This window comes from Rhodoferax sp. P1_F3 (assembly GCF_056405715.1).
This window is the reverse complement of sequence record NZ_JBFUBO010000015.1, coordinates 1-89,114: the sequence shown is the minus strand read 5'-3', so window position 1 is coordinate 89,114 and position 89,114 is coordinate 1. Positions and strand designations below refer to the sequence as shown.

Sequence of the window (89,114 nt, the reverse complement as noted above, 5' to 3'; positions counted from 1 at the left end):
TGGTATGTGGTCAGCGAGACCACTTGGTCCGTGGTCAGCGCCGTGACCGTGCCGGTGGCCAGGCCAGCCAGTTGCTTGGTGCTCAGCGCCTGGATGTCGGTGGTCTCAATCGCCGCAATCTGGCCCGTGGAGAGCGCCGCCATCGTGGCCGTCGTCAGGTTGGAGACCTGGTAGGTCGACAGTGCCACCACCGCGTCGGTGGACAGTGCCTTGACTTGTGCTGTGGTCAGCGCCGCCAGTCCCGCTGTGTTCACCACGCCAATCTGGTCGGTGGTCAGTGCCGCTACGGCACTGGTCAGCAGGGCTTGCACCGGAGAGGGCCGCCACCGTGCTGGTCGCAATCGTGCCCATCTGGCCCGTCGTCAGCGCTCGGATGTCGGTCGTCTCGATCGCAGCAACCTGGTCTGTGCTCAGCGCCTTCAGCGTCGCCGTCGACAGGTTCGCGACCTGGTACGTCGTCAGCGCTTCGATATCAGCCGTTTCAATAGCAAGAATCTGTGCCGAGGACAGCGCAGCCAAAGCGGCGGTACTAAGTGCCCCAGCTTGGGCCGTTGACAACGCAATGATTTCATCCGACGTCAACGCAAGGGCCTGAGACGTTTTCAGCGACGACACCGCCGCCGTGGACAGTGCCTGAAACTGGTCGGTCGACAAAACCACCAGATTCGCAGTTGTGATTGCGCCAAATTGCGCAGTCGTCAGCGCACCAAAATCATCGGTAGACAGCCCGGTAATCTGCTTCGTAGTCAACGCGGCAATTTGCGCGGTGGTACTACCCAGAATGAAATTTGATGCTGCCATTTTTAACCTCTATTCCTTTTTATTCACACCGGCTGAAGGATGCGAATGAAATGCCGACTTTATGAAACAGGCAATGCGCACCCCATTTATGGAGTTCGCCCGTTCCCTCATAACGACACTTTTTTACAAAACTTAAACAAATTATTTCAACCGACACAAACAAACAGAATAGTTGCCTCTAAAAGTAGCACCTTATCGCACAAACGGCAGACCCAAGCAAAGGATTTGAGCCCAAAAACCCTGCATTCTTTTTAAAATACAAGTGATTTTACTTATCATTACCAGTTTGTTTGCGAGCACTCACATCCATCCAGATATCGGCTCTGCGCTGTGCTTCCCCAATTTGCATGAGCCCCAGCTGCGCCTCCGACCGCGAATAGTTTGCTATCGCTCCAGAATCGCCAGCCTTTGACGCCAAGATCAACCACTTATGCGCCTCGATTGGGTCCAACGCCACGCCGTCCCCTGTTGCATACATAAGCCCCAGCCTAGCTTGGGCGGGAGCAAGACCCTGCTCAGCGGCTAAGACGATCCAGCGAAAAGCTTCTCCCAAGTCGGCAGACACCCCCTGCCCCTTGATATAGGCCACACCCAAGTTGTACTGAGCTTCCGCGTCACCCCACTGCGCAGCCTTGCGCAGCCAGACCGCCGCTTGCTCAAAATCCCGAGTTCGGGTGAATAACACGCCCAAGGTCGCCTGGGCGGGCACAAAACCAGCGGCAGCAGATTTGTTGCACCACACAAATGCCGCGGGGAGATCGCGCTTGATGCCCCCGCGCCCACTGGCAAAGATGGATCCGATGTTCCACTGTGCTTTGGCATCACCTTGCTCCGCCGCCTTCTGAAGCCATTCCAATGCTTGGGAAAAATCAGATGCGACGCCGACCCCAGCTAAGTAGCATGCCCCCAACGCACTTTGGGCTTCGGCATGCCCTTGCTCAGCTGAAAGCTTGTACCAACTAACTGCAACAGAAAGGTCCTTAAAAACACCAACCCCAGTGGCGTACTGCTGTGCCACCACATACTGCGCTTGCGCATCACCGAGCTCGGCAGCCTTTCGGTAGCCAATTGTCGCCAACTCCTGTGTGCGGTTGCGGAAAATATCTGCCAGTGCCCGCCAAGCCCGGTGGTCCCTCTGCTCACCCGCTTTGAGACACCAAGCCATGCCGCGAAACAAATCATTGCCGGCATTGTCAGCCCCTAGCAGCCGTTGACCTAAAGCCACTTGGGCGTCAACCGCACCCCGCTCCGCAGCCTTTAAAAGCCAATTACCGGCCCCAGGTGCCTGCCTGACCTCCAGCAACTTGGCCAATGCAAGTTGCGCACGGACATCGTCCCCATGGGCGGATCGCAAATACCAATATTCCGCCTGGATCAGATCTTCAGGCACCGCCATCCCAAGCTCGAACATCAACCCTAGGTGGTACCAAACATTCGCATCACCGTGCTCCGCGGCATTCACCCATTCGTCAACCCCTATTTGTCGGCGCTCCGCCGCAGCCCTCCGACGGCGACTCTGACCAGATATCCGACCGACACCCTCGCTATCCAACAGCTCCATTGCCACCTGGGCGGGCGCATAACGTTGCGATGCCGCTCTGCGGTACCAGAAAAAGGCGGCGTCCAAATCTGGCGATACGCCTTGTCCGGCAGCGTACATTTCCGCCAAAGCGTGTTGTGCTGCTGCCAGCCCCTGTTCGGCAGCAGCTTTGCACCAATGAAATGCCTGAAGCACATCCGGATCAACACCGTCACCTTTGGCAAAAGCTTGTGCAACGGCCAGTTGGGCTTCTGGCGTACCCAGCTCCGCAGCCTTCATGAAACAGGCAAAAGCAGCCTCAGGATGGGTCGCGCCATGCAGCTTTCCCAAGCGAAAGTAGGCCTTGGGATGCTCCTGTGCCGCCGCACGCAAGAACCATACAAACGCTTGGTGTTCGTTTTTTTCAATCGCTACGCCACTGGCATAGCGTGTGGCCAATAGATATTGCGCGGGTACATGCCCCCGTTCGGCAGAAAGGCGAATCCAGTGAATCGCCTGCTTGAAATCCTGCGCAACGCCAATGCCATTGGCATACATCAGCCCGACTTCATACTGTGCATCAGGCAAGCCCAAACGTGCCGACTTCAGTGTTCTCAAAAAAATGGCTTTATCGCGACCCGATATCACAGGCACCTCCCCAACAATGGTCCACCACCCAACTGCGGCGGCTACATTTTTTCAGCACGTTGCTCTCCCCCTCCCATGGCCTTGTAGAGTTGCACCTCGGCCTCCAGCTGCGCCCTTCGCAAGGTGATCACGGCCTGTTGCGCGACCAACAGATCCTGTTGCCCCTCGATCACTTCGCGGTAAGCCACCAAGCCGCCGTCATAGCGCCCCTGGACAATCTGCAGCCGCCTCTCCTGCGCGGCCTTGTTCGCCATCGCTGCGCGCATCTGCTTGGCCAAAGATTCGCGGGCCGACAACTGGTCCGCCACCTCGCGGAAAGCCTGCTGAATCGTTTTTTCGTATTCGGCCACCGCAATTTCCTGACGCGCCTGCGCTACCGCCACACCGCCCTGAACGCGCCCGCCATCCCACAGCGCAGGTAGTGATACCAACGGCGACAACGTCGATGAGTTGGATGTAAACAGACTTGCAAAGCCGCCCCCGACAGCGCCAAAACCTGCCGTAATGGCAATTTTTGGGAAAAATGCGGCACGCGCCACGCCTATATTGGCGTGTGCAGCTCTCAGTCGCTGTTCGCTGGCCATGACATCAGGCCGAAACAGCAACACCTCGCTAGGAATCCCGGGATGCAACACAGAATCAAATCCTGGCTCTTCGATGGACTTTCCTTCCGGTTGCATCACGCCAGTTTTACCGACCAAGAAATCCAAGCGATTGCCCGCCACCACGCGCTGGTGCCTCAGCGCCGCCAGACTGCTACGACCAGACTCCAACGCCACGGTCGCCAGCAAATACTCATTGTCGTTGGCTGCCCCCAGATCACGCCCCTTCCCCACCAACTCAGCGGCATATTCACGTAGATCGACGGTAGCGCGCAGCAAGGAAATGAGTTCATCCAACTGCAAAATCTCGTAGTAGGCGTTGGCGACATCAGCAATTAAGGTCAGTTGAACAGCACGCCGAGCATCTTCAGTAGCCAGAAAGCTGAATCGGGCAACGTCCGTCATCCCAGTGATTCGGCCCCAGAAATCAAGTTCATACGACACACTGAGCAGTGGCGCGCTATAGCCTGTCGTGATGGCAGTGCCTGCTGGCGGCCCCAGGCTGACCGTCGGCACACGATCGGCCCGAACTACACCATACTGCGCGCGCGCCTCCTGCACTCGCCCGACCGCCATCCGCAGATCACGGTTGTTTTCCAAAGCCGCGTCCAACAAGGCACGCAAACGCAGATCTGTGAAAAAGGCACGCCAGTGCGTGACAGCCGAATTGATCCCGGAGACTTGGCCGGGCTGCTCCCATTTGGCAGGTACAGGCGCGACAGGGCGTTGCAACTCCGTCTGCGAGCAGGCGGAACACAAAAAAGCAACCACAGTAAGGAGGGAGACTCTGTACATAACAAGCCGAAATACGCTCGTGCAGGCTACGCATACTACGTGGCTTCCCGCGCCGACAAGACTGCAAATACCCCCCTTTCACCCCCCGTTTTGGGTGGATGATTCCAGTACATACTTGCTGTAATACCCCTCCATCCCATCGATTCGTCTGAGGCACTGTGGCATCTTTTGAAGAAAACTTCGTAGACATCGTCATGCGCGCATGGAATGGTCAGCTGGAATTTGCCCAACTGATTGACTGTGCAGCCCAAATGGACGCCAAGAAACTGAGCCCTTTGTCTGTGGTTCTCTACCAAACTTGGCTCGCTAGAACACCCTCACCCTATGCCTACGCCGCGTACTTCAATCTTGGCGTTACCCTGTCCAACTTGGACGACTTTCCCAATGCCGAGGCAGCCTACCGGAAATCGATGGAGTTGCACCCAACATTTGCCCAACCGCGGCTGAACCTCGGTTCTTTGTTCGAACGCATGGGGCAAATCGACAAAGCCCTGTCGGAATGGCGCTGGGTAGCCGAAAACATCAGCGCCGAGGCCCCGGAAACAAGACCCTTGATCGTCATGGCCTGCAACCACCAAGGCCGGGTTCTGGAAACGCGAAAACAATTGCAGGACGCACTAGAGTGGCTGACCAAAAGCCTGATCCTGGACCCCAACCAAGAGGATGCCCTGCATCACTGGATTCATTTGCGCCAAAAGCAATGCATATGGCCGGTTTACCCTGCGTTCCCCGGCATCAGTCTGGATGCCATGCATAAAGCGACCTCGGCGCTGGCCATGCTCAGCGTCTCCGACGAACCTGTCAGGCAACTGGAGGCTGCACGCCGATTCGTCGAAAAGAAGGTCATCTCCAACGTCCCAACACTTGCCAACCCCAAAGGGTACGGGCACACGAAGCTGCGCATTGCCTACGTCTCCTCTGACTTTTCGCTACACCCGGTTTCCATGCTGACAGCAGAACTCTTTGAACTGCACGACCGTACACAATTTGAGGTATACGGCTACTGCTGGAGCCCCGAAGACGGTTCCGGGCTACGCCAAAGGGTGATTCAGGCCATGGATCAATTCCACCGTATCGACAAGATGACGGACGAAGATGCAGCCAAGCTCATTCGATTGCACGAGATTGACGTCCTTGTTGACCTGCAAGGCCAAACCGCCGGTGCGCGCGCCAACCTTTTGGCGTACCGCCCCGCGCCTGTGCAAATCACCTACCTGGGGTTGCCCGCGACCACCGGTTTACCGTCCATTGACTACGTCATTGCAGACAAGTTTCTGATACCGGAAGCATCGGCATCGCTGTACTCCGAAAAACCTCTCTACATGCCTGACGTCTACCAAGTGAGCGACCGCAAGCGTCCCGTGGGTCCGACGCCTACGCGAGCCGCTTGCGGGTTGCCATCGGATGCCTTTGTGTTTTGCTCCCTGAATAACAATTACAAGTACACCCCAGAGGTGTTTTTCGTATGGATGAGCATCTTGCGCCGGACCCCGGGCAGCGTGCTGTGGTTGCTGTCTGACAACCCGTGGGCGGAAGCAAATCTACGAAGGGAAGCACAGGCACGCGACATTGATCCAGATCGGCTGTACTTTGCGGGTCGGGTGTTGCCAGCTGACTACTTGGCATGCTATGCCGTTGCGGACCTTTTTCTAGACACGTTTCCATTCAATGCAGGCACTACCGCCAACGACGCACTCTGGATGGAACTGCCACTACTGACCTATACCGGACAGTCCTTTGCCTCGCGCATGGCTGGCGCTCTTTTGACAGCCGCAAAACTGCCGGAGTTGATCACCTACAACCTGCAGGACTATGAAGAAAAGGCCGTAACACTGGCAAATCAACCGCTAGAGCTTGCCCGCATACGCAAGCACTTGGCGCAAGAAAAAATCAACGGGGTATTGTTTGACACTCCCAGGTTTGTGCGAAACCTGGAGCAACGCTTGCAGAAGCTGGTTGCTACGCTTTAGATGCTCAACGGGGCTTAGTGCAGCAAGGTGCTTTGACTGTTGAATCGGGCGTCACAGTGCGCCAACCAAGGCTCGGTCAGATCACGGACTTTTGCATCGTTGCCCAAAATACGCAGCATGATGCGTGACTTCTCCGCTCTCTCCTGTGCATCCAACTCAAGACGACGCGCCTGGCTGCGCAGTTGCTCTATCAGCACAGCGCACACCCCCTCGTGGTGTACAACGGTATCCCAGTCCTGAGAGCGTGCGGCATCCAGCATTTGACAGCTACTGGCTTCTATGGCCCGGTAACACTCGATCAATGTCTTTGGCATAGCGGCCCCAGTCTTAAACAGGCTTCAGGTAGGCGGGGCCTTGCCCATCAATTTGCTTCCATCCGCTGGCCACGGGCTCAATCAATTGCTTCACCTCGTTGAGCAAAGCTGGATCGTTTTTGGCATTGGCAAGTACCAAGCGCATCACGCAGTATTCGTACAGATTTTTCAAATTACCGGCCAATTCACCGCCTTTGGACAGATCCAAAGGCGCAATCAGTCCCTCTTCCAAAATGCGGATGGCAGAGCTGATATGGTTGCATTTTGTGCTGATATCACCCGCCTGCATCGCCAGGGTGGCAGACCCTAACGTGCGCTGCAAGGCCTCAAACAGCAAGGTCACCAACTGATGGGGATTCGCCATTTCCACACTGGCATCCACACTCGCTCTTTTATAGGCGGAAGCCGAACGGGCGCTGACGGAAGTAAACATGCTGCAATTCCTTATCTTCTTGCAACTTATATCGGCACCCCCAGCGCCAACTAAAGTGCATTCAATCCGAAACCACTCTCCTCGCGAAGTTTGCGAAGGAACTTCGCCATTATTTGAAGCTTAGCGCAAGGCGCGTCAGTACTTCAGAAATGGGGACAAAACTGCCCGCCGGCTGCGCCGGGCCGTCCACAGCGGGCGCAACCGCCACCCCAACCACCTTGCCCGTTTTGTCAAAAAACGGTGCACCCGCATCCAGAGGCGCCAGTGGCACCGAAGTACGTACCCATTTCGGCCCCACTGCATCCTTCTGGGTACCGACCGCGCCCTTGCGGATGCCGATATCGGGCGCGCGCGCAGCAACATCCATTACATACACATCCTCACCCGCCAGCACCGCCGGCGAGGATCGGAGGGCCAATGTTGAGGCATTACGCTCGGTGAGCTGCACCAATGCAACATCGCTTTGCTCGTCTCTGCGGATTACAAACCCCAGAGATTCACGTCCCGTAGCGGATTTGAGCTTGACCAGCTGGTAGCCGCGAACCGTGTGCTCACTGGTGATCAAATACCCATCCGCACTCACGACAAACCCGCTGCCTCGGTTCATTCCTGCGATCACCGTGAATACGGCGGATCTGGGCTCATCCACGGCGGCACCGCTCTTGGCTGTCTCCATCACCCGCAGCGGTTCTGCCGTGGCAGAAGCCGCACCCGGAGATGCCCCCTTTTTATCCCCATGGATAGATCGATAAAAGGCCGCATCTGCCAGCAAATTTTGAGTCGCCGACGCAAAGGCACTCCGCATCAGCTCGGTCGCGCCCCCAGTCACGCTGTCGTCCGTCTGGTATGAACCTTCGGTTGCAGTTTCGTAGACTATCTTTTTTTGCATGGTGCTGTACACCTGCCATTGCACCTTGACATAGGCACCACCACGCGCATCCCGCCAGTTTCCAAAGTCGGACCAAGGGGAGCATATGTCCATGCTCACACTGGCCACCTGCCCTGACACCAGAAATCCGGCTCGGGGGCTGATCGCGGTCTCGGGGGTAGCACCAGACTCCACCACGGTGGCAAATTTGGCTTTTTCGACTTCCTGGCGAAAGCTCTCTGCAAATTCATCGTCGTTGACATTCACACGGCCATCTCGCCAGGCAAGGGGCTTACCGGGGATACACAGAATTCCAAAACGCGACTTTCCAATCAACTCGCCTTTGGGCAAGGCATCCGCTATTTTTCGAAACTGTATGACCTTGGCACCCGCATCGATGGGGGCTACCAGCGCAGCGCTCGCGGGTACTTGCTGGACACTGGTGGAGCACGCGACAAGAAGGCTGGCCAATGCCATCCCAAAAAATCCGACACCACGCGCCTGATTTGTCATAGTTGTGTGTCCATCAACCGGTCGACTTGTTCCAGGTCGTTACCTGCTGCGCCACATAGGCATTGAGTGCAGACAACGAGGCCATCTTGGTGTCCAACGCGGTGTATTGTTTGCGCAAGCGCGCCTCCACAGCGTCCGCACGGTCATTCACTCGCGTTTGCTCCGTTGCATTGCGATCCAGATCCTTTTGCAGGGAGCTCGCCTTATTCACAACGGACCCACCGGTCCCCAAAACTCCTTTGGCCAAGGCGCTGAACTTCAAAGCAAACCCGTTGGTCTGCGCGTTGCCATTGTTGGCTGTGAACAGTTTCTGCAGTTCAGTTCCGTTATTGGCTGCAGTGCTCAGTTTGGCGGTGTTGAGTGTCAGCGAGCCATCCAGTTGGCGCTCTACACCCACGTCAGATAGCCGTTGGTACGCAGAGCCGGTGCTGACCGAACCCAACATATTGCGCAAGATGCTCTGGAGACCCAACACGGCAGAATCGCCTTGAAAAATCGCGGGCGTCTTTGTCGAAGCGTCGTACTTGGTCATATCCGCCAAAGACGCCGCCAGCGTGTTGTACGCGGTAATGAAATCCTGCACATTCTTGACTGCAGGTGTCACATCTTCACGCACCGCCATGGTGACGGGGGACTTCGTCTCACTGACCGTTCCGTAATTAGTCGTGGTCGTCGCCGTCAACGTGATGGTCACCCCTGGGATGTTGTCCGTCAGGGTATTGGTTGTGGAAGTCACCGCCAAACCGTTGATACGGGCTTTGGCATCTTGGCCATTTTGCGCTGGCGTGCCACTGGAAGCCATTCCAAATGCAGCAGTCTGGGGGTCATAGGCAAATCGGGACAGGCCTGCGTCGTCTGCGCTATTGCTATCTGCATCCGTCGCCTGAATCCTGAATCCTGAATCCGCGCCCGTGCTCTTGGAACGCAGCAGCAAACGCTCACCCGTACCATCACGAAACACCGTGGCAACGACACCTGCCGTAGAGGCATTGATTTTGGCTGCCAGCGTAGTGATGGTGTCCGCTGCGGTGACGGTGATCGCCACATCAGAGCTGCTGCCGCCCGCCGTGAACGTTGGTCGGGCAGAGTTGGCTGCAGTAACGGCTGCGGCTGCAGCAGTTACCGCAGCAGTAGCTGCAGTAGTAGCTACTGTGGAGGCTGTTGCTGCGCTCAGCGCAACACCTTTGAGTGCAGAGGCATCGGTGGCGTCGGCCGTCGCGGTGATGCTATTGGCCGAAGTCTGCTCCCCACCCGTCATGGCGGCATAAGCATTATTTTTTGCAGTCAAAGCAGCAGCCTCGGCGGCCTGTAGTGCTGGGGTGCTGTGGTCGTTGGCTGTAATGGCGGCTACCCAATCGGAGTAGGCGCTTGCATAAGCAGTCTGTTCGGGTGAAACCGCAGCAGATGCCAGATCCGATGCCGCCGTGTTGTCATCCGCCAAAGCAGACGCTGCCGAGGCGGCCGTACTCCCGGCAGTAGCGCTGGCGGTAGTCGCGGCATTCGCGGCAGCCGTAGAGGCAGCGGCGGTACTGACAACCAGCGCATCCTTGGCGGCAATATCTGCGTTGGTAGTACTGGCGTCCGTAGAGCCTCCAGACCAGGTACCCGTCCGAAACGTCAGGGTACCAGCACCAACTAGAGATCCCAAGGCAACCGAGGCCGACGAATTGGACTGCTCTTTGGCCAGGGCATCTACATCCAATGTAAAAGACGTGGCGGCAGTAGACGCTGTTGCAACAATCGTTGCAGCACTCGTGTTAGACGACGAGGCCACCCGCGAACTCCAGACCGAGGTAGCGGCAATTCGGGTCGCGACGTCACTCAATGCGGAAAATTGGGACTGTATCTGCCCAAACGAGGAAATTTTGGCCTGGTCGACGGTAGCTTTGGCCTTCAAAGAAGTCAGTGGCTGCTTCTCCAACGCCACTAATTTGGTGACGATCGCCTCGGAATCCAGGCCGCCGGTGCCGACCCCCAATGAAGAAATGGTAGCCATTCAAGCCTCCTACTCAGTCCAAGACTCCGAAGTGTCGCACTTTGGCACCGCGAATAAACCATGAAAAGACCCGGTTTTCCCACAGAAAAAAAGGTGGCGAGGGATTTTTCCCTTGCCACCCTCTATATCGGACGCTGCCGCAGATACTTTAGCGCCGAATCCTTACTCGCCTCGATTAACGCAGCAGGGCCAGCACGCCCTGGGGCAACTGGTTAGCCTGAGCCACCATCGCTGTGCCGGCCTGTTGCAGGATCTGTGCGCGCGACAGGTTGGCTGTTTCCACCGCGAAGTCAGCGTCCTGAACGCGTGAGCGGGATGCGCTCAAGTTTTCAGACGTGATATTCAGGCTGGAGATCGTGGTTTCAAAACGGGACTGCAAAGCACCGTATTTAGCACGCTCGCCACTAATGAAAGCCACCGCAGAATCAACGGTTTTAATGGCCTGCGTAGCTTTTGCGACTGTCGACACGTCCAGATCAGACACCTTGTTCAATGTGGAAGTTCCAGTGGTAGTAGCCGTACTTGTCGAGGTCACTGCAAAGGACTTTTGCGAATCAAGGACCAAAGAGCCACTGGTCAGCGAATCATCTGCCGTTGCATCGGAAGCTAACGTGATAGTGCCTGCGATGGCCGCTCCCGCACTGTCCAGCTTAGTGATGGTCACAGCACCTGCATTGGTTGCGGTGGTGTCGCCCAAGTAAATGTCATTGCCAGTGGCATTCGTCAACGTCACGCCAGTACCCGCCGCATTGACAGAAGCAGTCACTCCCGTTTTGGAGGACTGATCGTTAATTGCGGACACTGCCGTAGCCAAACCATCTGCTGTTGCAACCGCCGTCAGCGAGAAGGTGATGGTTTGGTTCGCAGAGTTATCAGAGCGCAGATTCAGTGTGTAGGCCCCCGCAGTACCAAAGGTCACTGTTGCGTCGGTACGTGCAGTTGCCGTAACACCCGTCGAGGCGGTTTGGCCATTGATGGCGGCAGCGATGGTCTTTGCCGTATCGTTCAAAGCAACCGTGGCAGAGGCCGTACCGACGTAGCCGCTGATAGCAATGGCGCCTGCAGTAACGCCGTTGGCACCAAAAGCGGTTGCGGTAGATGCCGTACCCGCGTTGGAGCCGGCGATTTGGTTGTTGCCGTACTGGCTGGTGCGGGTGTTGCCCGTGGTGGCGGTCACGGTCTGGTTGGCGTTGGCGCCGACCTGGAAGACAGCCGAGCCGAAGCTGCCATCCAACAAGTTTTGGCCGTTGAACTGCGTCGTGAGCGAGATACGATCCAGTTCGGCAGTGAGCTGATTCACTTCAGCATTGATCGCCTGGCGATCGGAGGCCGAATTGGTGGCATTGGCAGACTGCACCGCCAGCTCACGCACACGCTGCAGCACGGTGCTCATGGAACCCAACGCACCTTCAGCGGTTTGCGCCAGAGAAATGCCATCATTCGCATTGCGGGCCGCCTGGTTCAGGCCACGGATTTGGGAGGTGAAGCGCTCCGAAATCGCCAAACCGGCAGCATCGTCTTTGGCGCTGTTGATGCGCAGACCCGAAGACAGGCGCTGGATGGAGGTACCCAACGCCGACTGACTGTTGGTCAGATTGCGTTGTGCGGTCAACGTGTTGATATTGGTATTGATGGTTGCGGTCATGTGATAACTCCTGGTAAGAACCTGTAAATCCGGCGAAATGCCGATCTCAACGCCAGCATCGCTACTGGCCGCCATGACCGGTGCGCCACAGTGGCGCCTTCCGGACAACAGGCCCGCTAAGGCCCGTTGCATTTGTTTTCGGGTCAATCCCAGAAAACTTTAGCAACTTCACTTCAAAGCGCGCCTAACACGCAGACCAGCCGACGGAAATTTAATTAGCACGGGGTTTGCCGGGCAATTCATGGATTTAAGGGTTTACCCCTATCAAGATTACCGAGGCACCAGGAATTTAGCCGCCTTTTGCCGTGCTTATTGCCCATATGCCAATAGAGGGCTTCTCCAGAATTCACCCATCGTTACTGATTGTCTGCGGGCTAGCAGGCTATGCAATCGGCGGCGACGCTGATTCACTTTATTTAGGAGTTCCGCAATGGCCTCAACCATCAACACCAACGTTCAGTCGCTGACTGCGCAACGCAACCTGAGCAGTTCGCAGTCGGCAATGAGCACCTCCATGGCCCGCCTGTCCTCAGGTTTGCGCATCAACAGCGCGAAGGACGATGCGGCAGGCTTGGCCATCAGTGAACGCTTCACCTCGCAGATTCGCGGCGTCAACCAAGCCGCCCGCAATGCCAATGACGGTATTTCGCTGGCGCAAGTGGCCGAAGGCGCATTGGGCAGTGCCTCCAGTATCCTGCAGCGCGTCCGCGAACTGGCGGTACAGTCGGCCAACGCCACGAACTCCTCTTCGGACCGCGCTGCCCTGAACGCCGAAGTCAGCCAACTAACGGCCGAACTCAACCGCATCGCGCAGACCACCCAGTTCAACGGCCAGAACATTCTGGATGGCTCCTTCACCTCCGCCACCTTCCAGGTCGGAGCCAACGCCAACCAGACCATCATTGCGACCACAGCCAACTTCAGCACTACGAAATACGGCAACAACCGGATCGGCTCCTCAGTAGCCTCCAGCACAGGGGGAACCGGCGACCTGGTACTAGGCACCACCAGCGCAGGAACCAACCCGTCTACGGCCGTCACCGGTAGCACCAGCCCAGTAACTACCGCGGATACATTGGTTGTCAGCGGCGCCACAGGCACGGCCAACGTGAGCGTCAACATTGGGGACAGCGCCAAACTCGTGGCTGCATCCATCAATGCCCAAGCTGGCACTACCGGGGTAACGGCAACCGCGCGCACCGAGGTTGACATCAACAACTTCACAACAGCTGGAAGCTATTCGCTCACCGTGGTGTCCAACAACCCGGTAGCTACCCCGGTGACGATCGGTTTCAATATCGGCAGCGCCCTCAATACCAACGACGGCTTGGCCGCGGCGGTTACAGCTTTCAACGACAAGTCATCCCAAACGGGCATCACCGCCAAGCTAAATGCCGCTGGCACCGGCATCACGCTGACCAACGATTCGGGCGCTGACATTCAGATCAATAGCGCAGCTGCATCGGTTGGCACCTTCGATGTTGTTAATGCCCCAGTGGGCCCCATCCCGCCCGCCGTCGTAACGACAACACCAGCCGTTGTCTCAATGGCCGCTGGCGGCAGCGCATATGTTGTGGGCGCCTTGACCCTGGATTCCAACGGCAGCTTCAGCGTGAGCAATACCAACGGGGAAAGCACGGGAACTGGCGCCAGCTATTTCTCGACCGCCAATTCCGCCAGTGAGTTGCAATCCGCATCCACCATGGACGTTTCCACCGTTGAAGCTGCCACCCGCACACTGACCACCGTGGACTCATCCCTCTCGGTAATCTCTTCACAGCGCGCCAAGTTCGGCGCCCTGCAGTCTCGGTTCGAGACCGCCATCAGCAGCCTGCAAACCACCTCAGAAAACCTGAGTGCTTCGCGCTCACGCATCCAGGACGCGGACTTCGCAATGGAAACCGCCAACCTGTCGCGCACGCAAATTCTGCAGCAGGCAGGTACCGCCATGGTGGCGCAGGCCAACCAGTTGCCACAGTCTGTGTTGCAGTTGCTCAAGGGCTGATAGCACGGCCCTCCTTCGAGAAACCATCCGCTGGATGGCGACCGTGGGACAGGTACGTCTGTCGCACTCTTAAATTAAGTTCTCAAGTTTGCAGTCCATGCTGCCGACAACACCTGAGTACGCGTCCTCTACGGACCGCTCACGCCCCTTTGCTGCGGGCCACTCCATGCTGCTTGCATTGCGCTTGTAGGAAGTTCGCCTACAGGGCGCGTCTGCGTTTCTGACACGCGGATTAGCCTTTTTCTGATTCAAGTTTTAAGGCCTGGCAACCAGAATTCGCTCCATGGTGATTCACACGAATTGCCCTCACCAGGAGCCGAATATGAACGACGAGCAACTACTGGCGCAGATCCGGGAAGCCAATATGACTTACTTGATGCTGGCCCAAAGCCTGATCCGCAAGGACAAGGCCGAAGCCCTGTTTCGCCTGGGCATGTCGGAGGAGGCCGCAGACATGATTACCGCCCTCTCCCCCGCACAAATCATGCGCATTGCATCGAGCAACATGCTGCTGTGCCGCTTCCGGGTGGATGACGACATTGTCTGGAACTTGCTGACCAACCACTCGACCAACAAGGTGGACAACGACGCCACCACCAAGCTGCACGCCAGCATCCTGATGGCCGGCCGTTTCGCCGAAGCCGTCTAAGCCCCCCACCCCGCAGGAGCACTCCATGGCCACCAAAAGTGTTTTGAACGACTCCAAGCAAGTCGAGCGCGCAGTCTCCTTGATCCAGCTGGGCGCCCGCCTGCAGGTGCTGGAGAGCGAAACCGACCTGTCCTACGAGCGTCTGCTGCGCTTGTACAAAGAAGTGGCCGGCCGCTCTCCCAGCAAGGGCCAACTGCCCTTCTCCACCGAGTGGTTCCTGACCTGGCAGCCCAATATCCATGCGTCGCTGTTTCAGAACACCTACGAGTACCTGAGCAAGGTCAGCGCCATGGAGGACATCGACGCCATCATGGCCGCCTACAGGCTGTACACAGAGCAGATCGCCGCCTGCGGTGTCGAGCCCCTGCTCTCCATCACCCGCGCCTGGCGCCTGGTGAAGTTCATCGACAACAACATGCTGTCCATGACCAAGTGCTGCAAGTGCGGCGGCCACTTTGTCTCGGAAGCCTACGAAAACTCCCGCCACTTTGAGTGCGGCCTGTGCACGCCCCCCGCTCGGGCCGGCAAAGGCTCTACGGCCGGCGGCATTTTGCTGCACTAGTCGCTATAAATTTTGTAGCTACTCGCGCAATATTTACGGGGGCTAGGGATCATTTTGATATAAAACTCAAGACAACGGACTAGGCGACGATATGATAGAGACGGCCCTGAAAAGCCAGGCTGTTCAACCCATGAAGCCCCTGGCTTCCCTGTCACAATGTTCCTATGTTCGTAATCATCGGCTGGCTGGTTGTTCTTGGCTGTGTGTTCGGCGTGTTCATCGCGCACGGCGGCAACATCAGTGTGGTGTTGCACGCACTCCCCTTTGAAATGCTGACCATCGGGGGCGCCACCTTGGGCGCCTTTTTGGCCAACAACCAGATGAAGGTGATCAAGTCCACCATGAAGGGCCTGGGCGCCTGCTTCAAAGGTAGCAAATACACCAAGGCGCGCTACATGGAACTCATGGCGCTGATGTTCGACATCCTGCAGAAGGCCCGCAAAGAAGGGCTGATGGCGATTGAAAAAGATGTCGAAGAACCCGAGCAATCCGAAATCTTCAAGAAATACTCCACCGTAGGCTCCGACCACCACGTGGTGGAGTTCATCACCGATTACCTGCGCATGATGGTGTCGGGCAACCTGAACGCCCACGAGATCGAGTCGCTCATGGACAGCGAGATCGAAACCCACCACCACGAAGAACACGCGGCCGTCGCCGCCATCCAGCGCATAGCTGGCGGCCTACCCGCTTTCGGGATTGTGGCGGCCGTGCTGGGGGTGGTGAACACCATGGGCTCGGTGGGGCAGCCCCCTGCGGTGCTGGGCGGCATGATCGGCTCCGCGCTTGTCGGTACTTTCTTGGGCATTTTGCTGGCGTACGCCTTTGCCGAACCGCTGGGCGGACTGTTGGAACAGAAGGTGGAAGAGGCCGGCAAGGAGCTGCAGTGCATCAAAACCACGCTGCTGGCCAGCATGCAGGGCTACAACCCTTCCACTGCCATTGAGTTCGGCCGCAAAGTTTTGTACTCCACAGAGCGCCCTACGTTTGCCGAGCTTGAAGCGTATGTCAAGAAAAAGTAAGCGCGGGGGCGCCTGAGCATGGCCGGAGACGCCAAGAAGCTTCAGCCCATCATCATCAAGCGGGTCAAGAAAGGCGGCCACGTTGCGCACGGTGGCGCCTGGAAGATCGCCTACGCCGACTTCGTGACCGCCATGATGGCGTTCTTCTTGCTGATGTGGCTGCTGGGCAGCACATCGGAAGGCGACAAGAAGGGAATTTCCGATTACTTTCAATCCCCCCTCAAAGTCGCCATGCAAGGTGGCGCGGGGGCGGGGGCCAGCAACAGCGTGATCACCGGCGGCGGCAACGACCTGACGCAGCAAGCCGGCCAGTCGCGCCGTGGGGACGGCACCGAGAAAACCGCCAAAAAGATGTCGGGCGAGCAGGCCAAGATCGAGCGCGCCAAGAATGACGCGAAAGCGTTGGCCACCCTGGCAGCCAAAATTGCAGCAACCATCTCTAACAACCCCAAGATGGCGGAGTTCAGCTCTCAGATCAAGCTCGAAATCACCCCGGACGGCCTGCAGATCCAGATCGTCGACGACCAGCGCCGCCCCATGTTTGACAGCGGCAGCGCCACGGTCAAACCCTATATGCGCGACATCCTGCGCGAGATCGGACTCACCCTGGCCGATGTGGACAACAAGATCAGCCTCGACGGCCACACCGACCGGCAGGCTTATGGCAATGCCGCGCGGGGCTATAGCAATTGGGAGCTGTCAGCTGACCGCGCCAACGCATCCCGCCGGGAACTCATTGCGGCCGGCATGCCCGAAGACAAGCTGGCCCGCGTGGTAGGCATGGCCTCCAGCGTGCCGCTGGAGCCTGACGACCCCTTGAGCCCCAGCAACCGACGCATCAGCATCCTGGTGATGACCAAAGAGGCGGAAGAACGACTCTTGGGCACCAAGGTCGCAGTGCCGGAAATGGAGACGGAAACCGCTGGCCCCGCAGTGGCTACAGAGGCAAAATCGCCCCCATAACTCTGCGAAAATTCGGTCATACTTGCAGAAATTCGAAAATCGCCCGGCAAAAGGTTATCTATGTCCAAAGAACTGCGCTTTCTCATTGTTGATGACTTCTCCACCATGCGGAGAATCGTGCGCAACCTGCTCAAGGAAAGCGGCTATGCAGATGCCGACGAAGCCGAAGACGGCGTAGCCGCGCTGCAAAAGCTGCGCAACAGCACCTTTGACTTCGTAGTCAGTGACATCAACATGCCCAACATGAATGGCTTTCAGTTGCTGGCCGAGATCAAAAAAGACGACAAGCTCAAGCACCTGCCCGTGCTGATGGTGACCGCGGAAGCCCGCAAGGAAGACATCGTGTTGGCTGCCCAACAAGGTGCCGCGGGTTACATCGTCAAACCGTTTACCAAGGCCACACTGGAAGACAAAGTGAACCACATCCTGACCAAGACGGGACTGAAGTAACTATGTCAGACGCTTCCAATCCAGCACCAGCACTCTCCACGGTCGAAGTCCACCAGCAGCTAGGCGCGCTCACGCGCCAGTTGCATGACTCGCTCAATGGCCTTGGCTTGGCCGAAAAAGTTAAAGACTGGGCTGGCGAACTGCCAGATGCGAAAAGCCGCCTGTCCTACATCGCCCGCCTGACCGGCCAAGCCGCTGAAAAGGTGCTCAACCAAGTTGACCAAGCCAAGGCCCAGCACGACCACATTGCGGCGGAGACCCGTCGCATTGGCGCATTGATCGTCAAAGACCCCGTTGGCGCTGTCGCCAAGGGCCATGTGATGAACTTCATCAATGATGTAGAGCAATCCAGCAAGAAGGTGGACGACCACTTGACCGAAATCATGATGGCGCAGGACTTCCACGACCTGACCGGCCAAGTGATTGCCAAGGTGGTCACACTGGCAGCGACCATCGAAGAACAGCTGGTGCTGTTGCTGCTGCAAACCGCTCCCGCAGAAGCCAAGGTGAGCGCCGCCACCGTGCAGGAATACACCCCTGCACTGGCCGGCCCCGTGGTGGACGGACAGGCCAACCAGGAGGTGGTCACCGACCAATCTCAGGTGGACGATTTGCTGGCAAGTTTGGGCTTCTGAAATCTTCTTGAATAAGCGGAGGATTGCCCCGCTTATCGCCCTTTAGTTCAGGAGGTCGGTTGCGACAATGGTGAGAACTAGAGAGCTTCTCCACCATGGACTCAGGCAGTCAAGATCGCAACCTACCGGCGTCAGAGCGCAAGCTCAAGAAAGCGCGCGAAGACGGCCAGGTTAGCCGCTCCGAAGATCTTTCCCACCTCGCGGTGCTGGGCGCCGGCGCCATCGCGGTTCTCGTCCTGTCCCCCGTGTTGTTCGACCAGCTCAAGCTCAGCATGGCGCAGCAACTGTCGTTTGATGCCGCCATCGTCATGCGCCCCGGCACTATGCTGCAGCGTTTGAGCGATACCACCACCATTGGTATCGCCGGCTGTGTCGCATTCGCCGCCATCGTCACCACCGCTGCCATCGTGGCTGCCGTGGCCTCGGGTGGCTGGGTTAACAGCCTCAAGCCCTTGATGCCAGACTTTTCCCGCCTGAGCCCGCTGTCCGGCTTCTCCAATCTGTTTTCCAAAAAGAAGCTGCTCAACACAGCCAAGATGGTCGCCATGACGGGCATTTTGTTTGCCATTGCGACCTCGTTTTTGACCTCTGGTTTCCAGGAAATGGCGTCCTTGCTGATGCAGCCATCCAGCGCCGCCATTGCCCACCTGACTCAGTGGCTGACCGGTGGGCTCGGCCTCATGCTGCTGGTGGTCTTGATGGCGGCCATGGTGGACGTGCCACTGCAAACCTTCCTGCACAAAGACCAGATGAAGATGTCGCACCAGGAAGTGAAGCAGGAAGGCAAAGAGTCCGACGGCAACCCCCAGATCAAAAGCAAGATCCGCCAGAAGCAGCGCGAACTGGCCCAAAGAAGCAGTGTCAACGCCGTGCCGAAAGCCGACTTCGTGGTGATGAACCCAACCCACTTTGCCGTAGCCATCCGCTATGACGAGAAATCCATGCGCGCCCCACGGGTGATCTCTAAAGGTGCGGACCTGCTGGCCATGAAGATTCGCGATGTGGCAAAACAGCATTCCATTCCCGTACTGCAGTCCCCCATGCTGGCGCGTGCGCTCTACGCCAATGCAGAGCTGGACCAGGATATCCCCTCCGCGCTGTACACCGCCGTGGCGCAGGTGCTGGCCTATGTGTACCGCCTGCGTGCCGCCCTGCGTGGCGAAGGTGTGATGCCACAAGAAGTACCGCAGCCCTTTGTGCCGCCCGAGCTGGATCCCCTTTCTAAAACCTTGAAGGCTGAAACGGCATGAACGCCCAAATCAAAAACCTGCAGCAATGGTTTGGCAGCAATGCCACCGTAATGCAGGGTGCGGCCGCCCCTATCCTGGTCGTCGCCATTCTGGCCATGATGGTGCTGCCCCTGCCACCGATTTTGCTGGACGCCTTTTTCACGATCAACATCGCTGTGGCGTTGATGGTGATGATGGTGGCGGCCTACATGATTCGCCCGCTGGATTTCGCCGCCTTCCCCTCCGTGCTGCTGCTCACCACGCTGATGCGCCTCTCGCTCAACGTAGCGTCCACGCGTGTAGTGCTGCTCGAAGGCCACACCGGCGCAGGCGCCGCCGGCGCGGTGATCGAGGCGTTTGGCCACTTCCTGATTGGTGGCAACTTTGCCGTGGGCCTGATCGTGTTTGCCATCCTCGTGGTGATCAACTTTGTCGTGGTGACCAAAGGCTCCGAACGTATTGCCGAAGTGTCGGCGCGGTTCACGCTGGACGCTATGCCCGGCAAACAGATGGCGGTGGATGCCGATCTGAATGCGGGCCTGATTGACGAAAAAGAAGCCAAGCGCCGCCGCGCCGAAATTGGCGAAGAAGCCGAGTTCTTTGGCTCTATGGACGGTGCCTCCAAGTTCGTGCGCGGTGATGCCGTGGCCGGTATCCTGATTTTGCTGATCAACATCTTTGGCGGCTTTGCGGTGGGCATCCTGCAGCATGACTTGACCGCCAGCCAGGCCGCCAACTCTTACATCCTGCTGGCTGTTGGCGATGCCCTGGTGGCACAAATTCCAGGCCTGCTGATTTCCGTTGCCGCCGCGATGGTAGTGTCTCGCGTAGGCAAGGACAAGGACATCGGCAAGCAGATCATGGGGCAGATGTTTGTGTCCCCACGGGTACTCGGCATCACAGGGCTCATCATGTTTGTGGTGGGCATCATTCCCAATATGCCGCACCTGGTGTTCTTGAGCATTGCGGCCATCCTGGGCTATGGCGCATGGGCCCTATCGCACAAGCCCGAGCCGGTGGATCCACAAGCCCAGGCGCCCGCTCCGGTGACGGACGGCGAAGCCTCTTGGGATGACCTTCAACCCGTGGACCAACTGGGCCTGGAGCTGGGCTACCGCCTGATTGCCTTGGTTGACAAGACCCGTCAGGGCGACTTGCTCAACCGCATCAAGGGCGTGCGCCGCAAGTTTGCGCAAGAGGTTGGCTTCCTGCCGCCCGCCGTGCATGTGCGCGACAACTTGGAGCTCAAGCCCAGTGCCTATCGCATCACGCTGCGCGGTGTCATCGTGGGGGAAGGTGAAGCCTTCCCCGGCATGTATCTGGCCATCAACCCCGGCGGCATTACCACGCCCCTCATCGGCGCTGCCACTACTGACCCCGCATTTGGCCTGCCCGCACACTGGATTGATGAACGCCAAAAGGAAGCGGCGCAAATGGCCGGATTTACCGTGGTTGATTCCGAGACTGTCATGGCCACCCATTTGTCACACTTGATGCAAGTCCAGGCCGCCAAGTTGCTAAGCCGGACAGAAACACAACAACTCGTGGAACACGTGGCAAAGCTGGCCCCCAAACTGATCGAAGAAGTCGTCCCCAAGATGGTCTCGGTGGCTGTCTTCCAAAAGGTCCTGCAACTGCTGCTGGACGAATCGGTCCATATCCGCGACATCCGCACCATCATCGAATCCATCGCCGAGCACGCTACCGCCACCACAGATCCGGTCGAGCTGGCACGCCGCGTACGCGTGGCCTTGTCACCCGCTATCGTGCAGCAGATCTATGGCCCCACCCGCGAACTCAATGTGATTGCGATCGACCCCAGCCTGGAACGGCTGTTGGTACAGGCCCTGGGCGGCGCGTCCGGCCCCGCGCTGGACCCCGGCGTAGCCGACATGCTGACCCGCACGGCTGCAGAAACCGCGTTGAAACAGGAAGAAATTGGCGTGCCGGCCTGTCTGCTGGTGCCTGACCAGATTCGCGGCTCGATTGCACGCCTGGTGCGCCGTGTCGCGCCCCGCCTGCAGGTGCTGGCCCACAGCGAAATTCCTGAAACCCACACCATCCGCATCGGCCCGATTTTGAGAGGCGCAACACCATGAACATCCAACGCTTTACCGCCGCCACCTCCCGCGAAGCCCTTGCCAAAGCACGCCAAGCCTTTGGCGACGGCACCCTGATCTTGTCCAACCGCCCCACTGAAAACGGCGTGGAAGTGGTGGCCACCGCCGAAGATACTCTGGCCACGCTGAACCAAAATACCGGTAGCTCGGGGGGAAACAAACAACAACCCGCACCGCGCAACAGCACGCCCCCCAGCTACCAGGATGTGGCAAGCCAAGTGGAGGACGATGCGGAGCAACTGGCCATGAGCACGCTGTCGTTCCAGGACTATGTGCGCGAACGCATGATGCGCCGTCGCCACGAGGCCGCACAAACCCAGCCCCAAACCACCATCCTGCCGCCGCCCGTAGCGCCAGAGCCACCCCAAGCACCCGCACTCAAGCGTATCAGCATGGACGTGGATGCCCCTGTTGCCCCAAGGCCCATGCCAGCGCGCAAGCCGCCAAGCTATGCACCCGCCCCTGCCGTGCCGCAAAACATGATGGACGAGCTGCACGCCATGAAGGAGCTGATTGAAGACCGCTTCAACACGTTGAACTGGCTGGGTCAGGCGCGGCAAAACCCCATCCAGTCCAACCTGATGCTGAAGATGATTCGCGCGGGCTACTCCCCTACGCTGTCGCGCACGATTCTGGAGCGCATGCCTGAAGACATGGATGCGGCGGAATCGGTACGTTGGGTGATGGACGTTCTGGAACGCAACCTGCGCACCGATGCCAGCAGCCCGCCTCTGCACGAAGAGGGCGGCGTGTTTGCCCTGATCGGCGCCACCGGCGTGGGCAAGACCACCACCGCTGCCAAGTTGGCCGGTCAGTGTGCCCGCGCACACGGCCCTGGCAGCGTAGGCCTGATCACCCTGGACACCTACCGCGTGGGCGCCCACGAACAACTGCGCGCCTACGGCAAGATGCTGGGCGTCGTGGCCCACCTGGCGCATGACAAGGCAGCACTGCAAGACCTGCTGGGGTTGCTGGCCAACAAGAAAATGGTGTTGATTGACACCACCGGCATCGCCCCACGCGACCCGCGCAAGCGCGAACTGATGGAGCTGCTGGACCTGCCCAAGATCAAGCGCCTGCTGGTGCTCAATGCGGGGGGCCATGGGGACACTTTGGACGAGGCTGTGTCCTGCTTCAAAACCCCCACCACACTGCAAGCCATCCTGTCCAAGACCGACGAGGCCGTGAAACTCGGCCCCGCCCTCGACGCGGTCATCCGCCACCAACTGGTACTGCGTGGCGTAACCAACGGCCAACGTGTGCCTGAGGACTGGGAACCTGCCGTCGCAGCCAAGCTGGTTCGCATGTCCATGCGCACCGCCGGCGTGTCGGCCTACGACCCCAAGGCCAGCGACCTGGGTTTCTTCTTCAGCCAGTCCAGCAACGCGGCCACGGGCCAGGGGCGCCTGGATGCTTGATCACCCGATCAACCAGGCTGCAGGTCTGCTGGACCTGGCAGTCGTGCCTGCGCCCAAACTCATCGCCATGGTCAGCCATGGTGACGAGCAGGTGGAACTTCCACTGTTGCTGCAACTGTGCAATGCCTTGGTTGGGTTCGGACACCCGGTCACGGTGCTGGACGGCACAGTGCTGGAGACCCCGGACAACCCGGGCTTGGCCCAGCTGTTTGATTACTCCATGGCGCCGCCACCTGTATCCGATGCGCCCTCGTGGACGGTTTTGCCGGCACGGCTAGGGCTGCAAACTTTGGCCAGCGGCAGTGCTACAGGCATGCATTCCTTGATCGATGCGGGGGGACTATTCCCCCACGAGAGTGTGGTGATTGTGTACAGCACGGCGCAAACACTGGCCCATTTGCTGCACGGCAGTGGCGTGCGCCCGGTGCTGGCCGTATCCACAGCCAAAGCCTCGCTGCTGACCAGCTATTTGGCCCTGAAACGCCTGTTGCTCAAAGGTGCACTGGAACCTACCATTGTCAATGTGGTGGACAATGTGCGAGCCAAAACACCGGTGTCCGAGAACCGCATGCCCACCAGCTTGAACGACTGCGCCAAATACTTTTTGAATTACCAAGTGAACGCCCTGAACATCCCGGCTGCGACCACCGATGAACGCCCCTCGGCCAGCATCGGCCGGCTGGTGCTGGGCTTGCTGGAAAATGCCATGGCGCTGAACAGCGGCTGGTCCGCGCCCCACCGCCCCTATGCGCCTACGGTGCGCCACCACTACCCCACAGGGGCACACTGATGTACTCCGCCAAAGGACAGTTGGACCGTACCGCTCTGATCAAGCAGTACCAGCCGCTGGTGCGTCGCCTGGCCCATCACATGATGGCCAAGCTGCCCGCCAGCGTGGAAGTGGATGACCTGATCCAGGTCGGGCTGATTGGGCTGTCCGATGCACTCACCCGCTTTGAGGCCTCGCAGGGTGTGCAGTTTGAAACCTTCGCCACCCAGCGCATTCGCGGCGCCATGCTCGATGAGCTGCGCGAGAACGACTGGATGTCGCGCGGCTCCCGCAAGAGCCAGAAGGAAATCGAAGTCGCGATGCGCAAGCTGGAGCATGTGCTGGGCCGCAGCCCCGCGGAATCCGAAATTGCGGCGGAACTGGGAATGGGCTTGACTGAATACCAAAGTCTACTGGGCAAGGTGCGCGGCACGCAGCTGGTGTACTTGGAAGACATGACGCGGCGCAACGAAGACGACGACACCTTCCTGGACCGCCACGTAGCCGACAACGATGCCGACCCGCTGAACATGCTGCGCGACATGCGTTTGCGCCAGTCACTGGTCACCGCCATCAAGGCCTTGCCCGAACGCGAACAGTTCATCATGAGCATGTACTACGAGCAGGACATGAACCTCAAGGAAATTGCGGCGGTGCTGGAAGTGACCGAGTCACGGGTCTGTCAGTTGCACAGCCAGTCCATCGCCCGGTTGCGGGCAAAAATGCGATCCCACTGAACCAGTGGAACCGATTGGTAGCTCTAGGCGGTGAAGCTTTGGAAACGGCCCGAGGCCTTGGGGCCCGCACCGTAAGGACTGGCTGTCGGGGCTGCATAGGTCTGGGTTTGGGTAGCGGGAACCACGACCTGCAGAGCCTGGTCGACCAAGGCTTGCCGGCGCAACAGGCTTTCACGTAACACCGGAAATCCCTGGCTGAGAGCCTTGGCGCGGCGCAACTGGGTCGACGTGATACCAGACTTGGCCGAAAAAAACTCCAGCTCACGCGCAAACTCCACCGTCATTTGCTGTAGCTGGCTGCTCAGAGACTCTAATTGAGAAACGTCACCATCACGCAGGGCGGCCGCTACGGCGCCAAACTGCTGCTCGAGCGCATCAAACCGTGATTGTGAATCCTTAGACATCCTGAAACCTCCGCACTGTAGATAGTGCGCAGGCCGGATTTACCGCGTGGTGCGGTTCAGCATTTCCTGCGCGTTGGAAAGAAGTTGATCGGCAATCGCCTCGGCGTTCACCACATAGGTTCCGTCTTCGATGGCCGCCTTCACGGAAGCCACTTTCTGGGTATCCACATCCGCATCGCTGCGCTCGGGCTTCTCCAGAGAACGTGCCAACGTGGACACGGTGACGGCCACCCCCGCAGAGCGCGTACCTTCGGCCGCGCTGTTGGTCGCGGCCGTGCTGGCGCTGCTGCTCTGGGCCGCTTTTTGGGCAGCACCGGACACCGTGGGCGTGACGGAGGAGGGAATATCTGAGGGTTGACCTATCTTCATGGCATTCTCCAAAGCCGCGATAAGCGCAGCCTCGTGGGATTGTTATCGGCCAGATCATGACGGACTTTAGGGTTCTTTGCACAGGAAGTTGGACTCAAAGGTCAATTTTTACTGTACGCACATCCAGCACCACGCCCGATGTAACCCGTCCGTTGTCCATGCGCACCCGGGCTTGTTGGCCCACCACGCCGGCCGACAGGGCCTGGGCATCGCTAGATACCTGGAACCCGGGACCTTGGGCAACCACCCGTACCGAGGCACCCGCCTGGAACACCTGTGCCGGCTTCACCATGCCTTGGCGCAGCGCCTGACCGGCACTGAGCAAGCGGGTTGCCGTTTGCCCTACCCATAGAGGACGCTCTTGCAGCACCGCAGAGGGCTCTTCGGCCCAGTCCACCTCTGCCTCCATCACATCCGAATCCGCCAGCGTGGCACCCGCCGACACCTGGCTCTTCAGCACCCAGGCCGGTCCCACAGCCTTGACGACCACGGGCAACGACACATTCCAACGGCCGATACCGTCGGCGCAGCGCAAACCCACCCTACTACGGCCCCACAGGCGTGCACCAGGCGGAACATACGCCTCCACATTGCCGCACACCGCCAACCGCAAGCGGCTGTCCAGCGCGCCCACGGTCGACTCCATGCGCAGGCCGGGATTGTCCGCATTGGTTTTGGCCACGGTGTCTCGCACCCAGCGTTGCGCGAGCACCTGCAAATCGCCCAACGCCATGTCCTGCGCCCAAGCCACGGGCGCCGCGACAAGCACGGCCAGCGCCAGGCCACCACGCAGCCTGCGGGGCAGCAAACGCGCGAATCGCAAGCACGGGGACATGGCGGCACTCCTAAGTTGCAGCAACTATAGGCAGCCCCTCGCCCGCGCAAACCCGCTAAATGCAGGCCAATCCCCCCGCTATTCCTCCGCTAGGAAATTAAAGCTTTTCCCATAATTGCCGCACGTCCCCATCCCGACCCCTCCGTCTGGACCGGACGCCCTTAGCCGAGGTAGCCCATGTTTGCCAATTTGACCAACGCCCTGGACTTTCAAGCGAAAGCTTTGGTGCTGCGCGCCGAGCGTCAACGCGTCATTGCCAGCAACATCGCCAACGCGGACACGCCCGGCTACTCCGGGCGCGACGTCAATTTCAAGCAGGCCATGAGCGAAGCCATTGGCGACAGCCAGGGCGTGCGCCTGACCACCAGCAGCAGCGCCGGCCTGTCCAGCGATGGCACCACCCATGCCCGCCACATTCCCCTGCCAAGTGCCAACGGCAGCAGCACTTTGGGCGATTCCAAGCTGGACTACACGGTGCAAACGCAACCTGCCATGGATGGCAACAGCGTGGACCTGGACCGCGAGCGAGCCAACTTTGTCGACAACTCGGTGCGCTACGAAGCCACCCTTCGCTTCATTAACGGCTCTTCCAAAACAATCTTGAGTGCCATTCAGGGCCAGTAGGCCTCTGACCACGACTGAGGAGTCCCACGATGTCCATGTTTTCCATCTTCAATGTGTCTGGCAGCGCCGTCAGCGCCCAGTCACAACGCCTCAACGTGGTGGCCAGCAACCTGGCCAACGCCGATGCGGTGGCCGGTCCTGATGGCCAGGGCTACAAGGCGCGCCAGGTGGTGTTTGAGACCGTGCCCATGGGCTCCGACGCCTCCTCCGGCGTCAAGGTCAGCTCCATCCGCGAAAGCAACGACCCGCTCAAACGCGTGCACAACCCGACCCACCCCTCGGCCGATGCCGACGGCTATGTCACCCAATCCAACGTAAACCCGGTGGAGGAGATGGTGAACATGATTTCGGCCTCGCGGTCTTACCAAAACAACGTGGAAGTCATGAATACAGCCAAGACGCTGCTGCTCAAGACGCTCCAAATGGGTCAATAACCAAAGAGGCACACACCATGGTCGCCAGCGTAAGCAACACTAGCTCGACAAGCACATCCACCACGGGCACCACGCAAACCAGCGCGCAGGCCCAGACGGACCGTTTCCTGAAACTCCTGGTGGCCCAGCTCAACAACCAGGACCCCATGAACCCCATGGACAACGCCCAAATGACCAGCCAGATGGCGCAGATCAACACGGTGTCGGGCATCCAGGAACTCAACGAGACCATGAAATCCATGGCCACCCAGTTTTCGTCCATGCAGGTGCTGCAGGGTGCGTCCATGGTCGGCCGCGAGGTGTTGACCGAAGGCAACGCCCTGCCGGTGAACGCAGGCGTGGGCAAAGGTAGCCTGGAGCTGGCGGGCGAGGCCGACAAGGTCACCGTGCAGGTGCTGACCCAGGGCGGCCAGGTGCTGGGCACCATCAACATGGGCGCGCAGACCGAAGGCCGCCACAACTTCGAGTGGGATGCCAGCAGCTACACCGGCACGACCACTCCGGTCTTCAAGGTCACCGCAACGCTGAGCGGCAAGGCGGTCGATGTCACGCCCCTGACCCGCAGCACCATCGAATCCGTCAGCACTGGCGCCAGCGGCCTGAACCTCAGTCTCAAGAGTGGCGCAACCGTTGCCTACGACGCCATCAAAGCCATCCTCTAATTCGCCACCCATAAGGACCACGCCATGAGCTTTCAAACAGGACTCTCCGGGCTCAATGTGTCGAGCAAAAGCCTCGACGTCATTGGGAACAACATTGCCAACTCCAGCACCGTGGGGTTCAAGTCGTCACGCAATGAGTTCTCCGAGCTGGTGGCCGGCTCGCTGGGCACGGGCGGCGGCAATGCGGCCGGCATCGGCGCGGCCACGGCGGCCATTGCGCAGCAGTTCTCGCAGGGCAACATCAATATCACCGGCAACAGCCTGGACGTGGGCATCAACGGTGGCGGCTTCTTCCAGGTCACCAAGACCGACGGCACCATCGCCTACACCCGCGATGGCGAGTTCAAGCTGGATAAAACCGGCAACCTGATCACCAACACCGGCTCCTTCCTGATGGGCTACCCCACCGACAACACAGGCACGGCCACCAGCATCACCCCACAAAAACTGGTGATGCCCACCGGCGCCCCAATTCCCGCCAAGGCCACAGCCGCCATCACGGCCGAGTTCAACCTGGACGCCCGAGCCAAGGACGCCACCCAGGCCGTCGCTGCCGGTGTCACGCCTTCTCCGCGCGCCACCTACGGCACATCCATCAGCGTGTACGACGCACAGGGCGTAGCCTCTTCGGCCAACCTGTATTTCCAGAAGACCGACACGGTTGCCAATTCCTGGGACGTCTACACCGACCTGACCAGCACAACCCCCATTGGCACTATCACCTTCGATTCCACGGGCACGGTCACCGGCCCCGCCAGTCTTTCGCTGACAATCCCCGGCGGCACTATCACCTCCAACAACCCGAACGAGGCGACTGGCTTTATCCCCGGCGCCATCACAGTTGATATATCCGGTGTCACCCAGTTTGGCGCGGCCTACAGCGTGACGGCCCTGTCGCAAGACGGCTACGCCGCGGGCGAATTCACCAGCCTGGCGATTGACGGCAAGGGCGTAATCAGCACCAGCTACTCCAACGGCCAGACCCTGAAGACCGGCGGCATGATTGCCCTGGGAGATTTCCGCAACCTGCAAGGCCTGGCGCCCGTGGGCGGCGGCGAGTACCTGGAAACCTTCAAGTCCGGCCCCGTGGTGCTGGGCAAACCTGGCATTGGCAAATTTGGCGAAACACGTGCGGGCTCGATTGAAGAATCCAACGTGGACATTACCGCCGAGCTGGTCAACATGATGACCGCACAGCGCAACTACCAAGCCAATGCCCAGACCATCAAAACGCAGGACCAGGTCATGTCCACGCTGGTCAACCTGCGCTAACCGAGGCTAGAACACCATGGACCGCCTGATCTACACCGCCATGACGGGCGCCAACGCGGCGGCCAACCGCCAGGCCGTCCTGTCCAACAACCTGGCCAATGTGTCCACCAACGGCTTTCGGGCACAGCTGGCCACGTACCGCGCCGTGCCGCTGCGCGGCGAAGGCGCAACCACCCGCGTGTTCGCAGTGGAGGCCACGGCGGGTCACCTGAACACCCCAGGCCCCGCCCAACGCACGGGCCGCAGCCTGGACGCCATGGCCATGGGCGAGGCCTGGTTTGCCGTGCAGGGCCTGGACGGCACCGAGGCCTACACGCGCAACGGCAACTTTGAAGTGGCCACCGACGGCACCCTGACCACCGGCAACGGCCGCCAAGTGCTGTCCAGCGACGGCGGCGCCATCACATCGCCCGCCGGGGCCGAGCTGAGCATCAGCCCGGACGGCAACATCAGTGCCAAGGTGGGCGGCCAGCCCGCCAATGTGATCGGCCGGCTCAAGCTGGCCGTGCCCACGGCCGACGACCCGCTCAAGCGCGGCGACGACGGCCTGTTCCGCACGCTGTCGGGCGACCCCATGAACAACGAAGACACTGCCCGGGTGCAGGTGGGCGTGCTGGAAGGCTCCAACGTCAACGCGATCGAATCCATGGTCGGCATGATCCAGACCGCCCGCCAGTTTGAAGCGCAAATGCGCCTGATGCAGACCGCCGAATCCAACGACCGCTCGGCCGGCCAATTGCTTGGCTTGCAAGGCTAAACCCCAGGAAACACACCATGATCAACTCCCTTTGGATCTCCAAGACCGGCATGGAAGCCCAGCAAATGCAGCTGGACGTGATTTCCAACAACCTGGCCAACGTCTCCACCAACGGTTTCAAGAAAGCCCACGCGGTGTTCGAAGATCTGATGTACCAAAACCTGCGCCAGGTGGGCTCCAACAGCTCGGAGCAGTCGACCTTACCTACGGGCCTGCAAGTGGGCTTGGGCGTGCGCACGGTGGCCACCAGCCGCACCTTCTCGCAGGGCAACCTGCAGCAGACCAACAACAACCTCGACGTGGCCATCCAGGGCAACGGCTTCTTCCAGGTGACCATGCCCGACGGCACCACCGGCTACACCCGCGACGGCGCCTTCCAGCTGGACAACCAGGGCCGCGTAGTGACCTCGTCCGGCCTGCTGGTGCAAGGCGGCATCACCGTACCGGCCAACGCCACCAATTTGTCCATCGCGCAGGACGGCACCGTATCCGCCACCGTGCCGGGCACCACCACACCGCAGACCGTGGGCACCATCACCACGGCCAGCTTCATCAACCCCGCTGGCCTGGAGCCCAAGGGGCAAAACGTGTACCAGGAAACCGCAGCCTCGGGCCAACCCAACGCGGGTGTGCCGGGCTCCAACGGCCTGGGCGCCGTGATGCAGGGCTTTGTGGAAACGTCCAACGTCAACGTAGTGCAGGAACTGGTCACCATGATCCAGACCCAACGCGCCTATGAAATGAACTCCAAGGCCATCCAGACCTCGGACCAGATGCTGCAAAAATTAGGACAGCTGTGAGGTTTGCTATGAAAAAAGTAGCTGCTTGCGCATATTCCACGGGGGCTAGAGGCAGTTTTTACCTGACACTGGCCAGCACCCTGCTGCTGAGCGCCTGCCAGGGCATTCCGCCCAAGGCCGTGGTGGACTTTGCCGAAGTCAAACCCGAGTTGAGTGCAGCCACCAACGCCGCGCCAACCAAGCCCTCCAGCGGCAGCCTGTTCCACCTGGCCACCTATCGCCCGGCGTTTGAAGACAGCCGTGCCCGCGCACTGGGCGACATTGTCACCATCCAGATCGTCGAAAGCCTGGCGGCCAGCCAGGTGTCCAAGTCCACGGTAAACCGCAACACATCCGCCAGCAACGCCATTACGCCGCCCCTGCCCAGCATGATTGGTGTGGACATGAAAAACCTGGAAATGAGCGTCAAGACCGACAACGACTTCAGCGGCAAGGGCGGCACGGAAGCCGCCAACACCTTCAGCGGCTCCATCTCCACCACCGTCGTCGAAGTGTTGCCCAACGGCAACCTGGTGGTGGCCGGTGAAAAGCAGATTGGTGTGAACCAGAATGTGGACGTGATGCGCTTCACCGGCACCGTCAACCCGCGCATGCTGCAACCCAACAATGTGATCAGCTCGCTGCAGGTCGCGAATGTGCGCGTGGAGTCTAAGGGTCGCGGTGCCCAAGGCGAAGCCCAGACAGTTGGCTGGTTATCCCGGTTCTTTTTGAACTTTAACCCCTTCTAAAGTTCTCCAGAATAGTGCCGAGGGGTAATAGGTCCAGTCGGACCGTCCCCATTACCGACTCTGCACATGACACACCGGAACCAAGCTGTAACACCCCGAGGCCGCCCCTGGCTAGGCGGTTGGTGCCTGGCGCTCCTGATGGCAGCCAGCGGCACCGCTTTGTCGGCCACCCGTATCAAGGAAGTCGCCGCCATCGAAGGCGTGCGCAGCAACCAGTTGACCGGCTTTGGCCTGGTCGTGGGTCTGGACGGCACCGGCGACCAGACCACCCAGATGCCCTATACCTCGCAAGGCCTGGCCAACTACATGAAACAGCTGGGCTTGACCCTGCCCGCCGCGCAAATCGCCCAGCTGCAGATGAAAAACGTGGCCGCCGTGCTGGTCACCGCCCAGCTACCCGCCTTCGCCCGCCCGGGCCAGACGCTGGACATCAACGTCTCCTCGCTGGGCAATGCCAAGTCGCTCAAGGGCGGCACGCTGATCTCCACCCCACTCAAGGGCGTGGATGGTGAGGTGTACGCGCTGGCCCAGGGCAACCTGATCGTGGCTGGCGCCGGCGCTGCAGCCGGTGGCAGCAAGGTCACCGTGAACCACCTCAGCGTGGGCCGCATTCCTGACGGCGCGCAAGTGGAGCGTGCCGTACCCACCAACCTGCAAGAAGGCGACAGCATCAGCCTGAGCTTGAACTCGTCCGACTTTCAGACCGCGCGCAAGGTGGCCCAGGCCATCAACCGCAAGTTTGGCGCTGGCATTGCCCAGGCCCAAGACGGCCGCACCGTGCAGGTCAAAGCCCCCGGCAACCCCAACGACCGTGTGAGCTTCATCGCCGAGATGGAGGAGCTGCCCATCGAATCATCGGTGGCCGCGGCCAAGGTCATCATCAACTCGCGCACCGGCTCCATCGTGCTCAACCAGGCGGTCACCCTGGGCCCCTGCGCCATTGCGCATGGCAACCTGTCCATCAGCATTTCCAGCACCCCGGTAGTGAGCCAGCCCAGCGCCTTGTCGGGTGGGCAAACCGTGGTGACCGAAAAAGCCAACATCGACATCAAATCCGAGCCCGGCAAGCTGATCCAGATTCCCGCAGCCGCCCAACTCACCGATGTGGTGAAGGCATTGAACTCTCTGGGCGCTACGCCGCAAGACCTGTTGGCCATTCTGCAGGCCATCAAGTCGGCCGGCGCCCTGAATGCGGAGTTGGAGGTGATCTGACATGAGCTACGGATCCATCTACGGTACCTCGTCCCTGTCCAGCTCGCAGAGCCTGGCGGCAGACTCCCAGTCGCTGAGCAATCTGAAGTTCGATGCGAGCAAGGCCACGCCCGAAACCATCAAGGAAACGGCCAAGCAGTTTGAGTCGCTGTTCATGCGTGAGCTGGTGAAAAGCATGCGCGACGCCAGCGCCAGCATGAAGTCCGGCATGCTGGACAACCCCGGCACCGACCTGGGTGCCGACCTGCTGGACCAGCAGTTTGCGGTGCAGATGTCGGGCCAACCCGGCGGTTTGTCCGACATGATCTCCCAACAGCTAGCACGCCAGATGGGTGTGACCATGCCCGGCACCACGCCCGCGCCCGCGGCAGGTACCGAACCCGCCAAGGCAAAACCCGACCTGGGCATGGACGCCAAGATCACCCCGGTGAAGACAAAGCGCGCGCCGACCGAGACCCAGGCCGACTTTGTGAAAAAACATTCCGATGTAGCTAGCAAGGTGGAAAAAGCCACTGGCATTCCCGCCAGCTACATGTTGGGCCAGGCCGGCCACGAAACCGGCTGGGGCAACCACCAGATCAAGGTCAAGGGTGGCGGCAATTCCTTCAATCTGTTCGGCATCAAGGCCGGCGCTGGCTGGACCGGCAAGGTGGCCGAGGTCACCACCACCGAATACGTCAACGGCGTAGCGCAAAAACAGGTCGCCAAGTTCCGCGCCTACGACTCCTATGAAGACTCCTTCAAGGACTACGCACGCATGATCACGGAAAGCCCCCGCTACGCCAAGGCCCGCGAGCAGACCACCTCGGCCCACGCCTTTGCCAGCGGCCTGCAAAAGGCGGGCTACGCCACCGACCCCGAGTACGCCGCCAAGTTGAGCCGCGCCATCAACACCACGCTGCAGCTGCGCCGCGTCCAGGTGTAAACGGAGACCACCATGGGCATTCTGAACATCGGCGCGCAGGCCCTCCAGGCCAACCTGGTGGCGCTGCAAACCACCGGCAACAACATTGCCAACGTGAATACCGCAGGGTATTCGCGCCAAAAGGTGGTGCTGCAAACCGTGGCAGGCCAGTTCACCGGCGGTGGCTATCTGGGCAAGGGTGTGTCCATCCAGACCATCCAGCGCAACTTTGATTCCTTTCTGAACCGGCAAAGCACACTGGCTGCCACCACGCAGTCCGCCGACGTGACCCGCGCCAACTACCTGACGCAGCTGACCAACATTTTCCAAGGCGGCACCGACGGCGTGGGCGCCAGCATCAACGACATGCTGAACGCCTTCTCGGACGTGGCCAGTGCCCCCACTGACCTGACCGCGCGCACCGTGGCGCTGACGCGTGTGGACGAAACGGCACGGCGTCTGCGCTCTGCGTCTCAAAGCCTGGACGACCTTCAAAGCGGCATCGCCCAATCCATCAACGAGAAGGTCACCGCCATCAACACCCTGGCGCACAACATTGCCGATGTGAACGAGCAGATCTCGCGCGCCCAGGGCAACGGCCAGCCACCCAACGACCTGCTGGACCGGCGCGACCAACTGATCCGCGACCTGAACCAGTACGTACAGACCACCTCCATCCCGGCGGACGACGGGACCGTGGGTGTCTTCATTGGAGGCAGCCAGGCCCTGGTACTGGGCACCGAGGTGGCACCTGTCTCCATCGTGCCCGACGACTTTGGGGACACGCTGAAGAGCCGACTGGCCATCACGCGCAACGGCAGCTCCATGGTGCTGGACGAAAACACCCTGGGTGGTGGCGAAGTCTCGGGGCTGCTGCGCTTTCAGAACAACGACCTGGCCGAGGGCCGCAACCTGCTGGGGCGCCTGACCATGGGCATCACCACCGCCATGAACGACCAGCACAAGCTGGGCCTGGACCTGGACGGCAATGTGGGCGGCAACCTCTTTACGCCCACCACCTTCGGCAGCTCCAACATTTACCAGGCCACCGGGCAGACCTCGGCCGCCAGCATGACCCTGTCGATCGCGGATGTCACCCAGCTGGAGGCTTCCGACTACGAGATCAACTTCACCACCCCGCCCAATGCCTCAGTGAAGCGCATGAGCGACGGACTGGTACGCACCTTGGACCTGAGTTCCCCCGTGACGGTGGACGGCCTGACCATCACCACCACGGGCGCCGCCGGCGCCACCGCGGGTGACCGCTTTCTGCTCAAGCCCTACAGCACCTCAGCCAGCAATGTGGCGCGCGAGTTTTCCACGCCACGTGCGCTGGCCGTGGCCGCGCCGCTGGCCGCCACGCTCACACCCACCAACACCGGATCGCTGGCCCTGGCCAGCCTGAGCGCCAAGACCCTGGCCACCACGGCGGCCACCGTGCCCCAGCCCAGCTACACCGTCACCTTTACCAATGGCGTGGGCGGCACCACCTACGACATCGTGGACAACACGGGCCAGACCGCCGGCGTGACGGGCCAGTCCTATGTGTCGGGCCAAGCCATCAACTACACACCCGCTGGGTTTCCTGGTTTCTCGATGACGTTGAGCGGCTCGCCGGCCACCAACGACACCGTAACCATCGGCCAGAACGCTTTTGCCGCCACCAGTGGCGGCAACGCCAGTGCCATGATGAACCTGCGTGACATGGCCATGTTCGACGGCGCTGCGCTGACTGACGGCTACGCGGGTCTGATCTCGCAGATCGGTATCCGCTCGCAAAGCGCCAACTACTCGGCCCAGGTGTCCAGCAACATTGCTACCAATGCCGAGAAGGACCGCTCCGGCGTCTCCGGTGTGAACCTGGACGAGGAAGCCGCCAAGCTGCTGCAGTACCAGCAGGCCTACCAGGCCTCTGCGAAGATGATCCAGATCGCCCAAAGCATTTTTGACACCCTGATCCAGGGACTTTCCCGGTAGCCGCTAGGCGCCCAACGCTTGGAGAACACGCATGACCGCTACCGCCTTCACCCGGCTCGGGTCCGCCAACGCCTACGACAACACCCTGCGCAACCTGCAAACCCGTCAGACCACCCTGTCCAACCTGCAAGAGAGCCTAACCTCGGGCAAGAAGATCAACAGCGCCGCCGACGACCCCACGGGCGCCGCCCAGGCCGAGCGCGCCATGAACCGCATAGCCCGCATTGCCACTGACCAGCGCGCGCTGGAATCGCAACGCAACTCCATCGCATCGGCCGAGAGCACGCTGGGCAACATCACCGACGCGCTGCAAAACTTCCGCGAACTGGTGGTAACTGCAGGCAACGGTGTGTACACCGCGTCGGAGCGCTCCACCATTGCCGGCCAACTGACCGGCATGCGCGACCAGATCCTGGCGCTGGCCAATACCAAGGACAGCAACGGCCTGCCGTTGTTTGCTGCGCTGGGTAGCGCGTTGGCGCCGTTTGTGGGCCCCCAGTCGGTGGAGCCGGACTACACCTTCAACGGCCTGCCCGGCCAGGCAGCCAGTGGCCAGCACACCATCCCGTTTACGCTGGATGGTGAGGCTGCATTCATGAACCAACCCGCGCGCGATGGCGTGTTCAACGTCACCGTGGGCAACACCACCACCGGCTCCATTCCCACTAGCCGCTCACTGACCACGGATGGAGTGGTGGTAAGCAGCAGCGCCACCGTAGCCAGCACGGCGGCCCTGGCACAGGCCACTGCCGGCAACCCCGACTACCCCAGCTACACCGTCACCTTCACGGCGCTGGACTCCACCACTGTGCCGGGCACCACCACGGTCACCTACGACATCACCGAGACCCCGGCCGTCAGCGGCACCAACCCCATTGTGTCGGCCGCCACGGCCTCGTACGCCACGGGCAGCAACGCCAAGATCGCCATCACCGGCATTCCCGGCCTGTCGTTCAATATCAACGGCATCCCGCCCACCACCGACAAGGACAGCGGCGCCACCGTGATTGGCAGTCCCGCTGTGGGTGACACGGTGAACGTGGCCTTCAAGCGCAGCGTGTTCAGCGTGCTGGACACCGCCATTAACGACATCGGCAAAGCCACCAACGCCAACGCCGCCACCCAGGCCGTGGCCCAGGCACTGCACAACATCGACATCAGCATGACCCGCGTGTCGGCCGTGCGCGGCCAGGCCGGTGACCTGCTGGGCCGCGCCGACCGCATCACTACCGACAACGACAAACGCAATATCGAGCAAGAGGGCAACCGCTCGCGCGCAGAAGATCTGGACATGATCAAGGGCATCTCCGACTTCCAGAACCAGCAGACCGGCTACTCCGCGGCCCTGCAGTCCTACGCGCAGGTACAAAAGCTCTCGCTGTTCAACTTCCTCGGATAAGCCATGACCCCCTCGGTGCTGGGCAGCGTGACCATGGGCTACCAGCCCCTGTGGAACCAGTGGCGCCAGCGCAGCGGCGTGCGCCTGTGGGTGGACCCGTACAGCGGCAGCGCGGTGGACGCACAGCACCTGCTGCAAGCCCTGCAAGAACTCTGGCCCGCAGGCAAGGAAACGCAGCTGCTCAGCGTGCGCACGCCCGCACTGCTCAGCGACCTGCTGGAGCACGCGCCGCCCGGCGGCATCTGGCTGGAAGTGCCCGACGCCTGGCTGGGTGACACTCAGTTGGCCAACCAGGTGCGCCAGGCCCACCAGCGCGGCCGCCGCCTGGTGTGGAGCGGCGAAGTCGGCCAGGCCGCGTCGCACGCCGCGGTGCAGGGCAGCTTTCACAAAACCCTGCGCACGCTGAGCCCGCAAGACGCCCTGGGCGCGTTGCGTGCTGCGCTGCGCCGCAATCAGGACGGCGGCAGCGGTGGTGCCGGTGTGGTGCCCAGCCCCGTGGTGCCCGGGGCGCTGTACGAGGGACTGGCCAGCCAGGCTTTGGTGGAGCACGCACTGGACCACCAGGCCGTCTGGGGTGTGGCCGGCTGGCCCACCGAGGAGATGCTCTACGCCTACCGCTACAAGCAGATCCAGCCCGCGCGCGAGGTGATGCGCGACCTGGTTCGCGCCATCGATGCTGATGAATCGCTCGAAGCGCTGGAGCGCCGCATGGGCGATGAACCACTGCTGATCTACCGCTTTTTGCGCTTCGCCAATTCCGCCGCACTGGCGTTGCGCAACGAAACCGCCAGCGTGCGCCAAGGCTTGCTCAACATGGGCTACAGCCGCCTACGCTCCTGGCTCATGGAGCAAATGCCCCATGCCAGCAGCGATGCCAATCTGCAACCCATCCGCGGCGCCATGGTGCTGCGCGCCCGCATCATGGAGCGGCTGGCCGACGCGGGTGCGGAAGACGAACTGCGCCGCGAGGTCTTCATGTGCGGCATCTTCTCGCAGGTGGATTTATTGTTGGGCGAAAACCTGGGCGCCGCCCTGCACCGCCTGCCGCTACCCGGCCGCGTGGCATCCGCCGTGCTGGGCCAGACCGGCCCTTACGCGCCTTGGCTGCAAGTGGCCAGCGCGCTCGAGGGCAGCTCCACCAAAGTCATCCGCGATGTCTGCAAGGCCCACGAGCTGCCCGCCGACGAAGTGAACCGTGCCCTGCTGCGTTCGCTGGCCGCTATTTAATGGCTTTTTAGGGCGCTAGCCCCCGTGGAATATGCGTGAGCAGCTCCTGAAATAGGAGCAACCACCATCTCAATCCAATAACTTGCTCCGCGCTGGCGCCGCCCGCGCCGCCATTTCCAGTCGCAGCATTTGCTCCAGCGCGGGGGATGGCGTGGTGGGGTCGGGCTGGTTCACCACGCCCCACACGTTGCGGATGATTTGCATGGGCGTGACCAGAAAGCCCCAGGGGAAGCCCCACCAGCCCAACACCACGGAGAACACGGTGTCGCCCACCTTGCGCTTGGTGCCACAGCCCTGGCAGCACACCTTGGGCCGGCTGGACCAGGACGTCATGAACAGCACCGACCACACGCGATACGAGGTGTGCACATCCACCGGCCCCGCGCCCTGGCAGGCCGGGCACTGGCCGCGGTGCACGCGGGCCACGTACAGGTCGACTTCAGACTGCGGCAACGCGCGGGCCGTGATGGCCAGCGCGCCGCGCTGCAGGCAGGTGGCATTGCAAAAGCGCAGGTCGCCCTGCCGTTTTCCGCCAAAAAAGATCGTGGTGTTGCAGTACGCGCAAGATGCCATGACGCTGTCTCCCCTGTGTCGCTGTTGATTTACCAATCGTAACGACTTCGACCACTGGTCCCCGCAGTTTTAGCTCCAACGGACTATTGATTCGACCATCAGTCCGTCAAACCATAGGGAGCGGGCATTCACGCCCGTTTACATCAGGGGAATTTCATGAAAAAGCTTTTGGGCGCGCTCACATTGCTCGCCGTATCTTCTCTATCCCAGGCCGCAAGCAATGTGGCTCTGGGCTCCAGCGTTACAACCACCGGCAGTGGTTTTGGCAACGACGGCGGCTGGTGTTGCTCGGCGCCCGCAGCCTTGTCCACCGTCGTTGACGGCTCGTTTGTCGCCAATGGCCAGCAATGGAATATCGGCACCGTGTTCTGGGGCGGCGCTTATGGGGCGGATGTAATCACCATCTCCCTGCCTACCTTGTCCTCGGTCAGCTCATTGGTTTTGCAGGGCGACAACAACGACGACTATTTGATCCGCTACCGCAATGCGTCTAATGTTTGGACGGACCTGGCGACGATCTCGCCCAATCGTTCCTGGGGCATGGACATGGGCAGCGCCACCTTTGCCAGCCCTGTCACGGCCAACGCATTCTCCATCAGCATTGTGGGCGGAGATGGCCTGGCCTCCGTTTCCGAATTCCAGGCCATTGGCGCGCCGGTGCCCGAGCCAGAAACCTATGCACTGCTGCTGGCGGGCCTGGGCTTGGTCGGCACGGTGGCTCGCAGGCGCCAGGCACGCCGCCAGGGTTAGCGGAACACAGGCCGGAAGAACGTGCGCTCGTAGCTCACGATGCAACGCGTCTCTTCGGCATAGCGAAACGCGGCCTGGCATTCGGCATCGTTGAAGGACTGCTGGCGGTAAGTCTCGTACGCCGCCAGGCTGGGAAAGCTGAACATGGCCAGCGCGATGTTGTTGGCGCCCTCGGACGGCAAAAAGTAGCCGTGGTGCTGGCCGCCGAAGCGCTCCACCAGCGGAATCCAGAGCTTGCCGTAGTGCTCAAACTCGGCAAGCTTGTAGGGGTCGATCACGTAGCGCAAATAGCAGGTCATCATTTTTTTCTCCTTGAATTCGGTTGTTACTTGGCCACCGAGGTGGCCCGGCCCAGTTGCTCATCGCGCAGCCGCGCAAAGGTCTTCCAGAACTGTGCCTCTTGCGTACACGCAAAGTTGATGCGCATGAGACTGCTGGGCGTGCGCTGGGCGTGGAACAGCGCGCCGGGCGCCAGCAGGTAGCCTTCGTCCAGCATGCGTTGGCTTAAAGCATCGGTGTCCACCCCGGTCTCGACCCAGCCAAACAGGCCCACGGGGTCCGACGCAAACGTGCAGCCGTGCGCCAGCGCCAGCTTCACGCTGCGTGCCCTGGCGCCATCCAGCTGGGTACGGATGCGCTCGGCATGGCGACGCAGCTGGCCCTGGTCGATACACCAGGCCAAGGCTTTTTCCAACAGCGCGGGCGTGGTGAGTGTGGACAACAGCTTGGTGTCCAACAGGCGCTCGGCCAGGTCCTTGGGCGCAGCCATGTAGCCCACGCGCCAGTTCGGTGCCAAGATTTTGGCAAAACCGCCCACGTAGATGGTGCGCTGCAGGCCGTCCAGCGCGCACAGGCGGGTGGCATGCTCGGGCGCAAAGTGGCTGTAGGTGTCGTCTTCGACGATGTGAAAGTCGTGCTGGTTGGCCAGCTGCAGGATGCGGTAGGCGCTGCTGGGCGAGAGACAAAACCCGGTGGGGTTGTGGAACACGCTCACGCTGACAAACAGTTTGGGCTTATGCGCCTCGCAGTAGCGCGCCATCACCTCCAGGTCCGGCCCCTCGGCGCGGCGCGGCACCGGCAGAATGCGCATGCCCAGCGAATCCAGCCGCGCAAACTCGATAGCCCAGCCGGGCTCTTCCACCATCACATAGTCGCCCGCGCGCAGCAGCGTGCGGCTCACCACGTCCAACGCGTTGGTGGCGCCCACGGTGGTGATGATTTGCTCAGGCGCAGCCTGTATCGACAGGCCCGCCAGCTTGGTGGACAGCGCGCGGCGCAGCCCCGTGTCGCCGGCAGGCTCGCCGTACTGCAATGAGAAGGCATTGAGCGCCTCCACGCTGCAGCTGCGCCGCACCGCGGTGGCCAGAAACGTGGACTGCAGCCACTCCTTGGGCAGCACGCCCATGCCGGGCTGGGGCTTGTTGCTCACGCCCTTGAACATGCCGCGAATCAGCGCCGTGGCGTTCAGCGGCGCATAGCGCTGGGGCACGGAGAGCATGAGGTTGGCCACTCCATGCGCTCCTGATTCGATAGCAGCTTGCGCACTGCCCACGGCGACGGAGGGCAGATCGCGCACATAAAACCCGCGGTTCTTGCGCGCATCCACCAGCCCCTGGGCCAGCAGCTGGTCGTACGCCCCCACCACGGTGGACGGGCTCACGCCTTGCTGCTGCGCGCATAGCCGCACCGAAGGCAGGCGCGCACCGGGCGCCAACAGGCGGTCGCGGATGCGCTGGGCAAACAGCGCGGCCAATTGTTCGGCCAGACTTTGGGCGGCGGTTTTCATGAGCATGGCGGGCGTCCTGGTGCGGTCCTGTGTTGGCTGTAGCAGCAATACAGTTCTATTTCTGTTTCCATAAACTGTACTGCAAGTGTGCTGTTTTTCAAAGTACAGTGATTCCCATGTTGAACCCATTTGCCCCCGCCGAATTCACCGCGTTGCTGTTGCTCTCCACCGCGGCCAGCTTCACGCCGGGCCCCAACACCACGCTGTCCACCGCACTGGCGGCCAACCTGGGCCTGCAGCGTGCCATGCGCTTTGTGGTGGCGGTGCCGCTGGGCTGGGGCCTGCTGTTTACGCTGTGTGCCGGTGGCCTGGGCGCGCTGGTGGTGGCGCTGCAATTTCTCAATATCAAAGCCTGGATGCTGGGCCTGACGGTCACCGCCGGCTGGCTGGCCGGGCGCGAGGACGCGCTGGCGCGCTACGCCACCATGGGCTCACTGTTGCGCGATTGGCTGTGCGGCCCGGTGGTGGCCGGCGTGGCCACCGCGCAGCGCCTGCGCTGGTTCAACCGCGGCATGTCCACCGTGCTGGTGGCTACCGCCGCCTGGATGGGGTCCCTATGAACTCTCTCAAAAAAGGTCTGTGGCTGGGCGTGCTGGGCGTCACCATCTTTGCGCTGACCCTGCCGATGACGCGGCTGGCCGTGGGCACACCCGATGCGCCGCTGATGTCGGGCATGTTCATCGCGTTCGGCCGCGCCGTGGTCGCCGGTGTACTTTCGGGTTTGCTGCTGTGGTTCAGCCGGGCGCCATTGCCGCCGCGCGATACCTGGGGCGCGCTGGTGCTGGTGGCGCTGGGCGTGGTGTTTGGCTTTCCGCTGTTCACCTCCATTGCCATGCGCCACGTGGAAGCGGTGCACGCCAGTGTGATGGTGGGTGTGCTGCCACTGGCCACGGCGGTGGTGGGTGCCTTTTTGAACCGGCAGCGCCCGTCCACCGCCTTTTGGGTCTGCGCGCTGGCTGGCACGGCGCTGGTGGTGGCGTTTGCGCTCCTACGGTCAGGCCACAGTGGCCTCTCATTGCAGATGGCCGATGTGCTCTTGCTGCTCGCCATGGCCTGTGCGGCGGTGGGCTACGGGTTTGGTGGACGTCTCTCGCAGCGCATGCGCGCCGAGCATGTGATTTGCTGGGCGCTGCTGATTTCGCTGCCCATTAACCTGCCCTTGGCCGTGTGGCAGTTTCCGGAACACAATTTACCAGCCAGCGCCTGGATGGCGTTTGCCTATGTGTCGGTGTTTTCCATGTGGCTGGGCTTTTTCGCCTGGTACAAGGGCCTGGCCCTGGGCGGCACCGTGCGGGTGAGCCAGGTGCAGCTGCTGCAGCCGTTTTTGGGCATGCTGTTTGCCGTGCCGATCTTGGGTGAGCGGCTGGACGCTGTCACCGTGGGCTTTGGTGTGGCGGTGATTGCCACCGTCTTCATTGGCCGGCGCATGCCGGTACAAACTGTTGTGAAAGGTGCTCCCGCATGAATCCCGAAACCCTGTTGGCCGCCAGCTTGTTTGCAGTGGTGAGCTCGGTCACCCCCGGCCCCAACAACGCCATGCTCATGGCCTCGGGCGTGAACTTTGGCTTCAAGCGTTCGCTGCGGCATCTGCTGGGCGTGAACCTGGGCTTTTCGTTCATGGTGCTGTGCGTGGGCCTGGGCCTGCACTCGGTACTGGACCGGTTTCCGCAGTTTTACGACGTGCTGCGCTATGCGGGCTCGGCCTACATGCTCTGGATTGCCTGGAAGCTGGCCAGCGCACAACCCGGCAGCAGCGCAGACACCCCCACCGATGTAGCTGCACGGCCCATGGGATTTTGGGCAGCGGCAGCCTTCCAGTGGGTCAACCCCAAAGCCTGGGTGATGGCCGTGACCTGCATGAGCACCTACCTGTCGCCCAACGCCGGCCTGCCACAGGTGGCGCTGCTGGCAGGGCTGTTTCTGGTGCTGGGCGGGCCTTGCTCGGCCTTCTGGGTGGGCTTTGGTCAGGCCATGCGCAGCCTGCTGCAAAACCCCAAACGCCTGCGCATTTTCAATATCACCATGGCGTTGGCCCTGGTCGCCTCGCTCTACCCTATGCTCATGTCCTGAAAGAACACTGGAACCGCTATGACACAAACCCACTGGACCCTGGCCGAACGTGCCGCCAAGATGAACCCCTCGGTGATCCGCGAGATCCTCAAAGTGACCGAGAAGCCCGGCATCATCAGCTTTGCTGGCGGCCTGCCCAGCAGCAAAACCTTCCCCGTGGCCGAGTTTGAAGCGGCCTGCGCCAAGGTGCTCAAAGACGACCCGGCCGGTGCCCTGCAATACGCAGCGTCCGAGGGCTATGGCCCGCTGCGCGAGCTGGTGGCCCAGCAGCTCAAGGCGCAAAGCGCCGCTGCCGGTGTGACCTGGAACGTCGACCCCAACCAGATTCTGATCACCACCGGCTCACAACAAGGCCTGGACCTGGTGGCCAAAATCCTGATCGACAAAGACAGCAAGGTGTTGGTCGAATCCCCCACCTACCTGGGCGCGGTGATGGCATTTATGCCCATGGAGCCCCATGTGGTGAGTGTGGCGAGCGACGACGAAGGCCTGAACATGGCCGACCTGCGCGACAAGTCCAAAGATGCGCGCTTTTTGTATGTGCTGCCCAACTTCCAGAACCCCACGGGGCGCAGCATGACCGAGGCCGGCCGTGCAGCCCTGAGTGCTGAGGCCGCCCGCAGCGGCCTGCCCATCATGGAAGACAACCCCTACGGTGACCTGTGGTTTGACCAAGCGCCCCCCGCCCCGCTGACCGCGCGCAACCCCGAAGGCGGCATTTACCTGGGCTCGTTCTCCAAGGTGCTGGCGCCGGGCCTGCGCATGGGCTTTATCGTGGCGCCCAAGGCCGTGTACCCCAAGCTGCTGCAAGCCAAACAAGCGGCCGACCTGCACAGCCCCGGCTTCAACCAGCGCCTGATTTTTGAGGTGATGCAAAACGGTTTCCTGGACCGCCATGTGCCCACCATCCGCAGCCTCTACAAGTCGCAACGCGACGCCATGTTAGAGGCACTGGCGAAGCACTTCCCTGAATCGCAAGGGCCCCACGCCGCCAACGCCGACAGCACCTTCACCTGGAACACCCCGGCAGGTGGCATGTTCTTGTGGGCACGCCTGCCAGCCGGCATGAACGCGGTGGACCTGCTGCCCCACGCGGTAGACAAGGGTGTGGCCTTTGTGCCTGGCGCGCCGTTCTATGCTGGCAACGCCGATGCGCGCGCCATGCGCCTGAGTTTTGTGACGCCCAGCGTGGAAGAAATCCATCGCGGTGTGGCCGCGTTGGCCGAAGCCATCCACGCCCAACGGAGCTGACCGTGGCTGTACACATCTGGGGGCGCTTGTCCTCGCTGAACGTTCGCAAGGTGGTGTGGGCCGCGCAAGAAACCGGCGTGGCCTTTACGCGCAGCGATGCCGGCATGGCTTACGGCGTGGTGAAAACGCCTGAGTACCTGGCCATGAACCCCAACGCCCTGGTGCCCACGCTGCAGGACGGTGACTTCACCCTGTGGGAGAGCAACGCCATCGTGCGCTACCTGTGCGCCAAGTACGGTGACGCCACGCTCTACCCCCAGGACCTGGCCGCACGCTTTGACGCCGAGCGCTGGATGGACTGGCAGCAGACCACGCTGAACCGCGAGAGCGGCGCCGCCTTTGTGCAGTGGTTCCGCACGCCGGCCGACCAACGCGATGCCGCCGTGATCGCCAGATCCACCGCAGCCACCGAGCCCGCCATGGCCCAGCTCAACGACCACCTGGCCGACCACGCCTATGTGGGCGGCGCGCAATTCAGCATGGCCGATATTCCCGCGGCCTGTGATGTGCACCGCTGGTTTGGTCTGCCCCAGCCGCGGCCCGCCTGGCCGCACCTGGAGCGCTGGTTCGCCAGCATCCTGAGCCGCCCGGCTACCCGCGGCGTGCTTGACCTTCCCCTTTCATAACCTCGTAACCGTTAACCACCTTCAGAAAGCCCACCGTGCCACAACAGCGCCCCTTCGCCCAAGTCGATGTGTTCACTGCCCAACCTTACCTGGGCAACCCCCTGGCCGTGGTACTGGACGGCGCGGGTGTGAGTGACGAGGCCATGCAGGCCTTCGCGCGATGGACGAATCTGAGCGAAACCACCTTTGTGCTGCCACCCACGCCCGAGGCGGCGGCCCAGGGTGCTGACTACCAAGTGCGAATCTTCACGCCCGGACTGGAGCTACCCTTTGCCGGCCACCCCACGCTGGGCAGCTGCCACGCCTGGCTGGAAGCGGGTGGCAAACCCAAAAATGCCAAGCGCATCGTGCAGCAGTGCAAGGGCGGGCTGGTGCAGATCTGCCGCGATGGCACGCGCCTGGCGTTTGCCGCGCCAACCCTGCAACGCAAAAACCCCAGCCCCGGCTTGCTGGCCCAGGTGGCCGCGGCGCTGGGCCTAAAAGCCGCGCAAGTGGTGGCGGCGCAAACCCTGAGCAATGGCACCGACTGGATGGGCATCCTGCTGGACGACCGCCAGACCGTGCTGCAGCTGCAACCCGACCACCTGGCGCTCAAACACCTGGGCGTCAAGGTGGGCGTGGCCTGCATGCCCTCCGCCGCGACCACCCAACACGGCGTGGCCAGCGAGATGGAAGTGCGCGCCTTTGCCCCCATGGAAGGCATTCAGGAAGACCCGGTGAGCGGCAGCCTGAACGGCAGCCTGGCGCAATGGCTGATTGCCGACGAATACATGCCCAAAAAGTACGTGGTGGCGCAGGGAACCTGCGTCCAGCGCGAAGGTCGGGTTCACATCGAGCAGGACAGCAGCGGCCAGGTCTGGGTGGGCGGCGATTCGGTCACCTGCATCCGCGGCACCGTCGCCCTCTAATTTCATTTCACGTTTCAGGAACGCCCATGCGCCAACGCCTTTTCAAGCAGGTGGACGTGTTCACCGCCCAGCCCTACCTGGGCAACCCGCTGGCCGTGGTGCTGGACGGCACCCACCTCAGCACGGAAGACATGCAGAGCTTCGCCCGCTGGACCAACTTGTCGGAGACCACCTTTCTGCTGCCTCCCAGCCCCGAGGCCGCGGCCCGGGGCGCGGACTACCGGGTGCGCATCTTCACGCCGGGAGACGAGTTGCCTTTTGCCGGCCACCCTACATTGGGCAGCTGCCACGCCTGGCTGCAGGCCGGCGGTGCGCCCAAGGCGGCAGATGTGATCGTGCAGGAGTGCGCCAAGGGCTTGGTGAAACTGCGCCGTGACGGCACACGTTTGGCCTTTGCCGCGCCCAGCCTGCAGCGCAGCGCCCCCGATGCCGCGCTACTGGCGCAGGTAGCCGCAGCGCTGGGGCTGCAGTCGCAGCAGATTCTGGCCGCGCAGTGGCTCAACAACGGCCCCACCTGGCTGGGCCTGCTGCTCGACAGCATGGACACCGTGCTGCAACTGCAACCCGACGCCGCCGCCCTCAAGGGCTTGGTACCTGGTGTGGGTGTAGCCGGCATGGACAGTGCGCCAGCAGCTCCTGATTTGATAGTGCGCAGCAACCGCGAAGCCCGCGCCTTTGGCACCCGCAGTGGGGATGCACAACACCTGGAGGCAGAGACACCGTCGGTAGAAGTACGCTTCTTCGCACCCGATATCGGCGTGCTGGAAGACCCGGTCACCGGCAGCTTCAATGCCAGCCTGGCGCAGTGGCTGATTGCCGACGGCATTGCGCCAGCGCACTATGTGGCGGCCCAAGGCACCTGCATCAGCCGTGCAGGACGCATCTATATCGACCAGGACGACACCGGCCAGGTCTGGGTCGGCGGCGATTCGGTGACCTGCATCGACGGCCAGGTGACGCTGTGATAGCCGCGCTGGACGCGTGGTTTCACGCACCGCTGGCAGCCCAACTCGCACTGGCCTGGACCACCTATCTGGTGGGCGCCGGCAGCCCCGGGCCCAGCAACATGGCCATCATGGGCATGGCCATGAACGCCGGACGCAAGCCCGCGCTGTGGTTGGCAGCCGGCATCTTGAGCGGCTCCTGGTTCTGGGGCGTGCTGGCAGCCTTGGGCATCTCGCAATTGCTGGCCAGCTTTACCGCCGGGCTTATCGCCATGAAGGTGCTGTGCGGGCTCTATTTGCTGTGGCTGGCGTTCAAGTCAGCACGCGTGGCGTGTGCGCCGCATGCCGCGTTGTCGGCCACCCAGGCTGTCAATGCCACCCCGCGCCAGCTTTACCTGCGCGGCCTGGGCATGCACCTGACCAACCCCAAAGCGGTCCTGGCCTGGCTGGCCACCGTTACCGTGGGCATTCCGGCCAACGCGTCGCCCCATCTGGCCTGGGTCGTGGTGGCGGGCTGCATGGTCATGGGTATCGACATCTTCACCGGCTACGCGCTGGCGTTCTCCACCCCGGCCGCGCGGCGCGTCTATGCCGCCTCGCGCCGCTGGATGGAGGGCCTGCTAGCCGCCGTGTTCGGACTGGCCGGGCTGCAACTGTTGCGCACCAGCACCCACGCGCATTGACCCTTTGTTTGTCTGGAAAACTCATGCCCGCTAACGCCCTGCTCCCCACGCTGCCCGAGATCGAAGCCGCCGCCCAGGTGGTCTACCGCGAATTCGGCCCCACACCGCAGTACCGCTGGGGGCAACTGTCTGATCTGCTAGGCACCAGCTGCTGGGTCAAGCACGAAAACCACACGCCCGTGGGCGCCTTCAAGATCCGTGGTGGCCTGACCTACTTTGACCAATTGGCGCAACGCGGCGCGCTGCCTGCCGAGGTCATCAGCGCCACGCGCGGCAACCATGGCCAAAGCATCGGCTGGGCCGCACGCGCCCATGGCGTGGCCTGCACCATCGTCGCTCCACACGGCAACTCGGTGGAGAAGAACGCCGCCATGCGCGCACTGGGTGTCACGCTGATCGAGCACGGCGCCGACTTTCAGGAAAGCCGCGAATACGCAAAGGGTTTGGCGAAAGAGCGCGGCGCCCACATGGTGCCCAGCTTCCACCCCGACCTGCTGCGCGGCGTCGCCACTTACTGGTGGGAGTTGCTCAAGGCAGCGCCAGACATCGACGTGATCTACGTCCCCATCGGTCAGGGCAGCGGCGCCTGCAGCGCCGTGGCCGCCAAACGGGCACTAGGCCACAACACCCACATCGTCGGCGTGGTCAGCGCGCACGCCACCACCTATGCCGACTCGCTGAAAGCTGGCGAGGTGGTCGAAGCCCCGGTCACCACCCAGCTAGCCGACGGCATGGCCTGCCGCGTGGCCGACCCCGAGGCGCTGGGAATCCTGATGGGAGAAATCGACCACATCGTGCAGGTGACAGACGCCGAAGTCGCCCAAGCCATGCGCCAGATCTTTGCCTGCACCCACAACGTGGCCGAAGGCGCGGGTGCTGCCAGCTTCGCCGCGGCTATGCAGGAACGCGAAAACCTGCGCGGTCAGACCGTGGGGATTACGCTGTGCGGCGGGAATGTGGACTCGGTGGTGTTTGCCGAGGTGCTACGAAATCAATAGCTACTCGCGCTTATTGGCCGAGGGCTAACACCACTATTAGCCACAAACCCAGCACAGCGAGGAAGTTGACCGTAAACACCACGCCCCGCAGCCGCACATTGCGCGTCAATATCTGCACCGCACTGTGCAAAACGCGGCCCGCGATAAAAATCCACGCCAGCACCAAAGCCACATAGCCCGGCTGCGACTGCAACAGAAGCAGGCAGGCGACATGGAAGAACAGCGGCCATTCAAACTGGTTGGACAGGTTTGCACTGATGCGCGGCTCCATGTCCGCCCACGGGTTGCTGCCATCTGCGCGGCGGCCGAAGCCCCAAACGGCGGGAGCGCGGGCGACCGTGAGCAGGGCGTAGAGGAAAGCTGCGAGGGCCACATGCGCGGCCATGGGAAGGATCAGGGAATGGGGCATATGAGAAATATCAACGGGTCTAGAACCCACCTCACTTGAATTCGTAGTCCAGCTCGTAAAAGTGCTTGCCATCCACGATCTCGATGTCCATCTGACCGGAAATGCCCACCAACTCACCCGTCCCCGAGTCCGGCACGATCTGCACTTTCAGCGAGCGCTCGCCAGCAGCCATTAGCCCCAGGTGCACCAAGGCAAAGCTGCCGCTACGCCCGTCCAGCGTACCCACAATGCGCTCAAGCGCCACATAGCCCGCAGACGTGGGCTGCGGCGTGCGCGCGGCCAACATGTGCACGGTGCTGGTGGCGCTGAGCGGCCCCGTGAAGGTTTTGGAAATGCTGGCACGCGACAGCGTGACGCCCTCCACCGTGTCGTACGGCGGCTCACCCTGCATGGTGACTTCAAAGGTGCTTTTGACTTTCATGGGCACAAGCTTACCGGCTCAGGCACCGTTGTGCCAGCCCTCCCCATGGCACGACCATTTCGCAAATACGCTAAATCACGAGGCGTGTGCAGACCGGGTGAACCACGCTGTGCGGAAAGAATGTGGACTCGGCGGCGTCTCCCAAGGTACTACGGAACTAGGGAACCCTTGACTACAGACAACGCAGAACAACACGTGAGCTAGAGTTCTTCATCGTCCTCTCCGAGGAGTTCGTCCAAGATGCCGTCAATGTTAGAAACTTTCTTCCTAGCTGTATCGAATAAGTCGAACAGTGCGGGCGTCTCAGTTGGTGTCTCCCATAAGGATCGACCTTCCCTGTCCAAAATCGCAAGAACGATTTTGTTCGTCCAATAAAAACGTTCATGCTCACCGTCGTAAGCTTGATAGCGATGCTCATAAAGCCCGAATCTTTGCCCTTTGTACGATGTCAGCATGAACATGGGTATGTAGTCGTCCGTCCCCCTTAAGATGGCCCTAGGTGCATCTTGAACTTCCCACTGAATTTCTCCAAGTGAAGTTAGTTTGTTGAGTTTGATGACCAGGTTTGTGATTTTTTCGTCCGAGTTCATCATTTATTCCCATTTCATATTTTTGGAGACCTGCGTCAAACTGCTGAGACAAGACTGTATGTCTGAGTAGATGTCCCAAGCCTCTTCTGCATTTGGATAGTGCGGATTAGAGAAGCTTTTCGCCGCAGAGGCTAGCTTCTCTTGAATTCTTGAAATCTCCTTTTTTTCGGAACCAGACAACATTGGCAGTGCAGACTTCAAAAGAGTGACTGAAACCTTTATATGGCTCCTAGCCTCGTTTCGCTGCTTAGGCCAAGTGCCCAAAATGGAACTGAGCGCTGACCCAGTCTTGGTCAACTCTTTGATGATGTCTGGCAAACGCGCCCTCGCCAGAAAGTTGGCTTTGATGCGTGTTACCTCGTACAGCGTATATGCGGTGATCAGGAAACCGAGAAATGAAAGCCCGGTGTTTATGTCCTGAGCCCACTGCGGAAAAAAACTATTCAACACATCCCCTTTGTTTAGATCGGCTCTGATAAGTTTGGAAACTAGGAGTACGTTGCGAACAAGCCTCGCTTTTACCCTTTCGCTTAGACCGATTCCCAAGTCCTCAATTTATAACTGACTTCGGTTCTCGATCTACTGAACCACACTTGGGAATGGAATACTGATCCAACCTTTGTCAGAACATTCACTCGTTCGCTGCTAATTCAATAGCCTCTGTCACCCCAATTACAGGGCCCCACTGCCAATCAGCTTAAATTCTGCGCATGGGAAATCTCTATCTGGTACGCCACGGGCAGGCTTCGTTTGGGGCTGCGGACTACGACAACCTCAGCGAACTCGGCCACCGGCAGAGCGCGCGGCTAGGGGAATACTTTGCACACAAGGGGCTGCAGTTTGACGCGGTCATCGTCGGCACACTGCGTCGCCACGCGCAGACCTGGGCGGGCATTGCCAAGGGCGCGGCGCTGACGCACGAGGCACTGGAATGGCCAGGCCTGAATGAGTACGACAGTGCGGCGGTGATCAAGACCATCCATGCTGCCCCGTTGGAAAAGCCCGACTCCCCCGAGATGTACCGCCACCACTTCCGACTGCTGCGTGATGGCCTCACGCAGTGGATGAACGGTGTGGTCAGCCCCATCGGCATGCCCAGCTACAGCGAATTTGTGCTGGGCGTGACCAGCATGCTGGACCATGTGCGCCAGCACCACACGGGCAATGTGCTGGTGGTGAGCAGCGGTGGCCCGATCTCTACCGCTGTGGGCCATGTGCTGGGAACCACGCCAGAGACCACGATCGAGCTGAACCTACGCATTCGCAATGCCTCGGTCACCGAGTTGGCCTACACGCCCAAACGCCACATGTTGGTGACCTACAACACCCTGCCTCACCTGGACGACGCGCAGTACGCGGACTGGGTCACCTACTCCTAGCCCGCTGTCCACCGGGCTCCGCGCCCATAAGCCAACTGGCACGCCTTGTGCTTGGAACCCTCTGTTGGACCGTCCAGAGGAAAACAATGCACCGATTCGGAACGAAGTGGCTGGCCCCGTTGCTGGGAACGTGTGTTTTGGCATGGAGTGCGTTCAGCTACGCCCAGGCGACGGCCCCCGCAGGCGCGGCCTCTGACGCGCCACCGGCCGCCGTCATGGCAGCCGCCTCGGATGCCCCTGCGGTACCCGTGGTAGCCGCTCCACCGGTTACCCCAGCCCCTCCCCCTCCTCCTCCCAGCAAACCCGGTTTGGTGGCGCAAGACACGATCAACGGCGCCGACACCGCCTGGATGATGACCAGCACGGCGCTGGTGCTGCTGATGACGCTGCCCGGTATTGCCCTGTTTTACGGTGGCATGGTGCGCAAGAAGAGCGTGATCAACGCGATGGCAAGCGTAGTGGCGATCACCGCCATGGTCAGCCTGCTGTGGTTTGCGGTGGGTTACTCACTGGCCTTTACCCCCGGCAGCAGCTGGCTGGGTGGCACCGACCGCCTGTGGTTCAGCGGGCTCAATTACCTGAAGGAAGCCGGCCAGGTGGCCGTAAGCCACGTGGCGCCCAACGTGCCCGAGTCGGTGTACGCCATGTTCCAGCTCACCTTTGCCATCATCACCGCGGCGCTGGTCGTGGGTGCGTTTGTGGAACGCATGCGCTTCTCGGCCATGCTGTGGTTCATCGGCATGTGGTCCATCGTGGTCTACGCACCCATTGCCCACTGGGTGTGGGAACCGGGCGGCTGGCTGGTGCAGATGGGCGTGCTGGACTTTGCAGGCGGCTCGGTGGTGCACATCAACGCCGGCATCTCGGGTCTGGTGTGCGCCTACATGCTGGGCGCACGCAAGGGCTACGGCAAAGAACCGTTCGAACCCTTCAACCTGGGCCTGACCATGGCCGGTGCGGGCCTGCTGTGGGTGGGCTGGTTTGGTTTCAATGCCGGCTCGGCCGTGGCGTCTGACGGGCGCGCGGGATTGGCCATGGCGGTCACGCACATTGCGGCCTCAGCGGGCGCCATCTCGTGGATGCTGGGCGAGTGGATCATGCGCGGGCGCCCATCGCTGCTGGGCCTGTGCTCGGGCTTGGTGGCGGGGTTGGTGGCCATTACACCGGCGGCTGGCTTTGTGACCCCGCGCGATGCGGTCATCTTTGGTGCTGTGGCGGGCTTGGCGTGCTACTGGGGCGCCACGGGACTCAAGCGCATGCTCAATGCCGATGACTCGCTGGATGTGTTTGGCGTGCACGGCATTGGCGGCATCGTGGGCTCGCTGATGACGGGCTACTTTGCCAGCAAGACGATTTCTGGCGTGACCGGCAGCGTGGCTACGCAGGCCATAGGTGTGGCGGCGGTACTGGCGTACAGCGGCCTCATGAGCTGGGTGCTGCTGTGGGTGACCAAAGTGATTGTGGGCTTGCGGGTGGACGAGAACTCCGAACTCGTGGGCCTGGATGTCTCCCAGCACCGGGAGCATCTCGGAACCTGACGGTGAAACTCAAAGGAGTGTTGCATGTTGAACAGTGAAAAACTGGCGATAGCCGCCCATTTGCACGTGCTGTTGCGGCGCAAGACCGGGCGCGTGACCGACACCGAATGGATGGCCAGCAACACCGAGTACGCTGCCGAGATCGTGCGCTTTGCACGCGCCAGTGCCGAGGAAGACGGCCACACCGACCTGGCCGATTGGGCCGCCAAGCTGGAACTGGCTATGGTGCCCGTGCAGCCCCAGCGGCCCGTGCGGGACCGGCTATTTGGCGTTGTTGGCGGCAACACCAAGCCCGCCCCCCTGCCCGGCGCCTCCGACTCGTTGTTCGGTGCCACCGAAAGCGAAGCACACCGCTACGTCCGCGGCATCCGTTAGCCTGCAGACAGTGCGGCACCAAAGTCCGCGCACAATGCTGTGGATGCATACCTACCGCACCACCACTCTCCCCGCACTGGCTTTGCTGCTCCTGCTCAGCCTCAGCCAGGCTACCTGGGCCAAGCCCGCAAAACTACACACGCTCGCCAACAGCCTGGGTATGACGCTGGTGCGCATTCCTGCGGGCAGCTTTCGCATGGGCAGCGACGAGTCGGTGGAGCGCCTACAAAAGGCCTACCCGCTGGCAGAGCGCGAGCGGCTGGAAGCGCTGAAAGACGAAGCCCCGGTGCACACCGTGCGCATCAGCCATGCGTTTTACATGGGGCAGACGGAAGTGACCGTGGGCCAGTTCCGGCGTTTTCTGCAGGTGTCAGACTACGTACCTGAATCAGAGGCCGATGGCACTGGAGGCTACGGCTACAACCCCGACTACGACCCCACCAAGAGTGTGCGCGGCGATGCCTTTGAAGGCCGCGACCCGCGCTACAGCTGGCGCAACCCCGGCTTTGCACAGGACGACAACCACCCCGTGGTCAACATCACCTGGAACGACGCGCAGGCCCTGGCGCAGTGGCTGAGCCAGAAGGAGGGCCGCCACTACCGCCTGCCCACCGAGGCCGAGTGGGAATACGCGGCCCGCGCCGGCACCCGCACGCGCTACCACAGCGGCGACGCACCGCTGTCGCTGCTGAAGGTGGCGAACACCTTTGACGCCAGTGCCAAGCCCTTCTGGCCCAGGTTTGCAGCCAACGCGCTGGCGGGCGATGATGGCTTTGCCTTCACGGCTCCGGTGGCCAGCTTCAAGCCCAATGCCTTTGGCCTGTACGACATGCATGGCAACGCCTGGGAATGGACCAACGATTGGTATGGCGAGGACTACTACGCGCATTCCCCGACCACAGACCCGCAGGGCCCCAAGGAAGGCAATGTGTATGTGCGCCGCGGCGGCTCTTGGCACACCTGGGCGCTGTATGCGCGCGCCAGCTACCGAAACTGGAATTCACCGCAGACCCGCTACACGCTGGTGGGCATGCGACTGGTGATGGACGCGCCGAACTAAGCCCTAGTTGCGCAGTGTGTCGGCCGGCAGCCAGTGGATTTCGGCCAGCGTCTGCGCCAGCGCGCGGCCTGCCGCGTCCAGCACGGCGCGGCCTTTGTCGGCCGTGGCCGCTGCGGCATTGCCCACCGCACCAGCCGCGTTGTAGTCTTGCATCTGCCAGCCCAGCTTGGCGCTTTTTCCATTGCCCAGAATGGCAAAGCGTTTGGCACGGTCTTCGGACGTCGAGGCAAAGTTTTGCGCCTGCGCCATCACCACCTGGTCCGGCGCCAGCGCCAGCATCATCGAGGTTTCGATCTCACCGGCGTGGATACCAAAGCGATGCTCATGCGCGCTGAACAGCGCATTCACGTCTTCACCCGCCGGGCCAGTCAGCGGCAGGCCAAACCAGTTCACGCTGTAGACCAGCATGCTAAAGCGTGCGCGCAGGTCGCGCGCCACCACATCCAGCAAGCCTACCTGACCGCCATGGGAGTTGAGCAGCACCAGTTTTTTCACACCCGTGGCCGCCACGCTCTCGCCGAGTTCGGTCCAGAGGCGGATCACGGTGTCGGCCTTCAGCGTCAGCGTGCCGGGAAAGCGTGCGTGTTCAGGGCTGAAGCCCACGGCCTGCGTGGGTAAAAACAGGGCGGGAACGTCTGTCGGAATGTGCGGCACGGCAGCGGCCACCACGCCATCGACCAGGGCCGTGTCCACGCGCAGCGGCAGGTGCGGACCATGCTGCTCCGTGGCAGCCACCGGCAGCACGGCAATGGTGGCGTCCAATCGCCCGGCATCACGCTGCTGCGTAAAGTCGCGCGTGCTCCAGTCGGCCCAAAAACGGGAAGGGTTTTGCATGCGCCTATCTTAGGCCAGGCTAGGTGGCCAGCGCCTCGGGCTCCACACTCTCCATGGCCAGCACGGGCGCATGGCGCGGCAGCAGCAAGCTAAAGGTGGCGCCCTCGCCGGGGTTGCTAGCCACGTGCACCGTGCCGCCCAGCGAGCGCGTCACCAGGTTGTAGACAATGTTCAACCCCAAGCCGCTGCCACCCTGGCCCAGCTTGGTGGTGAAGAAGGGGTCAAACACCCGCGGCAGATGGGCCGACGGAATCCCCGCCCCGTTGTCGCTGACCTGCAGGCGCACGGCGCCATCAGGCGTAAGGCTGGCCGCCACCTGCACGCAACCCTGGTCCACGCCGTCAAACGCGTGGAGCAAGGCGTTGTTGATGAGGTTGGTGATGACCTGGCCCAGCGGACCGGGGTAGCTGTCCATGACGATGTCGGGCGCGATGTCGCAGAGCACACGGTGGTTGGACTTGCGGATGGTGGGGCCCAGCGTGAGCAGGATTTCGCTCACCGTCGCGTGCAGGTCAAAGGTGCGGCGGTTCAGGCTGGTCTGGTCCACCGCCACCTGCTTGAAGCTGGACACCAGCTCGGCCGCATGCTGCAAGCCGCGCATGAGGATGCCCGCACCCTGGCGCGTGTTGCCCACAAACTCTTCCAGCCGGCTGCGCGTGAGGCCCTGGGCCATGCTGCTGGAGAAAGCGTTCGCGTGGTCTTGCAGCGTACTGGCCACGGTCAGGCTGTTGCCAATGGGCGTGTTGAGCTCGTGCGCAATGCCGGCCACCAGCGAGCCCAGCGCCGACATTTTTTCAGCCCGCACCAGTTCGGCCTGGGCCACCGTCAGCTGGGTCAGCGTGGCCGAGAGTTCTTGCGTGCGCTCTTCCACGCGGTGCTCCAGCGTGGCGTTGAGCTGCAGAATGTTTTCTTCGTAATGGTGTTTGGCGGTGATGTCGTCAAACGCCATGATCAGCACCCGGTCGCTGCCCAGCTGCACCACGCGCCCGGACAACTCGCACAGCATGGGCTCGCGGGATTGGCCGCGTTGCATCCAAGATTTGAATCCCTCCAGCTCGCCCGTGGCCTCCAGAATGCGCAGCGCCTCCTGGCGCGAGGCCATGTCGCGCCAGATGCCGATATGGGCACCGTTGGAGCCGATCACGGCCCCGCGATCCAACCCGAACACGCGCACCCAGGCGGAATTCACGTCCACGGTCAGCACATCGGGGTCCACCATGGAAACCGACATGGCAATGGGCGAGGCATCAAAAATGGCGGCGAACTTGGTCTGGCTCACGCGCAGGGCTTCTTCGGTGCGTTTGCGTTCGGCCAGCTCGGTTTGCAGGGCCGCGGTTTTTTGCGCGCGCTCGGACATCAGGGCCGCCAGGTCGGTGCGCATGGTGTCCAACGCATGGGCCAGCTCGCCCATCTCGTCCTGGCGCTGCCAGGCCAGGGGTTGGTCCAGCTCGCCGCGGGCCAGGCGCGAGGCGTCTTCGCGCAGCTGCAGCAGGGGTTTGAGCACACGCCGGTTGAACAGCGGCCAGATGAACAGGAAGGCCAGCGCCATCTGCACCAGCAGGGCTAGCATGAAGCGCATCAGGTCCTGGCGCATTTCGCGCTCGATGCGCTCAGGGCTCATCTCCACGGTGAGCCGGCCTACGCGCGCGCCGTTGTACGAGATATCGCGCTGGTCCGTCAGCGTGGGGACGGTGGGCACAGCCTCGCTGTGCTTGCGCACAAACACGTCGCGGAATTCGTCGGTCACGGTGACACTGACCACATCGGGGTTGCGCATCACGGCGTCCACTAGCTCGCTGGCCACGCCGCGGTCCAGGTTCCACACCGCCACGGCCATGCCGCGGGAGAGCACTTCGGCGTACTGGCGCATGGGAGCTTCGACCCGCAGTTTGACCTCGGTTTCGAGCTTGCTGGTGACCTGAAAGTAGGCGAGAAACAGGGCCGGCAACAAGATCCCCAGCGCGGCCCCGAGCATCAGCGTCTGGCGCAATGACAGACTCGGAAATTTCCCCGCAAAGCCGTTTTTTTGGACCAACCTGACGCCCCCTGAAATGGAATATCACACCGCCGTGCGCAAAGTATCGTTGGGCAACTTGGGTATGGTCAAGCAAAAGGCACGCCGCAGGTGCCCCCTATGATGCCGCCATGTCTTCCCCGCGCCCTCGCAATGCCACTGGCGAATCCTTCTTTGCCTGGGAGGGCGACACGCTGGTGGTGAACATCCTGGGCAAGCCCGCCGCCAGCAAGGACGCCATTGGCAAGCCGCTGGGCACGCAGCTCAAGGTCAGCGTGACAGCCGCCCCCAAGGACGGTCGGGCCACGGACCACATGGTGCGTTTTCTGGCGCCGCTGTTTGGCGTGGCCGTGGCCGACATCACCGTGGTGTTCGGACGCGAGAGCGTGCACAAACAACTGCGCATCCGCGCGCCCAAAAAACTGCCCACGGTGTTCACGCAATAAGACCGCCCCGGAACTTTCGACCGCCCAACCGCTCCCACACCGCAATGATCTCTCGCGCTCCTCTCTTCTCTCGCCGCTGGGCACTTGTATTTGCTTCTTTTTTGATAGCTGCCAGCGCAATGGTGACGGGGGCTAGCGCCCAAATTTCCATACAAACCACAGGCAGCAGCATGCCCAGCACTGCCAGCAGCGTGGTGCAGACCGAGCAGGTACGTGCCGAGCTGGTGGCGCACGCGCCCGACGGCGTGGGCCCCGGCAAAACCGTGTGGCTGGGCCTGCAGCTGCAGCACCAGCCGCACTGGCACACCTACTGGAAGAACCCCGGCGACTCCGGCCTGCCCACGCAACTGCAGTGGACGCTGCCGGCCGGTGCCACGGCCGGCGACATTGCCTGGCCCACGCCACAAAAAATCGCCATTGGCAGCCTGGCCAACCTGGGCTACGAGGGCACGGTGCTGCTGCCCGTGCCCGTCACGCTGGGTGCCGACTTCCGCCCCGGTGCGCTGGCGCAGGACCTGGAGGTGCGCCTCTCGGCCAGCTGGCTGGTATGCCGGCAAGAATGCATTCCGCAGGAAGGCCGGTTTGCGCTGCGCCTGCCACTGCGCAGCTCCACCGCCGGCCAGGCGGCCGACTTCGCCAAGGCCTGGGCCGCAGCCCCCCAAACCTTTGCCGGCAAGGTAACCGCCCAGGTGAACGCCCAAGCCATGGCGTTGCAGGTCAGCGGCCTGCCCGCTGCCTGGCACGGCAAGGCCGTGCAGGCCTTTCCCGAAACCGCCGAGCTGCTGAACACCCCGGCCCTGCCCGCCACTGGCGACCGCGTGGCCAGCCAAACCGCCAGTCGCGCGGGCGAACAGGGTTGGCAGGATGGTGTGTGGACCGCGTCTGTGCCGCTCTCGCCCCAGCGCTCCACCAGCCCCGCCACCGTGGCATGGGTGCTGGTGCAGGGCGATGCGCGGCTGCGTGCCGAGGTACCCGTGACCGGCACCTGGCCCAAGACCGACGCCCCCGCCCAGGTATCGCCCGCGCTGCAGGCCGCGCTGGATGCGAACGCCCAGGTGCCCGCGGCGAACGCCGTGCCCGGCAGCCTGCTGTGGGTTCTGGTTACCGCGCTACTGGGAGGGCTGATCCTCAACCTGATGCCCTGCGTGTTCCCGGTGCTGGCCATCAAGGTGCTGGGCTTTGCGGCGCAGATCGGTCAGTCGCGCGCGGCGCAGCGCGCCCAGGGCCTGGCGTACACGGCGGGTGTGGTGCTGTCGTTTCTGGCGCTGGGCGGCCTGCTGCTGGCGCTGCGCGCGGGCGGCGAGCAGCTGGGCTGGGGCTTTCAGCTGCAGTCGCCCGGCGTGATCGTGGCGCTGGCGCTGCTGTTCACACTCATCGCGCTGAACCTGGCCGGCTGGCTGAACGTGGGCAGCGTGCTGCCGCAGCGCCTGGCCACGCTACAGCTGCGCCACCCAGTGGCCGAGGCTTTGTTGTCCGGCGTGCTGGCGGTGGCCGTGGCGTCTCCCTGCACCGCGCCGTTCATGGGCGCGTCGCTGGGCTACGCCATCACGCTGCCGGGCGCACAGGCGCTGGCCATTTTTGCGGCCCTGGGCCTGGGCCTGGCGCTGCCCTACCTGCTGGCCAGCTGGGTGCCCACGGTCGGCCGCTGGTTGCCCAAGCCCGGCGCGTGGATGGACACGCTGCGCCACTTCATGGCCTTTCCGATGGCGGCTACCGTGGTCTGGCTGGTGTGGGTGCTGGGGCATCTGAGCGGGGTGGACGGCGCCGGCAGCCTGCTGCTGCTGATTCTGGGCCTGTGCATGCTGGTTTGGTCACTGGGCCTACAGGGCCGCAGCCGCATGCTGCTTGCTACTGTTTCCATAGCTGCTTGCGCACTGTTTGCGGGGGCTACTGGCCAATATGCTTTGAAATCTGACGTCGAAGCAGCCACCACGGCGACCACTGGCCAGATCCAACCCGGCTGGCAGGCCTGGGCACCCGGCAGCGTGCAGGTGGCGCTGGAGCAGGGTAAGCCGGTGTTTGTGGATTTCACCGCGGCCTGGTGCATCACCTGCCAGGTGAACAAGAAGACCACACTCAACAACGCCGAGGTGCAGGCCGACCTGGCCGCCAAGCAGGTCACGCTGCTGCGCGCCGACTGGACCCGGCGCGACCCCGCCATCACCCAGGCGCTGCAGGCGCTGGGCCGCAGCGGCGTGCCCGTCTACGTGCTGTACGCGCCCGGCAGGGCGCCCGTGGTGCTGTCCGAAATATTGACGCCCGGCGAGCTGCGCAGCGCCATTGCCACCCTTTAGGGAGCCACCATGAACACGCCCCTGACCGAAGCGCAAACCATCGCCCATCTCGTCAGCAAGCCCCTGACGGTGACCGTGGTGGGCCTGTCCCCCAAGCCCCACCGTGACAGTTTTGGCGTGGCGCAGTACATGCAGGCGCACGGATGGCGCATCGTGCCGATCAACCCCAATGCGAACGAGATCCTGGGCGAAAAGGCCTACCCCACGCTGACGGAAGCCGCCCAGCACGAACACATCGAGCTGGTCAATGTGTTCCGCAACAGCGACGACGTGCCGCCCGTGGTGGACGAGGCGATTGCCGTCGGCGCACCCGCCCTCTGGCTGCAACTGGGCATTGCGCACGAGGTGGCCGCGGCCAAGGCGCGGGCCGCGGGCCTGCTGGTGGTGCAAAACCACTGCCTGAAGGTGGAGCACGCGCGCCACGCCTGAGCCTGCAGCGGCTTGCGCCAGCGCAAGGCCGGGGTGGCCTTGGCCTGCGACAATCGGTCTATGACCGACACCACCTTCGACACCCTGCACAACCCCACGTTTTTGCAAGCCTGCATGCGCCAGGCCACGCCCCACACCCCCGTGTGGCTGATGCGCCAGGCCGGGCGCTACCTGCCCGAGTACGTGGCTACGCGCGCCACCGCCGGCAGTTTCATGGGCCTGGCCACCAACCGCGACTACGCCACCGAGGTCACCCTGCAGCCGCTGGACCGCTACCCGCTGGACGCGGCCATCCTGTTCTCCGACATCCTGACCGTGCCCGACGCCATGGGCCTGGGCCTGTCGTTTGCTCAGGGCGAAGGCCCGCGCTTCGCATTCCCCGTGCGGGACGAGGCTGCCGTGGCCAAGCTCGAAGTGCCCGACATGGCCAAGCTGCAATACGTGTTTGACGCGGTCAGCAGCATCCGCGGCGCGCTCACGCAAGACGGCAAAGGCCGCGTGCCTCTGATCGGCTTCAGCGGCAGCCCCTGGACACTGGCCTGCTACATGGTCGAGGGCAAGGGTTCGGACGACTACCGCCTGGTCAAGACCATGCTGTACAGCCGCCCCGACCTGATGCACAAGATGTTGGCCATCAACGCCGACTCGGTGGCGGCCTACCTGAACGCGCAGATCGACGCGGGCGCCCAGGCTGTGATGATTTTTGACAGCTGGGGCGGCGTGCTGGCCGACGGCGCGTTCCAGAGCTTCAGCCTGGCCTACACCGCACGCGTGCTGGCCCAGCTCAAGCGCCACGGGGCCGACGGCAAGGTGGTGCCGCGCCTGGTGTTCACCAAGGGCGGCGGCCTCTGGCTGCAAGACATGAAGGCACTGGACTGCGACGTGCTGGGCCTGGACTGGACCGTGAACCTGGCCCAGGCGCGCGCCTTGGTGGGCGGCGCCGAATACGCGCCGGGCACCAGCGGCCCCGGTAAGGCCCTGCAGGGCAATATCGACCCCAACGTGTTGTTTGCACCGCCCGCTGCTATCGAATTGGAAGTGGCCAAGGTGCTCGACAGCTTTGGCACCCCATTCCAGGGCGCGGGCACCGGCCCCACGCACATCTTCAACCTGGGCCACGGCATCAGCCAGTACACGCCGCCCGAGCATGTGGCGGCGCTGGTGGCCGCGGTGCACAACCACTCCAAGCGCTTGCGCGGGTAATTTCATTACCACGATTCATGCACCAAACCAAACTCCAAGAAACTTACTTATGCACAAAAATGGGGGTGCTAGGGTTATCCCTTCCCCCGCATGGGGGATGGGCGCTATAAAAGCCATAGCGCTCGTAAGTGCTTGATTTATAAGGACTTAAAAGTTTGCTTTTTTTCTGGGCATCGCAAGCAAACCCTTGATTTACAAGGCTCCAGCCCCTGCCGGACAGACATATCAACAAAGTTATCCACAGAAAACGTGAACGGCCTGTAAAGTTCTTTTAAATCAAGTACTTAGCCCTTATTTCGCCAGTTCACATCAATAAATTACCCCAAGTGCCGTTTCATCCCACAAATGCCTTTCCGGGCACGGTGCAGACCCCATGAGCTGCTGGTTGCCGGTGCTGGTCAACACCCCCGCGCATGCAGCTTTGGGGCCGGTGCTGACCTACCAAAGTGAGCAGGCACTACCTGCCGGCACGCTGGTGCGCGTACCCCTGGGCAGCCGTGAAACCCTGGGCGTGGTGTGGAACGGGGCGGGGGCCGAGGCCACCGGCGAGTTCGATCCGGCCAAGGTGCGGGCCATTGCCGGCGCGCTGGAAGGCATCGCCCCGTTGACGGCCCAATGGCAACAACTGCTTACATTTGCCGCCAGCTACTACCAGCGCTCGGCCGGTGAAGTGGCGCTGGCCGCACTGCCGCCGCAACTGCGCGAGCTCTCGCCCGAACAGATGGCCCGGCGCCTCAAGCGCGCCAAGCCCGTGGCGGGCGCCAGCGGTGCCGTGCTGGCCGCACCCGTGCTCACGCCCGAACAGGCCACGGTGATCGGCCAGATCGACGCCCACCCGGGGCCGTTTTTGCTGTTTGGCGCCACCGGCAGCGGCAAGACCGAGGTCTACCTGCACTGCGTGCACAAGCTGCTGGCGGCGGACCCGGATGCCCAGGCCCTCATCATGGTGCCCGAGATCAACCTCACGCCGCAGCTGGAAGAACGCTTCAAGGCGCGCTTTGCCCCGCTGTATGGCGAGCACGCGGTGGTCAGCCTGCACAGCGGCATGACCAACCCGCAGCGCCTGAAAGCATGGCTGGCCGCGCACGGCGGCGTGGCGCGCATCGTGTTGGGCACGCGCATGGCGGTGTTTGCCAGCCTGCCCAAACTGCGTCTCATCGTGGTGGACGAGGAGCACGACCCCAGCTACAAGAGCAGCGAAGGCGCGCGCTACTCGGCGCGTGACCTGGCCGTGTACCGTGGCAAGCTCGAAGGCGCCAAGGTCATCCTCGGCTCGGCCACGCCCTCGCTGGAGAGCTGGCACCAGAGCCGCCCGGCAGAAGAAGGCGGGCGCTACCTGCGCCTGCACATGCCGTCGCGCGTGGGCGAAACCTCCAGGCTGCCGCTGGTGCGCCGCGTGGACATGAACCACCAGCCGCGCAAGGCCGTGTTCTCCACCCAATTGGTGGATGCCATCAAGGACCGCGTGGCGCGCGGCGAACAGTGCATGGTGTTTTTGAACCGCCGCGGCTATGCGCCCGTGCTGGCCTGTGACGACTGCGGCTGGAAAAGCGAGTGCCCGCACTGCAGCGCCTTCCGCGTGTTCCACAAAATCGACCGCACGCTACGCTGCCACCACTGCGGCTTCACCGAGCGCGTGCCGCGCGCCTGCCCCACGTGTGGCAACGTAGACATCAGCCCCATTGGCCGCGGGACCGAGCAGCTGGAGGAGCACTTGGCCGAGCTGCTGGTGGACGTGCGGCGCCCGGGCTCGATCACGCCCGACAAGCCCGAAGGCGAGCACCTGCGCATTGCCCGCATCGACGCCGACTCCACCCGCCTCAAGGGCGCGCTGGAAGAACAGCTGGCCGCCGTACACGCGGGCGATGTGGATGTGCTGGTCGGCACGCAGATGATTGCCAAGGGCCACGACTTTCGCCGTATCACGCTGGTGGCGGCGGTGAACCCCGACGGCGCGTTGTTTAGCAGCGACTTCCGCGCGCCCGAGCGCCTGTTCAGCCTGCTCATGCAAGCCGCCGGCCGTGCCGGGCGCGATGCGGCTCTGGGCGCGCAGAGCGAGGTGTGGATACAAACCTTCCAGCCCGCCCACTCGCTGTACGCCGCGCTCAAGGCGCATGACTATCCCGCGTTCGCCACCCAGCAGCTGCTGGAGCGCGAACAGGCCGCCATGCCCCCGTTCAGCGCCCAGGCCCTGGTACGCGCTGACGCCAAAACGCAGGAAGCCGCGCAGGCGTTTCTGAACGCCGCACGCAGCTTCGCACAGACCGAGATGCTGGAGTGGGAAGGCTGGGTCCCGGTGTTGGACCAGCTCACGCTGTACCCTGCCGTGCCCATGACCATTCAGCGCATCGCCAACGTGGAGCGCGCCCAGATGCTGATCGAGAGCCCCTCGCGCGCGGCGCTGCAGCAGTTTCTGAACGGCTGGCAAAGCGTGCTGCACGCCACCCGCGCGCAACCGGAGTGCAAGGGGCTGATCCGCTGGGCGATTGATGTGGATCCACTGGCGATTTAGAGCCTTTTAGGCCTCTAGCCCTTGCGAAATATGCGCGAGCAGCTATTGTTTTGATAGTGCTCGGATAGTTTGCAGGGTTTGTGCGCGACCGGGTGGGCGGGCCGGTGAACCGGGTATCCGTTCTCTGGCCCAGGCTCGCCGTCAACCGGAGTTGGTTAGCCTGCGATCGCTCATCAACACGGTGAAGGCGTACTCCCTCTGTGGCAACGGCGAATCGGGCCGACGCCCGGACACCCAATTCACCAGCCTGAGAAGGTGTTGGCGTGCAAACCCTGCGCTCCAACATTCGCTCTGAGGCCGGTAGTGGGGCCCGCGGGCGCAGGTTCGATTCGCGGTTGCCACAGAACAGGCGCGCCAACCAAGGCGTTAACGCAGAAGCCTCAACCCACCAAGAGAATCCGCCCGCGAGCTGAACCGGAGAACGCGGGCCACGCTACCGGCCGTGCCTACCCGCAGGCGCGAATACAGCGCCTCAAAGAACTTAGGACTTGTCAGAAGCCCCAGGCAAGGGCAAGACCTCGGGGCGCACCTCATTGGCTTGCACATCCACCACGTCCTCCGCAGAGGGCTGCGCAAAGCCGCCCTGGCGTGACCAACCGCCCGCACTGAACTGCTGCGAGGCCTGGCGAAAGCGGGTGAAGGTGGTGAAGAGCGCGGGCTTGCGGCCCCTGAGCAGGGACCAGAGCACGGTAAGCAGCGCGGCAGTGACCGCCAGCGACAACAAGGCCAGGGCAAACAGGCTGACCCACACGACCAGCACCAGCTTAAACACGCGGCGCAGCACGTAGGCGACAAAATTCAGGATCGTTTCCATAGGCCCATTTTGCACAGTACGCTATGGCCCCAGCGAAATTGCGGTTTGAACTGATATTGCGAGGAAGAAAAATGCCATTTGCCGGTTTGGGTCTGCACATCCTGATTGCCCTGTTCTTTGCCGTGCACGCGGTGCGCAGCGGCCAGCAGTTGTACTGGCTGTTTGTGCTGTTTTCGTTCCCCCTGCTGGGCAGTGCCGTCTATTTCCTGGTGATCTACCTGCCCAATTCGCGGCTGGAACGGGGCGCCCGCCAGGTGGTGGCCGCGGCAGCCAAGACCCTGGACCCAACCAAGGAGCTGCGCGAAGCCCGCGCAGCCTTTGACTACACCCCCACCGCGCAGAACCAGATGCGGCTGGCGGCCGCGCTCCTGGGCGGCGGCCTGGCCGAAGAGGCAGCGCTGAACTACGAGGCCTGCCTCAAAGGCCCGTTTGCCACGGACCTGGATATTCGCCTGGGCGCGGCCAGCGCCTACCTGGCCTGCCAACGCGCGACGGACGCCATCACCCACCTGCAGTTCATCCGCCAGACCGATGCGGGCTTTCGGGCGGAACAAGTCAGCTTGCTACTGGCCCAGGCCTACGCGGCGGCAGGCCAGCGCGCCGAGGCGCAGGCGGAATTCGAATCGGCCGTAGCCCGCTTTGGCACCTTTGAGAGCCGCGCCGAATACGCGATCTGGGCTTGCAACAGCGGCGACCACGCGCTGGCAGCACGCCTGCAACCCGAGCTGCAGCAAACCATGGACCGCTGGAGCCGCCATACCCGCAGCATGAACCAGTCCCTGATTCGCCGACTCAACGCCGCCTACGCGCAGGTAAAAGCCAGCTAAATCCCCACCATCAGCGCAACCGCGCCGGAGAAGGTGAAGAACGCCGCGGCGGTGGACACCAGGATGATGCGGGCGATGCGCCCGTTGTCCGCGCCAAAGCGCTCGGCCAGCAGTGACACATTGCTGGCGCTGGGCAAGGCGGCCAGCAGCACCAGCACGGTGAGCGCAAATTTGTCGATGGGCACCCCCAGCCCGATGGCGGACACGCCCACCAGCAGCACCAGCAGCGGGTGCAAGAACAGCTTGATCAGCGCCACGGGCACATATTCCTGCCAGTGCACCTCGTGCGACTTGTCGTCTTTGGCCAGCATCTGCGAGCGGGCCAGCACCGCGCCGATGGTGAACAGCGCCACGGGCGACGCCGCGTCGGCCAGCAAGCCTACGGTGGCCACCACGGGCTGAGGGAACTCAATCTGCAGAGCAGATACCAGCGCGCCTAGCAGGATGGACCAGGGCATGGGGTTGGCAGCCACACCCTTGAGGGCATTTTTGGCAGCCTGCGCGGCCGATACGCCGCCAGCGGCCGCTTTCTCGCCCAGGCGCGAGAGCGCAATGCACAACGACGAGGTGAATACCATGTCCACCAGGATGGTGACGATGGCCGGGCCCGCGGCCTGGGCGCCCAGCAGCGCCACCAGCAGGGGCACGCCCATGAAGCCGGTGTTGGGGAAGGCGCCCACCAGCGCGCCGAAGGCGGCGTCGTTCCACCCAATGCGGCCATGCAGCGTGACCGCCACCACAAACGCCACCATGACCAACGCGCACAGCAGGTAGGTCAGCGCCACGCTGGGGTCCAGCAGCTGGGCAATCGGCGTGCTGGCGCCAAAGCGGTACAGCATGCAGGGCAGCGCAAAGAACAGCACAAAACCGTTGAGCCCGGGGATGGCCGCCAGCGGCAGCATGCCGCGGCGTGCGGCGACAAAGCCACAGAGCACCAGGGCGAAAAAGGGGAAGGTAACGGTCAGGATTTGCAGCACGGACTCCATTGTCGCGGGGATTTACACCCACCCGTTAAGATGGCGCGCTCGCTTCTGTGCCTTCTCTGCCCCAGCTCCCCCCCCCCGCATGTCTGCCTCCCCGCCAAACGCCGACCACGGCATGAACCCCGCCCAGCAAGAGGCCGTCAACTACCTGCATGGGCCCTGCCTGGTGCTGGCCGGGGCCGGTTCGGGCAAGACACGGGTGATCACGCACAAGATTGGGCGCCTCATGCAAATGGGCATGCCAGCCAACCGCATTGCCGCCATCACCTTTACCAACAAGGCCGCCGCCGAAATGCGCGAGCGCGCCAAAACGCTTATTGGCCGAGCCGCCAAGGACGTGCTGGTGTGCACCTTCCACGCTTTGGGCGTGCGCATGCTGCGCGAAGACGGTGCGGTGCTGGGCCTGAAGGCGCAATTCAGCATTCTGGACAGCGACGATGTGACCAGCATCCTCAAAGACGCGGGCGGCACCGTGGATGCTGCCACTGCGCGCCAGTGGCAATGGACCATCAGCGCCTGGAAAAGTGCCGGCCTGACCTCGGCCCAGGCGCTAGCCCAGGCGGCCGACGACAACGAACGCATCATCGCCACCGTGATGGGCCGTTACGAGGAACGGTTGACGGCCTACCAAAGCGTGGACTTTGACGACCTGATCAGCCTGCCCCTGAAGCTGCTGCGCGACTACCCCGAGGTGCGCGAGCGTTGGCAGGCCAAGCTGGGCCACGTGCTGGTGGACGAGTACCAGGACACCAATGCCACGCAGTACGAGGTGCTGAAGCTGCTGGTGGGCGAGAAGGCGCGCTTCACCGCCGTGGGTGACGACGACCAGTCCATCTACGGCTGGCGCGGCGCCACGCTGGACAACCTGAAAAAGCTGCCGGTGGACTTTCCCACGCTCAAGGTCATCAAGCTGGAGCAGAACTACCGCTCCACCAGCGCCATCCTGCGCGCGGCCAACAATGTGATCGGCCCCAACCCCAAGCTGTTCCCCAAGACGCTGTTCAGCGAGCTGGGCGAAGGCGAGCCGGTGCGCGTGGTGGATGCCGACAACGAAGAACACGAGGCCGAGCGCGCCGTGGCCCGCATCCAGAGCCTGCGTGCCGAAGGACTGGCCAACATGCAGGGCAAGCAGTACAAGGAGTTCCGCCACTTTGCGGTGCTGTACCGCGCCAACCACCAGGCCAAACCGTTTGAGAAGGCGCTGCGCAAAGCCGGCATTCCCTACAAGGTGTCGGGTGGGCAAAGCTTTTTTGACCGCGCCGAAATCCGCGACCTGTGCGCCTGGTTCCGCCTGTGGAGCAACAACGACGACGACCCGGCATTTCTGCGCGCGGTGACCACGCCCAAGCGCGGTATTGGCCACACCACGCTGGGCACGCTGGGCGTGTACGCAAGCCAGTACAAGCTGAGCCTGTTTGAAGCGCTGTTTTCTTCGTCGCTGAGCGCCGCGCTCAGTGCCAAGGCGCTGGGCAGCCTGCATGAGTTTGGCCGCTACATCAACGACCTGGAATTCCGCGCCCGCCACACAGAGGGTGCCGAAGCCGCCACCGCCTTCATGGCCGAGTGGCTCAAGGAAATTGGCTACGAAAAACACCTGTACGACGGCGAGGAAAGCGAGAAGGTGGCCGCCGCGAAGTGGACCAATGTGCTGGAGTTTTGCGACTGGATGGCCCAGCGCTGCGGCGGGCAGATTGAGGACGTGGCCGGCGTCACCGCCCGTGAGGTCAAAAGCCTGCTGGAGGTGGCGCAAACCATCGCCCTGCTCTCCACCATCAGCGAGCGCGAGAAGGACCAGGACGTGGTGACACTGTCCACCCTGCACGCCTCCAAGGGGCTGGAGTGGCCGCATGTGATGCTGGTGGGCGTGACCGAGGGCATGCTGCCCTTCAAGCTGGGCGATGGTGCTGATTCGCTGGGCGGCTCCACCCGGGCCGACGAAGCCGCGAATGAAGACATGGCCACCCGCCTGCAGGAAGAGCGACGCTTGATGTACGTGGGCATCACCCGCGCCCAACGCAGCCTGGCCGTGAGCTGGACACGCCGCCGCAAAAAAGGCCGCGAGATGGTGGCCGCCCTGCCCAGCCGCTTCATTGCCGAGATGGGCCTGGACCAGACCACCGTGAAAGAAGACCCGCGCGAAAAACTGCGTGCCCTGCGCGCCGAATTTGCCGCTAAAGCCCAAGCCAACGCGGCGGCCGCCGCCACACCCCGATGACCTTGCAACTCCGATTCGCTACTCTTTTCATAGCTGCTTGCGCAGTATCTACGGGGGCTAGAGCCCAAAATGGCACAGAATCCTCCGCACTGACCACGCCCCCGGCGGTGGCTGTGGACAGCACGGCGGCCACCGCCGTCCAGCCCGGGGTGAGCTGCAAGAACCCACGTGCCACACCGCTGTCGCGCTTTTGGGAGCTGGAACCCACCAGCGACTGCGGCACCTTTGGCCTGCGCGGTTATAGGCCCATCAGCCTGTCGGTCATCGGCTCAGACAGCGTGAACACCCAGCCCACGTCGCCCAGCGCGGGCCACACCGGTACCTACCAGCCCTACACCACCAGCGAGACACGCATCCAGCTCTCGGTGCGTACCAAGGTGGCCCAGGGCCTGCTGACCGGCGGCGACCCGAACCGGCTCGACTCGCTATGGTTCTCGTACAGCCAGCAGTCATACTGGCAGCTGTTCAACAACGACCTGTCGCGCCCGTTTCGTGCCACCGACCATGAGCCCGAGCTGACCTACATCTTCCCGGTGGAATCCGCCCTGCCCTCGGGTTGGCGCCTGCGCTACGGTGGCGTCAGCCTCAACCACCAGAGCAACGGGCAAAGCCTGCCGCTCTCGCGCAGCTGGAACCGCGTCATTGCCCGGGCCGGGCTGGAGCTGGACAACACCGTGGCCGTCAATGCCAGCCTGTGGCAGCGCCTGCCCGAAGACTCAGCCAGCGACGACAACCCCGACATTGCAGACCTGATCGGTCGTGCCGAAATCTCTGCGGCCTGGAACATCAATCCACGCAACACACTGGCGCTCACCGTGCGGCACTCGCTGCAAGCTGATGCCAATGGCTCCATCCGCCTGGGCTGGTTCCACAAAATTGGCAGCGCCAGCGACACCGACCAGCGTGGCAGCCTGCGCTTCCACACCGAAGTGTTCAGCGGCTATGGGGATTCGTTGATGGACTACAACCGCCGCCGCACCGTGCTCAGTGTGGGGCTCACGCTGCTGGACTGGTAGCTGCGGCTAGCGGTGGCCGTTGATGCCGGTGCTGAACGAGGAGTCGGCGAAACCCTGCCCGCCGCCGGTATCCGCCGGGCCAAACTCCGCATCGTGCAGGTCGGCCAGCACCATCATGGCATCGGCCGCTTCCTGGTTGAACCCAATGCGGGCATGGCCCATACCGTCACCACCATTCATGATCAACTTGTTGATGTAGACACTGCATTCTTTGTAACCCCACAGGGTGCGGATGGTGTTGGCAATGCGGCGGTGGTGCAGCTCCACAACTTCAAGCGCCAATATCTTGCGCTGAGCGGAAGTCACTTCTTCCAGCCCCATCGGCATGGTGGGGGTATCCAACTCAGGGAAGGCTTGCGCAGCGGAAGGCTCCGCGCGAACGTGGGCAACTGGTGGGGTGGGCGCCAAGGGCGCGGGAGCAGAAATAGGCGGCAGACCGCTGAAACGCGAATCCTGCTCGGCAAGCGCACTGTCCCACAGGCTCCAGGCAGTGTCCGGGTCTTCTTCACGGACTTCCAGTCCACGCGAATCCGGGGCCTCCTGCTTGGGGTCCGGCGTGCCTTCTTTGCCCCGAAACCTACTGAACATGGGACTCCTTCTTGTTTTCGCCTGCATGTTACTCCAGCATGCAGGCCTTTGCCACTTTGTGGTTTGCCTCCCTACAGGCGCCCCTTGAACTGCGCGCAAGCGTACAGTGGGGTACCCCGTGGAACAAGGGGCCAGTTGGACTATGGAGCGACCGGCGTGGGCGTGCGGTAGCGCACAGCACAAAGAAAAAGCGGCTTCCCTTTACAGAGAAGCCGCTTTCGCATTTTGGTGGCCTGGGGCGGAATCGAACCACCGACACAAGGATTTTCAATCCTCTGCTCTACCGACTGAGCTACCGGGCCTGAGCCTTGAATTATAGCATTAACTTAAACGCCATTTCGCTTCCCGCGCGTCAAGTCCACGCCAAGTTGTTTGAGCTTTCGATAGAGATGGGTGCGCTCCAGCCCGGTCTTCTCGGCCACGCGGGTCATGGAGCCATTTTCCTTGGCCAGGTGGTATTCGAAATAGGCTTTCTCGAATTCATCTCGGGCTTCGCGCAGGGGCTTGTCGAGCTCAAAGTTTTGCTGCGCCTGAGGGCCCGTATCTACCTTTTCGGTCACCATGACAGAGGTGGCCTCTTGCGCAACCGCGGCGGCTACCGACGCCATGGGCAAAGGCGCTGTCTTGCGTAAATTGCCGCGCGACAAGCCCTGCTCCACAGCCTTGAGCAGCTTTTGCAGCGTGACGGGCTTTTCGAGGAACGCCAACGCTCCAATCTTGGTGGCCTCTACAGCGGTGTCGATGGTGGCGTGGCCACTCATCATGATCACGGGCATGGTCAATGCGCCGGTGGTAGACCACTCTTTGAGTAGCGTCACACCATCGGTATCGGGCATCCATATATCCAGCAGCACCAGGTCCGGACGCTCACGCAGCCGCGCAGCACGCGCCTGAGCAGCGTTCTCCGCCAGTTCGACGGTGTGGCCTTCGTCATTGAGAATTTCCCAAAGCAATTCACGAATGCCGTGCTCGTCGTCTACTACCAGTATGTTTGCCATGTTGTCTGCGGAGTCCCTTTGATGCCCGTGTCCGCACTCAAACGGGTGCGCTGTGGTCTATCGCCAATGATAACGACACTTGCGCGCCCACGATTACGCCGTCCACGGTGCGGTTGCCAATGTCAATGCGGGATCCATGCTCGTCCGCAATTTTTTTCACCACCGCCAAGCCCAGGCCCGTACCGCGCGCTTTGGTCGTGACATAGGGTTCAAAGGCCCGCTTGAGAATGCTCTCGGGGAACCCGCTGCCCTGGTCCTGCACAATCAGACGCACCCGGCCCGAAGCTTCTTGCCACTGCGTCTTCACCACCACGTTGCGAGGTACGCCCGGCGAGGCCACCACGGCAGCCTCCGAGGCGTCTTGTGCGTTTTGCAACAAATTGTGAATCACCTGGCGCAGCTGCTCTGCATCGCCCCGAACCGGCGGGCAACGTCCATCCAGGTCGGTCGTGATGGGCACCTTGGCGGCATCCACGTCATAGAGCTGCAGCACGTCTTTGACCAGCACATTCAGGTCCAGCGGCTTGAGCTCGGCAGCAGGTAAGCGCGCATAGTCGCGGAATTCGTTCACCAGTCGCTTCATGGCATCCACCTGGTCCACGATAGTTTTGACCGATTTGGTGAGAATGGCCTGCTCACCAGCCTCCAGTTTGCCGCTGAGCTTCATCTCCAGCCGCTCGGCCGAGAGCTGAATGGGGGTCAGCGGATTTTTGATTTCATGTGCCAGCCTACGGGCTACCTCACCCCAGGCCTGGGCGCGTTGGGCCGATACGATTTCGGAAATGTCGTCGAACACCAGTAGGCGCAAATCGCCAGGCAACTCCGCACCGCGGGCCACAAGCGTTACGGCCCGATCAAACGGGCTTTGTTGAGGCGACTGGCTACCGGCCAGCTCAAAGGACTGCTGCCAATGGTCAAGACCATGTTCCACCTGGCGCGCCAGGAAGCCCGCAAACTGCTGTTGCACCGCACTGCCAAAAGGCTCCAACCCAGGCACTTCTGCCAAGAGGCGCCCCTGGTACGCAGCCAGCGGTTGTTGCAGGATGCGTGTGGCCCCGGGGTTGGAGGAGCGGATTGCGCCATCGGGCTCCAACACCACCACGCCCGAGGTCAGGTTATCCAGAATCGTTTGCAGGTTGGCGCGCGCTGCGTCCACCTGCGACATGCTGCTCTCCACCGCCTGGCGCGCGTCGGCCAACTGCTGGGTCATGGACGCAAACGCGCGCGTAAGTCCGCCCAGCTCATCCTTGCCCTGCATGGTCAACTTGGGCGTCAGGTCACCTGCCGCCACCTGACTCACGCCCTCGGTAAGCAGCAGCAAAGGGCGCGCAATCTGGTTGCCCAGCACCACCGCCAATAGCACCGCACCAAACACCGCCAGAAACAGGCTCAAGGTCAGCGTCCCGATGTACATGCGCTTGAGCCCCGTTCGGGCCAGCGCACGCTCCTGGTACTCGCGGTTGGCACTATCCACCGCCAGTGCGTTGGCCACCAGATTAGGCGGCAAGGCACGCGACACCAGCATGTACCGGGTCTCGGCGTTCAGGCCCAGTGTGGGGCTGGAAATAGGCACCAGCGCCTTGATGCGAGCGTTGCTCAGGGCCCCGGGCACCGCGTCCTCCAGCCCTTCGATCCATGCCAGCGAGCGCTCTTGTCGTGCCGTACGAAACTGGCTGGTGGTGGGCTTGTCCGGACTCAACTGAAATTTGGATTGACCCACACTGGCAATCAGGTTGCCCGAGCCCCCCCAAACCGTGATGTCGGAGGCCCCCAGTTGATCCAATAAGCGCTCGATGACCAGACCCGCAGTGCCATCACTGCTTTCCGACAGCTGCGCTGCCGCAGCGCGCGACTTGGTGGCCAGGTCATTCGACAGCGTATCGAGCGTGACACGGCCCAGACTCAGTCCGGCCTCCAGCGCGCCTTCGACCTTGACGTCAAACCAGGTCTCGATAGAACGCGAGACGAATTGGTACGACACCACGTAAATCAACAGCCCGGGCATGACCCCCACCAAGGCGAAGATGGTGGCCAGCTTGACCAGCAAGCGGCTGCCAAAGCGTCCCTGGCGCACACGCACCATCAGCCGGTACCCCACCCACGCAATGCCAGCAGCAAGCAAAACCGCCACCACCACATTGATGGCGAACAGGCGAGCGTAGTTGCGCTCGTACAGTTCACGGTTGTTCGTGGCCTGCGTCAGCAAGTAGAGCAGCAGCATGCCAATGACGACCATCAGGGCGGCGCCCAATGTCACTGTTCGGCGCACCGCGCGCGAAGTGTGACCGGGAGCCATCGGGCCCCGGGGCCCTTCCAAGTCGGTCATTTGGCTGCCTCGGGCGCCAGAATCACGAATCGGGCCAGCGCAACATCCCACTCAGATTGGCCTAGCGCCCCGATTTGAAAAGGGCGCGGCAGTTGGCCCAAATCCAGACGAAAACGGAACTCCAGGCGGTAACGCTGACTGGGGTCCAGGTCGGACGTGTTGGCTACTTTCCAGCGTGAGATGCGCTTGATGGCCGACAGCGCTTGCTGCAGAGTGTCGTAACTCTGGTTCAAGGCCAAGCCCAGCCCAGTGGCTGGCCCTGGACCGGTGCTGACGTTGAGCCGCCAGCGGCGCGTCAGTGGCTGGAACGCTAGGCGGAACTGGCGCGTGGCGCCACCCATCGATTTATCAGACCAATACCAGCGCTCCTTGAGCACTTCGGCCTCCGCCACAAACACCATGGGGATGCCTTTGAGCAGCGCCTCTTCCACCGTACTGGACAACTCAAACTGCAACTGGGCAGAGACGGTGACTTCGTCAGGTCCACGCTCCACTTCAAACTGCGACAGGTCCGCCGCGCCCTGAGCCGCGGCCACGCGAAGGAGGCCGGCCAAGCCGACAAATACCAACCAGCGTACCGCTTTGTTAAACAGCACGCTTTTCAAAGAGCGCATAGAAAAAGCCGTCGTGGTCACCCAATGGATTGTCGGGGACAACGCCAGCGGTCACTTCACTTTGCGGCAGCAAATGGCCGGGAGACGGAAGCAACTGGGCATCAGTGTTGTTTGCAAGAAACGCTTGCACCTGGCCCTGGCCTTCGGCAATGAACAGTGAGCAGGTGCAATACAACAAGCGCCCGCCGGACCGCACCAGAGGCCACAGCGCCTGCAAGATACGCTTTTGAATGACTGCGAGCTGGTCTATATCAGAAGCACGTCGCAACCAGCGAATATCCGGATGGCGCCGCACAATGCCAGAGGCGGTGCAAGGGGCGTCCAGCAGAATCAGGTCAAAAGGCTTGCCATCCCACCAAGTGTCTGGCTGGCTGGCATCAGCGGTCACCACCTGCGGCGTCAAACCCAAGCGCTGGGCGTTGCTTTGGATACGCTGAGCACGTCGCGCATCCACTTCCAGTGCAATCACCTCGGCGTCGGCCAACTCGAGCAAATGCCCGGTTTTACCGCCCGGCGCAGCGCAAGCATCCAGGATGCGCCAGCGCCCCGGGGCCGCGTATCCATCGAGCAACAAGGGGGCCGCCACCTGTGCAGCAGCGTCCTGCACCGACACCACGCCTTGCGCAAAACCCGGTACGGTCTGCACAGGCACGGCCTGGCCCAGCTCCACAATATGGGCGCTGCGGTGGATGCCACGCAACTGGGCCTGCTCTAACAATGGCAAATAGTCGTTAATACGGGTCCGCCGTCGATTGAGCCGCAGCGTCATGGGCGCATGCCGATTGGCAGCCGACAACAAAGCCATCCACTGCGCTGGGCGCTCCGCCTTCAGACGTGCAATCCACCACGCCGGGTGGTTCCACACAGCCACCGGGTCTTTCTGGGTAGCAGCGACCAACGTATCCTTCTCACGCAAAAACCGGCGTAAACAAGCGTTCATGAAGTTGGCCTGTGCCTTGGTTTCCTGCTGGCGCTTGGCGGCCTCGACGGCCTGGTTCACCAGCGTGAAGGCATCGTAGGGCGCATGTGCGTCGTCCCATGCCAACGCCAGAGCAACGCAAAGCAAAGCATCGGCAGCTGGCGGCGGCTTCTTGCTCGCCAACAAGGCACACAGGGCCTGGGCACGGCCCAGATTGCGCCATACCTGAAAAGCCAATGCCTGTACGCCAGAGCGCAAATCAGCCTCCACGGCATCAATGGCGGCGGTGCCAGAAGCACCACCGCGCACGGTTAGCACCACGCGGGCTGTGGCTTGCAATTGGCGCCACAGCGCCGGAGTTTTGTGGGGTTCTGACATGCTGACTTAAAGTTGTCCTGCGGGGAGAAACCCCATGACGCCAGCGACAACGCTGGCAGGGAATTGGCGAATGGCCTCGTTGTAGCGCCCAAGAATTTGGTTCAATCCGCCACGTGCACTTTGAACTTTGAGCACACCAGCGTCCCAATCCGCACGCAATTCTGGTGGGACACTGGGGCCGGCCAAATCGGCGGGTACGTCACTGGCCGCCAGCCACTGGGCGTGCACGGCGTCCCACGCAGCCGCAAGCGGCATCAACGACTCGAAAACCAAAGGATTGGGGCGCGGCAGCTTCCATGCTGCGTCGAGTGCCTGAATGGCCGTCGCCAACGCCTCCCACTCCGCAGGCGGCTTGTTGTCCGCCGTGGCTCCATCGGACAAGGAGGCATCAACCACCGCAGCGCAAGCGCGCATATGCTTCTCCAATACTTGGAGTACCTCCATACCGCGCGCACGCAATCGCATCAGGCGGTTGTAAAGGCCCACACTCCAGAAAACCGATGCAGCCAATAGCAGCCATAACAACAATGAAGCATTCATGCCCGTCCTCTCCCGACCAGATAAGCCATCTTAAGGAGCGTACAGCCGCCCCATAAAAAAACGCCCCAAGCTGCTTTCGCAGACTTGGGGCGCCTCAGCCACTAGGGCGCTGCGCAATTACTCGGCAGCAGCACCTTCGTTGGACTGGTACTCACCAGCATCCACACCACCTGCCAATTCGGCAGCTTCGGCTTCTGCAATGGCGCGACGCTCGGCATCGTCCATCGTTTCGCGCACCTTGCGGGCTTCGTGATAGGCCAGACCGGTACCGGCTGGAATCAGACGACCGACGATCACGTTTTCCTTCAGTCCACGCAGTTCGTCGCGCTTGCCCATGATGGCAGCTTCGGTCAGCACGCGGGTGGTTTCCTGGAAGGAAGCCGCGCTGATGAAGCTGTCGGTGGACAGCGATGCTTTGGTAATACCCAGCAACAGGTTGGTGAAGACCGCTGGGATCTTGCCAGCCGCACGCAACGCATCGTTGGTGTTGAGCATTTCGGAGCGCTCGACCTGTTCACCATTGATGTAGCCCGAGTCCCCTGTGGCTTCCACCACCACACGGCGCAACATCTGACGAACAATCACTTCAATGTGCTTGTCGTTGATCTTCACGCCTTGCAAGCGGTAGACGTCCTGCACTTCGTCCACGATGTAACGGGCCAGTTCTTCCGAACCCAACAAGCGCAAGATGTCCTGTGGATCGGCGGGGCCATCCACAACGCTTTCGCCCTTGTTGACCACTTGGCCTTCGTGCACCAAGATATTCTTTTCCTTCGGGACGAGTTCTTCCCAGACTTTGCCTTCGGGATCGGTGATCTGCAAGCGGACCTTGCCCTTGGTTTCCTTACCAAAGGACACAGTACCGGTCACTTCGGCCAGAACGCCCTTGTCCTTGGGCGAGCGGGCTTCGAACAACTCGGCCACACGCGGCAGACCGCCGGTAATGTCGCGGGTCTTCTGACCTTCGATAGGGATACGGGCCAGCACTTCGCCAGGACCCACGTCCTGTCCGTCACGTACCTGCACCAAAGCGCCCACGGGGAAGCCAATGGTCACCGAGTGATCGGTACCAGGAATCTTCACTTCGTGGCCGGAGGCATCGATCAGCTTGACCTGAGGACGTACGACCTTGGCAGCACCACGGCGCTTGGGATCGATCACCACCAACGTGGACAGACCGGTCACTTCATCGACCTGTTTGGCCACCGTCAGGCCTTCTTCGACGTTCTCGAAGTGGGCCTTACCAGCGAACTCGGTAATGATGGGGCGAGTCAACGGATCCCAGTTGGCCAGAATCGCGCCAGCCTTCACAGCCTGGTCAGCCTTGACCGTCAGGATGGCACCGTACGGTACCTTGTGGCGCTCGCGCTCACGACCATGCTCGTCATGAATGATGATTTCGCCGGAACGGGCGATCACCACCAACTCAGACTTGCTGTTGGTCACATAGCGCATGGTGGCGTTGAAGCCGATCGCACCGTTGGACTTGGCTTCCACGCTGGAAGCGATCGCAGCGCGAGAAGCAGCACCACCGATGTGGAAGGTACGCATGGTCAGCTGGGTACCGGGTTCACCGATGGACTGGGCAGCGATCACACCGACGGCTTCACCGCCATTGATCAGACCACCGCGGCCCAAATCGCGTCCGTAGCACTTGGCGCAAATACCGAAACGGGTTTCGCAGGTCAGTGCCGTGCGTACCTTAACTTCGTCCACGCCTGCGGCTTCCAGCTCTTCGATCAGGTCTTCGTCCAGCATGGCGCCAGCGGGCGCCAGAACCGCACGGTTCTCTGGATGCAACACATCGTCTGCTGCAGTACGGCCCAAGATACGGTCGCGCAACGATTCGATGGTTTCACCACCTTCGACGATGGCGCGCATCAGGTAACCGTTGTGGGTTCCGCAATCCTGTTCGGTCACAACCAAGTCCTGTGTCACGTCGACCAAACGACGCGTCAGGTAACCCGAGTTCGCTGTCTTCAACGCCGTATCGGCCAGACCCTTACGGGCACCGTGGGTGGAGATGAAGTACTCCAACACGTTCAGACCTTCGCGGAAGTTGGCGGTAATGGGTGTCTCGATGATGGAGCCATCAGGCTTGGCCATCAGACCCCGCATACCCGCCACCTGGCGAATCTGCGCAGCAGAACCGCGGGCGCCGGAGTCGGCCATCATGTAGATGGAGTTGAAGGATTCCTGCTGCACCTGGTTGCCATGGCGGTCGGTGACCATTTCCTTGGACAGCTTGGCCATCATGACCTTGGACACTTCGTCACCCGACTTGCCCCAGATATCCACCACCTTGTTGTAGCGCTCGCCAGAAGTCACCAGACCGGACACATATTGCTGTTCGATCTCTTTGACTTCCTTCTGGGCACGGGCAATGATCTCGTGCTTCTCTTGCGGCACCAGCATGTCGTCGATACAGATGGAGATACCGGCCTTGGTCGCCAGACGGAAGCCGCTTTGCAGCAGCTTGTCAGCAAATACCACGGTCTCTTTCAATCCGCACTTGCGGAACGACACGTTGATCAGCTTGGAGATTTCCTTCTTCTTCAACGCCTTGTTGATGTTGGAGAAAGGCAGTCCCTTGGGCAGAATTTCAGACAAGAGTGCACGACCGGCAGTGGTTTCCCACAGCTTGGTAGAAGGCACAAACTCACCAGTTTCCTTGTTCTTGGTCCACTCGGTGATGCGCACATTGACGCGCGCATTCAGGTCGACCGCGCCACCGTCAAAGGCGCGCTGCACTTCACCTGTGTCGGAGAAGATCAAACCCTCGCCCTTGCCGTTGATACGGTCACGGGTGGTGTAGTACAGGCCCAGCACCACGTCCTGAGAAGGAACAATGGACGGTTCACCGTTGGCGGGGAACAACACGTTGTTGGAGGCCAGCATCAAAGTGCGGGCTTCCATTTGCGCTTCCACCGACAAGGGTACGTGAACAGCCATCTGGTCACCGTCGAAGTCGGCGTTGAAGGCCGCGCAAACGAGTGGGTGCAACTGAATAGCTTTGCCTTCAATCAGGATGGGCTCAAAGGCCTGGATACCCAAACGGTGCAGCGTAGGCGCACGGTTCAGCATCACGGGGTGCTCTTTGATGACCTCTTCCAAGATATCCCACACGACGGGCGTGCCGGATTCGACTTCCTTCTTGGCCGCCTTGATGGTGGTCGCAATGCCCATGGCTTCCAAGCGCGCGAAGATGAAGGGCTTGAACAATTCCAAAGCCATCAGTTTCGGCAGACCGCATTGGTGCAGCTTGAGCGTTGGGCCCACGGTAATCACGGAACGACCCGAGTAATCCACGCGCTTGCCCAGCAAGTTCTGGCGGAAACGGCCCGATTTACCCTTGATCATGTCGGCCAAAGATTTCAGAGCACGCTTGTTAGCGCCTGTCATGGCCTTGCCGCGGCGGCCGTTGTCCAGCAAGCTGTCCACGGCTTCTTGCAACATCCGCTTCTCATTGCGTGCAATGATTTCCGGCGCCTTCAGTTCCAGCAAACGGCGCAGACGGCTGTTGCGGTTGATCACGCGGCGGTACAGGTCATTCAGGTCGGAGGTCGCAAAGCGGCCACCGTCCAGTGGCACCAGCGGACGCAGGTCCGGTGGCAGCACTGGCAGCACGTCCAGCACCATCCACTCGGGCTTGATGCCGGATTTCTTGAACGCTTCCAGAACCTTCAAACGCTTGGCGTTTTTCTTGATCTTGAGTTCTGAGCCGGTCAGGTCGTTGCGCAGCTTCTCGATCGAACCTTCGATATCGATGCTTTGCAGCAGGTCTTTGATACCTTCGGCGCCCATCTTGGCCTGGAACTCGTCGCCGTATTCCTTGAACTTGGCGTCAAAGTCGTCTTCCGACATGATGCTGAACTTCTTCAGCGGGGTCATGCCTGGGTCGGTGACCACATATGCTTCAAAGTACAGCACACGTTCGATATCGCGCAGCGTCATGTCCAGCACCAGGCCCAGACGGCTTGGCAGAGACTTCAGGAACCAGATGTGGGCGCACGGTGCCGCCAGGTCGATGTGACCCATGCGTTCGCGGCGAACTTTGGTCTGTGTGACTTCAACGCCGCACTTCTCGCAGATCACACCACGGTGCTTCAGACGCTTGTACTTGCCGCACAGGCATTCGTAGTCCTTGATAGGGCCAAAGATCTTGGCGCAAAACAGGCCGTCACGCTCAGGCTTGAACGTGCGGTAGTTAATGGTTTCAGGCTTCTTGACTTCACCGAAAGACCACGAACGGATCTTTTCAGGCGAAGCCATGCCGATCTTGATGGCATCGAAATGCTCATCGGGGGTGAACTGCTTGAACAGGTCGAGTAAAGATTTCATAGCAATAATTCTTTCTTAATCAGTTGGGGACAGAGCTGAAGATCTGTCCCCCAAGACCTCAGGAGCGTTCGAGTTCGATGTCGATGCCCAAGGAGCGAATTTCCTTGACCAACACATTGAACGATTCCGGCATACCGGCTTCGATGGAGTGCTCGCCCTTGACAATGTTTTCGTACACCTTGGTACGACCTTGCACGTCATCGGACTTGACCGTCAGCATTTCCTGCAGCACGTAGGACGCGCCGTAGGCTTCCAGTGCCCACACTTCCATTTCACCGAAGCGCTGACCACCGAACTGGGCTTTACCGCCCAGAGGTTGCTGGGTCACCAAGCTGTAAGGACCCGTGGAACGGGCGTGCATCTTGTCATCCACCAAGTGGTGCAGCTTCAGGTAGTGCATGTAGCCCACGGTGGTAGTGCGCTCGAAAGCATCTCCGGTACGGCCGTCATACAGCTGGGCCTGGGTACGCGCGGCGGTCAGGCCCTTGGCCTTGGCTACGTCATCTGGATAGGCCAGTTGCAGCATGTCGCCGATTTCCTTCTCGGTCGCGCCGTCAAACACAGGGGAGGCAAAGGGCACACCGCTGGTGAGCTCTTTCGCCATTTCCTGCACTTCTGCGTCCGACAGTTGGGCCAAGTCTTCCTTACGGCCTGTGCTGTTGTAAACCTGCTCCAGGAAACCACGGATTTCAGTAGCAGCAGCTTCACGTTGCAACATATCGCCAATGCGGTGGCCCAGGCCCTTACCTGCCCAGCCCAAGTGCACTTCCAGCACCTGGCCGATGTTCATCCGCGAAGGCACGCCCAACGGGTTCAGCACGATGTCCACGGGAGTACCGTCTGCCATGTAAGGCATGTCTTCCACGGGCGTGATCTTGGAGACCACACCCTTGTTACCGTGGCGGCCGGCCATCTTGTCACCGGGTTGCAGGCGGCGTTTGACGGCAATGTAAACCTTGACCATCTTCAGCACGCCAGCGGGCAACTCGTCGCCCTGTGTGAGCTTCTTGCGCTTTTCTTCAAACGCCAGATCGAAGCTGTGGCGGGTCTGCTCCAGCGAGTTCTTGATGCTTTCCAGCTGGCTTGCGACTTCTTCGTCGGCAGGACGAATGTCGAACCAGTGGAACTTCTCGACAGATGCCAGGTAGGCCTTGTCCAGTTTGGTGCCCTTGGCCAGCTTTTGAGGGCCGCCATTGGCCACCTTACCAGTCAACAGCTTCTCGATACGGTCGAACGCATCGGCTTCGACGATACGCAGCTGGTCATTCAAGTCCAGGCGGAAACGCTTCAGTTCATCGTCAATGATCTGCTGGGCACGGCGGTCGCGGGTGATGCCTTCACGCGTGAAGACCTGCACGTCGATCACCGTGCCGGAACTGCCTTGGTCCACACGCAACGATGTGTCCTTTACGTCGCTGGCCTTCTCACCGAAGATGGCGCGCAGCAGTTTTTCTTCGGGCGTCAGTGTGGTCTCACCCTTGGGCGTGACCTTGCCAACCAAGGTATCGCCAGGCAGAACTTCAGCACCCACATAGATGATGCCGGACTCGTCCAGACGGTTCAGTTGCTGTTCGCTCAGGTTGGGAATATCGCGGGTAATTTCTTCCGCACCCAGCTTGGTGTCACGCGCCATCACCACGAGTTCTTCGATGTGGATCGAGGTGTAGCGGTCTTCTGCCACCACACGCTCGCTGATCAAAATCGAATCTTCGAAGTTGTAGCCGTTCCAAGGCATGAAAGCCACTAGCATGTTCTGACCGATAGCGATTTCGCCCAGATCGGTCGAAGCGCCGTCAGCAATCACGTCACCCTTGGCCAGCTTGTCGCCCTTCTTGACGATGGGACGCTGGTGGATATTGGTGTTTTGGTTGGAACGCTGGTACTTGATCAGGTTGTAGATGTCCACACCCACTTCACCGGCTTGCGCCTCGGCGTCGTTGACGCGGATCACGACACGGGTCGCATCCACATAGTCGACGATACCGCCACGGGTGGTGGTGACCACCGTACCAGAGTCCACCGCAGCGACGCGCTCGATGCCGGTGCCCACCATGGGTTTTTCCGGACGCAGCACTGGCACGGCTTGACGGGACATGTTGGCGCCCATCAAGGCACGGTTCGCATCATCGTGCTCCAAGAACGGAACAAGGGATGCCGCCACCGACACGATCTGCGCGGGGGACACGTCCATGTACTGCACGCGCTCGGCGCCGACCAGAATGGATTCGCCTTTTTCACGGGCAGACACCAAATCACCCGTCAGTGTTCCGTCCTTGTCCAGGGCCGCGTTGGCCTGGGCAATCACGTATTTACCTTCTTCGATGGCGGACAGGTAGTCAATGTCCATCGTGACCTTGCTATCCACCACGCGACGGTACGGTGTTTCGATGAAACCGTACTCGTTCAGGCGGGCATACAAAGCCAGCGAGTTGATCAGACCAATGTTTGGACCTTCGGGCGTTTCGATGGGACACACGCGACCGTAGTGGGTCACGTGCACGTCACGCACTTCGAAGCCGGCACGTTCACGCGTCAAACCACCCGGGCCAAGGGCCGATACACGGCGCTTGTGGGTGATTTCAGCCAACGGGTTAGTCTGGTCCATGAACTGAGACAGCTGCGAGGCACCGAAGAACTCTTTCAACGCGGCCGAGATGGGCTTGCTGTTGATCAGGTCATGCGGCATCAGAGGCTCTTGCTCGGCTTGGCCCAGACGTTCCTTCACAGCTTTTTCGATACGTGCCAGACCGGTGCGGTACTGGTTCTCGGCCAGTTCGCCCACGCAACGCACGCGGCGGTTGCCCAAGTGGTCGATGTCATCTACATCGCCACGGCCGTTGCGCAGATCCACCAGGATCTTGACCACAGCCAGGATGTCTTCGTTGGTCAGCACCATGGGGCCGGTCGATTCCGAACGGCCCATTTTGGCATTGAACTTCATGCGGCCTACACGCGACAGATCGTAGGTGTCTGGGTTATAGAACAGGCGCTGGAACAGCGCTTGCACGGCATCTTCTGTCGGCGGCTCGCCGGGGCGCATCATGCGGTAGATAGCGACACGGGCAGCAAATTCATCCACGGTTTCATCCGTGCGCAAAGTTTGCGAGATATAGGCGCCCTGGTCCAGTTCATTGGTGTAGATACAAGCCAGATCCTGGATGCCAGCAGTGCGCAGCTTCTTCAGCAGCGCTTCGGTCAGCTCTTCGTTGGCCTTAGCCACGATTTCACCGGTGTCGCCATCGACCACATTGCGGGCCACGACGCGTCCGATCAAGAAGTCTTCGGGCACGCTGATGTGCGAAGTAGCCGATTGCTCCAGCTCGCGGGTGTGGCGCGCGGTCACACGCTTGTCTTTGGCCACAACCACTTTACCGGACTTGTCGGTGATGTCGAAACGGGCGACTTCGCCACGCAGACGCTCAGCCACAAACTCCATCTGGGCACCGCTGTCCATCAAACGGAAGTTGTCGTTGACAAAGAAGTTGGCGAGGATGGATTCGTTGTTCAGGCCGATGGCCTTGAGCAGGATCGTGACCGGCATCTTGCGGCGACGATCCACGCGGAAGTACAGCAGGTCCTTGGGGTCGAACTCAAAATCGAGCCAAGAGCCGCGATAGGGGATGATGCGCGCGGAAAACAGCAGCTTGCCCGAGCTGTGGGTCTTGCCCTTGTCGTGCTCAAAGAACACGCCAGGCGAACGGTGCAACTGGGACACGATTACGCGTTCCGTACCGTTGATGATGAAGGAGCCTTTGCCAGTCATCAAGGGCACTTCGCCCATGTAGACCTCTTGCTCCTTGACTTCCTTGACCACTTTGTTTTGACCGGTCGACGATTCACGGTCGTAAATGATCAGCTGCACCTTGGCGCGCACTGCCGAAGCAAAGGTCAAACCACGGGTCTGGCATTCACGCACATCAAACGCTGGCTTGGCGAGGTTGTACTCGAGGTACTTCATCTCCACAAAACCGTTGTGAGAGACGATGGGGAAGGCGGCTTCGAACGCAGCCTGCAGGCCTTCAACCGTGCGTTTTTTGGGGGCTACATCGGCTTGCAAAAACGCGGTGTACGCGTCTTTTTGCATTTGCAGCAAGTAGGGAATCTCTAGCACGCTATCGCGGTTACCGAAGTTTTTGCGAATTCGCTTGCGTTCTGTGTATGTGTAAGCCATTAGATCTCCGGGCAAAGGCTGAGGAATCCTGGGGGTCCTAGGCGACTGTCGCGTTGAGCACCACTCTCAACAGGCTTGGCGATTGGCCACTACCAATCACTGGCGGACGGTTGCGCATTGCACACAACCCGTACCAAGGCGTCTTCTGCAGTCGGATCAGAAGACACTCAAAAACGGTCCTGAGACCACTTTTGAGTGTGCACTAATTTCAATGCTCACAAGCAGCAAAGGCTGGAGGCCCTTTCGGAACCTCCAGCCCTGGCAAAGCGGTCGATTACTTGAGTTCGACCTTGGCGCCAGCTTCTTCCAGCTTCTTCTTGGCAGCTTCAGCATCAGCCTTGGAAGCACCTTCCTTGACAGCCTTGGGAGCGCCGTCCACCAGATCCTTGGCTTCTTTCAGGCCCAGACCTGTGATTTCACGCACTGCCTTGATGACGGACACCTTGTTGGCGCCGGCTTCAGTCAAGACCACATTGAATTCAGTCTTTTCTTCAGCAGCAGCAGCGGCACCGCCACCAGCAGCAGCGGGAGCAGCCATAGCGGCAGCGCTCACACCAAATTTCTCTTCGATGGCTTTCACCAGGTCGTTGAGTTCCATGACCGTCATGCTATCCAGCGCGGTCAAAAATGCGTCTTTATCGAATGCCATTTTGATTTCCTAACAATATTGGTTACTACAGACAGTGCGCACTTAAGCGGCAACTGCCTCTGCGGGAGCAGCTTCTGCCGCTGCACCTGCGCCACGCTGCTCCGCCAGTGCGGCCAGCACACGGGCTGTACGCGAAATGGGGGATTGCATCAAGCCCAACAATTGAGCCAACAACACTTCCTTGGAAGGGATGCTTGCCAATTGCTTCACGCCGTTCACGTCCAGAGCCTTACCGCCGTACGCACCAGCACGGATCACCAACTTGTCGTTGGTTTTCGCGAACTCGGCCACCACCTTAGCGGCAGCCACTGCGTCTTCGGAAAAGCCGTAGATCAGAGGACCGGTCATCTGGTCGGACACAATTTCAAAGCTGCTACCGGCGACAGCACGGCGGGCCAAGGTGTTTTTCAACACACTCAGGCTCACACCATTGCTGCGCGCGTTATTGCGCAGTTTGGTCATGTCAGCGACCGTGATGCCACGGTATTCCGCGATCACGAGCGTTTGAGCTTTAGCGGCGAGGCCAGTCACATCACTGATGACTGCTTCTTTCTCACTGCGATTCAGACTCAAGGTCTACTCCTTTAAATGCACCTTGCAACTTGCGTCACGTGGTGCTCCACATTGCAGCGACCAACTGTTAACAGAACTCTCATTCCATCTGCAGCGGGATCGCCATCTGCGTTGGCTTAAAACTATTAAGTGCAGTTACCTACACACCAACGGTCTTGGATGGCTCGCTCTGCTTGTTAGCAGAACGACCCACCACTCTAAGCCTCCGTTTCCGGGGGCTTAAATTTGCGATTACGCCGAGATGGTTTGCAGGTCCACGCGGACGCCCACACCCATGGTCGACGAGACAGCGACTTTGCGCAAATACAAGCCTTTGCTCGACGCAGGCTTGGCTTTGTTCAACGCATCCACCAGAGCCGCCAAGTTACCTTGCAGCTGGGCGGACTCGAACGAACGACGGCCAATGGTGCTATGCACGATACCGGCTTTGTCCACACGGAACTGCACTTGACCAGCCTTGGCATTCTTCACCGCAGTAGCGACATCAGGGGTCACGGTGCCAACCTTGGGGTTAGGCATCAAACCACGTGGTCCCAGGATCTGACCCAGGGTACCCACGATACGCATGGCATCAGGAGCAGCAATCACAATATCGAAAGGCATGTCACCGGCCTTGACCATAGCGGCCAGGTCGTCCATGCCAACGATATCAGCACCAGCGGCCTTGGCTTCTTCAGCCTTGGCGCCTTGGGCGAACACAGCTACGCGCTTGGTCTTGCCAGTGCCATTAGGCAACACAACGGCGCCACGCACTACTTGGTCAGACTTCTTGGCATCAATGCCGAGTTGCACGGCCACGTCGATGGATTCATCGAACTTGGCGTTGGCGAATTCCTTCACCAGACCCAATGCATCCGTCAGTGCGTACAGCTTGTTGCTGTCGATCTTGCCAACTTGGGCTTTTTGTTTTTTAGTGAGCTTGGACATTTACACGCCCTCCACATTCACGCCCATGGAGCGGGCAGAACCAGCGATGGTACGAACGGCTGCATCCAGATCGGCGGCAGTCATGTCTTTCATCTTGGTCTTGGCGATTTCTTCGAGCTGCGCGCGGGTGATCTTGCCGACCTTGTCCTTCAACGGATTGGAAGAGCCCTTGTCAAGCTTGATGGCCTTCTTGATCAGCACAGTGGCTGGAGGCGTTTTGATCACGAACGTGAAGCTCTTGTCGGCAAATGCCGTGATCACCACGGGCAAAGGCAGACCTGGCTCAACACCTTGGGTCTGCGCATTGAATGCCTTGCAGAATTCCATGATGTTCAGACCACGTTGACCCAATGCAGGGCCAATGGGGGGGGATGGATTGGCTTTACCAGCTGGCACTTGCAGCTTGATGAAACCAACGATTTTCTTCGCCATGATTTCTCCTTACGGGTAATAACGCCTTGGCACTGAACAACTCAGCCCTCAGCTCCCCGGGGTTAACGACTCTCGAAATGCATCTGCGCCGAGTCGGATAGCGCAAACACCAAACCCGCTACCTCTAGCGGGAAATCATCAGGTCTTCTCGATCTGAGAAAACTCCAATTCAACCGGTGTGGAGCGGCCAAAAATAGTGACCGACACACGCACCTTGCTCTTTTCGTAGTTGACGTCCTCCACCGACCCATTGAAGTCGGTGAAAGGACCTTCCTTGACGCGGACATACTCACCTACCACAAACTCGATCTTGTGGCGCGGCTTTTCGGTGCCCTCTTGCATCTGGTTGACGATCTTCATCACTTCGGCCTCGGAGATCGGGGCAGGGCGATTTTTGGCACCGCCAACAAAGCCCGTTACCTTGTTGGTGTGCTTCACCAAATGCCAGCTTTCGTCATCCATGACCATTTCCACCAGCACGTAGCCGGGGAAGAACTTGCGTTCTGTCGTTTTCTTTTGACCGTTTTTGACTTCCACCACCTCTTCCATGGGAACGAGGATGCGGCCAAACTTGCTTTGCATGCCAGCACGGGTAATGCGCTCAATGATATTGCGCTCAACTGCCTTCTCCATGCCGGAGTAAGCATGCACCACATACCAGCGCAGATCTGGATTCACAGGCGCGGATGCAGGCTGCTCTGCTACGGGAATTACCACGTCATCAGTCATTATTTTTTCCACCCCAGAATCAGATCGTAAAAAAGCCACTCAAGGGTTTTGTCCGTGAGCCACAAGAAGAGTGCCATGATGAGCACAAAACCGAATACATAGGCAGTAATCTGGATTGCCTCTTTCCGAGCAGGCCACACCACTTTCTTGACTTCACGCCAGGCATCCCGACCAAACGCGATCAATTGGCGCCCGGTTTCTGATGTGAAGAAAGCGCCAGCCGCCAAACCCAGACCGACGACCAGTGCAACCCACTGAACCAGCTGCCCCTGCTTAGTCAACAGGTAGAAGGCAGCCAGCGCAGCGACCACCAGCAATGCAGCAGCAGCCAGCTTGGCTTTGTCTGCACCGGTGTTGACAGTTTGAACTTGTGTCGTGGCCATAGTCTTTATTCGCGTTTCACTTGTACTAAATTTCAGCATCCTCAAGACACTGAAGCCCGCTACACCGTAGCGGGCTTGGTTGCCACCTATTCCCAGGTGGCAGGGGCAGTAGGAATCGAACCTACAACCTTCGGTTTTGGAGACCGACGCTCTGCCAATTGAGCTATACCCCTAGATTTTCCTTACGCGATGATTTTCGCAACCACACCGGCGCCGACGGTACGACCACCTTCGCGGATGGCGAAGCGCAGGCCTTCTTCCATGGCGATGGGGTTGATCAGCTTCACAGTGATCGACACGTTGTCACCAGGCATCACCATTTCTTTGCCTT

84 protein-coding genes, 2 tRNA genes and 1 pseudogene are annotated in these 89,114 nt (G+C 61.3%); 47 read left to right on the top strand and 40 right to left on the bottom strand.

All coding sequences use genetic code 11. The annotated features are described in order from the left end of the window. From AC1DZ5_RS19805 to AC1DZ5_RS19790, 4 genes and pseudogenes are all read right to left on the bottom strand, one after another. Window positions 1-311: hypothetical protein (locus tag AC1DZ5_RS19805; protein ID WP_477892226.1), on the bottom strand; the 311-nt coding region annotated here is incomplete at its 3' end. A gap of 91 nt (window positions 312-402) precedes the next feature. Further along, window positions 403-801 (bottom strand): annotated as a pseudogene (locus tag AC1DZ5_RS19800) (heme utilization protein); the annotation flags it as partial. 268 nt (window positions 802-1,069) lie between these two features. Then, window positions 1,070-2,968 (bottom strand): SEL1-like repeat protein, encoded by a 1,899-nt coding sequence (locus AC1DZ5_RS19795; RefSeq protein ID WP_477892224.1) that lies wholly within the window; start codon window positions 2,966-2,968, stop codon window positions 1,070-1,072. A gap of 41 nt (window positions 2,969-3,009) precedes the next feature. Continuing rightward, window positions 3,010-4,365, bottom strand: a complete 1,356-nt coding sequence (locus tag AC1DZ5_RS19790; protein ID WP_477892222.1) for an efflux transporter outer membrane subunit — start codon at window positions 4,363-4,365, stop codon at window positions 3,010-3,012. A 158-nt stretch (window positions 4,366-4,523) separates the two neighbouring features. On the opposite strand from AC1DZ5_RS19790, the gene AC1DZ5_RS19785 reads away from it, so the two are divergent. Beyond that, complete coding sequence (locus tag AC1DZ5_RS19785) at window positions 4,524-6,335, top strand: O-linked N-acetylglucosamine transferase, SPINDLY family protein (protein WP_477892220.1); 1,812 nt, start codon at window positions 4,524-4,526, stop codon at window positions 6,333-6,335. Window positions 6,336-6,349: 14 nt separating this feature from the next. Here AC1DZ5_RS19785 and AC1DZ5_RS19780 read toward each other — a convergent pair whose 3' ends face one another. The 5 genes from AC1DZ5_RS19780 to AC1DZ5_RS19760 all read right to left on the bottom strand — a co-directional run bounded on the left by AC1DZ5_RS19780 (window position 6,350) and on the right by AC1DZ5_RS19760 (window position 12,104). After that, complete coding sequence (locus AC1DZ5_RS19780) at window positions 6,350-6,649, bottom strand: flagellar protein FliT (protein ID WP_477892218.1); 300 nt, start codon at window positions 6,647-6,649, stop codon at window positions 6,350-6,352. 13 nt (window positions 6,650-6,662) lie between these two features. After that, the gene (fliS, locus tag AC1DZ5_RS19775) at window positions 6,663-7,082 is read right to left on the bottom strand and encodes a flagellar export chaperone FliS (RefSeq protein WP_477892216.1); all 420 of its coding nucleotides are present in this window, start codon (window positions 7,080-7,082) and stop codon (window positions 6,663-6,665) included. A gap of 109 nt (window positions 7,083-7,191) precedes the next feature. Beyond that, window positions 7,192-8,463 (bottom strand): S1 family peptidase, encoded by a 1,272-nt coding sequence (locus tag AC1DZ5_RS19770; RefSeq protein ID WP_477892214.1) that lies wholly within the window; start codon window positions 8,461-8,463, stop codon window positions 7,192-7,194. 13 nt (window positions 8,464-8,476) lie between these two features. Next, window positions 8,477-10,459 carry a flagellar filament capping protein FliD gene (gene fliD, locus AC1DZ5_RS19765; RefSeq protein ID WP_477892212.1) on the bottom strand — a complete coding sequence of 661 codons (1,983 nt, stop codon included), beginning with the start codon at window positions 10,457-10,459 and terminating at the stop codon, window positions 8,477-8,479. Window positions 10,460-10,634: 175 nt separating this feature from the next. Then, window positions 10,635-12,104 (bottom strand): flagellin N-terminal helical domain-containing protein, encoded by a 1,470-nt coding sequence (locus AC1DZ5_RS19760; protein WP_477892230.1) that lies wholly within the window; start codon window positions 12,102-12,104, stop codon window positions 10,635-10,637. Between the two features lie 430 nt (window positions 12,105-12,534). Here AC1DZ5_RS19760 and AC1DZ5_RS19755 point away from each other — a divergent pair, with 430 nt between their 5' ends. The 12 genes from AC1DZ5_RS19755 to AC1DZ5_RS19700 all read left to right on the top strand — a co-directional run bounded on the left by AC1DZ5_RS19755 (window position 12,535) and on the right by AC1DZ5_RS19700 (window position 24,663). Next, the gene (locus tag AC1DZ5_RS19755; protein ID WP_477892210.1) at window positions 12,535-14,109 is read left to right on the top strand and encodes a flagellin N-terminal helical domain-containing protein; all 1,575 of its coding nucleotides are present in this window, start codon (window positions 12,535-12,537) and stop codon (window positions 14,107-14,109) included. A 322-nt stretch (window positions 14,110-14,431) separates the two neighbouring features. Beyond that, the gene (gene flhD, locus AC1DZ5_RS19750) at window positions 14,432-14,758 is read left to right on the top strand and encodes a flagellar transcriptional regulator FlhD (protein WP_310345975.1); all 327 of its coding nucleotides are present in this window, start codon (window positions 14,432-14,434) and stop codon (window positions 14,756-14,758) included. A gap of 25 nt (window positions 14,759-14,783) precedes the next feature. Then, the gene (flhC, locus tag AC1DZ5_RS19745; RefSeq protein ID WP_477892208.1) at window positions 14,784-15,320 is read left to right on the top strand and encodes a flagellar transcriptional regulator FlhC; all 537 of its coding nucleotides are present in this window, start codon (window positions 14,784-14,786) and stop codon (window positions 15,318-15,320) included. A 164-nt stretch (window positions 15,321-15,484) separates the two neighbouring features. Beyond that, on the top strand, window positions 15,485-16,342 hold the full coding sequence (motA, locus tag AC1DZ5_RS19740) for a flagellar motor stator protein MotA (RefSeq protein WP_310345982.1): 858 nt from the start codon (window positions 15,485-15,487) through the stop codon (window positions 16,340-16,342). Between the two features lie 18 nt (window positions 16,343-16,360). Continuing rightward, window positions 16,361-17,305, top strand: coding sequence for a flagellar motor protein MotB (motB, locus tag AC1DZ5_RS19735; RefSeq protein ID WP_477892205.1), 945 nt, complete (start codon window positions 16,361-16,363; stop codon window positions 17,303-17,305). Between the two features lie 60 nt (window positions 17,306-17,365). Then, complete coding sequence (gene cheY / locus AC1DZ5_RS19730) at window positions 17,366-17,755, top strand: chemotaxis response regulator CheY (RefSeq protein ID WP_310345991.1); 390 nt, start codon at window positions 17,366-17,368, stop codon at window positions 17,753-17,755. Between the two features lie 2 nt (window positions 17,756-17,757). Further along, window positions 17,758-18,390 carry a protein phosphatase CheZ gene (locus tag AC1DZ5_RS19725; RefSeq protein ID WP_477892203.1) on the top strand — a complete coding sequence of 211 codons (633 nt, stop codon included), beginning with the start codon at window positions 17,758-17,760 and terminating at the stop codon, window positions 18,388-18,390. Between the two features lie 95 nt (window positions 18,391-18,485). After that, window positions 18,486-19,640 carry an EscU/YscU/HrcU family type III secretion system export apparatus switch protein gene (locus AC1DZ5_RS19720; protein ID WP_477892201.1) on the top strand — a complete coding sequence of 385 codons (1,155 nt, stop codon included), beginning with the start codon at window positions 18,486-18,488 and terminating at the stop codon, window positions 19,638-19,640. Continuing rightward, a complete protein-coding gene (flhA, locus tag AC1DZ5_RS19715) occupies window positions 19,637-21,718 on the top strand; it encodes a flagellar biosynthesis protein FlhA (RefSeq protein WP_477892199.1) in 2,082 nt (693 codons plus the stop codon). The genes AC1DZ5_RS19720 and flhA overlap by 4 nt, the downstream gene beginning before the upstream one ends. After that, a complete protein-coding gene (gene flhF / locus AC1DZ5_RS19710) occupies window positions 21,715-23,157 on the top strand; it encodes a flagellar biosynthesis protein FlhF (RefSeq protein WP_477892197.1) in 1,443 nt (480 codons plus the stop codon). Before flhA ends, flhF begins: the two co-directional genes overlap by 4 nt. After that, window positions 23,150-23,947, top strand: a complete 798-nt coding sequence (locus tag AC1DZ5_RS19705) for a hypothetical protein (protein ID WP_477892195.1) — start codon at window positions 23,150-23,152, stop codon at window positions 23,945-23,947. Before flhF ends, AC1DZ5_RS19705 begins: the two co-directional genes overlap by 8 nt. Further along, window positions 23,947-24,663: an RNA polymerase sigma factor FliA gene (locus AC1DZ5_RS19700; protein WP_477892193.1), complete on the top strand. Its 717-nt coding sequence runs from the start codon at window positions 23,947-23,949 to the stop codon at window positions 24,661-24,663. The genes AC1DZ5_RS19705 and AC1DZ5_RS19700 overlap by 1 nt, the downstream gene beginning before the upstream one ends. Window positions 24,664-24,686: 23 nt before the next feature. Here the strand turns inward: AC1DZ5_RS19700 and AC1DZ5_RS19695 are convergent, their stop codons facing one another. From AC1DZ5_RS19695 to flgA, 3 genes are all read right to left on the bottom strand, one after another. Beyond that, window positions 24,687-25,067 carry a hypothetical protein gene (locus AC1DZ5_RS19695; RefSeq protein ID WP_477892191.1) on the bottom strand — a complete coding sequence of 127 codons (381 nt, stop codon included), beginning with the start codon at window positions 25,065-25,067 and terminating at the stop codon, window positions 24,687-24,689. Between the two features lie 39 nt (window positions 25,068-25,106). Next, window positions 25,107-25,436 (bottom strand): flagellar biosynthesis anti-sigma factor FlgM, encoded by a 330-nt coding sequence (gene flgM, locus AC1DZ5_RS19690; protein WP_477892189.1) that lies wholly within the window; start codon window positions 25,434-25,436, stop codon window positions 25,107-25,109. Window positions 25,437-25,530: 94 nt separating this feature from the next. After that, window positions 25,531-26,271 carry a flagellar basal body P-ring formation chaperone FlgA gene (gene flgA, locus AC1DZ5_RS19685; RefSeq protein ID WP_477892187.1) on the bottom strand — a complete coding sequence of 247 codons (741 nt, stop codon included), beginning with the start codon at window positions 26,269-26,271 and terminating at the stop codon, window positions 25,531-25,533. A 177-nt stretch (window positions 26,272-26,448) separates the two neighbouring features. On the opposite strand from flgA, the gene flgB reads away from it, so the two are divergent. The 12 genes from flgB to AC1DZ5_RS19625 all read left to right on the top strand — a co-directional run bounded on the left by flgB (window position 26,449) and on the right by AC1DZ5_RS19625 (window position 38,267). After that, the gene (gene flgB / locus AC1DZ5_RS19680; protein WP_477892185.1) at window positions 26,449-26,895 is read left to right on the top strand and encodes a flagellar basal body rod protein FlgB; all 447 of its coding nucleotides are present in this window, start codon (window positions 26,449-26,451) and stop codon (window positions 26,893-26,895) included. A gap of 29 nt (window positions 26,896-26,924) precedes the next feature. After that, window positions 26,925-27,329, top strand: coding sequence for a flagellar basal body rod protein FlgC (flgC, locus tag AC1DZ5_RS19675; RefSeq protein ID WP_310346015.1), 405 nt, complete (start codon window positions 26,925-26,927; stop codon window positions 27,327-27,329). A 17-nt stretch (window positions 27,330-27,346) separates the two neighbouring features. Then, window positions 27,347-27,991 carry a flagellar hook assembly protein FlgD gene (locus tag AC1DZ5_RS19670; RefSeq protein ID WP_310346017.1) on the top strand — a complete coding sequence of 215 codons (645 nt, stop codon included), beginning with the start codon at window positions 27,347-27,349 and terminating at the stop codon, window positions 27,989-27,991. A 24-nt stretch (window positions 27,992-28,015) separates the two neighbouring features. Continuing rightward, window positions 28,016-29,263: a flagellar hook protein FlgE gene (flgE, locus tag AC1DZ5_RS19665; protein ID WP_477892182.1), complete on the top strand. Its 1,248-nt coding sequence runs from the start codon at window positions 28,016-28,018 to the stop codon at window positions 29,261-29,263. Between the two features lie 16 nt (window positions 29,264-29,279). Beyond that, window positions 29,280-30,020: a flagellar basal body rod protein FlgF gene (locus tag AC1DZ5_RS19660; RefSeq protein ID WP_310346023.1), complete on the top strand. Its 741-nt coding sequence runs from the start codon at window positions 29,280-29,282 to the stop codon at window positions 30,018-30,020. A 17-nt stretch (window positions 30,021-30,037) separates the two neighbouring features. Beyond that, entirely contained in the window at window positions 30,038-30,820 is a 783-nt protein-coding gene (gene flgG / locus AC1DZ5_RS19655; protein ID WP_310346026.1) for a flagellar basal-body rod protein FlgG, read from the top strand. A gap of 8 nt (window positions 30,821-30,828) precedes the next feature. After that, window positions 30,829-31,548, top strand: coding sequence for a flagellar basal body L-ring protein FlgH (locus AC1DZ5_RS19650; RefSeq protein ID WP_477892179.1), 720 nt, complete (start codon window positions 30,829-30,831; stop codon window positions 31,546-31,548). A 66-nt stretch (window positions 31,549-31,614) separates the two neighbouring features. Further along, the gene (locus tag AC1DZ5_RS19645) at window positions 31,615-32,760 is read left to right on the top strand and encodes a flagellar basal body P-ring protein FlgI (protein ID WP_477892177.1); all 1,146 of its coding nucleotides are present in this window, start codon (window positions 31,615-31,617) and stop codon (window positions 32,758-32,760) included. Between the two features lies 1 nt (window position 32,761). Beyond that, complete coding sequence (gene flgJ, locus AC1DZ5_RS19640; protein ID WP_477892175.1) at window positions 32,762-33,685, top strand: flagellar assembly peptidoglycan hydrolase FlgJ; 924 nt, start codon at window positions 32,762-32,764, stop codon at window positions 33,683-33,685. A 12-nt stretch (window positions 33,686-33,697) separates the two neighbouring features. Further along, window positions 33,698-35,641, top strand: a complete 1,944-nt coding sequence (flgK, locus tag AC1DZ5_RS19635; protein WP_477892173.1) for a flagellar hook-associated protein FlgK — start codon at window positions 33,698-33,700, stop codon at window positions 35,639-35,641. A 31-nt stretch (window positions 35,642-35,672) separates the two neighbouring features. Further along, window positions 35,673-37,040 (top strand): flagellar hook-associated protein FlgL, encoded by a 1,368-nt coding sequence (gene flgL, locus AC1DZ5_RS19630; RefSeq protein WP_477892171.1) that lies wholly within the window; start codon window positions 35,673-35,675, stop codon window positions 37,038-37,040. A gap of 3 nt (window positions 37,041-37,043) precedes the next feature. After that, window positions 37,044-38,267, top strand: coding sequence for an HDOD domain-containing protein (locus AC1DZ5_RS19625; RefSeq protein WP_477892169.1), 1,224 nt, complete (start codon window positions 37,044-37,046; stop codon window positions 38,265-38,267). Between the two features lie 69 nt (window positions 38,268-38,336). On the opposite strand, the gene AC1DZ5_RS19620 is transcribed toward AC1DZ5_RS19625, so the two are convergent. Next, on the bottom strand, window positions 38,337-38,840 hold the full coding sequence (locus AC1DZ5_RS19620) for a hypothetical protein (protein WP_477892167.1): 504 nt from the start codon (window positions 38,838-38,840) through the stop codon (window positions 38,337-38,339). A gap of 156 nt (window positions 38,841-38,996) precedes the next feature. Between AC1DZ5_RS19620 and AC1DZ5_RS19615 the strand changes: the two genes are divergently transcribed. Beyond that, the gene (locus tag AC1DZ5_RS19615; protein ID WP_477892166.1) at window positions 38,997-39,590 is read left to right on the top strand and encodes a PEP-CTERM sorting domain-containing protein; all 594 of its coding nucleotides are present in this window, start codon (window positions 38,997-38,999) and stop codon (window positions 39,588-39,590) included. Here AC1DZ5_RS19615 and AC1DZ5_RS19610 read toward each other — a convergent pair. Together AC1DZ5_RS19610 and AC1DZ5_RS19605 are read right to left on the bottom strand one after the other, a co-directional pair. Further along, window positions 39,587-39,892 (bottom strand): NIPSNAP family protein, encoded by a 306-nt coding sequence (locus AC1DZ5_RS19610; RefSeq protein ID WP_477892164.1) that lies wholly within the window; start codon window positions 39,890-39,892, stop codon window positions 39,587-39,589. The two genes, AC1DZ5_RS19615 and AC1DZ5_RS19610, sit on opposite strands and share 4 nt — an antisense overlap. A gap of 23 nt (window positions 39,893-39,915) precedes the next feature. Next, a complete protein-coding gene (locus tag AC1DZ5_RS19605) occupies window positions 39,916-41,382 on the bottom strand; it encodes an aminotransferase-like domain-containing protein (protein WP_477892162.1) in 1,467 nt (488 codons plus the stop codon). 110 nt (window positions 41,383-41,492) lie between these two features. On the opposite strand from AC1DZ5_RS19605, the gene AC1DZ5_RS19600 reads away from it, so the two are divergent. Genes AC1DZ5_RS19600 through AC1DZ5_RS19560 form a run of 9 tightly spaced genes read left to right on the top strand, consistent with a single transcriptional unit; the run spans window position 41,493 to window position 48,856 of the window. Further along, window positions 41,493-41,936, top strand: a complete 444-nt coding sequence (locus AC1DZ5_RS19600) for a hypothetical protein (RefSeq protein ID WP_477892160.1) — start codon at window positions 41,493-41,495, stop codon at window positions 41,934-41,936. Beyond that, on the top strand, window positions 41,933-42,841 hold the full coding sequence (locus AC1DZ5_RS19595) for a DMT family transporter (RefSeq protein WP_477892158.1): 909 nt from the start codon (window positions 41,933-41,935) through the stop codon (window positions 42,839-42,841). The genes AC1DZ5_RS19600 and AC1DZ5_RS19595 overlap by 4 nt, the downstream gene beginning before the upstream one ends. Then, the gene (locus tag AC1DZ5_RS19590; RefSeq protein WP_477892156.1) at window positions 42,838-43,446 is read left to right on the top strand and encodes a LysE family translocator; all 609 of its coding nucleotides are present in this window, start codon (window positions 42,838-42,840) and stop codon (window positions 43,444-43,446) included. The genes AC1DZ5_RS19595 and AC1DZ5_RS19590 overlap by 4 nt, the downstream gene beginning before the upstream one ends. 18 nt (window positions 43,447-43,464) lie before the next feature. Continuing rightward, window positions 43,465-44,697 carry an aminotransferase-like domain-containing protein gene (locus AC1DZ5_RS19585; RefSeq protein ID WP_477892154.1) on the top strand — a complete coding sequence of 411 codons (1,233 nt, stop codon included), beginning with the start codon at window positions 43,465-43,467 and terminating at the stop codon, window positions 44,695-44,697. 2 nt (window positions 44,698-44,699) lie between these two features. Continuing rightward, complete coding sequence (locus AC1DZ5_RS19580) at window positions 44,700-45,323, top strand: glutathione S-transferase family protein (RefSeq protein ID WP_477892152.1); 624 nt, start codon at window positions 44,700-44,702, stop codon at window positions 45,321-45,323. 35 nt (window positions 45,324-45,358) lie between these two features. Then, window positions 45,359-46,231, top strand: a complete 873-nt coding sequence (locus AC1DZ5_RS19575) for a PhzF family phenazine biosynthesis protein (RefSeq protein ID WP_477892150.1) — start codon at window positions 45,359-45,361, stop codon at window positions 46,229-46,231. A 26-nt stretch (window positions 46,232-46,257) separates the two neighbouring features. Beyond that, a complete protein-coding gene (locus AC1DZ5_RS19570; protein ID WP_477892148.1) occupies window positions 46,258-47,196 on the top strand; it encodes a PhzF family phenazine biosynthesis protein in 939 nt (312 codons plus the stop codon). Beyond that, entirely contained in the window at window positions 47,193-47,858 is a 666-nt protein-coding gene (locus AC1DZ5_RS19565; protein WP_477892146.1) for a LysE family translocator, read from the top strand. Before AC1DZ5_RS19570 ends, AC1DZ5_RS19565 begins: the two co-directional genes overlap by 4 nt. A 23-nt stretch (window positions 47,859-47,881) precedes the next feature. Continuing rightward, window positions 47,882-48,856, top strand: a complete 975-nt coding sequence (locus AC1DZ5_RS19560) for a threonine dehydratase (RefSeq protein ID WP_477892144.1) — start codon at window positions 47,882-47,884, stop codon at window positions 48,854-48,856. A 10-nt stretch (window positions 48,857-48,866) separates the two neighbouring features. Here AC1DZ5_RS19560 and AC1DZ5_RS19555 read toward each other — a convergent pair whose 3' ends face one another. The 4 genes from AC1DZ5_RS19555 to AC1DZ5_RS19540 form a co-directional block, all read right to left on the bottom strand. After that, window positions 48,867-49,241: an MAPEG family protein gene (locus tag AC1DZ5_RS19555; RefSeq protein ID WP_477892142.1), complete on the bottom strand. Its 375-nt coding sequence runs from the start codon at window positions 49,239-49,241 to the stop codon at window positions 48,867-48,869. Window positions 49,242-49,296: 55 nt separating this feature from the next. Continuing rightward, the gene (locus tag AC1DZ5_RS19550; RefSeq protein WP_477892140.1) at window positions 49,297-49,686 is read right to left on the bottom strand and encodes a DUF3224 domain-containing protein; all 390 of its coding nucleotides are present in this window, start codon (window positions 49,684-49,686) and stop codon (window positions 49,297-49,299) included. Window positions 49,687-49,886: 200 nt separating this feature from the next. Continuing rightward, window positions 49,887-50,276 carry a hypothetical protein gene (locus AC1DZ5_RS19545; RefSeq protein ID WP_477892138.1) on the bottom strand — a complete coding sequence of 130 codons (390 nt, stop codon included), beginning with the start codon at window positions 50,274-50,276 and terminating at the stop codon, window positions 49,887-49,889. 3 nt (window positions 50,277-50,279) lie between these two features. Further along, entirely contained in the window at window positions 50,280-50,726 is a 447-nt protein-coding gene (locus tag AC1DZ5_RS19540) for a hypothetical protein (protein WP_477892136.1), read from the bottom strand. A gap of 260 nt (window positions 50,727-50,986) precedes the next feature. On the opposite strand from AC1DZ5_RS19540, the gene AC1DZ5_RS19535 reads away from it, so the two are divergent. The 4 genes from AC1DZ5_RS19535 to AC1DZ5_RS19520 all read left to right on the top strand — a co-directional run bounded on the left by AC1DZ5_RS19535 (window position 50,987) and on the right by AC1DZ5_RS19520 (window position 54,628). Further along, window positions 50,987-51,655 (top strand): histidine phosphatase family protein, encoded by a 669-nt coding sequence (locus tag AC1DZ5_RS19535; RefSeq protein WP_477892134.1) that lies wholly within the window; start codon window positions 50,987-50,989, stop codon window positions 51,653-51,655. An 86-nt stretch (window positions 51,656-51,741) separates the two neighbouring features. Then, window positions 51,742-53,193 (top strand): ammonium transporter, encoded by a 1,452-nt coding sequence (locus AC1DZ5_RS19530; RefSeq protein WP_477892132.1) that lies wholly within the window; start codon window positions 51,742-51,744, stop codon window positions 53,191-53,193. 24 nt (window positions 53,194-53,217) lie between these two features. Next, window positions 53,218-53,568: a hypothetical protein gene (locus AC1DZ5_RS19525; protein WP_477892130.1), complete on the top strand. Its 351-nt coding sequence runs from the start codon at window positions 53,218-53,220 to the stop codon at window positions 53,566-53,568. 34 nt (window positions 53,569-53,602) lie between these two features. Beyond that, window positions 53,603-54,628, top strand: a complete 1,026-nt coding sequence (locus AC1DZ5_RS19520; RefSeq protein WP_477892128.1) for a formylglycine-generating enzyme family protein — start codon at window positions 53,603-53,605, stop codon at window positions 54,626-54,628. A gap of 3 nt (window positions 54,629-54,631) precedes the next feature. Here AC1DZ5_RS19520 and AC1DZ5_RS19515 read toward each other — a convergent pair whose 3' ends face one another. After that, complete coding sequence (locus tag AC1DZ5_RS19515) at window positions 54,632-55,462, bottom strand: creatininase family protein (protein WP_477892126.1); 831 nt, start codon at window positions 55,460-55,462, stop codon at window positions 54,632-54,634. Between the two features lie 19 nt (window positions 55,463-55,481). Further along, entirely contained in the window at window positions 55,482-57,452 is a 1,971-nt protein-coding gene (locus tag AC1DZ5_RS19510; protein ID WP_477892124.1) for a sensor histidine kinase, read from the bottom strand. Between the two features lie 155 nt (window positions 57,453-57,607). Between AC1DZ5_RS19510 and AC1DZ5_RS19505 the strand changes: the two genes are divergently transcribed. The 5 genes from AC1DZ5_RS19505 to priA all read left to right on the top strand — a co-directional run bounded on the left by AC1DZ5_RS19505 (window position 57,608) and on the right by priA (window position 64,360). Further along, window positions 57,608-57,922 (top strand): DUF167 domain-containing protein, encoded by a 315-nt coding sequence (locus tag AC1DZ5_RS19505; RefSeq protein ID WP_477892122.1) that lies wholly within the window; start codon window positions 57,608-57,610, stop codon window positions 57,920-57,922. 44 nt (window positions 57,923-57,966) lie between these two features. Next, a complete protein-coding gene (locus AC1DZ5_RS19500) occupies window positions 57,967-60,216 on the top strand; it encodes a protein-disulfide reductase DsbD family protein (RefSeq protein ID WP_477892120.1) in 2,250 nt (749 codons plus the stop codon). 9 nt (window positions 60,217-60,225) lie between these two features. Next, a complete protein-coding gene (locus tag AC1DZ5_RS19495; RefSeq protein WP_477892118.1) occupies window positions 60,226-60,645 on the top strand; it encodes a CoA-binding protein in 420 nt (139 codons plus the stop codon). A gap of 60 nt (window positions 60,646-60,705) precedes the next feature. Continuing rightward, the gene (hemE, locus tag AC1DZ5_RS19490) at window positions 60,706-61,848 is read left to right on the top strand and encodes a uroporphyrinogen decarboxylase (RefSeq protein WP_477892116.1); all 1,143 of its coding nucleotides are present in this window, start codon (window positions 60,706-60,708) and stop codon (window positions 61,846-61,848) included. 373 nt (window positions 61,849-62,221) lie between these two features. Continuing rightward, window positions 62,222-64,360, top strand: coding sequence for a replication restart helicase PriA (gene priA / locus AC1DZ5_RS19485; protein WP_477892114.1), 2,139 nt, complete (start codon window positions 62,222-62,224; stop codon window positions 64,358-64,360). A 481-nt stretch (window positions 64,361-64,841) separates the two neighbouring features. Here priA and AC1DZ5_RS19480 read toward each other — a convergent pair whose 3' ends face one another. After that, window positions 64,842-65,174: a hypothetical protein gene (locus AC1DZ5_RS19480; protein WP_477892112.1), complete on the bottom strand. Its 333-nt coding sequence runs from the start codon at window positions 65,172-65,174 to the stop codon at window positions 64,842-64,844. 71 nt (window positions 65,175-65,245) lie between these two features. Between AC1DZ5_RS19480 and AC1DZ5_RS19475 the strand changes: the two genes are divergently transcribed. Then, window positions 65,246-66,001, top strand: a complete 756-nt coding sequence (locus AC1DZ5_RS19475; RefSeq protein WP_477892110.1) for a hypothetical protein — start codon at window positions 65,246-65,248, stop codon at window positions 65,999-66,001. Here the strand turns inward: AC1DZ5_RS19475 and AC1DZ5_RS19470 are convergent. Beyond that, window positions 65,998-66,978, bottom strand: coding sequence for an AEC family transporter (locus AC1DZ5_RS19470; RefSeq protein WP_477892228.1), 981 nt, complete (start codon window positions 66,976-66,978; stop codon window positions 65,998-66,000). The two genes, AC1DZ5_RS19475 and AC1DZ5_RS19470, sit on opposite strands and share 4 nt — an antisense overlap. An 88-nt stretch (window positions 66,979-67,066) precedes the next feature. Here AC1DZ5_RS19470 and AC1DZ5_RS19465 point away from each other — a divergent pair, with 88 nt between their 5' ends. Further along, on the top strand, window positions 67,067-69,199 hold the full coding sequence (locus AC1DZ5_RS19465) for an ATP-dependent helicase (protein ID WP_477892108.1): 2,133 nt from the start codon (window positions 67,067-67,069) through the stop codon (window positions 69,197-69,199). After that, a complete protein-coding gene (locus AC1DZ5_RS19460; RefSeq protein WP_477892106.1) occupies window positions 69,196-70,215 on the top strand; it encodes a phospholipase A in 1,020 nt (339 codons plus the stop codon). Before AC1DZ5_RS19465 ends, AC1DZ5_RS19460 begins: the two co-directional genes overlap by 4 nt. 6 nt (window positions 70,216-70,221) lie before the next feature. Here the strand turns inward: AC1DZ5_RS19460 and AC1DZ5_RS19455 are convergent, their stop codons facing one another. The 17 genes from AC1DZ5_RS19455 to AC1DZ5_RS19375 form a co-directional block, all read right to left on the bottom strand. Continuing rightward, window positions 70,222-70,803 (bottom strand): hypothetical protein, encoded by a 582-nt coding sequence (locus AC1DZ5_RS19455; RefSeq protein ID WP_477892104.1) that lies wholly within the window; start codon window positions 70,801-70,803, stop codon window positions 70,222-70,224. Window positions 70,804-71,029: 226 nt separating this feature from the next. After that, window positions 71,030-71,105, bottom strand: a tRNA-Phe gene (locus tag AC1DZ5_RS19450). A 24-nt stretch (window positions 71,106-71,129) separates the two neighbouring features. Then, complete coding sequence (locus AC1DZ5_RS19445; RefSeq protein ID WP_477892102.1) at window positions 71,130-71,801, bottom strand: response regulator; 672 nt, start codon at window positions 71,799-71,801, stop codon at window positions 71,130-71,132. A 37-nt stretch (window positions 71,802-71,838) separates the two neighbouring features. Beyond that, window positions 71,839-74,127, bottom strand: coding sequence for a sensor histidine kinase (locus AC1DZ5_RS19440; protein WP_477892100.1), 2,289 nt, complete (start codon window positions 74,125-74,127; stop codon window positions 71,839-71,841). Next, window positions 74,124-74,741: a DUF4390 domain-containing protein gene (locus AC1DZ5_RS19435; protein ID WP_477892098.1), complete on the bottom strand. Its 618-nt coding sequence runs from the start codon at window positions 74,739-74,741 to the stop codon at window positions 74,124-74,126. The genes AC1DZ5_RS19440 and AC1DZ5_RS19435 overlap by 4 nt, the downstream gene beginning before the upstream one ends. Further along, complete coding sequence (rsmB, locus tag AC1DZ5_RS19430) at window positions 74,713-76,038, bottom strand: 16S rRNA (cytosine(967)-C(5))-methyltransferase RsmB (RefSeq protein ID WP_477892096.1); 1,326 nt, start codon at window positions 76,036-76,038, stop codon at window positions 74,713-74,715. Before rsmB ends, AC1DZ5_RS19435 begins: the two co-directional genes overlap by 29 nt. Before the next feature lie 6 nt (window positions 76,039-76,044). Continuing rightward, window positions 76,045-76,578, bottom strand: a complete 534-nt coding sequence (locus AC1DZ5_RS19425) for a hypothetical protein (RefSeq protein ID WP_477892094.1) — start codon at window positions 76,576-76,578, stop codon at window positions 76,045-76,047. A gap of 117 nt (window positions 76,579-76,695) precedes the next feature. After that, window positions 76,696-80,919: a DNA-directed RNA polymerase subunit beta' gene (rpoC, locus tag AC1DZ5_RS19420; RefSeq protein ID WP_477892092.1), complete on the bottom strand. Its 4,224-nt coding sequence runs from the start codon at window positions 80,917-80,919 to the stop codon at window positions 76,696-76,698. A 58-nt stretch (window positions 80,920-80,977) separates the two neighbouring features. Continuing rightward, window positions 80,978-85,090: a DNA-directed RNA polymerase subunit beta gene (gene rpoB / locus AC1DZ5_RS19415; protein WP_477892090.1), complete on the bottom strand. Its 4,113-nt coding sequence runs from the start codon at window positions 85,088-85,090 to the stop codon at window positions 80,978-80,980. 274 nt (window positions 85,091-85,364) lie between these two features. Next, a complete protein-coding gene (rplL, locus tag AC1DZ5_RS19410; protein WP_105261490.1) occupies window positions 85,365-85,739 on the bottom strand; it encodes a 50S ribosomal protein L7/L12 in 375 nt (124 codons plus the stop codon). A 42-nt stretch (window positions 85,740-85,781) separates the two neighbouring features. Next, the gene (gene rplJ / locus AC1DZ5_RS19405; RefSeq protein WP_477892087.1) at window positions 85,782-86,312 is read right to left on the bottom strand and encodes a 50S ribosomal protein L10; all 531 of its coding nucleotides are present in this window, start codon (window positions 86,310-86,312) and stop codon (window positions 85,782-85,784) included. A 231-nt stretch (window positions 86,313-86,543) separates the two neighbouring features. Next, a complete protein-coding gene (gene rplA / locus AC1DZ5_RS19400; protein WP_477892085.1) occupies window positions 86,544-87,239 on the bottom strand; it encodes a 50S ribosomal protein L1 in 696 nt (231 codons plus the stop codon). After that, window positions 87,240-87,671 (bottom strand): 50S ribosomal protein L11, encoded by a 432-nt coding sequence (gene rplK / locus AC1DZ5_RS19395; RefSeq protein WP_057674553.1) that lies wholly within the window; start codon window positions 87,669-87,671, stop codon window positions 87,240-87,242. A gap of 138 nt (window positions 87,672-87,809) precedes the next feature. Next, window positions 87,810-88,400, bottom strand: coding sequence for a transcription termination/antitermination protein NusG (gene nusG, locus AC1DZ5_RS19390; protein ID WP_310346146.1), 591 nt, complete (start codon window positions 88,398-88,400; stop codon window positions 87,810-87,812). Continuing rightward, window positions 88,400-88,783 (bottom strand): preprotein translocase subunit SecE, encoded by a 384-nt coding sequence (gene secE / locus AC1DZ5_RS19385; RefSeq protein ID WP_477892082.1) that lies wholly within the window; start codon window positions 88,781-88,783, stop codon window positions 88,400-88,402. The genes nusG and secE overlap by 1 nt, the downstream gene beginning before the upstream one ends. Before the next feature lie 97 nt (window positions 88,784-88,880). Next, window positions 88,881-88,956 (bottom strand) — tRNA-Trp (locus tag AC1DZ5_RS19380). A 9-nt stretch (window positions 88,957-88,965) separates the two neighbouring features. Further along, on the bottom strand, window positions 88,966-89,114 hold a 149-nt coding region (locus AC1DZ5_RS19375; protein WP_477890440.1), incomplete at its 5' end, for an EF-Tu C-terminal domain-related protein.

Excerpts from the sequence above, each read along its gene's own strand:
- AC1DZ5_RS19790 (WP_477892222.1), bottom strand. The coding sequence starts at position 4,365 with ATGTACAGAGTCTCCCTCCTTACTGTGGTTGCTTTTTTGTGTTCCGCC.
- AC1DZ5_RS19780 (WP_477892218.1), bottom strand. The coding sequence starts at position 6,649 with ATGCCAAAGACATTGATCGAGTGTTACCGGGCCATAGAAGCCAGTAGC.
- fliS (WP_477892216.1), bottom strand. The coding sequence starts at position 7,082 with ATGTTTACTTCCGTCAGCGCCCGTTCGGCTTCCGCCTATAAAAGAGCG.
- AC1DZ5_RS19770 (WP_477892214.1), bottom strand. The coding sequence starts at position 8,463 with ATGACAAATCAGGCGCGTGGTGTCGGATTTTTTGGGATGGCATTGGCC.
- fliD (WP_477892212.1), bottom strand. The coding sequence starts at position 10,459 with ATGGCTACCATTTCTTCATTGGGGGTCGGCACCGGCGGCCTGGATTCC.
- AC1DZ5_RS19760 (WP_477892230.1), bottom strand. The coding sequence starts at position 12,104 with ATGACCGCAACCATCAATACCAATATCAACACGTTGACCGCACAACGC.
- AC1DZ5_RS19755 (WP_477892210.1), top strand. The coding sequence starts at position 12,535 with ATGGCCTCAACCATCAACACCAACGTTCAGTCGCTGACTGCGCAACGC.
- flhD (WP_310345975.1), top strand. The coding sequence starts at position 14,432 with ATGAACGACGAGCAACTACTGGCGCAGATCCGGGAAGCCAATATGACT.
- flhC (WP_477892208.1), top strand. The coding sequence starts at position 14,784 with ATGGCCACCAAAAGTGTTTTGAACGACTCCAAGCAAGTCGAGCGCGCA.
- motA (WP_310345982.1), top strand. The coding sequence starts at position 15,485 with ATGTTCGTAATCATCGGCTGGCTGGTTGTTCTTGGCTGTGTGTTCGGC.
- motB (WP_477892205.1), top strand. The coding sequence starts at position 16,361 with ATGGCCGGAGACGCCAAGAAGCTTCAGCCCATCATCATCAAGCGGGTC.
- cheY (WP_310345991.1), top strand. The coding sequence starts at position 17,366 with ATGTCCAAAGAACTGCGCTTTCTCATTGTTGATGACTTCTCCACCATG.
- AC1DZ5_RS19725 (WP_477892203.1), top strand. The coding sequence starts at position 17,758 with ATGTCAGACGCTTCCAATCCAGCACCAGCACTCTCCACGGTCGAAGTC.
- AC1DZ5_RS19720 (WP_477892201.1), top strand. The coding sequence starts at position 18,486 with ATGGACTCAGGCAGTCAAGATCGCAACCTACCGGCGTCAGAGCGCAAG.
- flhA (WP_477892199.1), top strand. The coding sequence starts at position 19,637 with ATGAACGCCCAAATCAAAAACCTGCAGCAATGGTTTGGCAGCAATGCC.
- flhF (WP_477892197.1), top strand. The coding sequence starts at position 21,715 with ATGAACATCCAACGCTTTACCGCCGCCACCTCCCGCGAAGCCCTTGCC.
- AC1DZ5_RS19705 (WP_477892195.1), top strand. The coding sequence starts at position 23,150 with ATGCTTGATCACCCGATCAACCAGGCTGCAGGTCTGCTGGACCTGGCA.
- AC1DZ5_RS19700 (WP_477892193.1), top strand. The coding sequence starts at position 23,947 with ATGTACTCCGCCAAAGGACAGTTGGACCGTACCGCTCTGATCAAGCAG.
- AC1DZ5_RS19695 (WP_477892191.1), bottom strand. The coding sequence starts at position 25,067 with ATGTCTAAGGATTCACAATCACGGTTTGATGCGCTCGAGCAGCAGTTT.
- flgM (WP_477892189.1), bottom strand. The coding sequence starts at position 25,436 with ATGAAGATAGGTCAACCCTCAGATATTCCCTCCTCCGTCACGCCCACG.
- flgA (WP_477892187.1), bottom strand. The coding sequence starts at position 26,271 with ATGTCCCCGTGCTTGCGATTCGCGCGTTTGCTGCCCCGCAGGCTGCGT.
- flgB (WP_477892185.1), top strand. The coding sequence starts at position 26,449 with ATGTTTGCCAATTTGACCAACGCCCTGGACTTTCAAGCGAAAGCTTTG.
- flgC (WP_310346015.1), top strand. The coding sequence starts at position 26,925 with ATGTCCATGTTTTCCATCTTCAATGTGTCTGGCAGCGCCGTCAGCGCC.
- AC1DZ5_RS19670 (WP_310346017.1), top strand. The coding sequence starts at position 27,347 with ATGGTCGCCAGCGTAAGCAACACTAGCTCGACAAGCACATCCACCACG.
- flgE (WP_477892182.1), top strand. The coding sequence starts at position 28,016 with ATGAGCTTTCAAACAGGACTCTCCGGGCTCAATGTGTCGAGCAAAAGC.
- AC1DZ5_RS19660 (WP_310346023.1), top strand. The coding sequence starts at position 29,280 with ATGGACCGCCTGATCTACACCGCCATGACGGGCGCCAACGCGGCGGCC.
- flgG (WP_310346026.1), top strand. The coding sequence starts at position 30,038 with ATGATCAACTCCCTTTGGATCTCCAAGACCGGCATGGAAGCCCAGCAA.
- AC1DZ5_RS19650 (WP_477892179.1), top strand. The coding sequence starts at position 30,829 with ATGAAAAAAGTAGCTGCTTGCGCATATTCCACGGGGGCTAGAGGCAGT.
- AC1DZ5_RS19645 (WP_477892177.1), top strand. The coding sequence starts at position 31,615 with ATGACACACCGGAACCAAGCTGTAACACCCCGAGGCCGCCCCTGGCTA.
- flgJ (WP_477892175.1), top strand. The coding sequence starts at position 32,762 with ATGAGCTACGGATCCATCTACGGTACCTCGTCCCTGTCCAGCTCGCAG.
- flgK (WP_477892173.1), top strand. The coding sequence starts at position 33,698 with ATGGGCATTCTGAACATCGGCGCGCAGGCCCTCCAGGCCAACCTGGTG.
- flgL (WP_477892171.1), top strand. The coding sequence starts at position 35,673 with ATGACCGCTACCGCCTTCACCCGGCTCGGGTCCGCCAACGCCTACGAC.
- AC1DZ5_RS19625 (WP_477892169.1), top strand. The coding sequence starts at position 37,044 with ATGACCCCCTCGGTGCTGGGCAGCGTGACCATGGGCTACCAGCCCCTG.
- AC1DZ5_RS19620 (WP_477892167.1), bottom strand. The coding sequence starts at position 38,840 with ATGGCATCTTGCGCGTACTGCAACACCACGATCTTTTTTGGCGGAAAA.
- AC1DZ5_RS19615 (WP_477892166.1), top strand. The coding sequence starts at position 38,997 with ATGAAAAAGCTTTTGGGCGCGCTCACATTGCTCGCCGTATCTTCTCTA.
- AC1DZ5_RS19610 (WP_477892164.1), bottom strand. The coding sequence starts at position 39,892 with ATGATGACCTGCTATTTGCGCTACGTGATCGACCCCTACAAGCTTGCC.
- AC1DZ5_RS19605 (WP_477892162.1), bottom strand. The coding sequence starts at position 41,382 with ATGCTCATGAAAACCGCCGCCCAAAGTCTGGCCGAACAATTGGCCGCG.
- AC1DZ5_RS19600 (WP_477892160.1), top strand. The coding sequence starts at position 41,493 with ATGTTGAACCCATTTGCCCCCGCCGAATTCACCGCGTTGCTGTTGCTC.
- AC1DZ5_RS19595 (WP_477892158.1), top strand. The coding sequence starts at position 41,933 with ATGAACTCTCTCAAAAAAGGTCTGTGGCTGGGCGTGCTGGGCGTCACC.
- AC1DZ5_RS19590 (WP_477892156.1), top strand. The coding sequence starts at position 42,838 with ATGAATCCCGAAACCCTGTTGGCCGCCAGCTTGTTTGCAGTGGTGAGC.
- AC1DZ5_RS19585 (WP_477892154.1), top strand. The coding sequence starts at position 43,465 with ATGACACAAACCCACTGGACCCTGGCCGAACGTGCCGCCAAGATGAAC.
- AC1DZ5_RS19570 (WP_477892148.1), top strand. The coding sequence starts at position 46,258 with ATGCGCCAACGCCTTTTCAAGCAGGTGGACGTGTTCACCGCCCAGCCC.
- AC1DZ5_RS19560 (WP_477892144.1), top strand. The coding sequence starts at position 47,882 with ATGCCCGCTAACGCCCTGCTCCCCACGCTGCCCGAGATCGAAGCCGCC.
- AC1DZ5_RS19555 (WP_477892142.1), bottom strand. The coding sequence starts at position 49,241 with ATGGCCGCGCATGTGGCCCTCGCAGCTTTCCTCTACGCCCTGCTCACG.
- AC1DZ5_RS19550 (WP_477892140.1), bottom strand. The coding sequence starts at position 49,686 with ATGAAAGTCAAAAGCACCTTTGAAGTCACCATGCAGGGTGAGCCGCCG.
- AC1DZ5_RS19545 (WP_477892138.1), bottom strand. The coding sequence starts at position 50,276 with ATGAACTCGGACGAAAAAATCACAAACCTGGTCATCAAACTCAACAAA.
- AC1DZ5_RS19535 (WP_477892134.1), top strand. The coding sequence starts at position 50,987 with ATGGGAAATCTCTATCTGGTACGCCACGGGCAGGCTTCGTTTGGGGCT.
- AC1DZ5_RS19530 (WP_477892132.1), top strand. The coding sequence starts at position 51,742 with ATGCACCGATTCGGAACGAAGTGGCTGGCCCCGTTGCTGGGAACGTGT.
- AC1DZ5_RS19525 (WP_477892130.1), top strand. The coding sequence starts at position 53,218 with ATGTTGAACAGTGAAAAACTGGCGATAGCCGCCCATTTGCACGTGCTG.
- AC1DZ5_RS19520 (WP_477892128.1), top strand. The coding sequence starts at position 53,603 with ATGCTGTGGATGCATACCTACCGCACCACCACTCTCCCCGCACTGGCT.
- AC1DZ5_RS19515 (WP_477892126.1), bottom strand. The coding sequence starts at position 55,462 with ATGCAAAACCCTTCCCGTTTTTGGGCCGACTGGAGCACGCGCGACTTT.
- AC1DZ5_RS19505 (WP_477892122.1), top strand. The coding sequence starts at position 57,608 with ATGTCTTCCCCGCGCCCTCGCAATGCCACTGGCGAATCCTTCTTTGCC.
- AC1DZ5_RS19500 (WP_477892120.1), top strand. The coding sequence starts at position 57,967 with ATGATCTCTCGCGCTCCTCTCTTCTCTCGCCGCTGGGCACTTGTATTT.
- AC1DZ5_RS19495 (WP_477892118.1), top strand. The coding sequence starts at position 60,226 with ATGAACACGCCCCTGACCGAAGCGCAAACCATCGCCCATCTCGTCAGC.
- hemE (WP_477892116.1), top strand. The coding sequence starts at position 60,706 with ATGACCGACACCACCTTCGACACCCTGCACAACCCCACGTTTTTGCAA.
- priA (WP_477892114.1), top strand. The coding sequence starts at position 62,222 with ATGAGCTGCTGGTTGCCGGTGCTGGTCAACACCCCCGCGCATGCAGCT.
- AC1DZ5_RS19480 (WP_477892112.1), bottom strand. The coding sequence starts at position 65,174 with ATGGAAACGATCCTGAATTTTGTCGCCTACGTGCTGCGCCGCGTGTTT.
- AC1DZ5_RS19475 (WP_477892110.1), top strand. The coding sequence starts at position 65,246 with ATGCCATTTGCCGGTTTGGGTCTGCACATCCTGATTGCCCTGTTCTTT.
- AC1DZ5_RS19465 (WP_477892108.1), top strand. The coding sequence starts at position 67,067 with ATGTCTGCCTCCCCGCCAAACGCCGACCACGGCATGAACCCCGCCCAG.
- AC1DZ5_RS19460 (WP_477892106.1), top strand. The coding sequence starts at position 69,196 with ATGACCTTGCAACTCCGATTCGCTACTCTTTTCATAGCTGCTTGCGCA.
- AC1DZ5_RS19455 (WP_477892104.1), bottom strand. The coding sequence starts at position 70,803 with ATGTTCAGTAGGTTTCGGGGCAAAGAAGGCACGCCGGACCCCAAGCAG.
- AC1DZ5_RS19445 (WP_477892102.1), bottom strand. The coding sequence starts at position 71,801 with ATGGCAAACATACTGGTAGTAGACGACGAGCACGGCATTCGTGAATTG.
- AC1DZ5_RS19440 (WP_477892100.1), bottom strand. The coding sequence starts at position 74,127 with ATGACCGACTTGGAAGGGCCCCGGGGCCCGATGGCTCCCGGTCACACT.
- AC1DZ5_RS19435 (WP_477892098.1), bottom strand. The coding sequence starts at position 74,741 with ATGCGCTCTTTGAAAAGCGTGCTGTTTAACAAAGCGGTACGCTGGTTG.
- rsmB (WP_477892096.1), bottom strand. The coding sequence starts at position 76,038 with ATGTCAGAACCCCACAAAACTCCGGCGCTGTGGCGCCAATTGCAAGCC.
- AC1DZ5_RS19425 (WP_477892094.1), bottom strand. The coding sequence starts at position 76,578 with ATGAATGCTTCATTGTTGTTATGGCTGCTATTGGCTGCATCGGTTTTC.
- rpoC (WP_477892092.1), bottom strand. The coding sequence starts at position 80,919 with ATGAAATCTTTACTCGACCTGTTCAAGCAGTTCACCCCCGATGAGCAT.
- rpoB (WP_477892090.1), bottom strand. The coding sequence starts at position 85,090 with ATGGCTTACACATACACAGAACGCAAGCGAATTCGCAAAAACTTCGGT.
- rplL (WP_105261490.1), bottom strand. The coding sequence starts at position 85,739 with ATGGCATTCGATAAAGACGCATTTTTGACCGCGCTGGATAGCATGACG.
- rplA (WP_477892085.1), bottom strand. The coding sequence starts at position 87,239 with ATGTCCAAGCTCACTAAAAAACAAAAAGCCCAAGTTGGCAAGATCGAC.
- rplK (WP_057674553.1), bottom strand. The coding sequence starts at position 87,671 with ATGGCGAAGAAAATCGTTGGTTTCATCAAGCTGCAAGTGCCAGCTGGT.
- nusG (WP_310346146.1), bottom strand. The coding sequence starts at position 88,400 with ATGACTGATGACGTGGTAATTCCCGTAGCAGAGCAGCCTGCATCCGCG.
- secE (WP_477892082.1), bottom strand. The coding sequence starts at position 88,783 with ATGGCCACGACACAAGTTCAAACTGTCAACACCGGTGCAGACAAAGCC.